Raw genomic sequence first — 115343 nt, 5'->3', positions numbered from 1 at the left:
TCATAACCCGGTAAACAGCTCGCGTCGGGCACCCTCGGTAATCGCTACGATGCCAGGGTGCTTGACCTTGCGTTCCACCGAAATGGCATAGAACGACTCGCTCACGGCGTCGGTCTGGCCGATCAACTCGACGCCGTACTGGCGCTTCACTTCCTCGGCAATCACGCTCGGGCCGATAAAGATCCCGCTGCCGGATTGGCCGAAGGCCTGCATCAAAGCACTGTCATCGAACTCGCCGACAATCTGCGGCTGGATCTGCTGTTCGGCGAACCAGCGCTGCAAACGGCTGCGCACCACGGTTTCCGCGCCGGGAATCAGCAGCGGTGCGCCGTGCAGGCTGCGCGGGAAATCCTGGCCATACTGCGCGGCGAGTTCGGCGGTGGCGAAAAAACTGATCCCGCATTCACCGAGCTTCTGGCTGTAGCCTTTGATGTCCAGATGCGAAGGCATCGGGCTGTCGGAAATAACCAGATCCAGACGCTGAATGGCCAGATCGGCGAGCAGGCGCTCGAGTTTGTCCTCGCGGCAGGTGATGCGCAGCGGCTCGCTCAATTCCATGGTCGGCGCGATCAGGCGATAAACAATGGATTTGGGCACCACGTCGGCCACGCCGACGCGAAAGAGGATCTGCTGCTCGTTGGGCTGCGCACGCAGCATCAGCTCCAGCTCGCCGCCCAACTGAAACATCTGCTCAGCGTAGGGCAGGGCCTGGCGCCCGGCTTCGGTGAGCTCCAACTGGCGGCCAACCCGGCGAAACAATTCCACGCCATAGGTTTGTTCAAGCAGTGAGATCTGTCCGCTGATGGTCTGTGGCGTCAGGTTCAGCTGCTCGCAGGCGCGGACGATGCTGCCGGTTTTGGCTACAACCCAGAAGTAATGCAGTTGTCGGTAATTGAGCATATCGGTCGCCACTTCGTGAAAACCGAAGTATAGCCGCTAAAAATACGAATTTTCCTGAAGTGTTCATCTCCCTAGAATGCCCAGCCATCGACGGCCGGTGTGTGCGCCTGTCTGTTCATTCGAAGGAAACCTTATGAAATACACATTTCCCGCAGTGATGTTTGCGTCTTTACTGGTTCTGGCCGGTTGTGATCAGGCGGAAAAAAGCGCCCAGCAACTGATGGGCGCGGCGGCTGAAACTGCCAAGCAAGCGATTGACGACACCCATAAAGCCGCTGAGCAAGCGCTCAGTGATGCCACCGGTGGTTTGATCGAGAAAAAAGAAACACCGGAAAAACAAGCGGAAGAATCCGAATCTTCCTCCAAGACCATCTAAACCGTCTTACACAGAGTCAGGACTGACCCATGGAATATCTGTTAGAACTCGCCGCCAGCCCCACCGCTTGGGTTGCTTTGGCCACACTGGTGGTAATGGAAATCGTGCTTGGCATCGATAACCTGATCTTTATTTCGATCCTGACCAACAAGCTGCCCGAACAGCATCGGCAGAAGGCGCGCCGTATCGGTATCGGCATGGCCCTGATTCTGCGTCTGGCGTTGTTGAGCACCATCGCATTCATCGTGCAGTTGACCGAGCCTGTGATCGAAATCCTGGGCCAGGCGTTCTCCTGGAAGGACATGATCCTGATCGCCGGTGGCCTGTTCCTGGTGTGGAAAGCCACGACCGAGATCCATCACAGCATGGACCCGTCGCCGGAAGACCCCAAGACCGCGACTTCCACCGTAACCCTGGGTTTTGCCGCGGCTATCGGTCAGATCCTGATGCTCGACATGGTGTTCTCGATCGACAGCATCATTACCGCTGTCGGCATGACCGAACACTTGCCGATCATGATCATCGCGGTGGTGGTGTCGGTGCTGGTGATGCTGCTCGCGGCTGACCCGCTGGCCAAGTTCATCAACGATAACCCGACGGTGGTCATGCTGGCGCTGGGCTTCCTGATCATGATCGGCATGACCCTAATCGCCGAAGGCTTCGGCGCCCACGTACCGAAAGGCTATGTGTACGCGGCCATGGCATTCTCGGCTGGTATCGAAGTATTGAACATGATGTCGCGCCGGGCGAAGCAGAAGAAGGTTGCTCAGCAGGCGTAATTACTGAGAACACAAAAAACCGCCTGGGCTGGTTGAGCGCAGGCGGTTTTTTTATTCACCTTTTGCTGAGTTATCGAGAGCGCGCTGCTGCTGAGCGCTCTCATGAGGGAAGGACCTTGTTGGTCTTCAATGCGCAGCAGCGTGTCGCACTGGATGCTTCTCTGTCTTCTCAACCGGCATCGTCTGCACCGGATGATGATGGCGCCGCGAAATCCGCAGCACGCCCCACAACATGGCAGTCGCCACGGCCAGCCAGCCGGCTATCAACATCACGATGGTCATGGTCAGGCTCATTGGTGCCTCCTCTTCGCCCTGCATCGGGCGCCCGCTTTTCGCAATTCGCTCTATTTCAGTGACAGTCTAGTCAATGGGGTGTTTCAAGCTATTGACCAAAGGTCGTTAGTGACCAATCAGTTTGCTCTATGCAATCGCCCGCTCTGCGGTTTAAGGCTATACCGCAGGCTGGTGCGGCTCTATGATCGCTGGCGTTGCCGGAACACGATGACCGGCGTCTGGAAGAGAGTGATTGATGGTGCAGGTATTTTCTCGAGTGCGCGGAGCGTTGCTTGCCGGCGTTTGCGCGGTGGTGCTGAGCGGATGCGCGGGCAACGTGGCCCCGGAAGTCAAGCGCTTGCCGGAGCGGGTTGAGCTCAGTGGCACCTTCTATCGTGGCGAAGCCAACCAGAGTGGGCCACAGGTGCTGGCCAGTCTGCTGTCGCAACAAGGCATCGTCATCACCCCGGGACTTCTGGAAAAACCGCTGCACTTGCCGGGCGCTGAGGACAAGCTGCAGCAGAACATGCAGAACCTCGCCCGCGAGTACGGTCTGGTGGTTTATCCGCTCGACAGCAAGCTGCCGGCCTTGCTGACCCAGGTCGCAGCGGGCTACCCGGTCATGGTGCGTTTCAGTGAAGGTTCGGCATTCTGGGCCGAGCCGCGTTACGCGATCCTGTCCGGCTACGATCGCAATAAACAGAAGGTCCTGCTGCGCGCCGGCATGAACCGTCGGCAGTTGATGGATTTCGCCAGCTTTCAAGCAGCGCTCGAAAAGGCCGGTGGCTGGGCGATCCTGATTCAGAAACCGTCGCAGATCCCGGCAGCCGTCGACCGCTCCCGTTGGCTGAAAGCCGCCGATGAACTGGCCCAGGCCGGTGAAGAAAACGCTGCGGCGCAGGCGCGAAAGGCTCTGGCAGCGCAATAGACCTCCGTTCGTCATCTGCCGGGCACGACTGCGCCCGGCGAGCCTCTGAAGATTAATGCCCGTGCTTCGCGGGTGAATCAAGGAGGCAACATGGCAGATTCCCCAACCCCGAAAGGTCCGCATTCGTCCGAACATTCCTCCGGCGATGATCTGGGATTCGACCCGGATTCGCCGGACCTTGACGATCCGCAAGTTGATCCAGTCGGTCCGGCGAAGGCGCCGCTGGATGTCGAGCCCGGTGAAGATCCGAAGAAACCGGCCAAGCCCTATGATCCGTTAGCCGATTTGAAACCTTGATGTGAGGTGCGTATGAGTACCGATTCAAGCTTCGATGACCACAAACCTGACAGCGTGCCGACCACGCCGGAGCCGGAGGTTGATCCGGTGCTGGATCCGGACAGCCCGATGCGTGACCCGATGGCCCGGCCCAATGTGCTGACGCCGGAGGTTTCGCCAGAGCCGAGCTCGGGCGATGGCATCCCCGATGACGACAAGATGCCGCTGCCCAACGACTGATGCGCAGACGAAAAAAAGCCCCGAAGATTCGGGGCTTTTTCATGAGCGCTGGACCTACTTGGCCGCTTCGACCACGCCGCTCTGACGGCTCTTGAGGTTCTTGTCGGCTTTATATTGCTGCGCCACCGCGGGAACAGTGGCGCTGCGTCCGGTTTCCACCCAGCTGCGGATACGGCTGGCATCGGCAAAATGCGTGTATTTGCCAAACGCATCGAGAATCACCAGGGCGACCGGACGGTTGCCCATCTTCGTCACCAGCACCAGGCAATGGCCGGCCGGGTTGGTGAAGCCGGTCTTGGTGATCTTGATGTCCCAATCGGCCTTATTGACCAAGTGGTCGGTATTGCGGAAGCCCAGGGTGTAGTTGGGCTTGCGGAACGCCACGGTTTTTTCCTTGGTGGTGGTCAGTTGCACCAGAAGCGGTTGCTTGTGCGCAGCCACCAGCAGTTTGCTCAGGTCGCGGGCGGTGGAAACGTTGCGCTCCGACAAGCCGGTCGGCTCGACAAAGTGCGTGCTGGTCATGCCCAGCGCCTTGGCCTTGGCGTTCATTGCCGCGATAAAAGCAGCGTAGCCGCCCGGATAGTGATGGGCGAGGCTGGCGGCAGCGCGGTTTTCCGAGGACATCAAGGCGATCAGCAGCATCTCGCGGCGCGGCAGCTCACTCTTGAGTTTGACCCGGGAGAACACGCCCTTCATTTCCGGAGTGTTCCTGATGTCGACATCGATCCATTCGTCCATGTTCTGTCGAGCTTCTACCACGACCAGGCCCGTCATCAGCTTGCTGACGGAAGCGATCGGCACGATCACGTCAGGGTTGCTGGAATAGATGACTTTATTGGTCTGCATATCCATAAGCAGGGCGCTGCCGGACGCGATCTTCAATGTCGAAGCGTCACGTGGAGCAGCGGTGGTTTCCGCAGCGTTGATCGTTGGCGTGATGAATGTGCCTGTAACAGCAAACAACAGGCTCAGAATCGAGAGACGAATTTTCACGCGGGCGAACTCTAAAAGGTTGGATATACCGTTAGTTTGTAACGGGTTATTTCTTAAAACCGGCGCATTTTAGGAGTATGGCTGAAGAACTGTCGATGGTTGTTTGTAAGACCTGAAAATCTCGTGAAAAGGCCTGTAAAAAGAGCGGTTTCCGGCGAACGGTTGAAGTTTTTTCTCAGGCATTAAAAACCCCGCACGAGGCGGGGTTCTGATGCGGCGGAAAAAACCGGTCAGACGTGCAGGGTTTCTGCCGCGTAGAGGGTGTTTTCCAGCAAGCAGGCGCGGGTCATCGGGCCAACGCCGCCCGGTACCGGAGTAATCCAGCCAGCGCGGGGCAGGGCGGTTTCGTAGACGACGTCACCGACCAGTTTGCCGTCTTCCTGACGGTTGATGCCGACGTCAATCACGATCGCGCCTTCCTTGATCCACTCGCCTTTGACCAGGCCCGGTTTGCCGGCGGCGACGACCACCAGATCAGCACGACCGACGTGACCGGCCAGGTCCTTGGTGAAGCGGTGAGTGACAGTGACGGTGCAGCCGGCCAGCAACAATTCCATGGCCATCGGGCGACCGACGATATTGGAGGCGCCCACAACTACCGCATCCATCCCGTAAAGATCAGCGCCAGTGCTTTCCAGCAAGGTCATGATGCCTTTCGGGGTGCAGGGGCGCAGCAGCGGGATGCGCTGCGCGAGGCGGCCGACGTTGTACGGATGGAAGCCGTCGACGTCTTTGTCCGGGCGAATGCGTTCCAGCAGCTTGGACGCGTCGAGATGTTCGGGCAGAGGCAACTGCAGGAGCACGCCGTCGATGGCCGGATCGTCATTAAGGCGATCGATCAGATCGGTCAGGGCGTCCTGAGTGGTGTCGGAGGGCAGGTCGTAGGCTTGAGAGAGGAAGCCAACCTCTTCACAGTCTTTACGCTTGTGCGAGACATAAACCTGAGAGGCAGGATCGCTGCCGACCAGGATCACCGCGAGGCCGGGGGTGCGCAGGCCTTGCTGGCGACGCTCGGCAACTCGTTGGGCGATCTGCTGGCGCAGGCTGGCGGCGATCGATTTGCCGTCGATTAGTTGTGCAGTCATTGCGCGTGATTAACCATCGAGAGGGGAAAAAATGAGAACGCATTCTCGCATGTCGAGCGGTGAGGGCAAAGGCGCTTGGTCAGCAAATTCCTCTAACTCCTTTAATTAAATGAATTTTTTTCAAAAAGGATTTGACGACCTTTGGAGCCCTCTATACTATTCGTCGCACTTGTCGGGCACAGCCTAGCACTGGTTAAGAAGGTGAAGCGGAATCAAGGTTCTGCGACGCTGGAAAGCACTTAGTTTGTAGTCCTTTAAGAGTACAGATTAACAAGGCGCCCGTAGCTCAGCTGGATAGAGCATCCGCCTTCTAAGCGGATGGTCGCAGGTTCGAGTCCTGCCGGGTGCGCCATTAGGCAGCTTTGGCACAAGTAACGCGATATGGTGGGCGTAGCTCAGTTGGTAGAGCACGGGATTGTGACTCCCGTTGTCGTGGGTTCGATCCCCATCGTCCACCCCATATTTCGAAAGGCGCCAGATTTAACGGTCTGGCGCCTTTGCTTTAAAAGCTTCATCCGCGGATGTGGTGGAATTGGTAGACACACTGGATTTAGGTTCCAGCGCCGCGAGGCGTAAGAGTTCGAGTCTCTTCATCCGCACCAAATAAAGCTTCATCTGTGCCTAGGGCCTGATGCAGTTTCGACAAAGAAGTTGTTTGGCTTTTTTGTTACGCAATATGGTGGGCGTAGCTCAGTTGGTAGAGCACGGGATTGTGACTCCCGTTGTCGTGGGTTCGATCCCCATCGTCCACCCCATATTCCGAAAGGCGCCAGATTTAACAGTCTGGCGCCTTTTTTGTTTTAGCGGTTTCGAAATCCGGCCATGGCCGATTTCGAAGCGCAGGGCAGGGCACTTCATCGCTTTTAAAGGATCGGATGACGCTGAACTGCTCGTCGTTCCGGTTTTGCCGGAACGCCTGTCGGGGCGGATTTGATAGTTGCTTCTATATATAGAAGCGTTGCTGCAGAGCCCTGACGTGATCGCTTGTATTCGCCAGTGGAGTGCACGGCATTCGTGCGGCGCTCCCTATAAATTGCCTGCTGTTTTTTTACCCGTTTCCAGTAGGGTGACTTCTTGAGTTTGACCCACTAGAATGCATGCCCTTGATTCTGGGGTCGGAAACGGCCGGCTAACGTCTGTGCAACGAGGAATATCCATGCAAGTTTCTGTTGAAAATACTACTGCTCTCGAGCGCCGCATGAGCGTCACCGTGCCGGCAGAGCGCATCGAGACTCAGGTCAACAAGCGTCTGCAGCAGACTGCCCAAAAGGCCAAAATTGCTGGCTTCCGTCCAGGCAAAGTGCCAATGAGCGAAATCAAGCGCCGTTTCGGTGCTGATGCGCGTCAGGAAGCGGTAGGCGACGTCATCCAGTCTTCCTTCTACGAAGCTGTGGTCGAGCAGAAGCTCAACCCTGCCGGTTCGCCTTCGATCGAGCCAAAGTCGCTCGAAGCGGGCAAGGATCTGGAATACGTTGCTGTATTCGAAGTCTTCCCTGAGTTCACCGTTGCTGGCTTCGAAGGCATCACCGTTGAGCGTCTGAGCGCTGAAGTGGCTGACGCTGACCTGGACAAGATGCTCGACATCCTGCGCAAGCAGAACACCCGTTTCGAAGTGGCCGACCGTGCCGCGCAGAACGAAGATCAGCTGAACATCGATTTCGTTGGCAAGGTTGACGGCGAAGTATTCGCTGGCGGCTCCGCCAAGGGCACTCAGCTGGTACTGGGTTCCGGCCGCATGATCCCGGGCTTCGAAGAAGGCCTGGTTGGCGCTAAGGCTGGCGAAGAGCGCGTTCTGAACCTGACCTTCCCTGAGGACTATCAGAACCTGGACCTGGCTGGCAAAACCGCCGAGTTCACCGTGACCGTCAACACTGTGTCCGAGCCTAAGCTGCCTGAGCTGAACGAAGAGTTCTTCGCTCAATTCGGCATCAAGGAAAGCGGCATCGACGGTTTCCGCACCGAAGTTCGCAAGAACATGGAGCGTGAACTGCGTCAGGCGATCAAATCCAAGGTCAAGAATCAGGTAATGGACGGTCTGCTGGCCACCAACCCGATCGAAGTGCCAAAGGCTCTGCTGTCCAACGAAGTTGACCGTCTGCGCGTGCAGGCTGTTCAGCAGTTCGGCGGTAACATCAAGCCAGACCAACTGCCGGCCGAGCTGTTCGAAGAGCAAGCCAAGCGCCGCGTCGTGCTGGGCCTGATCGTTGCTGAAGTGGTCAAGCAGTTCGACCTCAAGCCTGACGAAGCTCGCGTTCGCGAAATGATTCAGGAAATGGCTTCCGCTTACCAGGAGCCAGAGCAGGTCGTGTCGTGGTACTACAAAAACGAGCAGCAACTGAACGAAGTGCGTTCGGTTGTGCTGGAAGAACAAGTTGTGGATACTGTTCTGCAGAAAGCTAGTGTGACCGACAAATCGGTCTCCTACGAAGAAGCAGTCAAGCCGGTAGAAGCTCCAGCAGCCGACTGATTGATTTTGCGTTAGAAGTGCACACCATAAGCCAGCTCTCGAGCTGGCTTATGCGTATTCAAGACATAACTATTTGGGAGCGACTGCAGAGCATGTTCCGTAATTCTTATATTCAGCAGAACTCTGATATCCAGGCCGCCGGCGGCCTGGTCCCGATGGTTGTCGAGCAGTCCGCTCGTGGCGAACGCGCCTACGACATCTACTCGCGCCTGCTCAAGGAGCGAGTGATCTTTCTGGTGGGCCCGGTAGAGGACTACATGGCCAACCTGATCTGTGCGCAACTGCTGTTCCTTGAAGCGGAAAACCCGGACAAGGACATCCATCTGTACATCAACTCGCCGGGCGGTTCGGTGACTGCCGGCATGTCGATCTACGACACCATGCAGTTCATCAAGCCGAACGTGTCGACCACCTGCATCGGTCAGGCCTGCAGCATGGGCGCATTCCTGCTCACCGCAGGTGCACCGGGCAAGCGTTTCTGCCTGCCGAACTCGCGCGTGATGATTCACCAGCCACTGGGCGGTTTCCAGGGCCAGGCGTCGGACATCGAAATCCACGCCAAGGAAATCCTCTTCATCCGCGAGCGTTTGAACATGCTGATGGCCAAGCACAGCGGCCGTACTCTGGAAGAAATCGAGCGCGATACCAATCGCGACAACTTCATGAGTGCCGAAGCTGCGAAGGAATACGGCCTGATCGACGAAGTGATCAACCAGCGTCCAGCTTAATATAAGCAGCGCAAAAACAGGCCTGATCGGCATGTCCGATCAGCGGCGGGCTTGAAAAAGCCCGCAATAGCCTTCATCTTGTGTTGCAAGCCTATCGGATTTGGATCGAACGAATGACTGACACCCGCAACGGCGAGGACAACGGCAAGCTGCTCTATTGCTCCTTCTGTGGCAAAAGCCAGCATGAAGTGCGCAAATTGATTGCCGGCCCCTCGGTCTTTATCTGCGACGAGTGCGTCGACCTGTGCAATGACATCATCCGCGAGGAGGTGCAGGAAGCACAGGCCGAAAGCAGCGCGCATAAATTGCCTTCGCCTAAAGAAATCAGCGGCATCCTTGACCAGTACGTCATTGGTCAGGAGCGTGCGAAAAAGGTTTTGGCCGTAGCGGTGTACAACCACTACAAGCGCCTGAACCAGCGTGACAAAAAGGCTGACGACGTCGAACTCGGCAAGAGCAACATCCTGCTGATCGGCCCGACAGGCTCCGGTAAAACCCTGCTGGCCGAAACACTGGCCCGCTTGCTGAACGTTCCGTTCACCATCGCTGACGCAACCACCCTCACCGAGGCAGGTTACGTGGGCGAAGATGTCGAGAACATCATTCAGAAGCTGCTGCAGAAGTGCGATTACGACGTAGAGAAAGCCCAGATGGGCATTGTCTACATCGATGAAATCGACAAGATTTCCCGCAAGTCCGACAACCCGTCGATCACCCGTGATGTTTCCGGTGAAGGCGTGCAGCAGGCCTTGCTCAAGTTGATCGAAGGCACGGTCGCTTCGGTTCCGCCGCAAGGTGGCCGCAAGCATCCGCAGCAGGAATTCCTGCAGGTCGACACCCGTAACATCCTGTTCATCTGCGGTGGTGCGTTCTCCGGTCTGGAAAAGGTCATTCAGAACCGTTCCACCAAAGGCGGCATCGGCTTCAACGCCGAAGTGCGCAGCAAGGAAGAGGGCAAGAAGGTTGGTGAATCCCTGCGTGAAGTCGAGCCTGACGATCTGGTCAAGTTCGGTCTGATCCCGGAATTCGTCGGTCGTCTGCCGGTCCTGGCGACACTGGACGAGCTCGACGAGGCTGCGCTGATGCAAATCCTCACCGAGCCGAAAAATGCTCTGACCAAACAGTATGCCAAGCTGTTCGAGATGGAAGGCGTGGATCTGGAATTCCGTTCCGACGCGCTGAAATCGGTCGCCAAGCGTGCCCTGGAACGTAAAACCGGTGCCCGTGGCCTGCGTTCGATTCTCGAAGGTGTGCTGCTCGACACGATGTATGAGATCCCCTCGCAGTCCGAGGTGAGCAAAGTCGTGATCGATGAAAGCGTGATCGAAGGCAAGTCCAAGCCACTGTATATCTACGAAAACAGTGAGCCGACGGCCAAGGCAGCGCCGGACGCGTAAGTGTTCACAGCGCCGCAACAAAGAAGGGGCCTTCGGGCCTCTTTTTTTTTAAGTCGTTTTTTACCTCCGCTTTGCGCTTGTTTTTTTTCGAGGCAGCCCCCATCTTGGTTTCAAGCTTAATTCCATCTGATTACGGCCATACGGCCGCCGTAGAGGCGAAATCATGAAGACAACCATCGAATTGCCTCTCCTGCCATTGCGTGATGTCGTGGTTTATCCGCACATGGTTATCCCGCTGTTCGTGGGGCGCGAGAAATCCATCGAAGCCCTCGAGGCAGCGATGACGGGTGACAAGCAGATTCTGCTGCTGGCCCAGCGAAACCCGGCTGACGATGATCCCGGTGAAGACGCTCTCTATCGCGTAGGTACGATTGCCACGGTTCTGCAACTGCTGAAGCTGCCTGACGGCACCGTCAAGGTTCTGGTCGAAGGCGAGCAGCGTGGTACTGTCGAGCGTTTCAGCGAAGTCGATGGCCACTGCCGCGCCGAAGTGTCTCTGATCGAAGAAGTCGACGCCGCCGAGCGCGAGTCGGAAGTCTTCGTGCGCACACTGCTGTCGCAGTTCGAACAATACGTCCAGCTGGGCAAGAAGGTTCCGGCTGAAGTCCTGTCGTCGCTCAACAGCATCGATGAGCCGGGTCGTCTGGTCGACACCATGGCCGCGCACATGGCGCTGAAAATCGAGCAGAAGCAGGAAATCCTCGAGATCATCGATCTGTCGGCCCGTGTCGAACACGTGCTGGCGCTGCTGGATGCCGAAATCGACCTGCTGCAGGTTGAAAAACGCATTCGCGGTCGCGTCAAAAAGCAAATGGAGCGCAGCCAGCGCGAGTACTACCTGAATGAGCAAATGAAGGCCATTCAGAAAGAACTCGGTGACGGCGACGAAGGCCACAACGAAATCGAAGAGCTGAAAAAGCGCATCGATGCTGCCGGCCTGCCGAAAGACGCGCTGGCCAAGGCGACTGCCGAGCTGAACAAGCTCAAGCAGATGTCGCCAATGTCGGCTGAGGCCACCGTGGTGCGTTCCTACATCGACTGGCTGGTGCAGGTGCCGTGGAAGGCGCAGAGCAAAGTACGCCTCGACCTGGCCCGTGCAGAAGACATTCTCGACGCCGATCACTACGGCCTCGAAGAGGTCAAGGAGCGCATCCTTGAATACCTCGCCGTGCAGAAGCGCGTGAAGAAAATCCGTGGCCCGGTGTTGTGCCTGGTCGGTCCACCAGGCGTGGGTAAAACCTCGCTGGCGGAATCGATTGCCCATGCCACCAACCGTAAATTCGTACGTATGGCCTTGGGCGGCGTGCGTGACGAAGCGGAAATTCGTGGTCACCGCCGGACCTACATCGGTTCGATGCCGGGAAGATTGATTCAAAAGATGACAAAAGTGGGCGTACGCAACCCGCTGTTCCTGCTCGATGAAATCGACAAGATGGGTAGCGACATGCGTGGCGATCCGGCGTCGGCGTTGCTGGAGGTGCTCGACCCCGAGCAGAACCACAACTTCAACGATCACTATCTGGAAGTCGATTACGACCTCTCTGATGTGATGTTCCTGTGCACCTCGAACTCGATGAACATCCCGCCAGCGCTGCTGGACCGGATGGAAGTCATCCGTCTGCCGGGTTACACCGAAGACGAGAAGATCAACATCGCCGTGAAATACCTCTCGCCGAAACAGATCGCCGCCAATGGTCTGAAGAAGGGCGAGCTGGAGTTCGACGAGGAAGCCATCCGCGACATCATCCGTTATTACACCCGTGAAGCGGGCGTGCGGGGCCTCGAGCGGCAGATCGCCAAGGTCTGCCGCAAGGCAGTGAAAGAGCATGCGCTGGAAAAACGCTTCTCGGTAAAAGTGACAGCTGATCTGCTCGAGCATTTCCTCGGCGTGCGCAAGTTCCGCTACGGCCTGGCCGAGCAGCAGGATCAGGTGGGGCAGGTGACTGGCCTGGCGTGGACTCAGGTTGGCGGCGAATTGCTGACCATCGAAGCCGCAGTGATTCCGGGTAAAGGGCAACTGATCAAGACCGGTTCGCTCGGTGATGTGATGGTCGAATCGATCACTGCCGCACAGACCGTTGTGCGCAGCCGCGCCAAGAGCCTGGGCATCCCGCTGGACTTCCACGAGAAGCGCGACACCCATATTCACATGCCGGAAGGTGCTACGCCGAAAGACGGCCCTAGCGCTGGCGTGGGCATGTGCACCGCGTTGGTCTCGGCATTGACCGGCATTCCGGTGCGCGCCGATGTCGCCATGACCGGTGAGATCACTTTGCGTGGTCAGGTGTTGGCAATTGGCGGTTTGAAAGAAAAACTGCTGGCGGCACATCGCGGCGGAATCAAGATTGTGATTATTCCGGAAGAAAACGTCCGCGATCTGAAGGAGATTCCTGACAATATCAAGCAGGATCTGCAGATCAAACCGGTTAAATGGATTGACGAGGTCCTGCAAATTGCGCTGCAATACGCGCCGGAGCCCTTGCCGGATGTGGCTCCGGAGATAGTTGCCAAGGACGAAAAACGCGAGTCTGATGCCAAGGAAAGAATTAGCACGCATTAATACGTTTTAGCCTGGGGGGCTTTCCTTGACAGCATTTTAGAGCCCTTGTTATAAAGCGGCTCTTAAGTGTCTGTAGGCCATTCAGCACTCGTTTTTGCTTTCACCAAAAAACTTAGAAACATCTCAAAATAGATATAAGGGGACTTAGAGTGAACAAGTCGGAACTGATTGATGCTATCGCTGCATCCGCTGATATCCCGAAAGCTGCTGCTGGCCGTGCGCTGGACGCTGTAATCGAATCCGTCACTGGCGCTCTGAAGGCTGGCGACTCCGTTGTTCTGGTTGGTTTCGGTACTTTCTCCGTGACTGACCGTCCGGCTCGTACCGGTCGCAACCCGCAAACCGGCAAGTCTCTGGAAATCCCGGCTGCCAAGAAGCCAGGTTTCAAAGCCGGTAAAGCGCTGAAAGAAGCTGTTAACTGAGTTTCCAGGTTTTTACCCATCCGGGTCGGGGTCAAGCCTGACTTGGCAGCGGAGCGGTAGAGCAGGTGGCTGAAAGAGCCACCTGTAACGCCGGGATCGAGGGTTCGAGCCCTGTCCGCTCCGCCAGTTACGAGAAGGCGCATCCTCGGATGCGCCTTTCTTCTATCCGGATTCTACCCACGCTCCACGGTTGCCTAAATTGAAGTTCAACCGTTTCTGGGGGACGCATGCTGCAGAATATCAGGGACAATTCACAAGGCTGGATTGCCAAGACCATTATCGGGGTCATCGTTGCACTGATGGCCCTGACCGGTTTCGATGCCATTTTCCAGGCCACGACTCACAAGAACGAGGCGGCCAAGGTCAACGGTGACGAAATCAGCCAGAACGAGCTGAGCCAGGCCGTTGATATGCAACGCCGTCAGCTGATGCAACAGTTGGGCAAGGACTTCGATGCTTCCTTGCTCGACGAAAAAATGCTGCGCGAATCGGCGCTCAAAGGCCTGATCGACCGCAAGTTGCTGCTGCAAGGCGCCGAACAGGCGAAGTTCTCGTTCTCCGAAGCCGCGCTGGATCAAGTGATCCTGCAGACGCCTGAATTCCAGGTCGATGGCAAGTTCAGCTCCGAGCGTTTTGACCAGGTGATCCGTCAGCTGGGCTACAGCCGCATGCAGTTCCGCCAGATGCTGGCTCAGGAAATGCTCATCGGCCAATTGCGCGCTGGCGTTGCCGGCAGCGGTTTCGTCACCGACGCCGAAGTGCTGGCATTCGCCCGTCTGGAAAAACAGACCCGTGATTTCGCCACTTTGAACGTCAAGGCCGACCCGGCTGCGGTCAAGCTGACCGATGACGAGGTCAAGGCTTACTACGACGAGCACGCCAAGGAATTCATGACGCCGGATCAGGTGATCATCGATTACGTCGAGCTGAAGAAGTCGTCGTTCTTTGATCAGGTTGCGGTCAAGGAAGAAGACCTTGAGGCGGCGTATCAGAAAGAGATCGCCAACCTGGCGGAACAGCGTCGTGCCGCGCACATCCTTATCGAAGTGAACGACAAGACAACCGAAGCGCAGGCGAAGGCGAAGATCGACGAAGTCCAGGCGCGTCTGGCCAAGGGTGAGAAGTTCGAAGCGCTGGCCAAAGAGTTCTCGCAGGACCCGGGTTCTGCCAACAATGGTGGTGATCTCGGTTACGCCGGTCCTGGCGTTTACGATCCGGCCTTCGAAAAGGCTCTGTACTCGCTGTCGAAAGACCAGGTGTCCGAGCCGATTCGTACCGACTTCGGTTATCACCTGATCAAGCTGTTGGGCGTGGAAGCGCCTGAAGTGCCGACCCTGGCCAGCCTGAAAGACAAGCTGACCCGCGAGCTGAAAGCCGCTCAGGTCGAGCAGCGTTTCGTTGAGGCGACCAAGCAACTGGAAGACTCGGCGTTCGAAGCCTCTGACTTGGCGCAGCCAGCAGCGGATCTGAAACTGACCGTGCACACTTCCAAACCGTTCGGCCGTGAAGGTGGCGAAGGTGTTGCAGCCAACCGTGCCGTGGTCACTGCTGCGTTCAGCCCGGAAGTGATTGATGAAGGTGCCAACAGCACCGCCATCGAACTGGATCCGGAAACCGTGATCGTGCTGCGTTCCAAGGAGCACCTGAAGCCCGCGCAATTGCCACTGGAAAGCGTGAGCGCGGCGATCCGTACTCAACTGACCAAGGAGCACGCCAGTGCCGAGGCCAAGACCCGTGCCGAGAAGCTGATCGCTGATCTGCGCGACGGCAAGGCGCCGCTGGACAAGGCCATCGATGGCCAGAACTGGAAGATCACCGAAGCGGCCACCCGTGGTCAGGAAGGGGTTGATCCGGCTGTGCTGCAGGCACTGTTCCGTATGCCGAAGCCGGCTGCCAAGGACAAGCCGACGTTCTCCAGCGTTACCTTGCCGGATGGCAGCCTGATGGTTGTGCGACTCAACGGTGTTAACGAAGCTGCCGCGCCTACTGATGAAGAGAAGGCGCAATATCGTCGTTTCCTCGCTTCCCGTGAAGGGCAGCAGGACTTTGCGGCGTATCGCAAGCAACTGGAAGCTGAGGCGAAGATCGAGCGGTTCTGATCTTTTGACTGACGTTTAAAGGAGCCCCGGCCTGTTGGTCGGGGCTTTTTTATTTTTGGTGGCTTGGCGGCCTTTGGGCCGGCCATGCTCTGGGTGGTTTGGGTGAATACCCGTTTCTTCGGGTGCGGCGGCTGGCGGTTTCGCCCTTACGGCGAGGCACTTTTTCCAGACGCCCGGAATGCCGGCCCAGAAAAAAGTACCCAAAAAGGCTTGCTCCTACGTTCGGCCCTCGCAGGCTCGGGTTCCTTCGCTGCGGGAGCGGCTCCGGTTTGCTTCGCTGCACCTCCTTCCGCTGTGTCTGGCTGCGCCAGACGGTCGCTACGCTCCCACCCCCGGATCAATCCCTCCGTTCAGCCTTCCGACGTCGCCGGTGGATCAAGATCAAGAGCACTCGAGCTTGCGCTCATTGTTGAGTGGGGCGGCTGCGCCGCGGGCAGCTGCGCTGCTTTGCCTTTCTGTGGGAGCGAGCCTGCTCGCGAAGGCGGCTTGGCAGCCGACCTCTCTCTTGGAGGAGAGACAGATTCAGGCCGTTCATTCGATCAACAATCTCACCGTCCCGATGGGAACCCATGCCCGCTGGCCATCACCGCCGCATACAGCGTCAACACCAGCAACCCCGCAACAATACATGGAAATGCCCCGACCCCGACATTTCCCATCAACAACCCGCCCGCCAATCCTCCGCCGGCAATACCGACATTCCAGAGTGTTACCAGCATCGATTGCGCGGTGTCGGCTGCTTGAGAAGCAGTTTTCGCTGACGCGGTTTGCAGCAGCGAGGGCATTGCGCCGAATGCCAGTCCCCAGGCGCTAACGGCCGCGTAAACCACGCCGGGCGATGCGCGCCACAGAGCCAAGGCTATCGCCGCGAGCAGGAACAGTGCCGCACTCCCGAGTACCAGTTCACGCAACCAGCGATCGATCAGGCTGCCGACGATCCACAGACTCATCACTGACGCCAGGCCGAACGCCAGGAGTACGCGATCAATGTCCGAAGCCAGACCGGAGGGTTGCAGGAACGGCGCGATGTAGGTGTACAGAAGGTTATGCGCCACGACGTAGGACAAGGTTACAAACAGTACCGATCGTATGCCGGGCAGGGTGAATACCTGACGCAAGGGCAGGCGCTTTCCTTCAGGTTCGCCGGCGAAGTCCGGGACTCGAATGTGCACCCAGATCACCAGCACTATTGTCAGCGCCGTCATGATCGCAAAGCTCAGTTGCCAGCCCGCCATCGTTCCCAATAGCGTCCCGGCTGGTATGCCTAGTGATAACGCCAGTGGCGCGCCGAGCATGGCGACGGTGATGGCGCGGCCTTGCAGATGGGAAGCGACCATGCGGCTGGCGTAGCCGGCCAGGAGTGCCCAGAGCAGGCCGGCGAAGATGCCAGCGATGAAACGTGCGCCCAGGGTCAGCCAGTACAGCTCGGACACGGCAGTGATGCTGTTGGCCACGGCGAAGCCGGCGATTGCGGTCAACAGCAATGGTTTGCGGCGCCAACTGCGGGTGGCGATGGTCAGGGGGATCGCCGCAAGCATTGAGCCGACGGCGTACAGCGTGACCAATTGCCCGATCAGCGCTTGAGATACGTTCAGGCCGGCGCTCATTTGTGGCAGCAGTCCCGCTGGCATCGCTTCGGTCATGACAGTGATGAAACCTGCCGTGGCCAGCGCCAGCAGTGCGCCGTAGGGCAGGCGTTCGCGGTTTTCGGTCGGTTGCGCAAGCGCAGTGGAAGCGAGGTTGGCGTCGGTCATGTTGCTGCGTCCCTGTTGTGGTCAATGTTGAGAAACACAGGGTAGGGCGCTGCGCATTGCGGAAAAACAGGTTAGGGTTCCGAACATATCGGACATGGATGTCACTAATCGGAGATGTGAATGGATAGCCTGGGCAGCATTTCGGTATTTGTGCAGGTCGCCGATACTCGCAGTTTCACCGAGGCCGGCCGCTTGCAGGGCGTGTCATCGTCGGCGGTCGGCAAGAGCATTGCGCGGCTGGAAGCGCGACTTGGCGTGCGCTTGTTCAATCGCAGCACTCGCAGCATCACCCTGACCTCCGAAGGCGCGTTGTTTCTCGAGCGTTGCCGCAGGATTCTGGCGGAGGTGGAGGCGGCGGAGTTCGAGCTGTGCAATGCCACCTCGGCGCCCCACGGTCGGCTGCGGATCAGCCTGCCTCAGGTGCACGAACTGGTCATGCCGGTGATGACCGAATTCATGGCGCTGTACCCGCACATTGAGCTGGATCTGGACCTCACCGACCGTATGGTCGATGTCATCGATGAGGGTTTCGATGCAGTGATTCGTACCGGCAAGCCCAAGGACTCTCGGCTGATGGCGAGGCCGTTGGGCGAGTTTCATCTGGTGCTGGTGGCGAGCCCGGAGTATCTGCAACAGCGGGGCGAACCATGTACACCGGGCGATTTGGCCGATCACGTCTGTTTGCGCCACACCTTCCACGCTACCGGCAAACTGGAAGCCTGGCCGTTGCGCCGTGCAGAGGGCGCGCCGGAACCGATATTGCCGCTGCGCCTGCTCAGTACCTCGATCGAGGCGGTGCAGCATGCGGTGCTGGCGGGCATGGGCATTGCCTGTCTGCCGGATTTCATGGTGCGCGAAGCGGTGCGCCAGGGTCGCTTGCGCCAGATACTTGATGAGCATGTCGAGCACGCCGGACAGTTCTGGGTATTGTGGCCGTCGAGCCGACAGGCGACGGCGAAATTGCGCGCGTTGATCGATCATTTGTCCACGCGGCTTTTTCCTGGCGGTCATGATCGGTAAAGTTGTAACCGATTCTTGACACTATTCCATGCGCCATGGGGCGGCGATCTGTTGCACAATACGCCCCGGACTGTTTTCCCTCAGGATGTTCAATGTTGATTTCCACTCCCATGCGTGTTGTCGGGCTGGCGCTTTTGTTGACTGCGGTGGCCGGTTGTTCGAAGGACAAGCCGATCTATGAGCATGAGAACTTCGATGACTCCGGCACCTTTTCGCGCAATTATCCGGTAACCGACACCGCCAGTTGCGAAGCGGCCCGGCGCGCGTTGCTCAGTCAGGGCTACATCATTACCAGCAGTGATCCGAAACTCGTCAGCGGGCACAAGAGCTTCCAGCAGACCGGCGAGACCCATCTCGAGATCAGCTTCAACGTGGTCTGCGCCGAAGATGGCAGCGCCGGGCATCATGCGACGGTGTTCGCCAACGCCCTGCAGGATCGTTATGCGTTGAAGAAGACCAACAATTCCGCCAGCCTCGGGGTTGGTGTGTTGGGCTCGGTGTCGATGCCGATCGGCTCCTCGGATGATTCGATGGTCAAGGTCGCCAGCGAGACGGTCACGGCGCAGAAGTTCTACGAGCGCTTCTTCACTCTGGTGGAGCAGTTCCTGCCCGCCGATGCGAAGAAAGCGGCGCATATCGAAGAAAAACCGAAAACCGACCTCGGCGTGCCTGAGCCGAAGGTGACGCCCGCTCCGGCGCCTGCGCCATTGGTGCCGACACCGGCGGCAGAACCGGCCCCTGCGCCGGCTGCGGAACCTGCACCAGCCCCGGCTGAAGCCGCGCCGGTGAGTTCCGAGCCGGTGGCACCGCCAGCGGAGTCGACGCCGATTACGCCTGCGCCAGCGCCTGTGGAAGAGCCTGCGCCGGCCAGCGAAACTATCACGCCACCGACCAATCCGGATATTCCGCCACCGTCCGAGCCGATTCCGGCGATGCCTGCGTCGGGCCAATAAGAAACCAAGCGAGACCCAGTGGGAGCGAGCCTGCTCGCGAATGCGTAGTGTCAGTCGACAGATGGTCAGACTGACACACCGCATTCGCGAGCAGGCTCGCTCCCACAGTGGTTTTCGGGTTGGCTTAAGATCTGGTTACATACCTGCGACACCATCGCCGCGATAAATCCCCAGCCACCTGCTACGTTTTATTCATGAAGGCCGCGTTTCACTTTTCCTTCACACGGGCACTTTATGCTCGGGGCACAGGTCGATTGATCAGGCCATTTTCACAGCGAGCGGTTTGGGGGATTTATACGATGGACGAGTATCAGGAAGAATTGCTCGAATACCAGGCCTTTGAGCTGGATCAACCAGAGCCTGCAGACGACGCGACGGAGCTCTGAGCTTCAGGCTCCCGAGCGGTAATTTCGTCGGGATTCGCCGGGCGTCTGCCCGCTCCAGCGTTTGAATGCACGCTGGAAGGCTTCAGCTGAGGCGAAGCCCAGCAGGTAGGCGATCTCGCCGAACGCCAGTTCGGTGTCGCGGATGTAGGTCATTGCCAGGTCGCGGCGTGTGTCATTGAGGATCGCGCGAAATTGCGTGCCTTCCTCTGCTAGTTTGCGCCGCAGGGTCCAGGTTGGCAGTTTCAGGCGTGCCGCGACTTCCTCGAGATCCGGCTCGCGGCCGCCGTTGAGCAGCGGGCCGAGCAACTGAGTGATGCGCTCGCGCAGGCTGCGGGTGCGGGTCAGTTGTTCCAGCTCCCGCTCGCACAATTGCAGCAGATGTCGCCAGGTGCTCGGACAATGTTCGGGATTGCGCAGGGCAAGGCTGTTCAGGCTCAGGCGCAGCTGATTGCGTTCGGCGCTGAACTGGATCGGGCAGTCGCCAAACATTGTGTAGGCGTCGCGGTAATCCGGCGCTTCGAATTCGATTTCGATTCTCTCGGCGCGCAACGTTTCGCCGCACAGGCTCGACAACTGATGCAGCCAGCCGGCGAGGATCGAGTCGACCACGAAGCGGTTATAGGCGTTGTACGGGCTGATCGAGTAGAAGCGCAGCCACGCACCGTTGGCATCTTCGTGAAAACTGGACTGCCCGCGATAGTTGGAGCCGTAGAGCGGCTCGAAGCGCGTCAGGCAGCGGGCTGCTTCACGCACGGTGGGCGCTTGCGCCGCAGTGATGCCGGCCAGACCGGCCTGATTCAAGCGGATCATCCGGCCCATGCGCAGGCCCAGAGCCGGATCGCCGGTGAGTTGAATCGCTGCATGGCCCAGGCGCATGTATCGCGGGATCGACAAGCGCGCCCCGGCCTCGGCCAGTCGCGCGGCATCAAGGCCATATTGTTCAAGCAGAGGCAGCGGATCGACGTCGTGGCTGCGCACGGCGTCGGCCAGACTATGGACGAAACCCACCGACAGATCCCCGAGGCGCATCGGCTGCGGCTTCATGGTTTACAGCCAGACGTTCAGCAAGCGCGCACCACGAGCCTCGCCATCGGCGAAATGTTGGCCGTTGCTGCTGAGAAAGCTTGTGCCGGTGCTCGGCTTGTCCCAGAACTGCCCGCGCATGAACACACTGACGCCGGCAATCGCGTGGCTGCTTGGCGGTTGCGCGGTGAGGGTCAGTCGATGCCAGGCTTGACCTTCACTGAGGTCGCCGGGCTTGAGGCTGACCGAGCCCGGCGTGCTCGAGCCCTTGTAGCCACGCCATGGCTTGTCCCAGGCGCCTTGGCCGATAACCTGCGCCGGCACCGCCACCAGTTGCGCGCCTTGCTCATCGAGGGTGCGGTAGTTGGCGGGGTACCAGCTGTCACTGCCGATCAGGATGCCCAGGCGACCGGCCGGTGTGTCGACCACCTGGATGGCGTGTTTGTCTTCGGCCTGAATCACACCTTGCTGATCGAAGGTCGGATGCATCTGCCGTTGCGGCTGGCCCAACGGTACGCCGTCGCGACCAAACACCACGCTGCTGTTGAACAGGGCGCCGCTGCCGGGCTTGAGCCGGCCGTCGCGGATGCTGGGCTCCGGCAGCACGATGGAGCCGGCGACCAGAGTGACCTGGAACTCCTTGGCCAGACCGCCGAACAGCGCCTGGTAATCCTTGGCCATGGCCTTGGCTTTCATCCGCAGATAAGCGTCATCCAGGCGTTGCTCGCCCTTGGCCCGCAGCCACGCTCGGGCAAACAGCAGTGGATTGCTCGCCGCCAGCCAGTTCATTGCCTCCGCCAGCGTTGGCGCCTGATACAACTCGTCTTTCTCGCCGCTGATCATCAGCCAGGTGCCGACGTGCTCGGGCAACACCACCACGGTTTTTTCGTTGAGCAAGCCTTGATCGCGGGCCTGCTGCAAATACGCCGCGAGCTTGCGGTGCAGGCGTGCGGAGCTTTGGTAATCGGTGGGGAACAGTTCGGGCTGAATGCCGAGCAGATTGCCACGGTCGGCGGGCGTGCCCTGATTGACGGCGAGCTTGATGCGCAGGTCCGACAGGTAATGCCCCGCCGGCCGGTCTGCCGCCCACATGGCGTAGGTGGTCAGGGCGGCAACGAGGGCCATGGAGAAAAACAGATACAGAAGTTTGCGCATGAAAACCAACAACAGCCGGGTACAGGATGTGCCGACTAGGGTAGGGCCCATGGCCCGGGTTGCCAAGGGGCGCTGTGCATTTGGATCAATAACTTGTCAGTTACGGTCATTGAGTGACAGCGGTGCGACTCTTAGTCTGTCGAACATGACTGACGGGGGACGCAGAGCTCCCGCAACTTTTCCGTGATCGCTCGTTGTGGAGTTACCGATGACCGCCGCTCATTACCCGCATTTGCTGGCCCCGCTGGACCTGGGATTCACCACGCTGCGCAACCGCACCCTGATGGGCTCGATGCACACTGGCCTTGAAGAAAAGCCGGGTGGTTTCGAGCGCATGGCGGCGTACTTCGCCGAACGTGCCCGTGGCGGTGTCGGCCTGATGGTCACTGGCGGCATTGGCCCGAATGATGAGGGCGGCGTGTATTCCGGCGCGGCCAAGCTCACTACCGAGGAAGAGGCGCTCAAGCACCGCATTGTCACTCGCGCGGTGCACGAGGCGGGCGGCAAGATCTGCATGCAGATTCTCCACGCCGGCCGCTATGCCTACAGCCCGAAACAGGTAGCACCGAGCGCGATTCAAGCGCCGATCAACCCGTTCAAGCCCAAAGAGCTGGACGAAGAGGGCATCGAGAAGCAGATCAGCGATTTCGTCACCTGCTCGGTATTGGCGCAAACTGCCGAATACGACGGCGTCGAGATCATGGGCTCGGAAGGTTACTTCATTAACCAGTTCCTCGCCGCGCACACCAACCACCGCACCGACCGCTGGGGTGGCAGCTACGAAAACCGCATGCGCCTGCCGGTAGAAATTGTCCGTCGTGTGCGCGAAGCGGTCGGGCCGAATTTCATCATCATCTTCCGCCTGTCGATGCTCGATCTGGTCGAAGGTGGCAGCACCTGGGATGAAATCGTCATGCTGGCCAAAGCCATCGAACAGGCGGGCGCGACCATCATCAACACCGGTATCGGCTGGCACGAAGCGCGGATTCCGACCATCGCCACCAAGGTTCCGCGTGCAGCGTTCAGCAAGGTCACGGCCAAGTTGCGCGGCTCGGTGAGTATTCCGCTGATCACCACCAACCGCATCAATACCCCGGAAATTGCCGAGCAGATTCTTGCCGAGGGCGATGCCGACATGGTCTCGATGGCGCGGCCGTTCCTCGCCGACCCGGAGTTCGTCAACAAGGCCGCTGAAGGCCGTGCCGACGAAATCAACACCTGCATCGGCTGCAACCAGGCGTGCCTCGACCACACCTTTGGCGGCAAGCTCACCAGTTGCCTGGTCAACCCGCGTGCCTGCCACGAAACCGAACTCAATTACCTGCCGGTGCAGCAGATCAAGAAAATCGCCGTGGTCGGTGCCGGTCCTGCCGGTTTGTCCGCCGCTACCGTGGCCGCCGAGCGCGGTCATCAGGTGACGCTGTTCGATTCAGCCAGCGAGATTGGCGGGCAGTTCAACATTGCCAAGCGTGTGCCGGGCAAGGAAGAGTTTTTCGAAACCCTTCGCTACTTCAACCGCAAGCTGCAAACCACCAATGTCGAGGTGTGCCTGAACGCACGGGTCGACGTGGCCAAGCTGGTTGAAGGCGGTTACGACGAAATCATCCTCGCCACCGGTATCGCCCCGCGCGTGCCGGCGATTCCCGGCGTCGAGAATGCCAAGGTGCTGAGTTATCTGGACGTGATCCTCGAGCGCAAACCGGTCGGCAAGCGTGTCGCGGTAATCGGTGCTGGCGGGATCGGTTTCGATGTCTCCGAATTCCTCGTTCATCAAGGCGTAGCCACCAGTCTGGATCGCGCGGCGTTCTGGAAGGAGTGGGGCATCGACACGCAACTGGAGGCCCGTGGTGGTGTGGCGGGCATCAAAGCGGCACCGCATGCGCCGGCCCGTGAGGTGTTCCTGTTGCAGCGCAAGAAGACCAAGGTCGGCGACGGTCTGGGCAAAACCACCGGCTGGATTCATCGCACCGGTCTGAAGAACAAGCAGGTGCAGATGCTCAACAGCGTCGAATACCTGAGCATCGATGACCAAGGCTTGCACATTCGCATCGGCGAAAGCGGTGAGCCGCAACTGCTGGCGGTGGACAACATCGTGATCTGTGCGGGGCAGGATCCGTTGCGTGAGTTGCACGATGGTCTGGTTGAAGCCGGGCAGAACGTGCACTTGATCGGCGGCGCGGATGTCGCGGCGGAGCTGGACGCCAAGCGCGCGATCAATCAGGGTTCGCGGCTGGCGGCAGAGTTGTAAGCACATTTTGTAGGAGCTGCCGAAGGCTGCGATCTGTTGATCCTGATTTCAAAAGCAAGATCAAAAGATCGCAGCCTGCGGCAGCTCCTACTAGTATGTGGTCTTTTCCAGATTGTGCAGTGCCCATGCTTTTGCCTCCCCCCAACTGGCTACCCCCGGCCCCTCTCGAACCGCTCTATCTGGGCTGGCTGGCAGACGCCGGCATCGAGGTCGCGATCCTGCGCCTGGACCGCATCGACCCGCTGATCAGCGGCAATAAGTGGTTCAAACTCGTTGAGCATCTCAAAGCCGCCGAGCGTGCCGGCGCCGAGGGCATCATCAGCCTTGGCGGTGCGCATTCCAATCACCTGCACGCGCTGGCGGCGGCGGGCAAACGGCTGGGTTTCAAAACCGTGGGGCTGCTGCGCGGGCACCCGCAGGACACGCCGACAGTGCGGGATCTGCAAGCGTTCGGCATGCAGTTGCATTGGCTCGGTTACGCCGGCTACCGCGCACGGCACGAAGCGGGATTCTGGGTGCCATGGCAAGCGCAATTTCCGACGCTGCATGCGGTGCCCGAGGGCGGTGGTGGACTGGCCAGCGCCTTGGGTTGCGCAGCGATCAGGCAGCAGGCCGAAGAGCAATTGGCCAAGCTCGGCTGGAATGATTTCGACGCCTGGTGGCTGGCCTGTGGCACCGGCACGACACTGGCCGGACTGGCGCTCGCCGAGCAAGGCAAGCGCGTGGTGTACGGTGCTCTGGCAGTGCCGGATGATCACGGCGTAGCGCCGAACATCGAGTCGATCCTCGCGCACGCCACCGAGCCTGCGGCGGACTATCAACTGATCGATGCCAGCCGCGGTGGTTTCGCCAAAGTTGACCAGGCGTTGCTGACCTTCATCAATCAGACCGAGCAAACCAGCGGCATCCCTTTGGAACCGCTGTACACCGGCAAGGCCTTGCTGGCGCTCAAGCAGCATGTCGAGTCAGGCGAATTCGCGGTCGGCACGCGTCTGGTCTTTGCCCACACGGGTGGCCTGCAGGGACGGCGCGGATTTGCAGCGATGTAGCCGATGGTCGCGATCAATACATGCCAACCTGCGGCGTGATGATATTTGCAATCAATCGAAGTGCAAGTTTTACGGTTTATGACTTCGGTTTATTGAAAGTTATTGTTGTGCGTTGGTCTGCGCAGCGTAACTCTATGTTGTTTATATCTTGTGGTTTCTTTTGGTTTGAATAGTTGGTTGTGCGTGATTATTGTCGGGTCGGCTCTTTAGTTTGCTATTAAAGATCAAAACTATATTTATCAATTTGAGTGTGAATATGAAAAGTCCGATCTCGAAGCCTCGCCCTACTACCACTACGTCAAAGCCGGTAACACCAACAAAGCCAGTTGCGCCAACCAAGCCAGTAATTCCAACCAAACCAGTGGCGCCGACCAAGCCGGTAGCGCCGACCAAGCCAGTAGCGCCAACCAAGCCAGTAGCGCCAACCAAACCAGTGGTGCCGACCAAACCTGTGGCCCCGGTTGACACCAAGCGTCCGCCAATGCCATGGCCGACCCTTAACATCAACATCGATCCTGTGGCCTTGATAACGCTGATTCAAACAATTGGTGCGAAAGTCAATGTCGATGGCTCCACCACACTGCCTGACGGCAGCGTAGTCGCTGTAGATAAAACTTCGATCAAGCGTCCCGACGGTATCATTCAATATGAAGACGGCCGGGTAGAGTATCCGGACGGGCGAATCGTCTGGCCGGATAATACCGTTGAATATCCGGATGGCCGTATTGTCTGGGAAGATGGAACTGAACAATTGCCGGACGGAAGTGTTAAACATCCCGATGGTCTTGCGTACGATGCGCAAGGTAACCTTATTTCCGAATAAGTCATAATCAAGCGATGTCTTTACTCAAGACAGTGCAAAAAAAACACCGCTGATTGCAATCAGCGGTGTTTTAGTTTTCCAGCCTCAAGCGTTTTGCGGCATCTCCCCGTTGGCCAGACGCTTGTTGATGTCGGCGATGACTTCCGGCAAATCGCTGATAGTGTCGATCATGTAATGCGGCCGCGAATCTGCGAACAGCGCGTGGATGCGCTTGCGCTCACTGGCGAGTTCATCGCTGCCCAACGCGCGGAAACCTTCATAGTCCAGACCCAACGCGTTGCCCGAGCAAATCAGCGCAACCGTCCACATGCCGGCCCGGCGACCTTCGAGAATGCCCGGCACGGTGTCGTCGATCTTCACGCACGCTGCAACATCGTCGATGCCCAGAGCGATCACGTTGGCCAACGCCTGCGCCGGCCATGGACGACCGTTGGGCACTTCGTCGGTCGCGACCACGTGGTCGGCGACGTAGCCGTTGCTGGCGGCGAGTTCGACGACTTTGTCCATGACTGCTTTCGGGTAGCCGGAGCAGGAACCGATCTTGATGCCTTGCGCGCGCAGTTGGGCGATGGCGTCCAGCGCGCCGGGAATCAGGGCCGAGTGCTCGGCGATTTTCTCGATCTGCAGCGGCATGAAGCGGTTGTAGATAGCGGTAACATCATCGTCGGTCGGCGTGCGACCGAATACCTTGCGATAACGCTCGGCCACTTGCGGCTGATCACAGAGGGTGCGGATGTGGTCCCACTTGCCCATGCCCATCGGGCCACGGGCCTCTTCAATCGACACCTGCACATCGAACTCGGCGAAGGCTTCGACGAAGATCTGCGTCGGCGCGAACGAGCCGAAATCGACCACGGTACCGGCCCAGTCGAGGATCGCGGCTTGCAGCTTGCTTGGATTGGTGTAGTTCATGGCGTGAATTCCTGATTTGAATATGAGATCAAAATGTGGGAGCGAGCCTGCTCGCGAAAGCGGTCTGACATCAGCCTATGTGTCGCCTAAGACGACGCTTTCGCGAGCAGGCTCGCTCCCACAGGGGATTTATGGTGAGGCTCAGATGCCGAGCACTTCCATTTCGCGCAGCACTTCACCCACTGCTGCTACGGCCTGGCGCATTTCGTCCGGGGTGACGTGGCCGATGCAGCCGACGCGGAAAGTTTCGACCTGGGTCAGTTTGCCGGGGTAGAGGATGTAACCCTTGGCCTTGACCCGCTCATAGAAGTCCTTGAACTGGTAGCGCGGATCCTGCGGGGCATGGAACGTGGCGATGATCGGCGCCTGAATCGCCGCCGACAGGAAGCTGCGCAAGCCGAGCTTGTTCATCTCTTCCATCAGCGCCTGACAGTTCGCCGCATATCGCGCATGCCGCGCCGGCAGGCCGCCTTCTTCGCTGTATTGCAGCAGTGCTTCGTGCAGCGCCGCGACCACATGGGTGGGCGGGGTGAAGCGCCATTGCCCGGTTTTCATCATGTAGGCGTGCTGGTCGTACAGGTCCATCGCCAGCGAGTGCGAGTTGCCAGCCGCGGCGGCCAGCGATTCCTTGCGGGCGAAGACAAAACCCATGCCCGGTACGCCTTCCAGGCACTTGCCGGAGGCGGCGATCAGCGCGTCGAACGGTACGTTTTGCGCATCCACGGGCAATGCGCCGAATGAGCTCATGGCGTCGATGATCAGACGTTTGCCGTGTTGCGCAACGACCTCGGCGATTTCTGCCAGCGGATTGAGAATGCCGGTGCTGGTTTCGCAGTGGATCAGCGCCACGTGCGTAATGTCAGAGTCGGCGCGCAGCAAGCGGTCGACGTCGGCGGCGGTGGTCGGTTCGTCTTCGGCGGTTTCGAAGGTGCTGAACGACCGGCCGAGCACTTCGCAGATCTTCGCCAGACGCTTGCCATACGCGCCATTGATCAGCACGAGGATTTTGCCGTCGCGCGGCACCAACGTGCCGATCGCCGCTTCGACAGCGAAGGTGCCGCTGCCCTGTAACGGTACGCAATGGTGGCTGGCGGCGCCGTTGAGGATGGCCAGTAATTGCTCGCACAGGCTGGCGGTCAGCTGGTTGAAGCGGTCATCCCACGAACCCCAGTCGACCATCATGGCCTGACGGGTGCGGGCCGAAGTGGTCAACGGGCCGGGAGTGAGCAGAATCGGTGCGGCGGTACTCATTCGTGTGTCCTCGCGAAAACGCTGTGGGATGAAGCTACGGGGCCTACGTTGCAATTCGCCGTTGCATCAATCAAATTGTTTGTTGTTATGCCAGCCATCAGTGAGGGTTATCCATGAACCTGTTTCAGCTGCGCGCCTTCGATGCCGTGGCCCGCGAAGGCAGCTTCACCCGCGCGGCTGCGCGGTTGTTCATCAGCCAGCCGGCAGTCACCGGACACATCAAGGCACTGGAAGAGCATTACCAGATCACTTTGCTGCGGCGTACCGCGCGACGGGTGGAATTGACCGAGGAGGGCACCAAACTGGCAGCGATCACCCGCGCCATGTTCGGCCTGGCGGAAGAAGCGCAGACGCTGCTCGAGGCCAATCGGCAGTTACTGACCGGGCGTCTGGAGGTGGCGGCGGATGGGCCGCACATGGTCATGCCGATGCTGGCAAGCCTGCGCGCACGCTATCCGGGCATCACCGTCAACCTGCGTCTGGGCAACGCGCAGGAAACCCTGGCGGCGCTGTTGTCGGAACACGCCGATGTCGCGGTGCTGACCGAGGTCGAGCCGCGCAAGGGCCTGCATCTGCAAGCGCTGAGCGAATCGCGGATCTGCGCGCTGGTGCCGGCGGGGCATCGCTGGGCGAATCGCTCAGGCGAAGTGAAACTCAAGGAGCTGGACCAAGTGATCATGGTCCTGCGCGAGCCGACTTCGATTACCCGGCGCACGTTTGACCAGGCGTGTATGCAGGCGTCGATTCAGCCGCGGGTGTTGCTGGAGCTGGACAGTCGCGAGGCGGTGACCGAAGCGGTCGCGGCCGAGTTGGGGGTCGGTGTGGTGTCATCGGTGGAGGTCAGTCATGACCCGCGCGTGGTGGCGGTCCCGATTGGCGGGGAAGGGCTGGTGAACCGGCACATGATTGGCTGCATGGAGCGCCGGCGCGAGTTGCGCCTGATTCAGGCGTTTTTTGATCTGGCGCCAGCCGCACCGTGATCGTTCCCACGCTCTGCGTGGGAACGCAGCCCGGGACGCTCTGCGTCCCATCCAATAGCCGAACGCGGAGCGTCCGTTGAGGCATTCCCACGCAGAGCGTGGGAACGATCAGGACAGGGAGTGAGTCAGGTCAGGCTCTCGCGAACCATATCGAGAAACGTCGCCACCACCCGCCGCGAACTCTGTTCGCGCAAGCACACCAGGGTTTCGGTCAGGCGCCTCGTGCAGTCGGTGATCGGCAACGCGCAGACCCGTGAGTCGGCGCCGAACTCCGCCGCTGAAACCACACCAACTCCGATCCCCACCACCACGGCTTCGCGCGCCGCTTCCCGACCTTCAACCTGAATTGCCGGGCGAATGCGCAAGCCCGCTCGAGCCATTTCCTCTTCCAGGGTCTGCCGGGTTACTGAACCGATCTCACGCAGCACCAGTGGCGTGTCATCCAGATCGGCCAGACAGATCGATTCGCGCTCGGCCCACGGATGATTGCGCGAAACGAACGCCACCATCGGATCGTTGCGCAACGGCACGCACAGCAAGCGTTCATCGGTCACGTCGCGGCCGAGCAGCGCCAGATCGGCCTGATAGTTGAACAGGCGAAACAGCGATTCATCGGTATTGCCGGTTTCGATTTTCACGCTGATGCCCGGGTAGCGTTCGCAGAACCGTGCGATCTGCGGCAACACGTGGATCGGCGCGTCCACCGCGAGAATCAGGCTGCCGGTCTGCAGGGCCTGGGATTCCTGCAGCAATTCCTGCGCTTCGGCTTCGATCACGAACAGGCGCTGGGTGATCGCCAGCAGGCGCTCGCCCAGGTCGGTCAGGCGCACGGAACGTTTATTGCGGTGAAACAGCAGCACGCCGAAGCGTTCTTCGAGTTTGCGTACCTGGTCGGAAATCGCTGGTTGCGTCAGATAAAGCCGCTCGGCGGCGCGGGTGAAGCTGCCATGGACGGCCACCGCGTGGAACGCTTTGAGTTGGGCGTGAGAGACGGACATGGTGGCTCCAGTAACAAGCTCAGCTTATGTGTGAAATACGATAAATCGATTTTATTTATTAAACAGTAATTGCTTTGATCGGCTCACGCCATCGCTGACTGTTCGGTCGAACAGCAGCGCCGGCCCATGAGCCTGTGCGTGCAACAGCAGACTCATCTGACCGCTATCGCCGAAGGGAAGGGGCGGTAACGCAGTGCTCAACAATAAAAAACACAGGCGTTTTTCTTAATCGATTCTGCCGGCACACTCACACCCTGAGGTCAGAACCACCATGAACAAGCACATCGGCACCCTGGCGCGTTGGCGCGTGCAGATCTTCGCTATTACCTGGCTCGCGTACGCCGCGTTCTACTTCACCCGCAAAGCCTTTTCGGTAGCCAAACTGGGCATCGCCGAGGACCCTGATTTCACCCTCGACAAAATGGCCATGGCCAACCTCGACGCGATCTATCTGGCGGCGTATGCCCTCGGACAGTTCACTTGGGGCATGCTCGCCGATCGCTTCGGTCCAAGAGTCGTCGTGCTTGGCGGTTTGCTGATATCCGCCGCTGCGGCGCTGGTGATGGGCAGTTTCGCTACATTGCCGATCTTCGCCACGTGCATGTTGATTCAAGGTTTGGCGCAGTCCACTGGCTGGTCCGGGCTGTGTAAAAATCTTGGCAGCTTCTTCCCGTCTGAGCAGCGCGGGCGGGTGCTCGGCTTGTGGAGTTCCTGTTACGCGTTTGGTGGTCTGGTCGCCTCGCCGTTCGCCGGCTGGTGGGCCTACACGCTGGTCGGCACCTGGCACGCGGCATTCATTTCCAGCGCGGCGGTGGTCGCGGTGGTCGCCGTGCTGTTCTTTATCTTCCAGCGCAACAAACCGGAAGACGTCGGCTTGCCGGCGGTGGAGCCCGAGCCGGAACTGACCGCCGAAGAAGCCGCAGCCAACAGCAAACTCAGCGTCTGGGAGCCGTTGAAGGAAATCCTGCGCAACCGCACGGTGCTGGTGCTGGGCCTGGCGTATTTCCTGCTGAAACCGGCGCGCTACGCGATTCTGTTGTGGGGCCCTGTGATTGTTTTCGAACAGATGCCCAGTGTCGGCAAGGTCGGCGCGGCGATCATTCCCACCGCGTTTGAACTGGCCGGATTGCTCGGGCCGATCATGATCGGCCTGGCCTCGGACAAACTGTTCGGCGCCCGACGCATGCCGGCCTGCGTGCTGAGTCTGCTGGCGCTGACCGTGACGCTGGCGCTGTTCATGGCTGCGCTGAACACCGGCAGCGTGTTGCTCGTTGTCGCGTTGCTGTTCGTCATGGGCCTGACGTTGTACGGCCCGGACTCGATGATCAGCGGTGCGGCGGCCATCGATTTCGGCAAGGCCAAGGCCGGTGCCACCGCCGCCGGTTTCGTCAACGGCTGCGGCTCCGTTGGCGCGGTGCTCGGCGGTTTGCTGCCGGGCTACTTCGACTCGGTGACGGTGTTTATCGTCTTCGCCGGATGCGCGCTGTTCTCGGCGCTGGTGCTGATTCCGCACTGGAACAGTCGGCCGGTCGGCGTGATGGAGCCGCGCGCGGCGATCCCCAACTGCCCGCTGAGCGTCAAACCGCTGCGTTCCTGAAACCCTTCGCCCCGTGGCCTGCTGCGCGGTGCGCGGCAGGCTGCGTCGTGGCTTTCTGACTGGAGATTTCCCATGCGACCGTTCTGGCTCGAGCAAGCCTTGCAGGCCGACCCATCCGAGCAGTGTCCACCGCTGCAAGGCGAGGTGCGCACGGATGTGTGCATCGTTGGCGGTGGTTACACCGGATTGTGGACGGCGATCATGCTCAAGCAGCAAAACCCGGAGCTGGAGGTGCTGCTGATCGAAGCAGACATCTGCGGTGCCGGCGCCAGTGGCCGTAACGGTGGTTGCGCACTGTCATGGTCGGCCAAGTATTTCACCCTGGAGCGCTTGTTCGGCGTCGAAGAAGCGGTGCGTCTGGTCAGGGGATCGGAGCGCAGCATCCATGCGATCGGCGAGTTCTGCGAGCAGTACGGCGTCGATGCCGACTACCGCCTCGACGGCACGCTGTACACCGCGACCAATCGCGCCCAGGTCGGCGCAACTGATGCGGTGATCGCGGCGCTGGAGCGTAATGGCATCAACTCGTTCAGCCAGCGCCCGCTCGCCGATGTGCAGCGCATGGCTGGCTCAGCAAAACACCTAGAGGGCTGGTTTTCCCCGGCGGCTGCCAGCGTGCAACCGGGCAAACTGGTACGCGGTCTGCGCCGGGTGGCGCTGCAATTGGGCGTGAAGATACATGAAGGCACGGCGATGACCGGGCTGGAAGAGGGCCGCCCGGCACGCATCCACACACCCAGCGGCAAGGTCATCGCCGACCGCGTGGTGCTGGCGATGAATGCGTGGATGGCCCGCGCGTTTCCTCAGTTCGAGCGCAGTGTGGCGATCGTTTCCAGTGACATGCTGATCACCGAACCGCGCCCGGACCTGCTGCAGCAAATCGGTTTGACCAGCGGCGTCAGCGTCCTCGATTCGCGGATTTTCGTGCATTACTACCACAACACCCCGGACGGCCGGATCATGCTCGGCAAGGGCGGCAACACCTTCGCCTATGGCGGGCGGATGCTGCCGGTGTTCGATCAGCCGTCGCCTTATGCCGGCTTGCTCAAGCGCAGTCTCGCGGATTTTTTCCCGGCGTTCGCCGAGGTCAAAATCGACGCGACGTGGAACGGCCCGTCGGATCGCTCGGTGACCGGTTTACCGTTTTTCGGCCAGATGAGCTCGGCGGGCAACGTGTTTTACGGCTTCGGTTATTCCGGCAGCGGCGTCGGCCCGTGTCATATGGGCGGGCAGATTCTCGCCGCGCTGGTGCAGGGCCTGGATAACCCGTGGACCCGTTCGCCGCTGGTCAACGGGCCGCTGGGTTATTTCCCGCCGGAACCGATTCGCTACCTCGGCTCGCTGATGGTGCGCAACGCCATCCGCCGCAAGGAGCGCGCCGAAGATCACGGGCGCCGGCCTCGGCATCTGGACGTGCGCCTAGCGAAATTCGCGGCGGCGGCGGGCAAGGCGGACAAAGGCTGAGGCGCCGATCAATGATCGGCGCGGTGGCTCAGCCAGTCGAGCAACAGGCTGTCGCGCGCGGGCGCTGATTCGCGCTCCGGTGGCTGGCGTGCGTGGCTGAGGCACAGGATCGGTCGGTCCGGATCGCTGTCGAGGAAACTCACCCACACGTCACTGCCGGCACGCGGTAATTGATCGATGGCGACGGGGCCGCTGAGCCGGCTCATGGCGATCGGCAACCACAGGGCGTCGCTGGCGGATTTATCCGCAGACGGCCACAGGCTTACAGCGAGGCAGCCGTTTTCGTCCACTTGCGCAGGTTGCCCAGGCGCACCCGCGACTTTCGCCAAGTGATAACCGGCAATGTTCGGGCGAGCTTGTTTGAGTGGCGGACGGAAGTCGGTCGACCAGGGCTGCGCAGTGAAGTCGTTGTGATAACGCTGAACGCTTGGCGTCGGATCAAGGATCGAAGGGTGCTGCCCTTGGTGGCGCACGGCGCATATCAGCCATTGTTCGTTGAAATGATGAATCGGATGGTCGGCCACAAGCAGCAGTCGTCCACTGAGCAAATCGCTGCAATCACTGCGCCCGTGAATGGAACGCAACTGGCAGCGCTGGCGTTGCAGATGACGGCGGCTGCGCTGTTCGGCGTGCAGACGTTCCGGCGATCGCGTGGGCATCGGCAACTCGGTGGAGACCTCGTTGGCGGCTTCGGCGTTGCCGGTTGGCTGGCCACGATTGCGCACTGCATGCAGCATCGGCGTCGGCGCCGCGCGATGCTGTTGATAGAGTGCGCTGACGCAGGGCGATGGGGGTTGCTCATCGACATTGAAGGGGATTTCGACCGGTTGCTGGGGCAGGCTCAGGCTGTCGTCGGCGAACACCACGACGTGTCCGTCCGGCCCATGTTCGAAGTGATAGTGGATGCCTTCGTCTTCGCATAGCCGCTGCAGCAGTGCCAGATCGCTTTCTTCGTACTGAATGCAAAACGCCCTTGCCGGGTAGTGACCGACGCTCATTTCAATGCGGTAGCTGTGCGCTGGCAGGGCATGTTCTTCGAGCAGTTGCTGGATGATCTGCGGCGTACTCAGGTGAGTAAACACGCGGCGCTTGTGCGTTTGCGCCAGTTGTTGCAGATGCGGCACCAGAATCAGTCGATAGCCGACCCGATGGGTCCCGCGATGTTCGCAGCTGGCGCTGGAAATGACGCCGTGGAACCCGTGCTGCTCACTGAGCCGCAGAAAGGCCGGCCGGTGCAGAAAGGATCCCGGGACGATGGCCGGGGCCAGGCCGAGCAGTTCGATGTCGAAACGGTAAGGCTGGTTCAGCGCTTCCTCGCCGCGAAAACGCACCACCGGCAGGCGCAATCCGCTGTCGGTCAGCGTAAGGGTGAAGGGACTTTCCTTGTCATTGAGCATTCGAGCAGGCCCTGTCAGGCGATACGGGGTTTCAAGGGTACGAAACCGTCGGCCTGAATGGTCATGTCAAAGGCGCTTTTCAGAATCCCCCTACATGCTTTGGTGAAGATGTCGATTCCGTCGGCTGTTTTTTTGGTCGATTGCCGACTTTAGGCCGTATAAACTTGCCGCCACGCGTCGGCCAATAGATGTCTCGGCGCCACAGATCAAGAGAGTGAGTAATGGGCGCACAGTGGAAGGTTAAACACAAAGAAGCGGCAGCCAACGCCAAAGGGAAGATCTTCGGCAAACTGGTGAAGGAAATCACCATTGCTGCACGCAACGGTGCCGATACCGCCACCAACGCACACCTGCGTCTGGTGGTCGAGCAGGCGAAGAAAGCCTCGATGCCAAAAGAAACCCTCGATCGCGCAATCAAGAAAGGCGCCGGTTTGCTGGGTGAAACCGTGCAATACCATCGCGTGACCTACGAAGGCTTCGCGCCGCATCAGGTGCCGCTGATCGTCGAATGCGTCACCGACAACATCAACCGCACCGTCGCGGAAATCCGTGTGGCGTTCCGCAAGGGCCAGTTGGGCGCTTCCGGTTCGGTGGCGTGGATGTTCAACCACGTCGGCATGATCGAAGCCGCGCCGGACAGCCCGGATGCCGATCCGGAAATGGCTGCGATCGAAGCCGGTGCCCAGGATTTCGAGCCGGGTGAAGAGGGCGCGACGCTGTTCCTCACCGACCCGACCGACCTCGACGCCGTGCAGAAAGCCCTGCCGGAACAAGGCTTCACCGTGCTCTCGGCCAAGCTCGGCTACCAGCCGAAGAACCCGGTCAGCGGCTTGAGCGACGAGCAGATGGCTGAAGTCGAAGCATTCCTCGAAGGCCTCGACAACCATGATGACGTGCAGGACATGTTCGTTGGTCTGGCTGGCTGATCTGTCGCGCCAGTAATGACCTCTTCGCGAGCAGGCTCGCTCCCACATTTGAAATACATTCCATTGTGGGAGCGAGCCTGCTCGCGAATGACTGCGCAGCGGTCACAGATTCTCCAGCACCTCAATGACTTCACTGAACCCCGGCCGCCCCAGCACATCGGCCTGACAGCAACGTCGTTCCAGCGCCTCCAGTTGCGCGCGCCGCTCCGTACTCAATCCTGAGTCGACACGCTCCAGCAATTCCCCCAACAACACACCGAACGCACGGACTTCCAGGCGCTGCAATGCGCGCGTCTGCACATCATCGCCGGTGGCATGAAACGACGCCGCGCCGAAATCCCCCAGCAGACAATCGCCCTGATCGTTCAACAGAATGTTGTGGCCATACAGATCGCCGTGGGTGATGCCTTGGCGGTGCAGGTGCTCGGCCGCTGATGCGATGCCTTTGGCGACGCGCAGGGCTACGTCGGCGGAGAACCGGCGATCTTCGGCATAAACATCCCGCGAGCACGAGTCCAGGCTGGGCAAGCCGGCGAGATTGCCGAAGCTCGGATCAATCAGTTGCATCACCAGCCCCTGCTGTTGATCGGGATGGCCGCTGATTCGCCCTTCGACGCGGATCAGGTTCGGGTGCAGGCCTGCGGTGATGCAAGCGTTCATCTCATGCAACGGCGAACCGTCGCTGGTCATCTCGCCTTTGTACAGCTTCACCGCAACCGTCTGCGCCGTGCCGTCGTCGTGCTGCCAGAGCGCCCGGGAAATCACCCCGGAAGCGCCTTCGCCCAATTGCTGTTCCAGACGCAGCGTCGACCAGTCGATCAGCGGCGTGGCCTCAAGGGCAGCGGCATCGGCTTCGGTCTCCAGCGGATTGCCGGCGTAGGCCAGCCAGGTCAGGCTCGGCAAGGTCAGCAACCACTGCGGCAGTTCGCTGAGTTGGTTGGCAGCGATGCGCAGCAATTCCAGCCGATGGCAGTGGCGCAGGGAGTCTGGCAGCGATTGCAGGCGATTGCCGGCGAGCATGAGCTTCTGCAAAGCGGGGCGTTCACCGAGTTCGCTGGGCAGACTTTCGATGCGGTTATCGGTGAGGATCAGCCAGCGCAGCTGCGGCGGCAGGGCGGCACCGGGCACATTGACGATGCGGTTGGCCTTGAAGCCGACCATGGTCAGCGCGGTGCACTGGCCGAGGCAGGCCGGCAGTTCGGTGAAATGGTTGTCGGAGCAGAACAGCACGCGCAGGCGAGTCAGGCGATGCAGGTCAGCGGGCAGGCTGGATAACGCGTTGCCGCTGAGGTTGAGCACCTCCAGCGTCTCGGCGAGTTGGAAAATTTCGTTGGGGAATTCGGTCAGCCCGCAAGACAGGTCGAGGCGGGTAATGCCGGACAGCTCGCCGGCGCTTAGTTGAGCAAGGGTGTGCATGTCGGGTTTCGCTATTGATCGGTGGAGCGACGCGGGGGCGCTGGAATGGGCGACATGATAGCGGTAAAGCGGATGCTGAACGGATTTTGAGTTGTCCCGGGACCTGGTGGGAGCGAGCAGGCTCGCTCCCACAGGGCTCGCTCTCACAGGATGGGGAGTCAGTTGGGAGCCTGGATTTCCTGCAATTGCCCCAACCGGCTGCGCGTGCGCGCCAAGTCAATGGCGTGACCTTCCAGGCTCTGGCCCAGCGGCAAGTGGCCGAGCAAGGTCAGGTGTTTGTCCTGATCGTAGAGCACGTCGATCAGATTGATGAAGCGCTGTTGCACGGCGATCGGACACTCGCCGAGCTGCGGCAGGTCATCGATGATCCACTGGTCGAAACGCTGGCACAGTTGCAGATAATCCATCACTGCCGTTGGCTGTTCGCACAGGTCGTTGAAGGTGAACGCGACTCTTCGGCCCTCGCATAAACGCGCCTGCAACTGACGTTTGCCAACCTCAAGGGCCAGGGCAGGCGCGTCGGCTGGTGGCAGGTTCAGGGCCTGGCGTTGAGCTGCTGTCGCCGGCCAGACGTAATGTCCTTGGGTAAACACTTGATGCGTGTGTTGGCGGTTGAGTGCGCGGTAGTCGTGGGCGCCGCCGACTTCCATCACTTGCATGCGCGTGTTGATCAGCTCGATCACCGGTTTGAAGCGCGCGTGATACAGCGGATTGGGCAGCAGGCCCTCGGGTGCATAGTTGGAGGTCACCAGGAGCATGATCTGCCGTTTGAACAGGGCCTTGAACAGCCGCGTGATCAGCATCGCGTCGCCAATGTCATGCACGTGAAACTCGTCGAAACACAGCACTTGGCAATCTTCCAGCAACTCATCCAGGGTGATTTCCAGCGCGTCTTCCTCCTGGCGATGGCGGAACATGCCGTCGTGCAACCGGGCAAAAAACTGATGGAAATGCAGGTGGCGTTTGCGTGTGATCGGCAGCGCCTGGAAAAAACCGTCGAGCAACCAGCTCTTACCGCGCCCTACGGCGCCGTACAGGTACAGACTCGGCGGGGTGTGGCCGCTGTCGCCGAGCAGCACGCTGGCTTGCTGCGCCATGCAGTCGATGACTTGCTGCTGACTGCGGCTGAGGGTGTAGCCCTGGCTTTTGGCCTTGTCGCGGAAATAATCGCGGATGGTCGCAGCGTGGGCATCGTGGCCGGCGCTGGCGGGCAGGCCTTTGCCGAACAGGCGGCGCAGCAACGGCCAGCGTTGGCTCAGTCGTGATCGTTTCGGCGTTCGGGCGGGCACGCGGGACAGGCTCCTGGTTTCTCAGACCGGCTCCACAGCGAGCGCGGTGGCCCCAGTGTAACCAGAGCCCGGGCGTCGGCTCCATGAAATATCACCATCAGAACGGTGGCGATTGCTTGAGCAACTCTGCCGCCGGCGAGTCGGTCGGGCTGACCACCGCATAGTTGTAGCCCGGCCCTGACCAGTAATCGGCCTGCAGATCGCCATCGCTGCGCGAGCCACGCGGCAGCAGGGTGTTTTTCGGCCCCGGTGGACGCAGGTAGAAACTGACCTTGTGACCGCTGCCATCCTCATACATCACCATCGCCGCCGCGCCTTCATCGGTGCTGAGCAAGCGCCCGCTGACCGGCTCGAATCCGGCAGCTTTCAAGTCCGGCAAGCGCCCGGCACCGCTGAAGTAGCGGTCGAGCCAACGCTGCATGTCGCCGTCGCTGTCGACCTTGTAATCGGCGGGCAGTACGCCTTGCTGGGCGATCAGGCGATAGGCTTGCAACGCGTCAGTCATCGGCAATTGCGCAGGGCGCGCCAGGGTCATTTCCCGCGCCTGCCAGCCACTGAAACCGCCGATGCTGACGGCAATGAGCAACACCGCCGCGCTGGCCAGGTGGCGACGGGACTGCTGGCGGCGGCGCTGGCGAATCATCATCGGGTCGAGCGCCGGATTGGCCGGTTGCTGCAAGGCGCCACTCAGCGCTGCGCGCAATTGCTGGGCGTCGCGTTGCCAGGCGCGCACCTGCCCCGCTTCTTCAGGGTGGCTGGCCAGCCAGGTCTCGAGCACGCGCCGATCGGCGTCGCTGAGCTGGTGGTCGACGTAGGCGTGCAAATCACGTTCGCTGGGAGGCAGGCTGATCATTTGAGTATCCGCAAGGAAGGGCTGCTGATTTCGCCGTCGCTGAGTTGGCGCAAGGCCTGGCGGGCGCGGGACAGGCGCGACATCACGGTGCCGATCGGGGCGCCGAGGATCTCGGCGACCTCTTTATAGGACAGGCCTTCCACCGAGACCATCAGCAGCAAGGCGCGCTGTTCGGTGGGCAGGCGTTCGAAGGCTTGCAGGGTCGACTGGGCAATCACCGTGCGTTCCACCGACGGCTCGGCGTCGTCACGACCGGTGAAAAATTCCAGCATCCGCGCATAGCGCCGCGAGCGACGGTGCGCATCGAGAAATTGCCGATAGAGGATCGCAAACAGCCAGGCGCGCAAGTCGCCCTCAGCGCGTTTCTCGCCCCACGCCGACAGCGCCCGCTCTAGGCTGGCCTGGACCAGATCGTCGGCGCTGCTGCTGTTGCGCGTCAACGACAGGGCGAAGCGGCGCAATCTGGGAATGATTTCTCTCAACTGTTCGTCGAATTCGCTCATGAATTTCTGCTGGTCGCTACGCTGTGGACTAGGAAGACGCCCGTCAGCGCAGGTTATTCCCCGTGCGCAAAAATAAATACCGCGCCGTGGAATAAACCCGGACGGGGTGCGTCTTGCTGACTCTTTCCACTTGTGGCCGATGGCCTGGAGATATTCATGGTTGATCGCTCGTCCCCCAACGCTGCACCGCCCGGCAGGCCGCCGCGCCAGCCACTGAGCGCCGCGAGCCTGGTTTTACGTCTGGGCGGCATTGCCGTGATTGTCGCCGCCGTGGCCGGGGCGTTTGCCTACGTGCATGGCAACCTTGACCCACAACGATTGACGCCAAAAGCGTTGGTCGATGTGCTGGAAAAGAACAACGGCGTGCATCCCGGCTTTCGTCGCAATCACGCCAAGGGCGTGTGCGTGATCGGCCATTTCGAAAGCAGCGGCGAGGCGCGCGCGTTCTCCACGGCACAGGTGTTCAACCTGCCGCAGACACCGGTGGTGGGGCGTTTCGCCTTGCCGGCCGGCAATCCCTATGCGCCGGACAGCGCCGTACCGATCCGCAGTCTGGCGCTGCGCTTCACCCAGGCGAACGGTCAGCAATGGCGCACCGGCATGAACAGCATGCCGGTGTTTCCGGTGGGCACGCCTGAAGCGTTCTACCAATTGCAGCAGGCGCAGTCGCCGGATCCAGCCACTGGCAAGCCCGACCCGACGAAGGTGCCGGCGTTCTTTGCTGCACACCCGGAAGCCGTGCCGTTTCTGACGTGGGTGAAGACCGCCAAGCCTTCGGCCAGTTACGCGACCGAAACCTATAACAGCATCAATGCGTTCTATCTGGTCGATGGCAACGGCAAGAAACAGGCCGTACGCTGGAGCATGACCCCGTTGGCGCAGGACGCGGCAGGTGCCACAGCCCCTGAAGGCGCCGATTTTCTCGAGAAGGATCTAGTGCAACGCCTGGCCGCCGCACCCTTGCGCTTCCAGTTGAATATCACCCTGGCCAACGCCGACGACCCGGTCAACGATGCCAGCAAGACCTGGCCCGCAAATCGCAAAGTGCTGAATGCCGGGACTCTGGTGCTGGAGAAAACCCAGCCGCAGCTGAGTGGCGAATGCCGTGACATCAACTACGACCCGCTGGTGCTGCCGGCCGGGATTCAAGGCTCGGAAGATCCACTGCTGGCCGCGCGTTCGGCCGGCTACGCCGATTCCTACCTGCGTCGCACCAGCGAAGTCAGCCAGTTGCCCGCCGCCAAACAGGAGGCTCGTCCATGAACAAGCAACCGACGCATTTCGTTTTGCTGGCGCGCCTGCTGCACTGGCTGATGGCGCTGATGATCATCGCCATGCTGTTTATCGGCGCGGGCATGGTCACTTCGGTGTCGTCTCGCCATGAATGGCTGATTCATTTGCACAAGCCGCTGGGCATCGCGATTCTGGCGCTGGTGATCGTGCGCCTGCTGGTGCGCTTCACCACCCGCCAACCGCCGCTGCCGGATGATCTGCCGGGCTGGCAGGTACTGGCAGCCAAGGCTTCCCACGTCTTGTTGTATGCGTTGATGCTGGTGTTGCCGTTGCTCGGCTGGGCGATGATCAGTGCCTCGGGCGAGCCGGTGATGCTCACGGCGTCGCTGCATCTGCCGTCGATTGTGCCGGCCGACGCGCAACTGTTTGCGGTGCTGCGCAAGTCCCATGGCTATCTGGCGTATCTGCTGTTTCTGACGGTGCTGCTGCATCTGGCGGCGGCGCTGTTCCATGGCTGGGTACGCCGTGACGAAGTGCTCGACAGCATGTTGCGCGGGCGTGATCGCGGCTGACCCTGTAACGCAAAAGATCGCAGGTCGGCTGCGATCTTTTGTCGTTACAGAGGAGGGGATCAGCGCAGGGTGTCGACCATGTCGGCGAGGGTGGTCAGCACATCCTTGCCCAATTGCTTGGAACGTTTGCCCGACCAGCCGGTGATCTTGTCCGGGTGGTCGTCGTGGTCCTTGAAGGGCATCTCCAGGGTCAGCGACAGGCAATCGTATTTCTGCCCGACGCTGTTGCAGGCCAAGGTCATGTTGGCCTGTCCCGGTTCGTCGCGGGTGTAGCCGTAGGTGGTCTGGAAGTCTTTGGTGGTGTGCTTCAGATGGCTGCGGAAATGCTCTTCAAGCTTTTCGATGCGCGGTGTGAAGCCAGGATTGCCTTCACAGCCGGCGGTAAAGACGTGGGGGATTTCCTCGTCGCCGTGCACGTCGATAAACGCATCGACGCCATATTTTTCCATCTGCTGCTGGACGAAAAGCACTTCCGGACTGATGTCCTGGCTGGCGTTCTGCCAGGCTCGGTTCAAGTCCTGACCCATGGCATTGGTGCGCAGATGGCCATGGAAGGCGCCGTCCGGGTTCATGTTCGGCACCAGATACAGATCGGCGCTGGCCAGCAGTTTGTTCAATACCGGATCGTCCTGGCGCTCCAGACGCTCAATCACGCCTTCCATGAACCATTCCGCCATGTGCTCGCCCGGATGCTGCTGGGCAATGATCCAGATCTTGCGCTGGCCTTCGGCACCGGTGCCTTTGCGCAGCAGCTGAATGTCGCGGCCCTCGACACTTTTGCCGGTCGCCAGCAATTCGGTGCCAGCCTTGCTCAGCGCCTGCTCGATCAACCAGTCGTGGCGGCCGCGGCTGTAGGGCTCGAAGTAGGCGAACCAGGCGTGGGTCTGTTCGGCTTCGAGGCAGAAGCGCAGGCTGTCGCCTTCGAAGCTGGTGGGGATGCGGAACCAGTTGACGTGGTCGTAGGAGGCGACTGCCTGATAGCCGGTCCAGGCCTTGTTATAGGAGGACTGGCTGGCGTTGACCAGACGAAACCAGTGTTCCTGATGCACATGCAGGCCGCTGGCCTTGAAGTGGAACCACTGAAAATGAGCGCTGCGGGTGTCCGGGCGGATGGCCAGAACCGGATTGAGCGGGTTGCTGATGTCGATGACTTGGATATTGCCGCTGTCGAAATTGGCGCTGATGTCGAACGAAGATTTGGCCACGGTCATAATCGCTTCCAGAGCAGGATTTTTATGACCGGTACTTTACACGCAGGCAGGGCTGAAACCGAGGGGAATTGCGGGTGTAGCGGGGGGCGTCTTCCGTGACGCGCCAGCAGCTTAGAGGCTATGCGATTGATTCTCAAGTGCTGATTGCCATTAGTTTTGCCCAATGTGGCCGGGCTCGGCTTGCCAATCAATATTCTTTTGATATTATCCGCGCCATCGAATTTGCAGCACCTAAAGACTTCATTAGCCTGAAGACACAAGCCCGAAAAACGGGCAAAAAAAGACCCGGCAAAAAGCCGGGTCAAAAACCGTGATTAGCCTGATGAGGAGATAGTCCAGAAGACCGACCTAAGGTCTCTGGTCCATCGACTGATCTCGCGACCAGCTGCTTGCAATAATAATCATTATCATTTGCAAGTCAAATGTTTTTATCTGCGCGATGGGAAAATTCTTTCCTGCCCGCCCGTACCTTGTCCGCCGTGACTTCGTCGTTGTCGATCGAATGGTCGACCATCGCCCGCGCCATATCCACCATGTGCACCACCGAAAAGGCCAGATCGCGATTGGTGCCTTGAAGGTTTTCTGCGGCCTTGAACGCGGTGGCGGCTGCACATCGCAACAGATCCGAGGCATGCACTAGCGCTTCCTCGCCGCTGAGATGGCCTTTGACATTGAAAAAACGTTCGTCCGTCTCGGGTTCTGAAACAGCCGGTTTCAAGTAGTAGTCCAGCGCGCGCTGTGCGGCGGCATTGCCTTGAGGGGAGGTGAAGCTGGTGTCGATTTGCAGATCGGGCAGGTCTTTGCTGCTGATGTTCATCATGAAACGTCACTCCATGTTCGATTGAAAGTCCGTTTCCTTAGGATAGTACTGCCTGTATTTGTGACGAGAATTTAAATACTACAATATGTGTTTTGCCGGTCGAAGACGTCCGCGTAAGGTGCGGCACATGGATAAATGGATTGAGTTGGTCAAGGCCAAGATGAGTGAACTCAAAGTCACTCAAACAGAGCTCGGAGAGCGCGTCGGCATGTCCCAGGGCGGGATCGGTCATTGGCTGAACAAGCGTCGCGAACCCGGTGTTACCGAAATGAACCGCGTGCTCAAGGCGCTGGGAATGGACTTCCTGGAAGTCGTTCTGGTGATTCGCGAGCCGCAGCCGACGCCGGAAGACGAAATGCCGCTGGCGCAGAAGTACAACCCGTACTTCCGTTATCCGGTCTGCGATTGGCGTGCACCGTGCGAAGTGCGTGACACTGCGGCGAGCTATCCCGGAGCATCAGCGAAGCAGCGCTTCGAACTGACGGATTACCACGCTCGTGGCGGTGCCGCGTTCTGGCTGACGGTGGCGGGGGATTCGATGACCGCGCCGAGCGGCCAGAGCATTGCCGAGGGCATGCTGATTCTGGTTGACCCAGAGTTGGAGGCAGTGCCTGGCAAACTGGTGATCGCCCAGTGGCCGGACAGCGAAGAAGCGATTTTCCGCAAACTCGACGAACAGGCCGGCCAGCGCTACCTGGTGCCGCTCAACCCGACCTGGCCGAAAACCCTGCTCACCGATGAATGCCGGATCATCGGCGTGGTGGTTCAGGCAACGGCGCGTTACTGAGCGGATCGATCCTCGCTCAAGGCGAGGGTCGATCCTTTTATTTCATCCCTCTTCCAGTTCAACCAAAGCGCTGCCTTCGCTGACCATATCGCCTTCCTGGCAATACAGCGCTTTGATCACACCGGCGTGCGGCGCGCGGATGCTGTGTTCCATCTTCATGGCTTCCAGCACCACCAGTTGCGCCCCGGCCTCAACCGATTGTCCCGTTTCGACCAGCACGCGCACGATACTGCCGTTCATTGGCGCGGTCAGACCGCCCTGATGGCTGTGGCTGGCTTCAACGGCACTGATCGGATCGAACGCTTCGATGCGCCGCAACTCGCCGTCCCATTCCAGATACAACGCGCCACCCTGACGAATCGCCCGCAATGTGCGGCGCACGCCGTCATGCTCGATGGTCAGCGCCTCGCCCAGCAGTTTTGCATGGGCCGCAGTTCTCAAGGTCAACGCGCGATCCTGTCCCTCGCAGCTCAAGTGCAAGGTGATTTGCGCCGGCAAACCTGCGCGCAAACCACTGCTGCAAGACCAGGGGGAGGCGGGATCATCCGCCCGCGCATGCTTCGGCAGACTCTGCGCAAACGCCTGCGCCGAACGCACAGCCGCTTCGCCCATTGCCCGGCGCAACTCGGGCGTCAGACCCGGCGCCGGGGCCTCTTCGACGACTTTCTGGTGCCGACGCTGGATCGAGCAATCGCGCTCGTTGAGATACAGGCAGTTGCCGTGCTGATCGGCGAACACCTGAATCTCCACATGACGTGGCTTGAGCAAATACTTTTCCACCAACATCCGCGAGTCGCCAAACGACGATTGCGCTTCGCGCTGCGCCGAGGCGAGGGCTTCAGCGAGTTGGCTGACATCTTCGACGACTTTCATGCCTTTGCCGCCACCACCCGCAGTGGCCTTGAGCAGCACCGGATAATCGATGCGTTCGCAGGCTTCGCGGAAGGTGTCGAGGTCCTGCGCTTCGCCGTGATAGCCCGGAACCAGTGGCACGCCGGCCTTTTCCATCAGCGCCTTAGCGGCGGATTTGCTGCCCATCGCATCGATGGCCGAGGCGGGCGGGCCGAGGAAGATCAGCCCGGCGGCTTCGATGGCGCGGGCGAATCCGGCGTTTTCCGATAGAAAGCCGTAGCCGGGATGAATCGCCTGGGCACCGCTGGCCTTGGCGGCGGCGATCAATTTATCGATTTGCAGATAACTCTCGGCAGCCTTGCTGCCGCCCAGATCCACGCGGATATCGGCTTCACGGCTGTGCCGCGCATCGCGGTCGGTGGCGCTGTGCACGGCGACGGTGGTCAGGCCCAGAGCCTTGGCGGTGCGCATCACGCGGCAGGCGATTTCGCCGCGGTTGGCCACCAGCAGGGTGGTAATCACAGGTGCGCTCATCAACGCGACTCCTTGGTGGATGCGGCTTGCCAGTTCGGTGGGCGTTTTTGCAGGAAGGCACGCAAGCCTTCCTGGCCTTCAGGGCTGACGCGAATCCGCGCGATGGCATTTTCGGTGTAGCGGCGCAGGGCCGGGGTCAGCGCGCCGTTGCCGACTTCGCGCAGCAAGTCCTTGCTGGCGCGCATGGCGGCGGGGCTGTTGAGCAACAGGTTGTCGATCCACTGTTCGACCTGTTGCTCCAGTTCCGCCGCAGGATAGCTTTCTGCGAGCAAGCCGATCTCCCGCGCCCGCTGCCCGCTGAAGCGCTCGGCAGTCAGCGCATAACGCCGTGCCGCACGCTCACCGATCGCCTGCACTACGAACGGACTGATCACCGCCGGCGCCAGGCCGATGCGCACTTCCGACAGGCAGAACTGCGCGTCATCGGCGCCGATCGCCATGTCACAGCAACTGATCAAGCCCAGCGCGCCACCAAACGCCGCGCCCTGAACCACGGCCAGCGTGGGGATTTTCAGTTTGGCGAGGTTGTACATCAGCTCGGCCAGCTCGCGGGCGTCATCGAGGTTGGTGTGGTAATCGAGTTCCGCTGATTGCTGCATCCACGCCAGGTCGGCGCCGGCACTGAAATGCTTGCCATGCCCGCGTAGTAGCAGGAAACGCAGGCTCGAATCGCTGGCGACCTTGTCGAGAGCGAGGATCAGTTCGCGGATCATCTCGGCGTTGAACGCGTTGTTTTTCTCGGCGCGGTTGAGCCACAGCGTCGCAAAACCGCGTGGATCGGTTTGCAGTTCGAGGGTATTGAAGTCGTTCATCAGATTCTCCCCATCACATCCGGAACACGCCGAAGCGGCTCGGTTCGATTGGCGCGTTCAGCGACGCGGACAAGGCCAGGGCCAGTACGTCGCGGGTCTGCGCCGGGTCGATGACGCCGTCGTCCCACAGCCGCGCGCTGGAGTAGTAGGGGTGACCCTGTTCTTCGTACTGGTCGAGAATCGGCTGCTTGATCTCGGTCTCCTGCTCGGCGCTGAACGCCTGACCGCTGCGTTCGGCCTGTTCGCGCTTGACCTGCACCAGGACGCCTGCGGCCTGTTCGGCGCCCATCACGCCAATCCGCGCATTCGGCCACATCCACAAAAAACGCGGGTCGTAAGCGCGCCCGCACATGCCGTAGTTGCCGGCACCGAAACTGCCGCCAATGATCACGGTGAATTTCGGCACCTTGGCGCAGGCCACCGCGGTCACCAGTTTGGCGCCGTGCTTGGCGATGCCGCCGGCTTCGTACTTCTGGCCGACCATGAAACCGGTGATGTTCTGCAGAAACAGCAGCGGGATGCCGCGCTGGCAGGCCAGTTCGATGAAGTGCGCGCCTTTCTGCGCGGCTTCGGCGAAGAGGATGCCGTTGTTCGCCAGAATCGCGATCGGGTAGCCATGCAGATGAGCGAAACCGCAGACCAGCGTGGTGCCGAACAGCGCTTTGAATTCATCGAACACCGAACCGTCGACCAGCCGCGCGATCACTTCGCGCACATCGAATGGCTGCTTGGCGTCGGCCGGAACCACGCCGTACAGCTCGTCGCTGGGGTACAGCGGCGCAATCGGCGTGCGCTGCTGCACCTCGCCGAGCTTGCGCCAGTTGAGGTTGGCGACGCTGCGGCGGGCGAGGGCGAGGGCGTGTTCATCGTTCTCGGCGTAATGGTCGGCCACTCCGGAGGTCCTGCAGTGCACATCGGCGCCGCCCAGATCTTCGGCGCTGACCACTTCACCGGTCGCGGCTTTCACCAGCGGCGGGCCGGCGAGGAAAATCGTCGCCTGGTTGCGCACCATGATCGCTTCGTCCGCCATCGCCGGCACATACGCGCCGCCAGCGGTGCACGAACCCATGACCACGGCGATCTGCGGGATGCCCATGGCGCTCATGTTGGCCTGGTTGAAAAAGATCCGCCCGAAGTGCTCGCGATCCGGAAACACTTCGTCCTGACGCGGCAGGTTGGCGCCACCGGAATCCACCAGATAAATGCACGGCAGGCGATTCTGCTGGGCGATGGTCTGCGCGCGCAGGTGTTTTTTCACGGTGAGCGGGTAATACGAGCCACCTTTCACCGTCGCATCGTTGGCGACGATCATGCATTCAACGCCTTCAACGCGACCGATGCCGGCGATCACCCCGGCAGCCGGCACGTCTTCGCCGTAAACCGCATGGGCGGCAAGTTGGCTGATTTCGAGAAACGGCGAGCCGGGGTCGAGCAAGCGATTGATGCGCTCGCGCGGCAGCAATTTGCCCCGCGAGGTGTGGCGTTCCTGAGCTTTGACACCGCCGCCCTGCGCGACTTGAGCGAGCAGGGTGTGCAGCGCGTCAACCTGTTTGAGCATCGCCGCACTGTTGGTGGCGAACTCCGCTGAACGCGGGTTGAGCTGAGTGTGCAGAATCATGGGGCTTACTCCGTAAGCAGCTTCTAGCTACAAGCGGCAAGCTGCAAATTGGGGCGAGAGCGTGGTTCTCTTGCAGCGTGTAGCTTGCGGCTTGCAGCTGGCGAGATTCATTTCGTCTCGTTGAACAGTTCGCGGCCGATCAGCATGCGCCGGATCTCGCTGGTGCCGGCGCCGATTTCGTAGAGCTTGGCGTCGCGCAGCAGGCGACCGGCGGGGAATTCGTTGATGTAGCCGTTGCCGCCGAGAATCTGGATCGCGTCGAGGGCCATTTGCGTGGCGCGTTCGGCGGTATAGAGGATCACCCCGGCCGCGTCCTTGCGCGTGGTTTCGCCGCGCTCGCAAGCCTGGGCCACCGCGTAGAGGTAGGCACGACTGGCGTTGAGCTGGGTGTACATGTCGGCGACTTTGCCCTGGATCAGCTGGAATTCGCCGATGCTCTGGCCGAACTGCTTGCGGTCGTGGATGTACGGCACGATCAGGTCCATGCACGACTGCATGATCCCGGTCGGGCCGCCGGAGAGCACCACGCGTTCGTAATCGAGGCCGCTCATCAGCACTTTCACGCCACCGTTGAGCACGCCGAGGATGTTCTCTTCGGGTACTTCGACGTCATCGAAAAACAGCTCGCAGGTGTTGGAGCCGCGCATGCCGAGCTTGTCGAACTTGTTGCTGCGGCTGAAGCCTTTCCAGTCGCGCTCGACGATGAACGCAGTTATGCCGTGGGGGCCTTTTTCCAGGTCGGTCTTGGCGTAGATCACGTAGGTGTTGGCGTCCGGACCGTTAGTGATCCAGGTTTTGCTGCCGTTGAGGACGAAGCGGTCGCCGCGTTTATCGGCGCGCAGTTTCATCGAAACCACGTCGGAACCGGCGTTGGGCTCGCTCATCGCCAGGGCGCCGACGTGTTCGCCGCTGATCAGTTTTGGCAGGTATTTGGTTTTCTGTTCGTGATTGCCGTTGCGGTTGATCTGGTTGACGCAAAGGTTGGAGTGCGCGCCATAGGACAACGCCACTGACGCCGAGCCACGGCTGATTTCTTCCATCGCCACCACGTGCGCCAGGTAACCCAGACCCGCGCCGCCGTACTCTTCCGGCACGGTGATGCCGAGCAGGCCCATGTCACCGAATTTGCGCCACATGTCGGCGGGGAACAGGTTGTCGTGATCGATCTGCGCGGCACGCGGGGCGATCTGATCGGCGACGAAGGACTGCACCTGATCGCGCAGCATGTCGATGGTTTCACCGAGGGCGAAATTCAGGGATGGATAGCTCATGTGGCACCTTTTGGCTTTTTTATCGGGTGGAGCGCACGACGAATCGGCGCTCAGCTTTACGTTAACGTAAAGCTTCCAGAGATCGACTGTCAATCGGCTTTACGTAAGCGTCAACTTGGGCGAGAGTAAGGGCAGTTCAGGATCAGATATCGGTTTGTTTCTGGTGGGAGCGAGCCTGCTCGCGAAAGCGCTGTGCCAGTCGCCCTAAAGGGTGAATGACGCAGCGTATTCGCGAGCAGGCTCGCTCCTACAGGGATTCAAAACCGGGAAAACCCACTAATAAAGACAATAGGGGTCGTCATGGATCAACCCAGTGCAAACCCGCAGCGCAGCTACACCGTGGCTCTCAGGACAAAGCCCTGCTGGCGATGACCATTGGTCAGCGCTTCGATCAGACTGTCGCGCAACACCCGGACGGCGAGGCGTTGGTGGTGCGCCATCAACGGCTGCGGTATTCGTGGCGGCAACTGGCCGAGGCGGTGGATGAGCAGGCCAGAGCCTTGCTCGCGCTGGGCTTGCAGACCGGCGATCGCCTCGGCATCTGGGCGCCGAATTGCGCGCAGTGGTGCATTACCCAGTTCGCCACGGCGAAGATCGGCGTGATCCTGGTCAACATCAATCCGGCCTACCGCAGCTCCGAACTCGAGTACGTGCTCAAGCAATCCGGCTGCCAGTGGCTGGTCTGTGCCGGAGCGTTCAAGACCTCGAATTACCACGAAATGCTCCAGAGCCTGGCGCCAGAATTGGCTGAGCACGCCATCGGTCAGCTGCGCAGCGAACGCCTGCCGGAGCTGCGCGGCGTGATCAGCCTCGATGCCAATCCGCCGCCCGGTTTTCTGCCGTGGTCGCAGCTCAGCGATCTGGCGGTCAGCGTCTCGCCCGACCAATTGCGTGAACGCAGTGCCAGCCTGCATTTCGATCAACCGGTGAACATCCAGTACACCTCCGGCACCACCGGTTTCCCCAAGGGCGCGACCCTCAGTCACTACAACATTCTCAACAACGGCTACATGGTCGGCGAAAGCCTCGGCCTGACGGCTGCCGATCGTCTGGTGATTCCGGTGCCGCTGTATCACTGCTTCGGCATGGTCATGGGCAACCTCGGTTGCGTCACCCATGGCAGTACGATGATTTACCCCAATGACGCGTTCGATCCGGCCCTGACCCTGCAAGCAGTAGCGGAAGAGCAGGCCACGGCGCTGTACGGCGTGCCGACCATGTTCATCGCCATGCTCGATCAGCCGCAGCGGCAGACTTTCGACCTGTCGAGCCTGCGCACCGGGATCATGGCCGGCGCCACTTGTCCGATCGAGGTCATGCGCCGGGTGATCAACGAGATGCACATGAGCGAAGTGCAGATCGCCTACGGCATGACCGAAACCAGTCCGGTATCGTTGCAGACCGGGCCGGCGGATGAGCTGGAATTGCGTGTCACCACGGTCGGGCGCACCCAGCCGCAACTGGAAAGCAAGATCATCGACACCGCCGGCAACCTCGTGCCGCGCGGCACTATCGGCGAACTGTGCACGCGCGGCTACAGCGTGATGCTCGGCTATTGGAACAACCCGCAGGCCACCGCCGAAGCCATCGATGAGGCCGGCTGGATGCACACCGGCGACCTGGCGAGCATGAACGAGGAGGGTTACGTCAACATCGCCGGGCGTAACAAAGACATGATCATTCGTGGCGGCGAGAACGTTTATCCCCGTGAGCTGGAGGAATTCTTCTTCACCCATCCGGCGGTGGCCGACGTGCAGGTGATCGGCATTCCGTGCACGCGCTACGGTGAGGAAATCGTCGCCTGGATCAAATTCCACCCCGGCCACAGCGCCTCGGAGCTGGAGCTGCAAACGTGGTGCAAGGAACGCATCGCCCATTTCAAGACACCGCGTTACTTCAAATTCGTCGACGCGTTTCCGATGACGGTGACGGGCAAGATCCAGAAATTCAGGATGCGCGAGATCAGTATCGAGGAGTTGAAAACAATCGAGGGATAATCACAAAACTTCTGTGGGAGCGAGCCTGCTCGCGAATGCGGTGTGTCATTCAGCGCAAATGTGTCTGGCACACCGTTTTCGCGAGCAGGCTCGCTCCCACAGGGGTGCAGTGATAGAGAGACGAATCGCAGAAAGCACAAAGGGGAGCCGAAGCTCCCCTTTAATTTGTCGTTGCGTGCTCTTTTTATTATTGAGGGTCGGTCTGTTGTTGTTTTTGGCAACCGTGGCCCTGTACAGCTTTTTGGCGACCCCCATCCGGGGTCAAGAGCAAACGTATTTTTTTGAGCGCTGATCCGCTTTCTCGTTTAACGATCCAACCGATTCGGGAGCTACCTGAAGGTAGTTTTATTGTTCTCTGCCCGGTTGCGGGTCACTCCTGAGAGCCCCCTGAAAAGCACACCTTCTCCAAAAAAATCTGTTAGCTGCGTCTCTGCCGTGTTGTTCTTGTTATGTCAGAGTCGTTTCGTCTTGTTTTTATTGGTTTGCGGCTTTTTATTCTTGTTATGCGATAGAGATAGCAGGTGTCGTGCCAACTTTTAAAAGCCTTTATAAATCAGCTACTTAAAGTTTTCAGGCTTTTTCGGCTCCAGGCAAAGCCAGACAATTTGTTTCCGTGTTACTCGCTTTTGCCCACATCCCTGACGCAGCGGTAACACCTCACTGCGCGCTGCGCGCCTTGGCCACCCGCGAACCGCTCGGGCGGCCGAGCACTGCGCTGATCTGCTGGCCCGCGGCAATCAAGGCGTCCAGGTCGATACCGGTCTCGATGCCCAGGCCGTTGAGCAGGTACACCACATCTTCGGTGGCAACGTTACCGCTCGCGCCTTTGGCGTACGGGCAGCCGCCGAGGCCGGCGATAGAGCTGTCGAACACCGCAATGCCTTCGAGCAGGCTGGCGTAGATGTTGGCCATGGCCTGGCCATAGGTGTCGTGGAAATGCCCGGCGAGTCTGTCCCGTGGCACCTGCGCCGAGACCACCTCGAACAGGCGCCGGGTCGCGCCGGCCGTGCCGGTGCCGATGGTGTCGCCCAGCGACACTTCATAGCAGCCCATCGCGTACAGTTCACGCGCGACCATCGCCACTTGCTCCGGCGCAACGTTGCCTTCATACGGGCAGCCCAACACACAGGAAACGTAACCGCGCACGGTAACGCCGTGTTGTTTCGCCGCCTCCATGATCGGCGCAAACCGCGCCAGGCTTTCGCTGATCGAGCAATTGATATTGCGCTGCGAGAACGCCTCGGAGGCGGCGGCGAACACCGCGACTTCCTTGACCCCGGCGGCAAGCGCGTCTTCAAAGCCGCGCAGGTTCGGCGCCAGCGCGCCGTAGGTCACGCCGGGTTTGCGCTGGATCTGCGCGAACACTTCGGCGGATCCGGCCATCTGCGGCACCCATTTCGGCGAGACGAAACTGCCGACTTCGATGTAGCCAAGCCCGGCGGCGCTCAGCGCATCGACCAGTTGCACCTTGTCAGCGACGCTGATCGGCTGGGCTTCGTTCTGCAGGCCATCGCGCGGGCCGACTTCGATCAGGCGTACTTGGGAGGGGAGGGACATGGGTGGGACCTGCCTGTTTTTTGAGTTCACGAAGAACCCTGTGGGAGCGAGCCTGCTCGCGAAAGCGGTGGATCAGTCACCGTTAATGCTGGATGACAGAATGCATTCGCGAGCAGGCTCGCTCCCACAGGGGCGCCAGTGTTGGCTAGACCGCCTGCTGGCTCTTGAGCGTCTGCTCCAGCGCCTGCACGCAGCGCTCTTCAGCAGTATCCAGCTCGAGCTTCATCTGTTCGATATCCAGCAGCTGCTGTTCGAGCTGTTCGCGGCGTTCGCTGATTTTCGCCAGCATGCTGTTGAGCTGTTTGGTGTTACCGCCGGACGGGTCGTAGAGTTCGATCAGCTCGCGGCATTCGGCCAGGGAAAAACCGATGCGCTTGCCGCGCAGGATCAGCTTCAGAGTGACCTTGTCGCGCGGCGAATAGATACGTTCCTGGCCACGACGCTCGGGGCTGAGCAGGCCTTGCTCTTCATAAAAGCGGATCGCCCGGGTGGTGATGTCCAGCTCGCGGGCGAGGTCGGAAATGCTGTAGGTCTGACTGCTCATGAAAGCGCTCGGAAAAGGGGCATGGCGCTAAGCTAATCGGTGGTTTACGTTTACGTCAAGGCTCAAGATCCTCGCTGCGTTTGCCGGCCTCTTCGCGAGCAGGCTCGCTCCCAGATTCGACCGCGTTCCTTCAGATGAAATGCAATTCATTGTGGGAGCGAGCCTGCTCGCGAAGAACGATAACGCGGTATAAAAGCCCTACACCTTCTCCAGCTTCTTCTCCTGCGCCGTCACCTGCTGGCACAACTCGATCATCTGCTCGCGCATCCAGCGGTTGGCCGGGTCCTGGTCGGTGCTTTCGTGCCAGTACAAATGCGTTTCCACCGACGGCACATCATTCACCGGCAAATTGAACGACTGCAAATCATGGCGGCGGGCGAAGCGTTCCGGCACGGTCATGACCATGTCGGTCTGCTGCATCACTTGCGAAGCCATCAAATAGTGCTGCGAGCGCAGGGCGATCTTGCGCTGGATGCCCATTTTGCCCAGCGCCAGATCGACATAACCCAGACCGCTGCGGCGGCTGGAAATATGGATGTGAGTCAGCGACAGGTAGTCATCGAGGCTGAGTTTTTCCTTGCTCGCCATTGGATGGCCCTTGCGCATGGCGCAGACGTAACGGTCGTCCATCAGCTTGACGTGGCGCACCTGCGGGTCGGTGTTGAGCGGCGCATCCACGGCGAAATCCAGACGCCCAGCTGCGAGTTCCTTGGTGGTTTCCCGGCGCTTGGACAGAAAGCTTTCGATGATCACCGTTGGCGCGAGGCGGCGCAGGCGCTGGAACAGTGGCGGCAGAATGATTGCCTCCGTCAGGTCGGTCATGCTGATGCGGTAGGTCTTGGCCGCCTGCGCCGGGTTGAAAATGCGGCTTTCCTGCACCGACACGCGCAGCAGCGACAGGGCGTTGCGCACCGGGCCGATGATGTTCTGCGCCATCGGCGTAGGCACCATGCCCTGAGCGGTGCGCACGAAGAGCGGGTCGTTGAAGGTCTCGCGCAACCGCGCCAGGGCATTGGACACCGCCGGCTGGGTGATCCCGACAATCTGCCCGGCGCGGGTCAGGTTGGCTTCGGTGTAGATCGCGTCGAAGACGATGAAAAGGTTCAGGTCGACCTTGCTCAGATTCATAACGCGGCTTCTCTTGTTATTAAGTGCAAGTGTTTTGGGGCTGACGATCAGCGGATCATATATTGGTGATGAATGTTTATACACGCCGAGAATAGGCTAGGTAAATGATCAGCGCTGTTCTAGCATCGATTGCATGACTTGAACAACCTCTGCCCGAGAAGGTAACTACCCATGGATTTCGCTTATTCGCCCAAGGTTCAGGAACTGCGTGAGCGCGTGACTGCGTTCATGGACACTTACGTTTACCCGGCCGAAGCGGTGTTCGAGCGCCAGGTCGCCGAGGGCGATCGCTGGCAGCCGACCGCGATCATGGAAGAGCTCAAGGCCAAGGCCAAGGCTGAAGGGCTGTGGAATTTGTTTCTGCCTGAGTCCGAGCTGGGCGCCGGCCTGAGCAACCTCGAATATGCGCCATTGGCGGAAATCATGGGCCGTTCCCTGCTGGGGCCGGAGCCGTTCAACTGCTCGGCGCCGGACACCGGCAACATGGAAGTGTTGGTGCGCTACGCCAATGAAGAACAGAAACAGCGCTGGCTCGAGCCGCTGCTGCGCGGCGAAATCCGTTCGGCGTTCGCCATGACCGAGCCTGATGTGGCATCTTCCGACGCAACCAACATGGCCGCCCGAGCCGTGCGCGATGGCGATCAGTGGGTAATCAACGGCAAGAAATGGTGGACTTCCGGCGCTTGCGATCCGCGCTGCAAGATCCTGATCTTCATGGGCCTGAGCAACCCCGACGCGCCGCGTCACGCCCAGCACTCGATGATTCTCGTGCCCGTCGACACCCCCGGGGTGAAAATCGTCCGGCCGCTGCCGGTGTTCGGTTACGACGACGCACCGCACGGTCACGCCGAAGTGCTGTTCGATAACGTTCGGGTGCCGTACGAAAACGTCCTGCTCGGTGAAGGACGCGGCTTTGAAATCGCTCAGGGTCGCCTTGGCCCAGGCCGCATTCACCATTGCATGCGTTCGATCGGCATGGCTGAACGGGCATTGGAACTGATGTGCAAACGCTCGGTGAGTCGCACCGCATTCGGCAAACCGCTGGCGCGTCTGGGCGGCAACATCGACAAGATCGCCGACTCGCGGATGGAGATCGACATGGCGCGTCTGCTGACGTTGAAAGCGGCGTACATGATGGACACCGTCGGCAACAAAGTGGCGAAAAGCGAGATTGCGCAGATCAAAGTCGTCGCACCGAACGTGGCCCTGCGGGTGATCGACCGGGCGATCCAGATGCACGGTGGGGCAGGGGTGTCGAACGATTTCCCGCTGGCCTATATGTACGCCATGCAGCGCACCCTGCGACTGGCCGACGGCCCCGACGAAGTGCACCGCGCGGCGATTGGCAAGTTTGAGATCGGCAAGTATGTGCCGAAGGAGATGATGCGTAGCGGTCAGTAATACCGAGTTGCCTCATTCGCGAGCAGGCTCGCTCCCACAAGATTTGTGCACGCCACAGATCCAATGTGGGAGCGAGCCTGCTCGCGAAAGGGCCTGCACATTCAGCACATCGACGTCAGGATCAATACACCCAAACCTCAACCCGCCGATTCTTGATCCGCCCTTCATCCGCACTGTTGGTCGCCACCGGCATCAGCGCACCAAAGCCGCGGACTTCGCGCATGACCACACCGTTCCTGACCAGCTCGCGCCGCACCGCCATCGCCCGTAGCTTCGACAGCAGATCAGCCCGCGCCGGGTCATCCTTCAAATCACCAAACCCCACCAGCGTCACCGCCCGCTCGGTCTTGCCATGGCGCTTTATATAGTCGAGCACCCGCGCCAGATCCTGCCGCGCCTTGTTGTCCAGACTGGCGCTGCCCTCGGCAAAACGGAAATTCACTGTCAGACGCTGGGCATGCCGGCTGAGGGATTGGTAACCCTCGGGCATCAGCGCATTCGGCGCCACGCTCATGGCCTGCACGGTCTGGCTGATAAAACCGCTAGTCGCGACGATCGCCTGTCCCTGTGGACTTTGCGCGAACGTTGCCAACGCCTGCGCCCACGGATTGCGGCTGTCCGGCGGTAGATAAAAGAACAAGCGCCGCGACAGCGGATAATCTTCGGTGGCGATCAGACTGTTCAGCGGCAGCATCGCTTGCGAGGCGCCATCGGCAATCGCCACGGCTTTGGCCTGACGCACGTAAGGCAAGCCGATGAAGCCGATACCTTGCGGATCGGCGCTGACCGCGTCGGACAACTGCTCGCTGGATTCGAAACGCTTCGCCGCGCTGCTGAGACTTTTCCCACGCCGGCTCAGGACCAGTTCCTTGAACGTGTCGTACGTCCCGGACTGATCATCCCGCGCATACAAATGGATGGCGCCGCCACGGCTACCGAGCTCTTCCCAGGTTTTCACTTCGCCGGCAAAAATCCGCGCCAGTTGCTCGGTGTTCAACTGCTCAAGCGGGTTGGCCGGGTTGAGGATAATCGCCAGGCCGTCGATGGCAATCACTTGCTCGGCCGCCGGGCTTTTCAGATCGCCGAGGGCTTGCAGGGCAAGCAGTTCGCTGTCCTTGATCTCACGGGAAGAGGCGGCCAGATCGGCGCTGGCGTTTTTCAACGCGGCGAAACCGGTGCTGGAACCGTGGGCGGCGACTTCGATGATTACGCGTTGCCCTTGTGCGGTCTGGCCAACGATGCGTTGTTCGTTGGCGGTGTCCGGGGTTTCGCGGTGGATTTTCAGCAGGCCTTGTTCCTGCAACAGGCCTTCGACCAGCGCCGGGCCGAGTTCGGCGCCGATGGTGTTGGAGCCCTGAATGCGTAATGCCGGGCCGTTTTCGGGGATCGGCAGGGCGGCGGCGGACACCGACAGCCAGCCACTCAACAGGAAAACGCAGAGAACACGCAGGGTCATTCCAGCACCGAATCAAGCCAAGGGGATTGCCGGGGAGATTAAGTCAGGCGCGTGACCGAAATATGACAGGGATTGAAGGGTGTAAATATCAATTGTGGGAGTGAGCTTGCTCGCGAAGGCGGCGTATCAGCAACATATCTGATTACTGACACTCCGCCTTCGCGAGCAAGCTCGCTCCCACAGGGATCTCAGGCAACTCGCGAATCAGGCCAGCTCAAGCCAGATCGGCGCATGATCCGACGGTTTTTCCATGCCGCGCAGTTCGTAGTCCACGCCGGCATCCTTGACCCGTGGCAGCAGGCCATGGGACGCCAGAATCACATCAATCCGCAGACCACGCTTCGGCTCATCTTCGAAACCACGGCTGCGATAATCGAACCAGCTGAACATGTCGCTCACGTCGGGGTTGAGGTGCCGATAGCTGTCGGTCAGGCCCCAGTTTTTCAGGCGCGCCATCCACTCGCGTTCTTCCGGCAGGAAGCTGCATTTGCCGGTTTTCAGCCAGCGCTTCATGTTGTCCGGGCCGATGCCGATGTCGCAGTCTTCCGGGGATATGTTCACATCACCCATCACCACCAGTGGCTGTTCATTGTGGAACTGGCTTTCCAGCAGCGCTTGCAGGTCGCTGTAGAAACGCTCCTTGGCGGGGAATTTGGTTGGGTGGTCGCGGCTTTCACCTTGTGGGAAATAGCCGTTCATGATCGTCACCGGCACGCCGTTGGCATCGGCAAAAGTGCCCCAGATAAAGCGCCGTTGCGCGTCTTCTTCATCGGTGGCGAAGCCTTTATGAATCGCAATCGGTTCGTTGCGCGAGAGCAGGGCGACACCGTAATGGCCCTTCTGGCCATGGAAGTGCACGTGGTAGCCGAGGGCGCGGATGTCGTCGTGGGGGAACTGGTCGTCGTGGACCTTGGTTTCCTGCAGGCCGATCACGTCGGGCTGATGTTTTTCGATCAGCGCTGCCAGCTGATGCGGACGGGCACGCAGTCCGTTGATGTTGAAGGAAACAATCTTCATGGTTGGCAGTCCTGGCAAAAGGGCGATGCTAGCTGACATGGGGGAGATGGGCCAGTGTGGGACAAATCATTTTGGCCTGTGGGATTTGTAGCGCTTGTCCCGACCCCATCGCTGGCAAGCCAGCTCCCACAGGTTTCTGTGGTGTATGTAAATGTTGTGAACGACGCAGACACTGTGGGAGCTGGCTTGCCAGCGATGAGGCCCGCCCCAGTCGATGAAGATCCGAGGCTGGTCTAACCTGTCAGGGGAACCACCACATCCGCCCAAGGTTCGTACCAACAAGCGCGCCAGTCTCCGAGCGCGCCTCCGGGGAGAATCACTGCAATGCCTGAAACCCAGTCCGCCGTTGCCGACATCCACATGCTCGACCGCGGCTATTCACGCGAAGCCCGCTCGTTGCTGTATCAGGCCTATCGCCACGAGCCAACCTTCGGCTATCTGTTCGAAGCCGAGCGACCCGGCTACGAACAACGCGTGCGCGCCACGGTGCGCGAGCTGGTCAAACAGCATTTTCTCCAGGACCTGCCGGCGATTGGCCTGCTGGTCAACGACCGCTTGATCGGCATTGCCCTGATTGCACCGCCGCAACGGCGCCTGGGCGTTACCGAAAGCTGGGCGTGGCGCTTGCGCATGGTGCTCAGCACCGGTTTTCGCTGCACCCGGCGTTATCTGGAATACCACGATGCCGTCGCCGCGTGCGTGCCGGGTGACTCGGTGCACGTGCTGCCGTTGCTCGGTGTGCATCCGCAGTTTCAGGGCAAGCACTACGGCGAACAGTTGCTCACCGCCGTGCACAACTGGTGCGCGGTCGATGAAACCTCGCAAGGGGTGGTGCTCGACACCGGCAACCCGCGCTACCTGGAATTCTATAAAAGGCAGGGTTATCAGGAGATCGGCGAGGTTGCCGTCGGGCCGGTGCGCGAACACGTATTTTTCCACGCCAATCCGCAGGTGTTACAAACAGCAACGGGATAACGATCGAACTTCTTCACAAATTACCTGTTCTATCAGGCTCCCGAGCCCGTGATAGCATCCGCGCCTATGAAGTTTCCACGAAGATTTACCAGCGGCGTGCTGATGCTGTTATCCAGCTGCGCGGCGCTGGCGCAAAGTGAATTGGATGTACGGATCAAGCCGTCCAACGATGAACTCAAGGCCAATATAGAAGGCTATATCGGCAGCCTCGGCGATCGCGACGAAGAAGCCTTGCTGCGCTTCACTCGCGGTGCCGAAGAGCAGGCGCGCAAAGCGGCCCAGGCGCTGGGCTACTACCAGCCGCAGATCGACAGCGACGTCAAGGGCGGGGAAAAACCGCGTCTGGTGCTGAACATCGATCCCGGCGAGCCGATTCGCCTGCGCAACGTCACCGTGCGCGTCGACGGCCCGGCGGCCTCGCTGAAATCCTTTCGCGTACCGAAAAGCGACCTGCTCAAGTCCGGCGCCGTGCTCAACCATGGCCGTTACGAAGACGCCAAACGGGTGATCCAGAACCAGGCCTCGCGCTTCGGTTACTTCAGCGGTCATTTCACCAGCCAGAAACTCATGGTCGATCCGCGCGCGGGCGTGGCCGACATCGAATTGATCTACGACAGCGGCCCGCGTTATGCGCTGGGCAAAGTCAGTTTCGAGGGCGACACGCCGTTCGACGAAGACCTGCTGCAACGCATGGTGCCGTTCAAGGCAGGCGAGCCTTATGATTCGGAACTGATCGCCGAACTCAACCGCGACCTGCAATCGAGCGGCTATTTCGAAGGCGTGCGCGTCGATGCAGCACCGACGGCAGCGCAGAACGATGTGATTCCGGTCGCCGTCAAACTCGATACGCGCAAGCCGCGCACCATGGGTCTGGGCCTCGGTTATTCGACCGACGTCGGCCCGCGGATCAAGGCCAACTGGACGCGCCACTGGGTCAACCCGCAGGGCGACAGTTACGGCTGGGAAGCTGAACTCTCGGCGCCCCGACAGAACGTCGGGCTGTTCTATGACATCCCGCTCGACCCGCCACTGACCGACAAACTGCGCTGGGCCGGCGGCTATCAGTTCGAAGACATCGAAGGCTCCGACACCCTCAGCAAGCTGCTGACCTTCGGCCCGGAATGGCACAGCAAGTTGCCCAGCGGCTGGCAGCGGGTGATCTCGCTGAAATGGCAACGTGAAGAATACGAACTCGGCGACGACTCGGGCCTGAGCACGTTGCTGATGCCCGGCATCAGTTATTCCTACCTTAAAAGCGACAACCGCATCGACCCGCGTAATGGCTATCGCCTGAGCTTCGAAAGCAAAGTGGCCAAGGAAGGCCTCGGTTCGGACAACAACCTTTTATATGGCACCGCGCTGGTCAAGGGCCTGACCACGGTGTTCGACAGGCACCGCTTGCTCGGCCGCGTGCAGGTCGGCGGCAGCGCCACCAACGGCTACAACTCGATTCCGCCGTCGCTGCGCTTTTTTGCCGGTGGCGATCAGAGCGTGCGCGGTTACGACTACCAGAGCCTGTCGCCGAAAAATTCTGACGGCGACCGCATCGGTGGCCGCTACATGATTGCCGGCAGCGTCGAGTATCAGTATTCGATCGCCGAGAAATGGCGGGCCGCGACATTCGTCGACCAGGGCAACTCTTTCAACAAACTCGAACTGCCCGACCTCAAGACCGGGGTCGGTGTAGGTGTGCGCTGGGTCTCGCCGGTCGGGCCGATCCGCCTTGACCTGGCCCACGCGCTGGACGACGACGGCGGCATCCGGCTGCACTTTTCCATGGGGCCTGAGCTGTGAAGCGTGGTGTGAAAATAACAGCGCTGACTTTGTTGGCGCTGGTCTTGTTCATCGTCTTGAGCCTGGCCGCACTGCTTGGTACGCAGGCCGGCAGTCGTTGGGCGCTGGGCCTGGTGCCGGGCCTGAGCGTGGAGAATTTCCACGGTCGCCTCGCTGGGCAGTGGAGCGCCGATCACTTGGTGTGGCAGCAGGACACCAGCCGAGTCGAGCTGAACAAGGCGATCTTCGCCTGGTCGCCACTGTGCCTGACGCGCATGACCTTGTGCATCGATCAGCTCAAGGCCGATCAGGTAATCCTGCAATTCCCGCCGAGCGAAGAAACCACCGAGAGCGGCCCGATCACACTGCCGGACCTGAAATTGCCGTTGGCCATTGAACTGGGCGATGTCGAAGTCGGCAGCCTGTTGTTCAACGGCAGCGAACAGCTCAAGGGCTTGCAACTGGCGGCGCACTGGACCGCTCAGGGCCTGCAGATCGACAGCGTGAAATTGCAGCGCGACGAGCTCAGCCTGAACCTGTCCGGCCTGCTGCAACCGAGCGGCAACTGGCCGCTGACGATTCAGGGCGATTTGACTTTGCCTTCTCCCGGCAGCGAGCCGTGGACCCTGGCGCTGAAAGTCGACGGCGACCTGCTGAAAACCCTCAAGCTGCACGCCGACAGCCGTGGCTACTTCGACGGCCAGCTGAGCGGTGAACTGCAAGCGCTGGCGGAAAACCTGCCAGCCAAGCTGCGCATCACCAGCGACGCGTTCAAGCCGAGCGCCGATCTGCCGGACACGCTGCAATTCAATCAGCTTGTGCTCACCGGCGAAGGCGACCTGAAAAACGGTTATCAACTGCTCGGCAACGCCACGCTGCCCGCCGAGAAATCACCGGTGGCGCTGCTACTGAAAGGCAAGGTCGACGCCAGCGGCGCGCAGATCGCCGGTCTTGATCTGACGGCCAGCGACAAGCAAAGCCTCAAGCTCAGCGGCAACGTCGACTGGAGCAAGGGCCTCAGCGCTCAGGCCAATATCAACTGGCAAGACTTCCCGTGGCACCGGCTCTATCCGGAAATCGACGAGCCGCAAGTGACGTTGCGCACCTTTACCGGCGAAGTGTCCTACACAGACGGCCAGTACCTCGGTAATTTCGACGCCGCGCTGGATGGCCCGGCGGGGGCGTTCACCCTGAGCAGTCCGTTCAGCGGCAGCCTCGAACAGATTGCTTTGCCTCAACTGGTCATGCGGGCCGGGCAGGGCAAGGCCGAAGGGCACGTCAATGTGCGCTTCGCCGACGGCATCGCCTGGGATACCGCGCTGGATCTGTCGGCGCTCAACCCGGCGTACTGGGTCGCCGAACTGCCGGGCACGCTGGCCGGGCCGGTGCAGAGCAAAGGCGAGATGAAGAATGATCAGCGCAGCCTCAGCGCCGACCTCGACCTCAAAGGCAAATTGCGCGGTCAGCCGGCGGTCCTCCAGGCCAAGGCTGACGGCGCTGGCGAGCGGTGGAACCTCAACGCCCTGCAGATCCGCCTCGGCGATAACAGCATCAACGGCAAGGGCAGCCTGCAGGACAAACTCGGCGGGCAGATCGACATCAAGCTGCCGCGTCTGGCCCAGCTGTGGCCGCAATTGCGCGGGCAGGTCAACGGTCAGGTCAACGTCGCCGGCACGCTGAAGGCGCCGCAGGGCAAGCTCGATCTGCAAGGTTCGCAACTGGCCTTTCAGGACAATCGCCTGCAAAGCCTCAACCTCGACGCCACGCTCGACAGCGCGCAGCGGGCGAAGATCAATCTCAAAGGCAGCGGCATTCAGACCGGCGACACCTCGCTGGGCACCCTGACCGCCAGTGCTCAGGGCGATATCAAAAGCCAGAAACTCAACCTCGACCTGATCGGACCGAAGCTGAAACTGGCCCTCGGTCTGGACGGCAACCTCGACAAGGGCAACTGGCGCGGACGCCTGGCCAGTGGCGACATTCAGGCCGGTGGCCAGGACTGGAGGCTGCAAAGCCCGGCCAGACTGGAACGCCTGGCGGACGGCCAGATCAATTTCGGCGCGCATTGCTGGCTGTCCGGCAACGCCAGCCTGTGTGGCGAAGACCAACGCCTGATGCCCGAGCCGAAGCTGCGTTATCACCTCAAGCAATTCCCGATTGAAAGCCTTGCGCAATGGTTGCCCAAGGACTTCGCCTGGCAGGGTCGACTCAACGCCGATCTGCAACTGGACTTGCCGGCGAGCGGCCCGAACGGCGCGGTCAGTGTCGATGCCAGCGGCGGCACCCTGCGCGTGCGCGACAAGGATCGCTGGCTGGATTTCCCCTATCAGACCCTCAAACTCAGCAGCAAACTCACGCCCAAGCGCGTCGACACCGAGCTCAATTTTGTCGGCGGCAAACTCGGCGAATTACTGGTGCAGGCGCAGCTCAATCCGCTGCCGAAAAACAAACCGCTGAGCGGCTCGTTCCGCCTTTCCGGCCTCGATCTTTCGGTTGCGCGACCGTTCGTGCCGATGGTGGAAAAACTCACCGGCCGGCTCAACGGCAGCGGCACTATTTCCGGTGGCCTGCTCGCACCGCTGGTCAACGGCACCGTGCAGCTCAGCGATGGCGAAGTGTCCGGCGCCGAACTGCCGATGGAGCTGCAGAATCTGCAACTGACGGCGGCGATCGCCGGCGAATCGGTGCGCCTGGACGGTGGCTGGGACAGCGGCAAGACTGGCAAAGGCAGTCTCAACGGCAACGTCGCCTGGGGGCAGGCGCTGGTGGTTGATCTGGCGCTCAAGGGCACGCAATTGCCGGTCAGCGTCGAACCCTACGCCAAACTGGAAATGGCCCCGGATCTGAAGATTTCCATGGCCGGCGATGAGCTGAAAGTTGCCGGCAAGGTGCTGGTGCCGAAAGGCGAAATCACCGTGCGCGAACTGCCGCCATCAACCGTGAAAGTCTCCGACGACACGATCATCGTTGGCGCGCAGACCGAAGAGGGCAAACCACCGATCGCGATGAAAATGAACATCGACGTAATCGTCGGCCAGGACAAGCTGAGCTTTGCCGGTTTCGGCCTGACCGCGAATCTGCAAGGTCAGGTGCACATCGGCGACAACATGGACACCCGTGGCGAACTCTGGCTCAACGACGGCCGCTATCGCGCCTACGGCCAGCGCCTGACGGTGCGTCGCGCGCGTCTGTTGTTCGCCGGTCCCATCGACCAGCCGTATCTGGACATTGAAGCGATCCGCCAGACCGACGACGTCATCGCCGGTATTCGCCTGAGCGGCAGCGCCGAACAGCCAACCACGCAGATCTTCTCCGAACCGGCGATGAGTCAGGAACAGGCGCTGTCGTACCTGGTGCTGGGCCGTCCGCTGAGCACCAGCGGCGAAGACAACAACATGCTCGCGCAAGCGGCATTGGGTCTGGGTCTGATGGGCAGCGCCGGGATCACCAGCGGCCTGGCCAAGGATCTGGGTATTCAGGACTTCCAACTCGACACCCAAGGCAGCGGCAACGACACCAGCGTCGTCGCCAGCGGCAACATCTCGGAAAAACTCAGCCTGCGCTATGGAGTGGGTGTATTCGAACCGGCCAGCACCATCGCCCTGCGCTACAAGCTGAGCAAGAAGGTCTACGTCGAAGCGGCGAGCGGCGTGGCGAGTTCGCTGGATATTTTCTACAAGCGGGATTTCTAGCTCTCGCTCCCTTCAATGATCGTTCCCACGCTCTGCGTGGGAATGCCTCAAGGGACGCTCTGCGTCCCCGCTCTCAAAAATCGACGTAGAGCGTCCCCGGCTGGATTCCCACGCGGAGCGTGGGAACGATTCAGCGTGACCGGTCAGCGACTGATTACCAAGCCCCCTAACTATTGCGTTGACATTCGCTGCCTAAGCAGTAACATCTCGACATACATTCACTGCCTAGGCAGTTATCAGGTCGACCCATGAAGCATTTCACCCCGGAAGAATTCAAACATTGCCACCTCGGCCTGCTGCTCGGTCGGGCCGCGTTGCTCAAGGACCGGATCATCGATACCCACATGGAACCGCACGGCATCACCGCCGCGCAGTTCAAGGTGTTGATCATCATGGCCCAGTTCGGCGTCGACACCCCGGCCGAGCTGTGCCGGCATCTGTCGCTGGACAGCGGGTCGATGACGCGCATGCTCGATCGTCTCGAGCAAAAGGCTTTTCTGCTTCGTCAGCGCAGCGAAGGCGACCGCCGTCAGGTGCAGTTGAAACTGACCGAGCAGGGCCAGCAACTGGCTGATCGTCTGCCGCACATCGGTGCCGATGCGATGAATGAACTGGCCGGCGCGATCTCCCGCGAAGAGCTGAAAACCCTGGAATATATCCTGAAGAAAATCCTGCTGGCCGCCGGTGACCCGATCACCATCCAGCGTCTAGGTGATCACAATGAGCGCTAACACTTTGCGCAGCAGCCTGACGCTATTGCTATCGGCGATGATCCTCGCCGGTTGCGCCAATTACAGCGGCCTCGACACCGAAGGCCAGCGCCTCGACGCGAAGAGCCTGAAGACAGCGCAGTCTCTGGACGGCGTCACCCTGTCGCCGGCGGCGTGGCCGAAAAGCGATTGGTGGAGCAGCCTCGGCGATCCGCAGCTCGACGGCCTGATCCGCGAAGCCCTGCACGACAGCCCGGACATGCAGATCGCCGCAGCCCGCGCCCATCAGGCCAGTGCCGCCGCCTATGCCGCCGATGCCGAGCGCTATCCGACCCTCGACGCCAGCGCCGGCATCAGCCGTTCGCGGCTGGCTCGTGATCAGGATCCGCTGGGGCAGGGCGGCGCCTATGCGACGGTGCGCAATGTCAGCGCCGGCTTCAATTACAACTTCGACTTGTGGGGCGGTCAGCGCGATGCCTGGGAAGCCGCACTCGGCGAGGCCCGCGCTGCCGAAGTCGACCGTCAGGCCGCGCAGCTGACACTTGCCGCTGACGTCGCCCGTGCTTATAGCGATCTCGGTCAGGCGCACATCGTTTACGACCTCGCCAGCGAAGACCTCAAGCGCACCCGGCAAATGCTCGACCTCAGTCAGCGCCGCTTGAGTTCGGGGATCGACAGCCAGTACCAGTTCCAGCAAACCCAGAGTCTGGAAGCCAGTTCTCAGGCCAGCCTGATCGACGCGGAAAAACGCTTGAACAGCGCGAAAATCGCCTTGGCCGTATTGCTCGGCAAAGGCCCGGATCGTGGCAACGAAATCGCTCGACCGAAAGTCCTGCAAGCCAGCGCCGTGGCGGTGCCGTCGGTGTTGCCGGCGGAACTGCTCGGACGCCGCCCGGATCTGGTCGCGGCGCGCTGGCGTGTCGAGGCGGCGAGCAAAGACATCGATGCGGCGAAAACCCGTTTCTATCCCAACCTCAATCTGTCGGCCTCGGCCGGCGCCGAGTCGTTGCTGGGTGATGCGATGTTCGGCTCGGCCAGTCGCTTCTTCAACATCGCGCCGACCGTGTCGCTGCCGATTTTCGATGGCGGACGCTTGCGCGCCAACCTCGATGCGCGCGACGCCGATTACGATCTGGCGGTGGCGCAGTACAACAAAAGTCTGGTGAAAGCCCTCGGCGATGTCGGCGATACGATCAGTCAGCTGCGCGATATCGGCCGGCAGATTGGCGCGCAGCAACACGCCACCGACATTGCTCAGGACTCTTACAACACCGTCGTCCAGCGTTACGGTTCCGGCATCGGCAACTACCTGGACGTGCTCAGCATCGAGCAGCAATTGCTCCAGGCCCAGCGTCAGCTGGCGACCCTCAATGCCGAGCAGATCGACCTGTCGATTCAACTGATGCAAGCGCTGGGCGGCGGCTTTCAGGGTGAAAACCTGAACGCAGCCAACGCCAGCCCAGCCTCGTCGCACCATTAATTCAAGGTATTTGTCATGGCCACTGCCGAAAACACCCAAGCTCAAGACAACACACCGGACACCGGCAACCCGCGCAAACGCAAGGTGATGCTGCTGGCCCTCGCCGTGGTCGTCCTGCTCGCCATCGCCGGCGTCTGGGCCTATCACGAATTCATTGGGCGCTTTAACGAAAGCACCGACGATGCCTACGTCAACGGCAACGTCGTGGAAATCACACCGCTGGTCACCGGCACCGTGGTCAGCATCGGCGCCGACGACGGGGATCTGGTCCAGGAAGGCCAGGTGCTGGTCAACTTCGACCCCAACGACGCCGAAGTCGGCCTGCAAAGTGCCAAGGCCAAACTGGCGCGCACCGTGCGTCAGGTGCGCGGCCTGTATAGCAACGTCGATGGCATGAAAGCCCAGGTCAACGCGCAGCAGGCCGAAGTGCAGAAGGCCCAGGACAACTACAACCGGCGGAAAAATCTCGCCCAGGGCGGGGCGATTTCCCAAGAAGAGCTGTCCCACGCCCGCGACGACCTGACCTCGGCGCAGAACGCCTTGGCTAACGCCAAACAGCAACTGAAAACCACCAGCGCACTGGTCGACGACACCGTGGTCTCGTCCCATCCGGACGTAATGTCGGCGGCTGCCGATCTGCGTCAGGCCTACCTGACCAATGCCCGCAGCACCTTGATCGCGCCGGTCACCGGTTACGTCGCCAAGCGCACTGTGCAACTTGGTCAGCGCGTGCAGCCGGGCACCGCGTTGATGGCGGTGATTCCGCTGGATCAGCTGTGGATCGACGCCAACTTCAAGGAAACCCAACTGCGTGACATGCGCATCGGTCAGCCAGTGGATATCGAGGCCGATATTTACGGCAGCGACGTGAAATACAGCGGCACCGTCGACAGCCTCGGTGCCGGTACGGGTAGCGCTTTTGCGTTGCTGCCGGCACAGAACGCCACCGGTAACTGGATCAAGATCGTCCAGCGTGTGCCGGTGCGTATCCATATCAATGCCGAAGAGCTGGCCAAGCACCCGCTGCGTGTCGGTCTGTCGACCAATGTCGAGGTCAATCTGCACGACCAGAGCGGCCCGGTACTGGCCCAGCAACCGCCGCAAAAGGCCTCGTTCAGCACCAACGTCTATGACCGCCAACTGGCCGAAGCGGACGCGATGATTGCCCAGTTGATTCACGACAACAGCGCAGCAGCAGGCAAGACCGCACAGCGCTGACACCGGTTCTGAAGCTGACTCAAGACCCTGTGGGAGCGAGCCTGCTCGCGAAGCGGTGTGTCAGACGACATCTGCGTTGGATGTCAGTCAGCATTCGCGAGCAGGCTCGCTCCCACAAAGGGCGGCTGTGTCTGTAACGGACGCAGCGCCAACCTGGTTTCAAGGGATTTACCATGAGCAATAACGCTTCTTTCACGCCGCCCAGCCTGTTGCTCAGCACCATCGGCCTGTCGCTGGCGACGTTCATGCAAGTGCTCGACACGACCATCGCCAACGTGGCGTTGCCGACGATTTCCGGCAACCTCGGGGTGAGTTCGGAGCAGGGCACCTGGGTTATTACTTCGTTTGCCGTGAGCAACGCGATTGCGCTGCCACTGACCGGTTGGCTCAGCCGCCGCTTCGGCGAGGTGAAGCTGTTTCTGTGGGCGACGATGCTGTTCGTGCTGGCGTCGTTTCTCTGCGGTATCTCCACTTCGATGCCCGAGCTGATCGGCTTTCGTGTGCTGCAAGGTCTGGTCGCCGGGCCGTTGTATCCGATGACGCAAACCCTGTTGATCGCGGTGTACCCGCCGGCGAAACGCGGGATGGCCCTGGCGCTGCTGGCGATGGTCACGGTGGTCGCGCCCATCGCCGGGCCGATTCTCGGCGGCTGGATCACCGACAGTTACAGCTGGCCGTGGATCTTCTTTATCAACGTGCCGATCGGCATCTTTGCGGTGATGGTGGTGCGTTCGCAACTGGCTAAACGGCCAGTGGTTACCAGTCGCCAGCCAATGGATTACGTCGGCCTGATCACCCTGATCATCGGTGTCGGCGCGTTGCAGGTGATCCTCGACAAGGGCAATGACCTGGACTGGTTCGAGTCGAATTTCATCATCGTCGGCGCGGCGATTTCCGTGGTCGCCCTGGCGGTGTTCGTGATCTGGGAAATGACCGACCGCCATCCAGTGGTCAACCTGCGCCTGTTCGCCCATCGCAACTTCCGCATCGGCACGCTGGTGCTGGTGCTGGGTTATGCCGGGTTCTTCGGCATCAACCTGATCCTGCCGCAGTGGCTGCAAACGCAAATGGGCTACACCGCGACCTGGGCGGGGCTTGCCGTGGCGCCGATCGGGATTCTGCCGGTGTTGCTGTCGCCGTTTGTCGGCAAATACGCGCACAAGTTCGACCTGCGTCTGCTCGCCGGCATTGCGTTTCTGGCGATTGGCCTGAGCTGCTTCATGCGTGCCGAGTTCACCAACGAAGTCGACTTCCAGCACATTGCGCTGGTGCAGTTGTTCATGGGCATCGGCGTGGCGCTGTTCTTCATGCCGACCCTGAGCATTCTGATGTCGGACTTGCCGCCGAGCCAGATCGCTGACGGCGCAGGCCTGGCGACTTTCCTGCGGACACTGGGCGGCAGCTTCGCGGCCTCGCTGACCACCTGGATCTGGATTCGCCGGGCCGATCAGCATCATGCGTATATGAGCGAGAGCATCAGCACGTTCGAGCCTGCCACCCGCGAGACCCTGAATCAGTTGGGTGGGGCGAGCCAGTCGGCGTATGCGCAGATGGATCAGATCCTCACCAGCCAGGCGTACATGCTCTCCACCGTGGATTACTTCACGTTGCTGGGCTGGGGGTTCATGGGGTTGATTCTGATCGTGTGGCTGGCTAAGCCGCCGTTTGCCGCCAAGGCCGGGCCGGCAGCTTCGGGGCACTAAGATCAAGATCAAAAGCCCCTCACCCTAACCCTCTCCCGGAGGGAGAGGGGACTGACCGCGGTGGATGTTCGGTAGACATCGACCTGCCAGACTGCAGTCGAACTCAGGTTTGGATTGCATGAAGATCGGCTCCCTTTCCCCCTCGCCCCCCTGGGGGAGAGGGCTGGGTGAGGGGGTGCAGCTTTTAGCCGTGCGGCAATGCCAGCGGCGGGGCGAAATCGAACGGGGCCAAGGCATACCCACTCTCATCCACCTGCAACGCCCATCCCTGACGATCCCAATCCCCCAGCACAATCCGCTTCGCCGCTTGTTCACCAAGCTGCAACTTGTGAATTGCCGGGCGGTGGGTGTGGCCGTGGATCAGGGTTTTCACGCCGAATTCCTGCATCACTCGCGGAATCTCTTCCGGGGTGACATCAACGATGTCATTGGCCTTCATCCGCGTCTGTGCACGGCTTTCGCTGCGTAGCTTGCGCGCCAGTTGGTGGCGGCTGCTCAGCGGCAGATGACGGAGGATGAACAGGGTGATCGGGTTGCGCAGGTAGCGGCGCAGCTTCATGTAGCCAACGTCGCGGGTGCACAGGCTGTCGCCGTGCATCAGCAGCACTGGCTCGCCGTAGAACTGCACGACACTCGGATCCTTCAGCAAGGTGCAGCCGGCCTGTTTGCAGAAGGCCTTGCCGAGCATGAAATCGCGATTGCCGTGCATCAGAAAGATGGCCGTGCCGCTGTCGCTCAAATCGCGCAGGGCTTGGCAGATGGAACGCTGAAAGGGCGTCATGGCGTCGTCGCCAATCCACGCCTCGAAGAAGTCGCCGAGGATGTACAACGCACTCGCCGAGCGGGCGCGTCCGGCGAGCAAATCCAGAAACGCCCGGGTAATGTCCGGGCGCTCCTCTTCCAGATGCAAGTCTGAAATCAGCAATATCACGCTGCGATGATCTCGGCTTTCTCGATGATCACGTCGTCTGCTGGTACGTCCTGGTGGCCGGCTTTGGAAGTGGTCGACACGCCTTTGATCTTGTCGACAACGTCGGTGCCGGCGGTCACTTTACCGAATACCGCGTAGCCCCAGCCCTGGACGTTCTTGCCGCTGTGGTTGAGGAAGGTGTTGTCGGCGACGTTTATGAAGAACTGCGCCGATGCCGAATGCGGCTCCATGGTGCGGGCCATGGCGACGGTGTATTTGTCGTTGGAGAGACCGTTGTCCGCTTCGTTCTGGATGCTTGGACGCTTGTCTTTCTTCTCTTTCATGCCTGGCTCGAAACCGCCGCCCTGGATCATGAAGTTGCCGATGACGCGGTGGAATACGGTGTTGGTGTAGTGACCAGCGTTGACGTACTCGATGAAGTTGGCAACGGTGATTGGCGCCTTTTCAGCGTTCAGTTCGATGACGATGTCGCCATGGTTGGTGGTCAGTTTGACTTGAGTCATGGTCATTACTCTTCATAGGGAATTCGTGGTTCTGGGACATTGAGCCCCACAACCGGTTCAGCCTGCTTCGGCCAAGGTGCGCAGTTTAGCGTGACAGGCGCGAATTTCGAGGCGGTTTTTCATTTCCCGGCGATTAAATGCGTGCCTTTATAAGAGCTGCTCTGTCAGGCCCTTGACAGCATCGGCTATGATAGCGGCTTTGTTTTGTCTGGCCCCTCTTTGCGGCCGCGCACCTGTACGTCAAGGATCCTATGAGCAAGCCCACTGTCGACCCTACCTCGAATGCCAAGTCCGGCCCTGCCGTGCCGGTCAACTTCCTGCGGCCGATCATCCAGGCAGACCTGGACTCGGGCAAGCACACCCAGATCGTGACTCGCTTCCCGCCGGAGCCCAACGGCTACCTGCACATCGGCCACGCCAAGTCGATCTGCGTCAACTTCGGCCTGGCCCAGGAGTTCGGCGGCGTCACGCACCTGCGTTTCGACGACACCAACCCGGCCAAGGAAGATCAGGAATACATCGACGCCATCGAAAGCGACGTCAAATGGCTGGGCTTCGAATGGTCCGGCGAAGTGCGCTACGCCTCGCAGTATTTCGACCAATTGCACGACTGGGCCGTCGAGCTGATCAAGGCCGGCAAGGCCTACGTCGACGACCTGACCCCCGAGCAGGCCAAGGAATACCGTGGCAGCCTGACCGAGCCGGGCAAGAACAGCCCGTTCCGTGACCGCACCGTGGAAGAGAACCTCGACCTGTTCGCGCGCATGAAGGCCGGTGAATTCCCGGACGGCGCGCGCGTGCTGCGGGCGAAGATCGACATGGCCTCGCCGAACATGAATCTGCGCGACCCGATCATGTATCGCATCCGCCACGCGCATCACCACCAGACCGGCGACAAGTGGTGCATCTACCCGAACTACGACTTCACCCACGGGCAGTCGGATGCCATCGAAGGCATCACCCATTCGATCTGCACCCTCGAATTCGAAAGCCATCGTCCGCTGTACGAGTGGTTCCTGGAGAACCTGCCGGTGCCGGCGAACCCGCGCCAGTACGAATTCAGCCGCCTGAACCTGAACTACACGATCACCAGCAAGCGCAAGCTCAAGCAATTGGTTGACGAGAAGCACGTCAATGGCTGGGACGATCCGCGGATGTCCACGCTGTCGGGCTTCCGCCGCCGTGGCTACACGCCGAAATCGATCCGCAACTTCTGCGAAATGATCGGCACCAACCGTTCCGACGGCGTGGTCGATTTCGGCATGCTCGAATTCAGCATTCGTGACGACCTCGACCACAGCGCACCGCGTGCCATGTGCGTGCTGCGTCCGCTGAAAGTGGTCATCACCAACTACCCGGAAGGCCAGGTCGAAAACCTCGAACTGCCACGCCACCCGAAAGAAGACATGGGCGTGCGCGCGCTGCCATTCGCTCGGGAAATCTACATCGACCGTGAAGACTTCATGGAAGAGCCGCCAAAGGGCTACAAGCGCCTGGAACCGGCTGGTGAAGTGCGTCTGCGCGGCAGCTACGTGATCCGCGCCGATGAAGCGATCAAGGACGCCGACGGCAACATCGTCGAACTGCGTTGCTCGTACGATCCGGACACCCTCGGCAAGAACCCGGAAGGGCGCAAGGTCAAAGGCGTGATCCACTGGGTGCCGGCCGCCGCCAGCGTCGAGTGCGAAGTGCGCCTGTACGATCGCCTGTTCCGTTCGCCGAACCCGGAAAAAGCCGAAGACAGCGCCAGCTTCCTCGACAATATCAACCCTGACTCGCTGCAAGTGCTGACCGGTTGTCGCGCCGAGCCATCGCTCGGCAACGCACAGCCGGAAGACCGTTTCCAGTTCGAGCGCGAAGGCTACTTCGTCGCGGACCTGAAGGACTCGAAACCCGGTCAGCCGGTATTCAACCGTACCGTGACCCTGCGTGATTCGTGGGGCCAGTGAGTGAGTCAAGGAACTAACGTGCTAACGATCTACAACACGCTCAGCAAGAGCAAAGAAGTCTTCAAGCCGCTGGATGGCAACAAGGTGCGCATGTACGTCTGCGGGATGACCGTGTACGACTACTGCCACCTCGGCCACGGCCGCAGCATGGTCGCGTTCGACCTCGTGACGCGCTGGCTGCGCTTCAGCGGTTACGACCTAACCTACGTGCGCAACATCACCGACATCGACGACAAGATCATCAATCGCGCCCGCGAGAACGGTGAGTCGTTCGAAGCGCTGACCGAGCGCATGATCGCCGCGATGCACGAAGACGAAGCGCGCCTGAACATCCAGAAGCCGGACATGGAACCGCGCGCCACCGATCATATCGCTGGCATGCACGCGATGATCCAGACCCTGATCGACAAGGGCTACGCCTACGCGCCGGGCAATGGCGACGTGTACTACCGCGTCGCCAAGTTCATGGGCTACGGCAAGCTGTCGCGCAAGAAGATCGAAGATTTGCGCATTGGCGCGCGCATCGAAGTCGACGAGTCGAAACAAGACCCGCTCGACTTCGTCCTGTGGAAAGCCGCCAAGCCGGGCGAGCCGAGCTGGGAATCGCCATGGGGCGCCGGGCGTCCGGGCTGGCACATCGAGTGCTCGGTGATGTCGACGTGCTGCCTCGGCGAGACCTTCGATATTCATGGCGGCGGCAGCGACCTGGAGTTCCCGCACCATGAAAACGAAATCGCCCAGAGCGAAGCGGCCACCGGCAAGACCTACGCCAACGCGTGGATGCATTGCGGGATGATTCGCATCAATGGCGAGAAGATGTCCAAGTCCCTGAACAACTTCTTCACCATCCGCGACGTACTCGACAAGTACCACCCGGAAGTCGTGCGTTACCTGCTGGTATCGAGCCACTACCGCAGCGCGATCAACTATTCGGAAGACAACCTCAAGGACGCCAAGGGCGCACTGGAGCGTTTCTACCATGCGCTGAAAGGCCTGCCGAGCGTCGCGCCGGCAGGCGGCGAAGCGTTTGTAGAGCGTTTCACCACGGTGATGAACGACGACTTCGGCACCCCTGAAGCGTGCGCTGTGCTGTTCGAGATGGTGCGTGAGATCAACCGTCTGCGCGAGAGCGATCTCGATGCAGCGGCGGGGCTGGCGGCACGTCTGAAGGAACTGGCCAGCGTGCTGGGTGTGTTGCAGCTGGAAGCGGATGACTTCCTGCAGGCGGGCGCTGAAGGGCGGGTCGATGCGGCTGAGGTTGATGCGCTGATTGCGGCGCGTCTGGCAGCTCGGGCGGCGAAAGACTGGGCCGAGTCGGACCGGATTCGTGATCAGCTGACGGCGATGGGTGTGGTGCTGGAAGATGGCAAGGGTGGCACGACCTGGCGTCTGGCTGACTGATAGCCTTACCTGTTACAGACAAAACCCGCCTTGTGCGGGTTTTGTTTTTTCTTCCTCAGGACCAGCGTTGACCGGGCGGACGCTTTCGCGAGCAGGCTCGCTCCCACAGTGGATTTTCGCCATGTCCGTTTTCCGTGCACGACACGAATCCCCTGTGGGAGCGAGCCTGCTCGCGAAGAGGCCCGTCCAGACAACTTGTCATTCAGCCTGCCGCAACCGCTTGTAAAGCGTATTCCGACTGACTCCCAACCGCCGCGCCAGATGCGAAATATTCCCCCCTGCCGCCTTCAACTCGCGGTTCAACGCGTCAACATCATTCAAATCCAGCCCCAACGGCGCCGCTGTCTCCACTGGCTCCATCTCCAGATCGACAAAAAAATCATCAGGCAAATGCTCTGGCCGCACCGGTTGCTCCTCGGCCATGGCCAGCGCTACCTGCATCACGCTGCTGACCTGACGCAAATTCCCCGGCCACGGATGCTTTGCAAACAGCTCCAATACCTCCGGGCTCAGCCCCGCCCATTGCGTCGGCTCGCGATGTTGCTCCCACAGCCGTTTGAACAGCGCCTGCTTGTCACTGCGCTCGCGTAACGGCGGCAGCTCCAGGGTCAGGCCGCCGATGCGGTAGTACAAATCCTCGCGAAAGCGGCCCAACTGCACCTGCTCGCGCAACGAACGGTTGGTCGCGGAAATGATCCGCAGATCAACCGGGAACAACTCGCTGCTGCCCACCGGCTGCACGCAACGCTCCTGCAACACGCGCAACAAACGCGCCTGGGTCGGCAGCGGCATGTCACCGATCTCATCAAGAAACAGCGTGCCTTTGTCGGCCTTGCGGATCAGGCCGATGCTGCCTTTCTGGTTGGCCCCGGTGAACGCGCCTTTCTCGTAACCGAACAACTCGGACTCGACCAGTTCAGCGGGGATTGCTGCGCAGTTCACCGCGATGAATGCCTGTTTTTGCCGTGAGCTGGCCTGATGCAAAGCTTTGACGAAGACTTCCTTGCCGACGCCGGTCTCACCGTGGATCAACAACGGAATGTCTTTTTCCAGCAAGCGCTCGGCTTGACGCACGGCCTTTTCCACGCGGCTGTCGCCGAAATGCAGCGTATTGAGACTGATCGCACTGGCTGGCGCAGGCTTGTCCTCGGCGACAAACACGCGCGCTTGCACCGGTGCCTGTTTCGGCCGTTTCAGCAAGCACTGGAAACGGTTGCGTCCAGAGGTCTGCAAGGCAAACGGCAGACCTTCGGGCTGATTGATCAACTCCAGCAGCGACACCTTGAACAGGCTTTCAACGCTGACGCGGGACAAACGCACACCGAGCAGATTGTCGGCGCGGCGATTGGCCGACAGCACCTGTCCGCTCTCATCGAAAATCAACAGCCCGGCCCACTGGCTGTCGAGGTTGTTCAACCCGGTGTTGAAGGTCAGTTGAAAATGCTGGCCATGGAACAGGTTGAGGATCAGCCGGTTCTCCACGGTCTGGCTCATCATCTTGACCATGCCCAGGGTGTGCGAGGGCGGCAGGTAGCTGTCGCTGGAGACATCGAGCACGGCGATGACCTTGCGCTCGGCGTCGAAAATCGGCGCGGCGGAGCCGGTCATGAAGCGGTTGGCCTTGAGAAAGTGTTCGTCGTGTTCGATGTGCACCGCCTGCTCACAGGCCAGTGCGGTGCCGATCGCGTTGGTGCCGCTGCTGCGCTCCATCCAGCTCGCCCCGGCCTGAAAGCCCCGGGCCAGATTCGGTTCGATAAAGCGCTGTGTGCCCCATGAGGTCAGCACCTGGCCCTGATTGTCGGCGAGCATGATCAGGCAGTTGGAATTGCTGAGAATGTTTTCGTAGTAGGGCAGGACTTCCTGATGCGTGGTCTGCACCAGCGAATGATGGCTGTCGAGCAACCGCGCAATGCCGGCGGCGGGCAATTGATCGAAGGCCGGGGCGCTCTGATGGTCGAGGCCGAACGCGCGGCAACGTTGCCAGGAGGTCTGGACGATTGCGTCGTGGGACAGCGGCGAAGCAGGTGCGGCCATGGGGGCGAGCCTCTGAGTGCAGCGATTTTATTATTGTTATGAACCCGATCTTCAAAACTACACAAATCCCCCTGTGGGAGCGAGCCTGCTCGCGAAAGCGTCGGTTCAGTCAATGGATTCATTGAATGACACACCGCTTTCGCGAGCAGGCTCGCTCCCACAGAGCATCTCTATCGCATTCAAGGTCGGCAAAAGCGTGCATAGAGTGTTGTTCACTATTGTTCATTGTCAATCGCCCCGACTGTTCAAAAGTGTTCAGCTGTGAACGCCGCTTGCCCCCGTAAACACTGCTTCTCAAGACAAATCAAGCACTTGCCATTTCTGGCACGAATGTCGCTCTGTTGCTCCGGTCGCTTGACTCCAAAAATAACAAAGGCCGAGCCATGTCACTCACCCTGGAGCACGTCAGCCGTACCGTCGAGGGCCAGATCTGGATCGACGATGCGTGCCTGAAATTCGAACCCGGATCCTTCAACGTTCTGCTCGGGCGCACGCTGTCCGGCAAGACCAGCCTCATGCGTCTGATGGCCGGCCTCGACAAGCCCGACAGCGGCCGCGTGCTGATGAACGGCGTCGACGTCACCCAGCGCCCGGTGCGGCTGCGCAACGTGTCGATGGTCTATCAGCAGTTCATCAATTACCCGACCATGACCGTGTTCGAGAACATCGCCTCGCCACTGCGTCAGGCCGGCATCTCGAAAGAGATCATCCACAGCAAGGTGCAGGAAACCGCACGCATGCTGCGCATCGAGAAGTTCTTGCAGCGCTATCCGCTGGAGCTCTCCGGCGGACAGCAACAGCGCACGGCCATGGCCCGCGCGCTGGTCAAGGATGCTGAACTGATCCTCTTCGACGAGCCGCTGGTCAACCTCGACTACAAGCTGCGCGAAGAGCTGCGTCAGGAAATGCGCGAGCTGTTCAAGGCCCGCCACACCATCGCCATCTACGCCACCACCGAGCCCAACGAAGCGCTGGCCCTCGGCGGCACCACCACCATCCTGCACGAAGGCCGGGTGATCCAGAGCGGGCCGTCGACCGAGGTCTACCACCAACCGCAGTCGGTGCTCGCTGCTGAACTGTTCTCCGAGCCGCCGATAAACCTGATGCCGGGACGCATTGCCGGCAACGAAGTCAGTTTCGCCAACTTTGTACACTTTCCGTTGAACGTCGATCTGCGCCCGGTGGGCGAGGGCGAGTTCCGCTTCGGCGTGCGCCCCAGCCATATCTCGCTGGTGCCGAGCAACGATGACGATCTTGAATTGGCGGTGACCGTCGAGGTCGCCGAAATCAGCGGCTCGGAAACCTTCCTGCATGTACGCAACGAGCATTTCCTGCTGGTGCTGCACTTGCCCGGGGTTCACGAATACGACGTCGATGCGCCGATCCGCATCTATATCCCGACCCACAAACTGTTCGTTTTCGATGCGCAGGGCCGTCTGGTGCAAGCACCGGGCCGGCGTGTCGCGAGGGTTGCCTGATGGCCGAAATCCGTTTGCAGCACCTCGCCCACAGCTACAGCAAAACCCCGAGCGGCGCGGAGGATTATGCGATCCGCGAGATGGATCACGTCTGGGAGCAGGGCGGCGCCTACGCCTTGCTCGGCCCGTCCGGTTGTGGCAAGTCGACCTTGCTCAACATCATTTCCGGCCTGCTCAGCCCGTCCCAGGGCCATGTGTTGTTTGACGGCAAAGCGGTCAACGACCTGACCCCGGAGAAGCGCAACATCGCCCAGGTTTTCCAGTTTCCGGTGGTCTACGACACCATGACCGTGTTCGACAACCTCGCTTTCCCCCTGCGAAACCAGGGCATGGCCGAGGCGAAAGTGCACAGCAAGGTGCAGGAAATTGCCGAAGTTCTCGACCTGCAGAACCTGCTTAGCAAGAAGGCGCGCAATCTCACCGCCGACGAAAAACAGAAAGTTTCCATGGGCCGTGGGCTGGTGCGCGACGACGTCTCGGCGATCCTCTTCGATGAGCCGCTGACGGTGATCGACCCGCACCTGAAGTGGAAACTGCGGCGCAAACTCAAGCAGATCCACGAGCAGTTCAATATCACCATGGTCTACGTCACCCACGATCAACTGGAAGCTTCGACGTTCGCCGACAAGATCGCGGTGATGTACGGCGGCCAGATCGTCCAGTTCGGCACGCCTCGGGAATTGTTCGAGCGCCCCAGCCACACCTTTGTCGGCTATTTCATCGGCAGCCCCGGCATGAACCTGATCGAGGTACAGCCGCAGCCCGGCGGCGTCGGTTTCGCTTCGACGCACCTGCCGTTATCCGACGCCTTGCAGCGCCATATCGAGCACGGCCAGTGGAAAAATCTCAAGGTCGGCATCCGCCCCGAATTCATTCATGTGTGGGACGAGCCGTTTGACGATGCGATGCAGGCAAAAGTCGTACATGTCGAAGACCTCGGCACCTACAAGATCATGACTCTCAACCTCGACGGCGCGCCGTTGAAGGTGCGCCTGGCTGAAGACAAACCGGTGCCTCAGGGCACGGCTTACATCAGTTTTCCGGCGCAATGGCTGATGGTCTATGCCGATGAGTTTCTCCTGGAAGTCAGCGACGACGAGGTGCAGCCATGAACAAGGTGCAGAACAACAAGGCCTGGTGGCTGGTGTTGCCGGTGTTCCTGCTGGTGGCGTTCAGTGCGGTGATCCCGATGATGACCGTGGTCAACTATTCGGTGCAGGACATCTTCGACCAGTCCAGCCGCTACTTCGTTGGCGCTGACTGGTACAAGCAAGTGCTGCTTGACCCGCGTCTGCATGATTCGCTGCTGCGCCAGTTCATCTATTCGGCCTGCGTGTTGCTGATTGAAATCCCCCTGGGCATCGCCGTCGCGCTGACCATGCCGACCAAGGGCCGCTGGTCCTCGGTGGTGCTGATCATTCTGGCGATTCCGCTGCTGATTCCGTGGAACGTGGTCGGCACCATCTGGCAGATTTTTGGCCGGGCAGACATCGGCCTGCTCGGTTCCAGCCTCAACGCGATGGGCATCAGCTACAATTACGCGGCCAACACCATGGACGCCTGGGTGACGGTGCTGGTGATGGACGTCTGGCATTGGACTTCGCTGGTCGCGCTGTTGTGTTTCTCCGGTTTGCGAGCAATTCCCGACGTCTATTACCAGGCGGCGCGGATCGACCGCGCCTCAGCCTGGGCGGTGTTCCGCCACATTCAATTGCCCAAACTGAAAAGCGTACTGCTGATCGCGGTGATGCTGCGTTTCATGGACAGTTTCATGATCTATACCGAGCCGTTCGTGCTCACCGGCGGCGGGCCGGGCAATGCCACGACCTTCTTGAGTCAGACGTTGACGCAGATGGCCGTAGGGCAATTCGACCTCGGTCCGGCAGCGGCGTTTTCGCTGGTGTACTTCCTGATCATCCTGTTGGTGTCCTGGCTGTTCTATACCGCCATGACGCACTCCGACGCCAACCGCTGAGGCCCGGCCATGAGCAAGAGAAAGCTTATTCCGTTGCTGGTGTACATCCTGTTCCTGCTGGTGCCGATCTACTGGCTGCTGAACATGTCGTTCAAGAGCAACACCGAAATCCTCGGCGGCCTGACGCTTTTCCCACAGGACTTCACGCTGGCGAACTACAAGGTGATCTTCACTGATCCGAGCTGGTACACCGGCTACTTGAATTCGCTGTATTACGTCAGCCTCAACACGGTGATTTCCCTGAGCGTGGCGTTACCGGCGGCTTACGCGTTTTCACGCTATCGTTTCCTCGGCGACAAGCATCTGTTCTTCTGGCTGCTGACCAACCGCATGGCGCCGCCGGCGGTGTTCTTGCTGCCGTTCTTCCAGTTGTATTCGTCGATCGGCCTTTTCGACACGCATATCGACGTGGGTTTGGCGCACTGCCTGTTCAACGTGCCGCTGGCGGGGTGGGTTCTCGGAGGTTTTATGTCCGGCGTGCCCAAGGAGATCGACGAAACGGCCTACATCGACGGCTACAGTTTCCCCAAGTTCTTCGTGAAGATTTTCATCCCGTTGATCGGTTCCGGTATCGGCGTCACGGCGTTTTTCTGCTTCATGTTCTCCTGGGTCGGGCTGCTGCTGGCGCGCACGCTGCCCTCGGTCAACGCCAAACCGATTGCGGCGGTGATGACGCGCACGGTGTCGGCGTCGGGGATCGATTGGGGCGTGCTGGCAGCGGCGGGGGTGTTGACCATCCTGCCGGGCATGCTGGTGATCTGGTTTGTACGCAACCACGTGGCCAAGGGCTTTGCCCTCGGTCGGGTATGAGGAGCTGATGATGGAATGGATGAGCTGGACGACACCGACCGCCGCGTTCTTCATCGGCATCGGTCTGATTCTGGTGGGCATGACCACCTGGGAATTGCGCTCGCCGAGCATTCTGCGGCGCGGGTTTCTGCCGATTGCCACCACCCGTGGCGATCGCTTGTTTATCGGTCTTCTCGGCAGCGCCTACCTGCATTTGCTGGTAATCGGCGTCACCGACTGGAGCATCTGGGTGGCGTCCGCGTTGTCCCTGGTGTGGCTGTTGGCTGTGATGCGTTGGGGCTAGTCGAATCGTTCGGCAACGCGGCTCCACAACTTAAACAGGAGGTCTCTATGTTCGATAAAAACAATAAGCTGCGACATAGCATTTCATTGGCAGCCATGCTGGCACTCAGCGGTTTGAGCGCATCTGCCTGGGCCGACGCCTACGAAGATGCTGCAAAAAAATGGATCGGCAGCGAGTTCAAGCCCTCGACCCTGACGGCCGAACAGCAGCTCGAAGAACTGAAGTGGTTCATCAAGGCCGCCGAGCCGTTTCGCGGCATGGACATCAAGGTCGTTTCCGAAACCCTGACCACTCACGAATACGAGTCCAAGGTGCTGGCCAAGGCCTTCAGCGAAATTACCGGGATCAAACTCACCCACGACCTGCTGCAGGAAGGCGACGTGGTCGAAAAAATGCAGACGGTGATGCAGTCGGACAAGAACATCTACGACGGCTGGGTCAACGACTCCGACCTGATCGGCACGCACTTTCGCTACGGCAAGACCGAATCGATCACTGATCTGATGGCCAACGAGGGCAAGAATTTCACTTCGCCAACCCTCGACATCAAGGACTTCATCGGCATCTCCTTCACCACCGCGCCGGACGGCAAGATCTATCAACTGCCCGACCAGCAATTCGCCAACCTGTACTGGTTCCGTGCCGACTGGTTCGAGCGCGCCGATCTGAAAGCCAAGTTCAAGGAGAAGTACGGTTACGAGTTGGGCGTGCCAGTGAACTGGTCGGCCTATGAAGACATCGCCAAATTCTTCAGCGAAGACGTCAAGGAAATCGACGGCAAACGCGTCTACGGCCACATGGATTACGGCAAGAAAGACCCGTCGCTGGGCTGGCGTTTCACCGATGCCTGGTTCTCCATGGCCGGTGGCGGCGACAAGGGACTGCCCAACGGCTTGCCGGTGGACGAGTGGGGCATCCGCGTCGAGGACTGTCATCCGGTTGGTTCAAGCGTGACCCGTGGCGGCGACACCAACGGCCCGGCGGCGGTGTTTGCCACCACCAAATACGTCGACTGGCTGAAGAAATACGCGCCACCGGAAGCGGCCGGCATGACCTTCTCCGAGTCCGGCCCGGTGCCGTCGCAGGGCAACATCGCCCAGCAGATCTTTTGGGACACCGCGTTCACCGCCGCCATGACCAAACCCGGCCTGCCGGGGGTCAACGCCGACGGCACGCCGAAATGGCGCATGGCGCCGTCGCCTAAAGGCCCGTATTGGGAAGAGGGCATGAAGCTCGGCTATCAGGATGTGGGATCGTGGACGTTCATGAAATCCACGCCTGAGAAACAGAAACTCGCGGCGTGGCTGTACGCGCAGTTCGTCACGTCGAAAACTGTTTCGCTGAAGAAAACCATCGTCGGTCTGACACCTATTCGCGAGTCGGACATCAACTCGCAGGCCATGACCGATCTGGCGCCGAAACTCGGTGGTCTGGTCGAGTTCTATCGCAGCCCGGCCCGCGTGCAATGGTCGCCGACCGGTACCAACGTGCCGGACTATCCACGTCTCGCTCAGCTGTGGTGGAGCCATATCGCCGAAGCCGCCAGCGGCGAGAAAACACCGCAACAAGCGCTCGATGGCCTGGCCAAGGATCAGGACCGCATCATGGAACGCCTCGAACGCTCCAGGGCCCAGGCCACTTGCGCACCGAAGATGAACCCGGAACGCGATGCGCAATACTGGTTCGATCAACCGGGCGCACCGAAGCCGAAACTGGCCAACGAGAAGCCGAAGGGTGAAACCGTGAGCTATAGCGAACTGCTGAAATCCTGGGCGGATGCGCGCAAATGATGTTGGAAATGTGAGAAGCGAACGGCACCGGAAGGTGCCGTTTTTTTTGCTGCCGGATCTGCCGCTTTCGCGAGCAGGCTCGCTCTCACATTGGATCGGTGCTACTCAAAATTGGTGGCACCCGAGATCCCTGTGGGAGCGAGCCTGCTCGCGAAAGCGGTGGGTCGGTTAGCATATCCATCGACTTGTAGGACGCCATCGCGAGCAGGCTCACTCCTGCTGGGTGTGCGATGCACCCGGATGCTATGAGCGACACACACACCTGTGGGAGCGGGCTTGCCCGCGATGACGCTTGCACAAACGCCGGCGATATCGACTTCTGCTACAAACAAAAAACGGCACCCGAAGGTGCCGTTTCCATTCCAGCCAGATCAGCCGAGCAATCAGCCCGCCAGACCCGCCTGCTGTACCAGCACCAGCAACGGTTGCGGGTACACGCCCAGGAAGAATGCGACCAGGGCGATGGCCAGCAGCATCACGCCGCCTGCCTTCTGTTCCCAGTGCAGCTGGGCGTCGTGGCGACGCAGGTTAGGCTCGATCAGATACAGGGTGACCATCACGCGCAGGTAGTAGAAAACGCCGATGGCGCTGCCCAGTACCAGTGCGCCGACCAGCCACCACTGACGCGTTTCGACGCCGCTGGCGATGATGTAGAACTTGCCGATGAAGCCGGCGGTCAGCGGGATGCCGGCCAGGGACAGCATCATCACGGTCAGCACGGCGGTCAGGTACGGACGGCGCCAGAACAGGCCGCGGTACTCGTAAAGCGCGTCAGCGTCGCGGCCGTTGTACGGCGACGACATCAGGGTGATCACGCCGAACGCGCCGAGGCTGGTGATCACGTAGGTGACCAGATAGACGCCGATGGCTTCCACCGCCAGACCCTTGCTCGCCACCAGCGCGATCAGCAGATAGCCGAAGTGCGCAATCGACGAGTAACCGAGCAGACGCTTGAGGTTGCTCTGGGTCAGGGCCAGCAGGTTACCGAACAGGATCGAGGCGACCGCGATCACGCTCAGCACATCGCTCAGCACGCCACTGCTGGCGGCAGGGGAGAGCTGGAACAGACGCACCATCACCGCAAACACTGCGACCTTCGAAGCGGTAGCGAGGAACGCCGCCACCGGTGCCGGAGCACCTTCGTAGACGTCCGGCGTCCACAGGTGGAACGGTACCAGCGACAGCTTGAACGCCAGACCGATCAGCATCATGCCCAGGCCCAGTTGCGCCAGCGGGCTTGGCAGGCCGGTTGCAGCCAGGGCCTGACCGATGCCGACGAAGCTCAGCGAACCGGCGTCGGCGTAGAGCAGCGCCATACCGAACAGCAGGAACGCGGAACCGGCGGCCGACAGCACCATGTACTTGATGCCGGCTTCCAGCGAACGCTTGTTGAAGAAGGCGTAAGCCACCAGACCGTAGACAGGTACCGAGAGCAGTTCCAGACCGATGAACAACCCGGCCAGGTGCTGCGCGCTGACCAGCACCAGACCACCGGCGGCGGCCATCAGGATCAGCAGGTACAGTTCTTCGCGGTTGCCCGGGTAACCCGAACCGCCATCACCCAGATAAGCGTGGGCGAGGGTGACGCAGGCGAGGGTGGCGACCAGGATCATCGCCATGTACAGGCAGGCAAACGCGTCGATCTGCAGCAATGGGGTCACGGCCAGAGGCGCGACTTTCAACGCAGGCAGGATCGACAGCAGGGCCAGGTTCAGACCCGCCACCGAAATCAGGAAGGTCTGCGAGTGGTTGCGGCGCCAGGCGATTGCCAGCATCACCACGATAATGGTGAGGCTGGTGATCAACAGTGGCGCAAGCGCAATAAAGTGTTGAATCGTGAATTCCATAGCGCTCTTACCGGGCCGAAGCGAGTTGAGAGAAGGCGGTGCCGAGCCACTGCTGCACGCCATGCATGGTGGCGGCAGAGGTGTCGAGGAACGGTTGCGGGTAGACGCCGAGGTAAATCAGCAATACCGCCAGACCGAGCACCATGATCAGTTCGCGCGCATCCATGCCGTGCAACACCGCGTCGGATTTCGACGGGCCGAAGTAGGCACGGTGGATCATGATCAGCGAGTAGACCGAACCGAACACCAGACCGGAAGTGGCAATCGCCGTGACCCATGGAGCGCTGGCGAAAGAGCCGATCAGGATCAGGAATTCGCCGACAAAGTTACCGGTGCCCGGCAAGCCCAGCGACGCCGCCGCGAAAAACAGGCTGATCGCAGGCAGGTAAGCGATACGCGACCACAGACCGCCCATCTCACGCATGTCACGAGTGTGCAGACGCTCGTACAACTGACCGCTGAGGATAAACAGCGCCGCTGCCGACAGACCGTGCGCCAGCATCTGGATCACTGCGCCTTGCAGCGCCAGTTGGCTGCCGGAGTAGATACCGATCAACACGAAGCCCATGTGGGAAACGGAAGAGAAGGCAATCAGACGCTTGATGTCGGTTTGTGCGAACGCGAGGAACGCGCCGTAGAAGATCCCGATCAGACCGAGGGTCATGGCGATCGGCGCGAACTCGGCCGAAGCGTTCGGGAACAGCGGCAGGGCGAAACGCAGCAGACCGTAGGCCGCAGTTTTCAGCAGGATACCGGCGAGGTCGACGGAACCGGCAGTCGGTGCCTGGGCGTGAGCATCAGGCAGCCAGGAGTGGAACGGTACGACGGGCAGCTTGACCGCGAAGGCGATGAAGAAGCCGAGCATCAGAATGTACTCGGTGGTCATCGACATCTTGGTTTTCAACAGGTCGGCGTAGTTGAAGGTGATCACGCCGGTGTTGTTGAAGTTGACCAGCACCAGACCGAGGATCGCCACCAGCATGATCAGGCCGGACGCCTGAGTGAAGATGAAGAACTTGGTCGCTGCGTAGATCCGGGTTTTCTTGCCGTCCGAAGAACTGTGACCCCAGAGCGCGATGAGGAAGTACATCGGCACCAGCATCATTTCCCAGAAGAAGAAGAACATGAACAGGTCGAGGGCGAGGAACACGCCGACCACACCGCCCAGGATCCACATCAGGTTGAGGTGGAAGAAGCCAACGTGACGTTGAATCTCTTTCCACGAGCAGAGTACCGAGAGGATACCCAGCAGGCCGGTCAGCAGGATCATCAACAGCGACAGGCCGTCGAGGGCCAGGTGCACGTTGATGCCGAAACGCTGGATCCAGACATGCTTGAACTCAAGCGCCCAGGTCGGATCGGCGCCCGGCGCCGGTGCGAATGAATAGTCACCGTGGGCCCACAGCCAGAGGCCGAGCGCGAGTTCCAGGGTCATGGTCAACAGCGCAATCCAGCGCGGGAGGGTAGCGCCGAAGCGCTCACCCATCCAGCACAGCAGGCCGCCGATGAAGGGGATCAGGATTAGCCAAGGCAGAATCATGACGGGCTCGTTTCCTTTCGCAAATTCGCAAGGTTCATATCAGACCGCTACCAGCACGATGGCGCCGATCACCAGCACGGCACCAGCAGCCATCGAGGCGGCGTACCAACGCAGTTGACCGGTCTCGGTGCGGCTCAGGGCAGTGTGACCACCCTTGGCCATACGCGGGATCAGACCGATGGTCTGGTCGAGCGGGTCTTTGCGCAGTACATGGCTGATCGCAAGGTACGGCTTGACGAACAGTTTGTCGTAGATCCAGTCGAAGCCCCAGGCAGCGAACCACCAGGCCGAAAGGAAACGGCCGATGCCGCTGTTGGCGATCGCCGTGACGAAGCGACGCTTGCCAAGGAACAGCAGCGCTGCCAGCAGGATACCGGCCAGGGCGATGGCGCCCGAGGCGATTTCCAGACTGTGCTTGGCTTCGCCACCGGCATGGCCGACGCTTTGCGGCAGTACGCCGTGCAGCGGCGGCACGATCATCGCGCCGACGAAAGTCGACAGCACGATCAGCACCGACAGTGGCAGCCAGTGGGCGATGCCGTGGCCGGCGTGGGCTTCGGTCTTGGCTTCACCGTGGAACGCGATGAAGATCAGGCGGAAGGTGTACAGCGACGTCATGAACGCACCGACCAGACCTGCGTAAAGCAGACCCTGGTTGCCGCTGGCGAACGCTTCCCAGAGGATTTCGTCCTTGGAGTAGAAACCTGCGGTAACCAGTGGCAGAGCGGCCAGCGCGGCACCACCGACGATGAAGCTGGCGTAGGCCAGTGGCAGTTTCTTCCACAGACCGCCCATCTTGAAGATGTTCTGCTCGTGGTGGCAGGCAACGATCACCGCACCGGAAGCAAGGAACAGCAGGGCCTTGAAGAAGGCGTGGGTCATCAGGTGGAAGATCGCGCCTTCCCAGGCGCCAACGCCCAGCGCCAGGAACATGTAGCCGATCTGGCTCATGGTCGAGTAGGCGAGGATACGTTTGATGTCGGTCTGAACCAGCGCGGCGAAACCGGCCAGTACCAGGGTCACGCCACCGACGATGCCGACGAGGTGCAGGATGTCCGGCGCCAGCGCAAACAGACCGTGGGTACGGGCAATCAGGTAGACACCGGCGGTCACCATGGTCGCGGCGTGGATCAGTGCCGAAACCGGGGTAGGGCCGGCCATTGCGTCAGCGAGCCAGGTCTGCAGCGGCAATTGCGCCGATTTGCCGACAGCACCGCCGAGCAGCATCAGGGTTGCCAGAACGATCCAGAAGTCGCCGACCTTGAAGTGCTCAGGCGCACGCACCAGCAGTTCCTGGACGTTCAACGTGCCCAGTTGCTGGAACAGGATGAACAGGCCGATGGCCATGAACACGTCGCCGATGCGGGTGACGATGAAAGCCTTGAGTGCCGCGTTACCGTTGTTGCGGTTGCTGTAGTAGAAACCGATCAACAGGTACGAGCACAGGCCCACGCCTTCCCAACCGAAGTAGATGAACAGCAGGTTATCGCCGAGGATCAGGAACAGCATGCTGGCGATGAACAGGTTGGTGTACGAGAAGAAGCGCGAGTAACCGTCTTCGCCACGCATGTACCAGGACGCGAACAGGTGGATCAGGAAGCCGACGCCGACGACCACACCGAGCATGGTCACCGACAGGCCATCCAGGTACAGCGCGAAGTTCGGCTGGAAACCTTCCACCGACATCCAGCGCCACAGCACCTGGGTGTACACGCCACCCTCCGGCGGTGCGACGTTGAATTGCCAGATCACGTAAGCGGTGACGATGGCCGACAGGCCGATCGAACCGACACCGATCAGCGCCGAGAGGTTTTCCGAGAAGCGGCCGCGCGAGAACGACAGCAACAGGAACCCGATCAGAGGGAATACGAAAGTCAGAAAGAGTAGGTTCATCCGCGCATCTCACTGGCAGCGTCGATATCGAGCGTGTGGAAGCGGCGATACAGTTGCAGCAGGATCGCCAGGCCAATACTGGCCTCGGCTGCGGCAAGGCTGATCACCAGGATGAACATGATCTGTCCATCCGGCTGCGCCCAGCGGGCGCCCGCGACGATGAAGGCCAGGGCAGAGGCGTTCATCATCACTTCCAGACTCATCAACACGAACAAAATGTTGCGGCGGACCATCAGGCCGACCAGACCAAGGCAGAACAGGATGCCGGCGACGGCCAGTCCATGTTCGAGAGGGATAGCAGGCATGTCTTACTCCTTCGCCTCGTTACGGCCCAAATGGAACGCCGTGACGGCTGCGGCGAGCAGCAGCATCGAGGCGAGTTCGACCACCAGCAGGTACGGGCCGAACAGGCTGATGCCCACGGCTTTCGCGTCTACGGTGGCGTGGCCGATGGCCTGACCGCTCTGGTGAGCGAACAGCACATACAGCAGTTCGGCCAGCAGCAGCGCGGCAAGAATCACCGGTCCTGCCCAGATGCCGGGCTTGAGCCAGGTGCGTTCCTGCTGCACCGAGGCGGGACCCAGGTTGAGCATCATCACCACGAACACGAACAGCACCATGATGGCGCCGGCGTAGGCGATCACTTCCAGCACACCGGCGAACGGCGCGCCGAGGGCGAAAAAAGTCATGGCCACGGCGATCAACGAGATGATCAGGTAGAGCAGGGCGTGCACGGGGTTGGTGTTGGTGACCACACGCAGCGTGGACACCACAGCAATACCCGATGCGAAATAGAAAGCGAATTCCATCGTTCTTCCTTAAGGCAGCAAGCTCTTCACGTTGATCGGTTCGGCTTCGTTCTGCGCAGCGCCTTTCGGCTTGCCAGCGATTGCCATACCTGCAACACGATAGAAGTTGTAATCAGGGTTTTTGCCGGGGCCGGAGATCAGCAGATCTTCTTTCTCGTACACCAGGTCCTGACGTTTGAACTCGGCCATCTCGAAATCCGGGGTCAACTGGATCGCGGTGGTCGGGCAGGCTTCCTCGCAGAGACCGCAGAAAATGCAGCGCGAGAAGTTGATCCGGAAGAAGTCCGGGTACCAGCGACCGTCTTCGGTTTCAGCTTTCTGCAGCGAGATGCAACCCACCGGGCAGGCCACGGCGCACAGGTTGCAGGCTACGCAGCGTTCTTCGCCATCGGGGTCGCGGGTCAGGACGATGCGGCCACGATAGCGCGGCGGCAGGTAGACCTGCTCCTCGGGATATTGCAGGGTGTCGCGCTTGCGAAAGCCATGGCCGAAGACCATGACCAGGCTGCGCAACTGGGTACCGGTACCCTTAACGATGTCGCCAATATATTTGAACATGGGTCAAATCCTCACTGAACCGCAACCGCAGGCGTGTTCATCAACACAACCGCAGCGGTCACCAGCAAATTGATCAGGGTCAGTGGCAGGCAGAATTTCCAGCTGAAATCCATCACTTGGTCATAGCGCGGACGCGGGATCGAAGCGCGCAGCAGGATGAACAGCATGATGAAGAACGCGGTCTTCAGTGCGAACCAGACGAAGGACAGTTGCGGCAGGATGCCGAACGGACCGTGCCAGCCACCGAAGAACAGGGTGACCAGCAGCGCCGAGATCAGGATGATGCCGATGTATTCACCGACGAAGAACATGCCCCATTTCATACCGGCGTATTCAATGTGGTAACCGTCGGCCAGTTCCTGTTCCGCTTCCGGCTGGTCGAACGGGTGACGGTGAGTCACGGCGACACCAGCGATGAAGAAGGTACAGAAGCCGAAGAACTGCGGAATGATGAACCACAGGTTCTGCGCCTGGTACTCGACGATGTCGCGCATGTTGAACGAGCCGACCTGGACGACGATGCCCATCAGGGCCAGGCCCATGAACACTTCGTAGGACACGGTCTGCGCCGAGGCACGCAAGCTGCCGAGCAGGGCGAACTTGTTGTTGCTCGACCAGCCGGCGAACAGCACCGCGTAGACCGACAGACCGGCCATGGCGAAGAAGAACAGCAGGCCGATGTTCAGATCCGCCACGCCCCAGGTCGGGGTGATCGGGATGATCGCAAAGGCGATCAGCAGGGCGGACATGGCCACCACCGGCGCCAGGGTGAAGATCACCTTGTCGGCAAACGGCGGCGTCCAGTCTTCCTTGAAGAACATCTTCAGCATGTCGGCGGCGATCTGGAACATGCCGAACGGGCCAACGCGGTTCGGACCGTAACGGTCCTGCCACCAGCCCAGCAGGCGACGTTCGACAAAGCTGAGCAAGGCGCCTGCAACCACTACGGCCAGCAGGATCACGATGGCTTTGATGACCGTCAGGATCACATCGATCACTTCAGGGGGGAACCAGGTCATTGCGCTGCCTCCTGCAGACCGTCGACGGACACGCCGGCGAATGCCGGTGGAATGCCGGCGATGCCCGCAGGCAATGCCACCAGACCGGCGCCCAGTTCTTCATTGATGCGCAGCGGCAGACGCAATGTCTGACCGGCCACGTTCAGGCTCAGCAGGGCACCGTCGTTGACGCCGAGGCGATCCGCTTCGGATTTCGCCAGCGCGACGTAAGGTGCCGGAATGCGTTCCTGTACCGGGGCGGCTTTCGAAGAGTTTTCTTCACTGCCGAACAGGTGGAAGAACGGCACGGCTTGCCAGGTACCCGGCGCCGGGTTGAACGCACGCGGCGCAGCGGCGAACCAGTTCAGCGAATCACCGGTGCTTTCGATCAGGCGTGTGCCCGGGTCGCCAGCACGCAGATGACCACCGACTTCGTCCTGGAACTTGTTCCACGCTTGTGGCGAGTTCCAGCCCGGCGACCATGCGAATGGCACCTGCTGACGCGGTTCGGCGGAGCCCGAGTAACCTTCCATGGAGAAGGCGAACGCGGTGTCCTGGTCTTGCGGGGTGCGTGGTTCGTGAACGCTGATATCGGCGCGCATGGCGGTGCGGCCGGAATAACGCAGCGGCTCACGGGCCAGTTTCAGACCCTTGATGCGGAAAGCCGCCGACGGTGCAGCATCGACGATACGTGCCAGTTGCGCAGTGCTCGAGGCAACGGCGGCGGTGACATGGTCGAGTTGCGTCCAGTCGATCGGCTGGTTCAGCAGGGTCGCGCGCAGGGCGTGCAGCCAGCGCCAGCCTTCGTGCACCAGAATGCTCGCATCCATGTATTGCGGATCGAAAACCTGGAAGAAGCGCTGGGCGCGGCCTTCCTGGCTGACCAGCGTACCGTCGCCCTCGGCGAAGCTCGCCGCTGGCAGAACCAGGTGCGCGCGATCAGTGGTGGCGGTTTTCTGATGGTCAGCAACGATCACCACTTTTGCAGCGTTCAGCGCAGCATCGACCTTGGCGTTGGCAGTGCGGGTGTACAGATCGTTTTCCAGCACGACGATAGCGTCGGCCTTGCCGTCGATGACCGCTTGCAGCGCGGCGTCGACCGATTCGCCACCGAGCATGGCCAGACCGAGGCTGTTGGCCTCCGGCACGATCAGGCTGATCGAACCGTTCTTCTCGCGTAGCTTCAGGGCTTTGGCGATGTTCGCGGCAGCTTCGATCAGGGCTTTGGAGCCCAGCGAAGTACCGGCGATGATCAGCGGACGCTTGGCGGCGAGCAGGGCATCGGCGATGCGCTGCGCCAGTTCCAGGGCTTCGGCGTCCAGACCTTCAACGGCCGGGGCGCTGGCATCCAGTGCGTGAGCAACGGCAAAACCGATGCGCGCCAGATCATCCGGAGCGGCGTGCACGCACTCTTCGGCAACGTCGTCGAGCTTGGTTTCGGCGAGGCTGGCGATGAACAACGGGTTCAGCGCGTGCTGGCCGATGTTCTTCACCGCCGCGTCGAGCCAAGGCTGTACGCGCATGGCTTCGGCCATGTCTTCAGCCTTGCCCTTGACCGACTGACGCAGGGCCAGCGCCATACGCGCAGCGGTCTGGGTCAGGTCTTCGCCGAGGACGAAAATCGCGTCGTGGTCTTCGATGTCGCGCATGTTCGGCACTGGCAGCGGGCTGTCGTTCAGCACCTGCAGGACCAGACGGATGCGCTCCAGCTCGGAAGCCTCAATGCCCGAGTAGAAATGCTCGGCGCCGACCAGTTCGCGCAACGCGTAGTTGCTTTCGAGGCTGGCACGCGGCGAACCGATGCCGACGATGTTGCGCCCGCGCAGCAGGTCGGCGGCTTTGTCCAGCGCAGCGTCAAGGCTCAGCTTGGTGCCGTCGGCCAGCAGCGGCTGACGTGGACGGTCGGTGCGGTTGACGTAGCCATAACCGAAACGGCCACGGTCGCAGAGGAAGTACTGGTTCACCGAACCGTTGAAGCGGTTTTCGATGCGACGCAGTTCACCGTAACGCTCGCCCGGGGAAATGTTGCAACCGCTCGAGCAGCCATGGCAGATGCTTGGCGCGAACTGCATGTCCCACTTGCGGTTGTAGCGCTCGGAGTGAGTCTTGTCGGTGAATACACCGGTCGGGCAGACCTCGGTGAGGTTGCCGGAGAACTCGCTTTCGAGGGTGCCGTCTTCAACGCGACCGAAGTACACGTTGTCGTGGGCGCCAAACACACCGAGGTCGGTGCCGCCGGCGTAGTCCTTGTAGAAACGCACGCAGCGGTAGCAAGCGATGCAGCGGTTCATTTCGTGGGAAATGAACGGGCCGAGTTGCTGGTTCTGGTGGGTGCGTTTGCTGAAGCGATAACGGCGCTCGTTGTGGCCGGTCATCACTGTCATGTCTTGCAGGTGGCAGTGACCGCCTTCCTCGCACACCGGGCAGTCGTGCGGGTGGTTGGTCATCAGCCATTCGACAACACTGGCGCGGAACGCCTTGGATTCTTCATCGTCGATGGAGATCCAGGTGTTGTCGGTGGCCGGGGTCATGCAGGACATGACGATGCGACCACGGGTGTCGTTCTCGTCGGTGTACTGCTTGACCGCGCACTGGCGGCAGGCCCCGACGCTACCAAGCGCGGGGTGCCAGCAGAAATATGGAATGTCGAGGCCCAGCGACAGACATGCCTGTAACAGGTTGTCTGCCCCGTCGACTTCGAGCGCTTTGCCGTCTACGTGGATAGTGGCCATGGTTCAAAGGTCTTCGTTGGCCCGGTGTCAGCGGGCGTGGCTAATGGAATCTTGTTATGCGTCCGAATCCAAACAGCCCCGAAGGGCGTCATCGGACGAAAGGCGAAGGGCACGGACCCTTCGCCTTTTTAAGCGTTTACGCGCCGACTACGATCGGCCTTGCCAGAGGCGGGACGGCGGCGCTGACAGGCGCGATACCGGCTTCGAACTCTGGACGGAAGTATTTGATGGCGCTGCCCAGCGGCTCCACGGCACCCGGTGCGTGAGCACAGAAGGTCTTGCCCGGGCCGAGGAAACCGACCAGACCCAGCAGGGTCTCGATGTCGCCCGGCTGGCCCTTGCCCTGTTCGATGGCCATCAGCAGCTTGACGCTCCATGGCAGACCATCGCGGCACGGTGTGCAAAAACCGCAGGATTCGCGGGCGAAGAACTGCTCCATGTTGCGCAGCAGCGAGACCATGTTGACGCTGTCGTCCACCGCCATCGCCAGACCGGTACCCATCCGGGTGCCGACCTTGGCAATGCCGCCGGCGTACATTTGTGCGTCGAGGTGCTCGGGCAGGAGGAAACCGGTACCGGCACCGCCTGGCTGCCAGGCCTTGAGCTTGAAGCCGTCGCGCATGCCGCCGGCGTAGTCTTCGAACAGTTCACGACCGGTGACGCCGAATGGCAGTTCCCACAGGCCCGGGTTCTTGACCTTGCCGGAGAAGCCCATGAGCTTGGTGCCCATGTCTTCGGAACCTTCGCGGGCCAACGATTTGTACCAGTCAACGCCGTCGGCAATGATCGCCGGCACGTTGCACAGGGTTTCGACGTTGTTCACGCAGGTCGGCTTGCCCCACACGCCGACGGCGGCAGGGAAGGGCGGCTTGGAGCGCGGGTTGGCGCGGCGGCCTTCGAGGGAGTTGATCAGTGCGGTTTCTTCACCGCAGATGTAACGCCCGGCGCCGGTGTGGACGAACAGCTCGAAGTCGAAACCGCTGCCGAGAATGTTCTTGCCCAGCAGGCCGGCCGCCTTGGCTTCTTCCACCGCACGGTTGAGGTGCTTGGCGGCGGTGGTGTATTCGCCACGCAGGAAGATGTAGCCACGGTAGGTTTTCAGCGCGCGGGCACTGATCAGCATGCCTTCGATCAGCAGATGGGGCAGTTGCTCCATCAGCATGCGGTCTTTCCAGGTGTTCGGCTCCATTTCATCCGCGTTGCACAGCAGGTAGCGGATGTTGATGGATTCGTCCTTGGGCATCAGGCCCCACTTCACGCCAGTGGGGAAGCCGGCACCGCCGCGACCCTTGAGGCCAGCGTCTTTGACGGTCTGGACGATAGCGTCCTGATCCATCTCGGCGAAGGCTTTGCGTGCAGCGGCGTAACCGTTCTTGGCTTGGTACTCGTCGAGCCACACGGCTTCGCCGTCATCACGCAGACGCCAGGTCAGCGGGTGAGTCTCGGCCGAGCGCTGGATGCGGTTGGCTGGACCAAAAGATGTCAGGGTCATACGTAGCCCTCGAGCAGTTTGGCCACGCCAGCAGGCTGCACGTCGCCAAAGGTGTCGTCGTCGATCATCAGCGCCGGTGCCTTGTCGCAGTTGCCGAGGCAGCAGACAGGCAGCAGGGTGAAACGACCGTCGGCGGTGGTCTGACCCAGGCCAATGCCCAGATTGTTCTGGATTTCGCTGACCACCGACTCGTGGCCGCCGATGTAGCAGACCATGCTGTCGCAGACGCGAATGATGTGGCGGCCGACCGGCTGACGGAAGATCTGGCTATAGAACGTCGCCACGCCTTCAACGTCGCTGGCCGGGATGCCGAGGATCTCGCCAATCGCGTACAGGGCGCCGTCCGGCACCCAGCCGCGTTCTTTCTGAACGATCTTCAGGGCTTCGATCGACGCCGCGCGCGGGTCTTCGTAGTGATGCAACTCGTGCTCGATGGCCGAGCGCTCGGTTTCACTGAGGGTGAAACGGTCTGTCTGGATAAGCGTGCTGTTCATGCTTAGCGGTCCACGTCGGCCATAACGAAGTCGATACTACCCAGGTACGCAATCAAGTCCGCGACCATGCTGCCTTTGATCACCGAAGGGATCTGCTGCAGGTGCGGGAAGCTCGGGGTGCGAATCCGGGTACGGTAGCTCATGGTGCCGCCGTCGCTCGTCAGGTAATAACTGTTGATGCCCTTGGTCGCTTCGATCATCTGGAAGGATTCGTTGGCCGGCATGACCGGGCCCCACGAAACCTGCAGGAAGTGCGTGATCAGGGTTTCGATGTGCTGCAGCGTGCGCTCTTTCGGCGGCGGCGTGGTCAGCGGGTGATCCGCCTTGTACGGGCCTTCCGGCATGTTGCGCATGCACTGGTCGATGATCTTGATGCTCTGGCGCATCTCTTCAACGCGGACCATGCAGCGGTCGTAGGCATCGCCGTTGACGGCCAGCGGCACTTCGAATTCGAAGTTCTCGTAGCCCGAGTACGGACGCGCTTTACGCAGGTCGAAATCGCAACCGGTCGAGCGCAGGCCGGCACCGGTGACGCCCCATTCCAGGGCTTCTTTGGTGTTGTAGGCGGCAACGCCGATGGTACGACCCTTGAGGATGCTGTTCTGCAAGGCAGCCTTGGTGTATTCGTCCAGACGCTTGGGCATCCACTCGACGAAGTCCTTGACCAGTTTTTCCCAGCCGCGCGGCAGGTCGTGGGCGACGCCGCCGATGCGGTACCAGGCCGGGTGCAGACGGAAACCGGTAATCGCCTCGATCACCGTGTACGCCTTCTGGCGGTCGGTGAAGGTGAAGAACACCGGGGTCATGGCGCCGACGTCCTGGATGTAGGTACCGAGGAACAGCAGGTGACTGGTGATCCGGAAGAACTCGGCCATCATGATGCGGATGACGTCGACCTTCTGCGGCACTTTGATGCCGGCGAGCTTCTCGACCGAGAGCACGTACGGCAGGTTGTTCATCACGCCGCCGAGGTAGTCGATGCGGTCAGTGTACGGAATGTAGCTGTGCCAGGACTGGCGCTCGCCCATCTTCTCGGCGCCACGGTGGTGGTAACCGATGTCCGGGACGCAATCGACGATCTCTTCGCCGTCCAGCTGCAGGATGATGCGGAACGCACCGTGCGCCGAAGGGTGGTTCGGGCCGAGGTTGAGGAACATGTAGTCCTCGTTGGCACCGGAACGCTTCATGCCCCAGTCTTCCGGACGAAAGCGCGCGGCCTCCTCTTCCAGCTGCTGCTTGGCGAGGTTGAGGCTGTACGGATCGAATTCGGTGGCGCGCGCCGGGAAGTCCTTGCGCAGCGGGTGACCTTCCCAGGTCGGCGGCATCATGATGCGCGACAGGTGCGGGTGGCCTTTGAAGTCGATGCCGAACATGTCCCAGACTTCGCGCTCGTACCAGTTGGCGTTCGGCCAGATGCTGGTGACGGAAGGCATGCTGAGGTCGCCTTCGGACAAGGCCACCTTGATCATCACGTCACTATTACGCTCCAGCGACATGAGGTGATAGAACACGGTGAAATCGGCGCCGGTCGGCAGCCCTTGACGCTTGGTGCGCAGACGCTCGTCCACGCCGTGCAGGTCATAGAGCATGACGTACGGCTTGGGCAGGTTGCGCAGGAAAGTCAGGACTTCAACCAGTCTGGCACGGGCCACCCACAGCACCGGCATGCCGGTGCGGGTTGCCTGCGCGGTGAACGCTTCGGCGCCAAAACGGTTGTTCAGTTCGACGACCACATCCTGGTCGTCTGCCTTGTAAGGCGGGATGTACAGAGCACTGCCTGTAGTCATGGTTATTTTTTCGCTTTCGGTCAACGTAAAGAATGAAGCCAGCTTCTCGTTACTTGGAACAGAACTGGATCAGACTTCGTCAGGGCTGCGCAGATTGGTGACTGCGATTCGCTGTTCGCGGCGCTGTTCCTTCTGTGATGGCATGTCGGCGCGATACACGCCTTGATCACCAACGACCCAGGAAAGCGGACGACGCTCCTGTCCAATCGATTCCTGCAACAGCATCAAGCCTTGCAGAAATGCTTCCGGACGGGGCGGGCAGCCAGGTACGTAGACGTCCACGGGCAGGAACTTGTCCACCCCTTGAACCACGGAGTAGATGTCGTACATGCCGCCGGAGTTGGCGCACGAACCCATGGAGATAACCCATTTCGGCTCGAGCATTTGCTCGTAGAGACGCTGGATGATCGGCGCCATCTTGATGAAGCAGGTACCGGCGATAACCATGAAGTCGGCCTGACGCGGCGAGGCCCGGATCACTTCGGCGCCAAAGCGCGCGATGTCGTGGGGCGCCGTGAAGGCGGTGGTCATTTCCACGTAGCAGCACGACAGGCCGAAGTTGTACGGCCACAGGGAGTTCTTACGTCCCCAGTTGACCGCGCCACTCAGCACGTCTTCCAGCTTGCCCATGAAAATGTTTTTGTGGACTTGATCTTCTAACGGATCGGCAACGGTTTCCCGCTGGCCAATCGGATACTGCTCGTTAGGAGCATCGGGGTCGATCCTGGTGAGATTGTATTGCATTGCCAAAGCCTCATTGTTTCAGCTTCGCCTGCCGCTTGCGACGAGCTTCCGGAGCCCAGTCAAGGGCGCCCACTCGGAACAGGTAGACAAGACCTGCCAACAGAATTGCTATGAAAACGAGAGCTTCGACGAATCCGGTCCAGCCGCTTTCGCGGACGGACACAGACCATGCAAAGAGAAAGAGGGCTTCGATATCGAAGATCACGAAGAGCATCGCGACCAGATAGAATTTGGCTGAGAGCCGCAAGCGGGCGCCACCGGTAGGTAGCATGCCCGACTCGAACGGTTCGTTTTTGCTGCGACCCCAGGCTTTTGACCCGAGGAGGCTGGAGACGCCAAGCATGAAGGCACACAGGCCAACGACACCCAGAAGGAAAATGGCAAAGCCCCAGTTGTGGGCCATGAGTCCTGTCGCTTCGGGCATGCTGGTAATCCTTAACAGAGAGCAAAGGTCTCTGAGCTTGATAAAGAAATAAGGCAGTGACGATATGTCGCAGCAATCAATCGGGCTGATTTTATGGCTAAACACCCGGCAAGTAAAATTCCAAAGGCGAAATTATTTACCGGATTAAGGACATAGCGTCTCCTGAAGGCGCTGCGGCCCATGCGTTGCGGGCATTAGGCGGGTTTCCATCAATTATGTTTTGTAGAGTTTGTAACGAACATAGTTGCGGCTAAATGATAATTGATATCGTTTGGCGCGGTTTTGTAACTGTTTAACGAGTGAGTGGCTGGGAAGTTGTCTTACTTGCGCGTTACTGCAAGTAGCGAAGCCTACCGTTTTAACGGAAATTTCTGACGCTTGTAGCGCTTCAGATCAATGTTTCGTCTCGCGGCTGACGGTAGCCCTGTGGGAGCGAGCCTGCTCGCGAAAGCGGTGGATCAGCCTCCAAATGTGCAAGCTGACTTATCGCCTTCGCGAGCAGGCTCGCTCCCACAGGGGATTTGTAGTGTCTTTGAGATTCCAACAGGCAAAAAAACGCCCCGATCCAGTCGGGGCGTCAGTCTTGCGGCTCTGCGGTTAGCTTTTTATTCGATCCGCAAAGGCCGTTTGCTCACGTGAAGCCGAATCAGTGGAACTGTTCTTCTTCGGTCGAACCGGTCAGCGCGGTCACCGAGGACGAGCCGCCCTGGATCACGGTGGTCATGTCGTCGAAGTAGCCAGTGCCCACTTCCTGCTGGTGCGCAACGAAGGTGTAGCCCTTGGCGGCGTCAGCGAATTCCTGCTCTTGCAGCTTCACGTAGGCAGTCATGTCGTTGCGGGCGTAGTCGTGCGCCAGGTTGAACATGCTGTGCCACATGTTGTGAATGCCGGCCAGGGTGATGAACTGGTGCTTGTAGCCCATGGCGGACAGTTCGCGCTGGAACTTGGCGATGGTCGCGTCGTCCAGGTTCTTCTTCCAGTTGAAGGAAGGCGAGCAGTTGTACGACAGCAGCTGGTCCGGGTATTCCTTTTTGATCGCTTCAGCGAAGCGACGGGCTTCTTCCAGATCCGGTTTGGCGGTTTCGCACCAGATCAGATCGGCGTACGGCGCGTAAGCCAGGCCACGGGCGATCGCTTGATCCAGGCCGGCACGTACCTTGTAGAAACCTTCCTGAGTACGCTCGCCGGTCACGAATGGCTGATCGTACGGGTCGCAGTCGGAAGTCAGCAGGTCAGCCGCGTTGGCGTCGGTGCGGGCCAGGATGATGGTCGGCGTGCCGGCAACGTCAGCGGCCAGACGGGCAGCGGTCAGCTTCTGTACAGCTTCCTGGGTCGGCACCAGAACCTTGCCGCCCATGTGGCCGCATTTCTTCACCGAAGCCAGTTGGTCTTCGAAGTGAACGCCGGCGGCGCCTGCTTCGATCATGCTCTTCATCAGCTCGTAGGCATTGAGTACGCCGCCGAAACCGGCTTCAGCGTCGGCCACGATTGGCGCGAAGTAGTCGATGTAGCCTTCATCGCCCGGGTTCTTGCCGGCTTTCCACTGGATCTGGTCGGCACGACGGAACGAGTTGTTGATGCGCTTGACCACGGTTGGCACCGAGTCCACCGGGTACAGCGACTGGTCCGGGTACATGGATTCTGCGGAGTTGTTGTCCGCAGCCACCTGCCAGCCGGACAGGTAGATCGCCTGGATACCGGCCTTGACCTGCTGAACAGCCTGGCCGCCAGTCAGGGCGCCCATGCAGTTGACGAAATCTTTCTCTGGACGGAAGGACGGCTTGGCACTCTGGGTGACCAGATTCCACAGCTTCTCGGCGCCCATCTTCGCGAAGGTGTGCTCTGGCTGAACCGAGCCACGCAGGCGGACCACGTCGGCAGCGGAGTAAGTGCGAGTCACGCCTTTCCAGCGCGGGTTCTCGGCCCAGTCTTTTTCGAGGGCTGCAATTTGCTGTTCGCGTGTCAGTGCCATGGAGATAAACCTCGTCGCGTCTTTTATGAAAAGTTGTTCTGCGGTGGAAAATTCCTGCGCTCGCTGACCAGAAGCTTAGGTGGTCAAGTCGGATTCGGCGGGGTAGGCGACGGGATGAACGATGGGCTCGAGGGGAAGTGAGCAGGTAGTGGCGGACTGCGGGGCGCATGCGGGCGTCGTGGGCCTTTATACGGACAACAGCGTGAAGCCGGGTTACCTAAATACGCTTCCGTCCCTCGGGACAACTTCGTTCCAGTCGGCAACCTCGTCAAACACACCTTGTGGGCGGTACAGACACGAAACGGCTCGCGGGGTAGGTGCGAGCGGCGCTTCGAAGGCCCTTGCCAGGGCCTCTGATTAGCGGGAGCGAGGCCATCATGCCTTCGCTTTTTTTTCGCGTCAAACGTTTTGTAGTGCTTTTTTTCAAGCACTACATCTTTCGTCTAATACGACTAATCAGTCAGTTTTCGGTGCTTTAGTCCAGCGTGTCGACTTTCACCCGCAAGGTCATGTCATCCCGGCCTTGAGTCGAGTAGCTGCGGGTCAGGCCCTGTTTATCGGCCTGAGTCTGGCTGTTGACGCCCGCCAGAGTGATCCACTCACCGAGGCGCCCGGTGACGGTTGTGTCGGTGCTTTGCACGGTCACTACATCGGGACGTTCCTGGCTCATGCGGTCACGGTTGGTACTGATCGCCAGATGAACGGTCTCGCCGGTGACGCTGGCGGTGACGTAGAAACCCTGGGTGACGTTGCGGTATTGAGTCTCGCTGCTGTAACCGCCGTAGGAATCGCTCTGGGTGTTGGTGATCGGCACGCTCTGGCCGACCTGGATCAGCGCCGGAGTGCCTTCGCTGGTCTGCACTTGCTGAACGCCGCCGTTGCGGCTGGTAGTGCTGCGGCTGATGATCCGGGTCTGGCTCGGCTGGGCGCCATTGACCGCATAACCTTCGTCGCCACGGCCGTTGTTTTCGTTGGTGTCGACGGTGATCAGCAAGCGCTTCGGTGCGGTATCGAGTTGCGCCAGCAGATCCTTCAACTCCTGAATCTTGCCCGGCTCGGCTTTGACAATCAGTTGGTTGCCGTAAGCGCTGACCTGACCGTCCTGGCCGATGAAATCCTGCGCCACTGGCAACATGTCAGCGCTGGTGTGGTATTTGAGGGGGACGATTTCTGTGGCTGCCAGCACCGAAAAACTGCAGCCGAGCAGCAGGGTGGTGAGCAGGGTGCGTAGGGACATGTCCGTTATCTCCGCGTTCGAAAGGCTTGATATTGCCAGTTTGTCGGCCCGGAATGGGGCAAGTTGAATCGTAGACAGCAAAACGCCCCGGCATCGGTGGATGGCGGGGCGTTTAGTGGTGTTCTCAAGGCCACTGTGGCGAGGGGATTTATCCCCGCTCGGCTGCACAGCAGTCGCCGACCCAGCGCGCTCGATTTAACTGACTCACCGAATTTTCTGGATTTGGGGCTGCTTCGCAGCCCAGCGGGGATAAATCCCCTCACCACAGGTAACTACAGGTGTCTCGGAATCGCTTTCAATCAGGCCGAATGCCGAACCATGTCGACATGCGGAATCCCGGCCTCAAGAAACTCTTCGCTGACCAGGCTGAAACCCAGGCGCTCGTAGAACGCCGTGGCTTGCACCTGAGCGCTGAGCTTCTGCTGCTTCAAACCGCGTGCTTCAGCTTCGGTGATGACCGCTTGCATCAGCGCATCACCGACCTTCATTCCGCGCCAGTCTTTGAGTACTGAAACGCGGCCGATGTGGCCGTCGGGCAACAGCCGCGCAGTGCCGATCGGGAAGTCGCCTTCGAACGCCAGAAAATGCACGGCGGTCGCGTCATCGGCGTCCCACTCAAGCTCGGGTGGCACCGATTGTTCGGCGATGAACACCGTTTCACGAATGCGCCGGATCTCGGCGATATCCTTCTGCCAGTCTGCGACACGAACGCGAATTTTATTCATCGGCGAACCCCAGGCTTCCTTGCTTGACCAGTTCGCAGAGCAGGCTGCGGCCGTCTTCGTCGCTCAGCCACTCGCCGAGGTTATCGGCGTGCAGGGCGTCAGCGGCGCAGATCAGCTTCAGCAGCTCGCGCAGCTTGCCCGGCAGGTAGCGGCTCTGGCCACTGGCGAACAGCAGGAGATCGTCGTCGACTTCCGACCAGGCCAGGCGCGCGCTCGGGTTGCGGATCAGCACGGCGCCATCCTGCAGGGCGGCGAGGAAGTCTTCTTCTTCGACGTCTTCCGGGCCGACCACCAGTTCCGGGTAGCGCGGCTCGGTCATGTACTGGCCGAACCAGGTCAGCAGCAGACGCTCGTCGCTCATGTGCTCGGCGAGCAGGCTTTTCAGGCGATCCAGCGCATCGTGTTGAATCTGGTGCGGATCGACCGCCGGCTTGGCGTCGGCATCGGTGTAGCGCTCTTCGTCGGTCAGGAACTGGCTGAGGAAGTCGGTGAAGTGGGTCAGCACTTCAGCGGCGCTTGGCGCGCGGAAGCCGACCGAGTAGGTCATGCAGTTGTCGACCGCGACGCCGCAATGGGCCAGGCGCGGCGGCAGGTAGAGCATGTCGCCCGGTTCCAGCACCCATTCTTCGGTTTCGTGGAATTCAGCGAGGATGCGCAGGTCGGCGTGTTGCAGCAGCGGGCTCTCGGAATCGCACATCTGGCCGATTTTCCAGTTGCGCTTGCCATGGCCCTGCAGCAGGAACACATCGTAGTTGTCGAAATGCGGGCCGACGCTGCCACCCGGGGCGGCGAAGCTGATCATCACGTCGTCGACGCGCCAGCTCGGCAGGAAGCGGAAGTTTTCCAGCAGTTCGCTGACGTCCGGCACGAACTGGTCAACCGCCTGCACCAGCAGCGTCCACTCTTTCTCTGGCAATTTGCTGAACTCGTCTTCGGCGAACGGGCCGCGACGCAATTCCCATGGACGCTCGCCGTGCTCGATGACCAGGCGCGATTCGACTTCTTCTTCCAGGGCCAGGCCGGCCAGTTCGTCGGCGTCGATCGGGCTTTCGAAGTCAGGAATCGCCTGACGGATCAGCAGCGGTTTTTTCTGCCAGTAGTCACGCAGGAATTCGCGTGCTGTGAGGCCGCCCAGAAGTTGAAGAGGAATATCGGAATTCATATGTAACCTATTGAAAAAAAGCACTTTTCAGACGGGAATAAAAACGCCCGGCGCGGCCGGGCGTCTCAAGCGGGGCAAACGGTCGATCAGATGCGTTTGGCTTGTGCCACTGCGTTGCCGATGTAGTTGGCCGGAGTCAGTTGCTTGAGCTCGGCTTTGGCTTCGGCTGGCATGTCCAGGCCATCGATGAAAGTCTGCAGCGCTTCAGGGCTGATGCCCTTGCCACGGGTCAGTTCTTTCAGCTTTTCGTACGGGTTTTCGATGTTGTAGCGACGCATCACGGTCTGGATAGGCTCGGCCAGTACTTCCCAGCAAGCGTCGAGGTCGGCGGCAATCTTCTGCTCGTTGAGCTCGAGTTTGCTGATGCCTTTGAGGCTGGCTTCGTAAGCGATCACGCTGTGGGCGAAGCCGACACCGAGGTTGCGCAGGACGGTGGAGTCGGTCAGGTCGCGCTGCCAGCGGGAAATCGGCAGCTTGCTCGCCAGGTGCTGGAACAGTGCGTTGGCGATGCCCAGGTTGCCTTCGGAATTTTCGAAGTCGATCGGGTTGACCTTGTGCGGCATGGTCGACGAACCGATTTCGCCAGCGATGGTGCGCTGCTTGAAATAACCCAGGGAAATGTAGCCCCAGATGTCGCGGTCGAAGTCGATCAGGATGGTGTTGAAGCGCGCAATGGCGTCGAACAGCTCGGCGATGTAGTCGTGCGGTTCGATCTGCGTGGTGTACGGGTTGAAGCCCAGGCCCAGTTCGTCTTCGATGAAGGCGCGGGCATTGGCTTCCCAGTCGATCTGCGGGTAGGCCGACAGGTGCGCGTTGTAGTTGCCGACGGCGCCGTTGATCTTGCCCAGCAGCGGTACGGCAGCGACCTGAGCGATCTGACGCTCGAGACGGTAAACCACGTTCGCCAGCTCTTTACCCAGTGTGGTCGGCGAAGCCGGCTGGCCGTGGGTGCGCGACAGCATCGGCACGTCGGCGAAACGGATCGCCAGTTCGCGGATGGCATTGGCAGTCTGGCGCATCAGCGGCAGCATCACGTCGTCACGGCCTTCGCGCAGCATCAGGGCGTGGGACAGGTTGTTGATGTCTTCACTGGTGCAGGCAAAGTGAATGAATTCGCTGACCTTGGCCAGCTCCGGCAGCTTGGCCGCCTGCTCTTTGAGCAGGTATTCGATCGCTTTGACGTCGTGGTTGGTGGTGCGCTCGATCTCTTTGACGCGCTCGGCGTGCTCCAGCGAGAAGTTTTCAGCCAGTTCGTTGAGAACGGCGTTGGCCTCGGCGGAGAAGGCTGGCACTTCAGGGATGCCAGCGTGGGCGGCCAGGCGCTGGAGCCAGCGCACTTCAACCAGAACGCGGGCACGGATCAGGCCGTACTCGCTGAAAATCGGGCGCAGGGCCTGGGTTTTGCCGGCGTAGCGGCCGTCAACAGGGGAAACCGCAGTGAGCGAAGAGAGCTGCATGGGGTGTTCTCGGACAGTCGGGCAACGAAATGGGGCGCGTATCATACATGAAAAAATCCGCCGGTCCGTCGCCAACTGACCGGCGTATTACGCGTTACAGACTACAAAGCCTTCATGACGCGGCGTTTACTCGCTGCGCATCAACGGATAAAGCTCTTTAAGCAACTTGCGGCGGCTGATCACCAACTGCCAGCGATGACCACCGAGCTGACGCCACAGGCGCGCCGAACGGATACCCGCGAGGAGCAGGGCGCGGATTTTCGAGGCGTTGCTCGGCTGCTGCAGGTTGCGCATGTCGCCGTGCACCTGAATACGCTGGCGCAGGGTGCTCAACGTGTCCTGGTACAACGCACCGCAAGCGGCGACGACGTTTTCGTGGGCGGGGCCAAAATGCTCCACCTGTGACTGAATCTGCGGCAGGCGTTTGGCAATCGTCTCAAGCATGTCGTCACGCTTGGCCAGTTGCCGCTCCAGACCTAGCATCGACAGGGCATAGCGCAATGGTTCGCGCTGCAAGGTGCTCGGATCGCGCTCAAGGGCGCCAATCAGCGCGCGATAACCCTCGCGCAGATTGATGTCGTCGCCGCCGTACACGTCCAGTGTATCTTTTGGGTCGCGGACCAGCAGGCTGCCGAGCATGCAGCTCAGGCCCGCTTCGTTGGTCTGGCCGGTCTTGGCGATGCGATCGACCAGCACGGCGGCGAGAAACACACCGCCCAGCGCTGTCAGTTGCTCCTGAGTCGGGCTCATGCCTGGCCGCTCCACGGCTCGGCCACTTCGATCACGCCGCCGCCGAGGCAGATTTCACCGTCATAGAAAACCACCGACTGGCCCGGCGTCACCGCACGTTGCGGTTCGTCGAACACGGCGCGATAGCCGCTGGCGGTTTTTTCCAGGGTGCAGGCCTGATCGCTCTGGCGATAGCGCACTTTCGCCGTCAGGCGCAGCGGCTGGCTCAGATCGATCGGATTGACCCAGTAGATTTCCGAAGCGAGCAGGGCGCTGGAGAACAGCCATGGATGGTTGTTGCCCTGACCGACGATCAGCTCGTTGGTCTGCAGATCCTTGCGCAGCACGTACCACGGCTCATCGCCGGCATCCTTCAAGCCGCCGATGCCGAGGCCCTGGCGCTGGCCGATGGTATGGTACATCAAGCCGTGGTGACGGCCGATGACTTCGCCTTCGGTGGTCTTGATCTCACCCGGTTGTGCCGGCAGGTACTGCTTGAGGAAATCGCTGAAACGGCGCTCGCCGATGAAGCAGATCCCGGTGGAATCCTTCTTCTTGGCGGTGGCCAGTTCGTATTTCTCGGCAATCGCGCGGACTTCAGGCTTTTCCAGTTCGCCGACCGGGAACAGGGTCTTGGCGATCTGTTCGCCACCAACGGCGTGCAGGAAATAGCTCTGATCCTTGTTCGGATCGAGGCCCTTGAGCAGTTCGGTGCGGCCATCGATGTCGCGGCGGCGCACGTAGTGACCAGTGGCGATCAGGTCGGCGCCGAGCATCATCGCGTAGTCGAGAAACGCTTTGAACTTGATCTCGCGGTTGCACAGGATGTCCGGGTTCGGCGTGCGCCCCGCCTTGTATTCGGCGAGGAAGTGTTCGAACACGTTGTCCCAGTACTCGGCGGCAAAGTTGGCGGTGTGCAGCTTGATGCCGATCTTGTCGCAGACAGCCTGAGCATCCGCCAGGTCGTCCATGGCGGTGCAGTATTCCGTTCCGTCGTCTTCTTCCCAGTTCTTCATGAACAGGCCTTCCACTTCATAACCCTGCTCGATCAGCAGAAGGGCAGAAACGGAAGAGTCCACGCCGCCGGACATGCCGACAATGACGCGCTTCTTGGATGTGTCAGAAGGGGCTGGATCACGCATAGGGATTCAATGAGTGTCTTGGAAAAGGGCGCGATTCTATCAGGCTCACGGCCGCAAGGCTAAAGAGAAGGGCGGATCAGTTCGAGGCTGAAGTGATGACCGGCCAGATAATCGTCGATGCAACGGATGATCAGTTCACTGCGCCAGTTGTCGCGCTGGGCGATTAATTCGTCGCGGGTCAGCCACTTGGCGCCGACAATGCCGTCGTCGAGTTGGTAATCCGGGTGATGCTGCACGGCTTTGGCGCTGAAGCATATGCGCTGGTAAGTCACGCCGTTGCTCGGTGCGGTATACAGATAAATGCCGATCACGCCGGTGGGTTCGACGTCCCAGCCGGTTTCTTCGAGGGTTTCGCGAATCGCCGCGTCGATCAGGGTTTCATCCGGGTCGAGATGACCGGCGGGCTGGTTGAGCACATTGCGCCCGCCCTTGTGCTCTTCGACCATCAGGAAGCGGCCGTTGTCCTCGACGATGGTGGCGACGGTGATGTGGGGGAGCCATTCCATAAAACCTTCCTCAATCTATTGGTTAAACCCCAATCCCTGTGGGAGCTGGCTTGTCGGAACGCCGCATCGCAGCGATAGCGGTGGTCCAGTCACCATCCATGCTGGATGATAAACCGCCATCGCTGGCAAGCCAGCTCCCACAAAGTTTTGTGGTGATCATAAAACCCGGAAACACAAACCCCGGCACAAGGCCGGGGTTTGTGATGTTCCCATTACAACCTTAAACCAGCGCAGCAATCGCCGCGTTGAAGGTTGCGCTTGGGCGCATGGCCTTGCTGATCAACTCGGCGTCGGCGTGGTAGTAACCGCCGATGTCGACTGGCTTGCCCTGCACGGCGTTGAGCTCGGCAACGATGGTCGCTTCGTTCTCGGTCAGGGTTTTGGCCAGAGTCGCGAACTGCGCTTGCAGTGCAGCGTCTTCAGTCTGGGCGGCCAGGGCCTGAGCCCAGTACATCGCCAGGTAGAAGTGGCTGCCGCGGTTGTCGATGTTGCCGACTTTGCGCGATGGCGACTTGTTGTTGTCGAGGAACTGACCGGTGGCCTGGTCCAGGGTTTTCGACAGCACCAGTGCTTTCGGGTTGTTGTAGTTCACACCCAGGTGCTCAAGGGAAGCGGCGAGGGCAAGGAACTCACCCAGCGAATCCCAGCGCAGGAAGTTTTCTTCAACCAGTTGCTGCACGTGCTTCGGCGCCGAACCGCCGGCGCCGGTTTCGAACAGACCACCGCCATTCATCAGCGGTACGATCGACAGCATCTTGGCGCTGGTGCCCAGTTCCATGATCGGGAACAGGTCGGTCAGGTAGTCGCGCAGTACGTTGCCGGTCACCGAAATGGTGTCCTTGCCTTCGCGGGTGCGCTGCAGGGTGTACTTCATCGCGTCGACCGGCGCCATGATCTGGATGTCCAGACCGCTGGTGTCGTGATCCTTCAGGTAGGCCTGAACCTTCTCGATCACCACGCCATCGTGAGCGCGCATCGGGTCGAGCCAGAAGATCGCCGGCGTGCTGCTCGCGCGAGCACGGTTGACGGCCAGTTTGACCCAGTCCTGGATCGGCGCGTCTTTGGTCTGGCACATGCGGAAGATGTCGCCGGCTTCGACAGCCTGTTCCATCAGCAGCTTGCCTTTGCTGTCGGTGACGCGAACAACGCCGTCAGCCTTGATCTGGAAGGTCTTGTCGTGGGAGCCGTACTCTTCGGCTTTTTTCGCCATCAGGCCGACGTTCGGCACGCTGCCCATGGTGGTCGGATCGAAAGCGCCGTTGGCTTTGCAATCTTCGATCACAGCCTGGTAGATGGTCGCGTAGCAACGATCCGGGATTACAGCCTTGGTGTCGTGCAGTTGGCCGTCGGTGCCCCACATCTTGCCGGAGTCACGGATCATCGCTGGCATCGAGGCGTCAACGATGACGTCGCTCGGCACGTGCAGGTTGGTAATGCCTTTGTCGGAGTTGACCATCGCCAGCGACGGACGAACGGCGTAGACCGCTGCGATATCGGCTTCGATCTGGGCTTGCTGCTCGGCCGGCAGGGCCTTGATGCGTGCGTACAGATCGCCGATGCCGTTGTTCAGGTTGAAGCCGATCTGGTTCAGCACTTCGGCGTGCTTGGTCAGTGCGTCTTTATAGAACTCGGCAACGATCTGGCCGAACATGATCGGGTCGGAGACCTTCATCATGGTCGCTTTCAGGTGAACCGAGAGCAGCACGCCCTGGGCCTTGGCGCTTTCGATCTCGGCAGCGATGAACGCACGCAAGGCGTTTTTGCTCATCACGGCGCAGTCGAGGATCTCGCCAGCCTGAACGGTGGTTTTTTCTTTCAGAACGGTGGCAGCACCGTCCTTGGCGATCAGTTCGATCTTCACAGCGTCAGCGGCGTCGATCAGGACAGCTTTTTCGCTGCCGTAGAAATCGCCGGTGCTCATGTGCGCGACGTGAGACTTGGAGTCCTTGGCCCAGGCGCCCATTTTGTGCGGGTGCTTGCGCGCGTAGTTCTTCACCGACAGCGGAGCGCGACGGTCGGAGTTGCCTTCACGCAGAACCGGGTTCACGGCGCTGCCCTTGACCTTGTCGTAACGCGCCTTGGCGTCTTTGTCGGCGTCGCTGGTCACGGTTTCCGGGTAGTCCGGCAGGTTGTAGCCCTGCGCCTGCAGCTCTTTGATCGCGGCTTGCAGCTGTGGCACCGAAGCACTGATGTTCGGCAGCTTGATGATGTTGGCTTCAGGCGTAACGGCCAGGTCGCCCAGTTCGGCGAGGTGGTCGGCTACGGCTTTGTCGCCCAGTTGCTCGGGGAAGCTTGCCAGGATGCGCGCTGCAAGAGAGATATCGCGGGTTTCCACGGCGATATCGGCCGAGGCGGTGTAAGCCTCGATGATCGGCAGCAGGGAATAGGTGGCGAGGGCAGGAGCTTCGTCGGTGAAGGTATAGATGATCTTCGAGCGGGTGGGCATATTCGGATTAACTCTCTCTTCTTTGCTAAAGCGTGCGCAGAAACTCGAGGGGCGCCGGGTAAGCGCGTTCGTTCAAAGTCATCCATGAACCGAATGTCGAGATTCTTCGCGGTGATGTTGGGTGCATCAGTAGAGCGTCAAGCAGTCAGGCTGCGGTAACAACCCGACCAATCAGGCGGAAAGTCTCGTGCTAGAGAGGCCAGCCGTCGTGACCCTGTGGTCAGCGGGCGGCATTATACATAGGTAGCTGGCAATCTGCCGATGGTTCATATGCAACGATTCTCGTCCATTGGTCTAAAGGTCGCAGGGCGCGACCGGGCAAAGACTCGTTACGAATGCTGGAGTTTGGCGCTTTTCCCTTTGCTTTCAGGCTTGTAGGAAACGAGATGTGCGCGGCGCAGGAACATAGGGCTTGCGTGTTGATTCAACTGGGTTACGCTCGAAGCAAGCCAGGTGTTCAATCCAAACAATGGAGTTCAGCATGGGTTACAAGAAGATTCAGGTTCCAGCCGTCGGTGACAAAATCACTGTCAATGCAGACCATTCTCTCAATGTTCCTGATAACCCGATCATCCCCTTCATCGAAGGTGACGGTATTGGTGTCGACATCAGTCCGGTGATGATCAAGGTTGTCGATGCTGCTGTTGAAAAGGCCTACGGCGGCAAGCGCAAGATTTCCTGGATGGAAGTCTACGCCGGCGAAAAGGCCACTCAGGTTTATGATCAGGACACCTGGCTGCCGCAGGAAACCCTCGACGCGGTCAAGGATTACGTGGTCTCCATCAAAGGCCCGCTGACCACTCCGGTCGGTGGCGGTATCCGCTCGCTGAACGTGGCCCTGCGTCAGCAACTCGACCTGTACGTCTGCCTGCGCCCGGTGCGCTGGTTCGAAGGCGTGCCAAGCCCGGTGAAAAAGCCTGGCGATGTCGACATGACCATCTTCCGCGAGAACTCCGAAGACATCTACGCCGGTATCGAATGGAAGGCCGGTTCGCCGGAAGCCACCAAGGTCATCAAATTCCTTAAAGAAGAAATGGGCGTCACCAAGATCCGTTTCGACGAAAACTGCGGCATCGGCGTCAAGCCGGTCTCCCGCGAAGGCACCAAGCGTCTGGCGCGCAAGGCTCTGCAATATGTGGTCGACAATGACCGCGACTCGCTGACCATCGTGCACAAAGGCAACATCATGAAGTTCACCGAAGGTGCCTTCAAGGAATGGGCCTACGAAGTAGCGGCTGAAGAGTTCGGCGCGACCCTGCTCGACGGCGGTCCGTGGATGCAGTTCAAGAATCCGAAAACCGGCAAGAATGTTGTGGTCAAGGACGCCATCGCCGACGCCATGCTCCAGCAGATCCTGCTGCGCCCGGCCGAATACGATGTGATCGCTACGCTTAACCTCAACGGTGATTACCTGTCCGACGCGCTGGCGGCGGAAGTGGGTGGTATCGGTATTGCGCCGGGTGCCAACCTGTCCGACACCGTGGCGATGTTCGAAGCGACCCACGGTACCGCGCCGAAGTATGCCGGCAAGGACCAGGTCAACCCGGGGTCGCTGATTCTCTCGGCCGAGATGATGTTGCGTCATATGGGCTGGACCGAAGCGGCGGACCTGATCATCAAGGGCACCAACGGTGCGATCGGCGCCAAGACTGTTACTTATGATTTCGAGCGCTTGATGGATGGCGCGAAGCTGGTGTCGTCTTCCGGGTTCGGGGATGCGTTGATTTCGCATATGTAAAACTCGGACAACCAAAAAACCGCCTGGATTTTCAGGCGGTTTTTTTGTGGCTGATGTTCAGGTGGAAATTAGTCAGCTCATCGCTTTGGCCGTGGCAGCGGCGGCCGCAGCGGCGGCGCCGACTGCACCGCCGAAAGCCGGGTCGGGCGCTGCAATGACGACGTTGTGAATTTCGATTGCATGCAGGCCCTTTGGCCCTTGGATGATGTCGAATTTCACGGCTTGCCCGGCCTTAAGGGTCTTATATCCATCCATCTTGATCGCCGTGTAATGCGCAAACAGGTCTTCCGACTTGCCATCCTCAATGATGAAGCCGTACCCCTTGGCATTGTTGAACCATTTCACCTTGCCGACAGCCATGCTCAAATCCCTCTGCAACAGACTCCATCGCTGGAGTATCATCCACGACATCCGCAATCGAATTCGATAAAAGAATTGACTCCGCGGATCTTTTTTACCCACTGTGGGCTCTATTGGTTGTAACACCGTTTTCCCGATAGTCAAGGTGACCGGGCAGTCGTAGTTGAAAACGTGTGCAACCGCCCCCACCACTGTATTCGCACAACTGACGAACCTTTTTTTCCATGCATGCAATCAGCCAGATTCGACTAACATTCAATCAGGATCGCCCGCTTCTCCAAAAGGATCTTCCACAGGAGCACGACGACGATTCGGCAGGCGTTGCTGTTCAGGAAGCAAAGCCCGCGTTACAGGCGCCGCCGATGTACAAGGTGGTTTTGTTCAACGATGACTACACACCGATGGATTTCGTCGTCGAAGTGCTCGAGGTGTTTTTTAACCTGAATCGCGAGCTGGCGACCAAGGTCATGCTGGCCGTCCATACAGAAGGACGGGCAGTATGTGGAGTGTTTACCCGCGACATCGCCGAGACAAAGGCCATGCAGGTCAACCAGTACGCCAGGGAAAGCCAGCATCCGCTACTCTGTGAAATCGAGAAGGACGGTTAATCGCCGACCACTTGGGTATGAGGTGAAGCTATGTTAAACCGCGAGCTCGAAGTCACTCTCAATCTTGCCTTCAAGGAGGCTCGTTCGAAGCGTCATGAATTCATGACCGTCGAACATCTCCTGCTGGCCCTATTGGATAATGAGGCTGCCGCCACCGTTTTGCGTGCCTGCGGCGCAAACCTCGACAAACTCAAGCATGATCTGCAGGAGTTCATCGACTCCACCACGCCATTGATCCCCGTGCATGATGAGGATCGCGAAACCCAGCCAACCCTGGGCTTCCAGCGTGTCCTGCAGCGTGCTGTTTTTCACGTACAGAGCTCGGGCAAACGCGAAGTGACCGGCGCCAACGTGCTGGTCGCCATCTTCAGTGAGCAAGAGAGTCAGGCCGTGTTCCTGCTGAAACAGCAGAGCGTTGCGCGCATCGATGTCGTCAACTACATCGCCCACGGCATTTCGAAAGTACCGGGGCACGGCGATCACTCTGAAGGTGAACAAGATATGCAGGACGACGAGGGCGGTGAGTCTTCTTCTTCAGGCAATCCTCTGGATGCTTATGCCAGCAACCTCAACGAACTCGCGCGCCAGGGTCGCATCGATCCGCTGGTCGGCCGTGAATCGGAAGTCGAGCGTGTCGCGCAGATTCTCGCGCGCCGGCGTAAGAACAATCCGCTGCTGGTCGGTGAAGCAGGCGTGGGTAAAACCGCGATTGCCGAAGGCCTGGCCAAGCGCATCGTCGACAATCAGGTGCCGGATCTGCTGGCCAATGCGGTTGTTTATTCGCTCGATCTTGGCGCTCTGCTCGCGGGCACCAAGTATCGCGGTGATTTCGAGAAGCGCTTCAAGGCGCTGCTCAATGAGCTGAAAAAGCGTCCGCAGGCGATTCTGTTTATCGACGAGATCCACACCATCATTGGTGCTGGCGCTGCGTCCGGTGGCGTGATGGATGCGTCCAACCTGCTCAAGCCGCTGTTGTCGTCTGGTGATATTCGCTGCATCGGTTCGACCACATTCCAGGAATTTCGCGGCATCTTCGAGAAGGATCGTGCCTTGGCGCGTCGCTTCCAGAAGGTCGATGTCGTCGAGCCATCGGTGGAAGACACCATCGGTATCCTGCGTGGTCTGAAAGGGCGTTTCGAGCAGCATCACAATATCGAATACAGTGATGAGTCGTTGCGTGCCGCTGCCGAGCTGGCGTCGCGCTACATCAATGACCGGCACATGCCGGACAAGGCCATTGACGTGATCGATGAGGCGGGCGCCTACCAGCGTCTGCAACCAGTGGAGATGCGCGTCAAGCGTATCGAAGTGCCGCAGGTCGAGGACATCGTCGCGAAAATCGCGCGGATTCCGCCGAAGCACGTCACCAGTTCCGACAAGGAGCTGCTGCGTAACCTGGAGCGTGACCTGAAGCTGACGGTGTTTGGTCAGGACGCGGCGATCGATTCGCTGTCAACTGCGATCAAACTGTCCCGCGCCGGCCTCAAATCGCCGGACAAGCCAGTCGGTTCGTTCCTGTTTGCCGGGCCTACCGGTGTCGGTAAAACCGAGGCCGCGCGACAACTCGCCAAGGCCCTGGGCATTGAGCTGGTGCGTTTCGACATGTCCGAGTACATGGAGCGTCACACCGTATCGCGTCTGATCGGTGCGCCTCCTGGCTATGTCGGTTTCGATCAGGGCGGTCTGTTGACCGAAGCCATTACCAAGCAGCCACATTGCGTATTGCTGCTCGACGAAATCGAGAAGGCGCATCCGGAAGTCTTCAACCTGCTGTTGCAGGTCATGGATCACGGTACGCTGACCGATAACAACGGGCGCAAGGCGGACTTCCGCAACGTGATCGTGATCATGACCACCAACGCTGGTGCCGAAACGGCCGCGCGGGCTTCGATCGGTTTCACCCATCAGGACCACTCGTCCGATGCGATGGAAGTGATCAAGAAGAGCTTCACACCGGAATTCCGTAACCGTCTGGACACCATTATCCAGTTTGGTCGCCTCAGTCATGAGGTCATCAAGAGCGTGGTGGACAAGTTCCTCACCGAGCTTCAGGCGCAGCTGGAAGACAAGCGTGTGTTGCTTGAGGTTACCGATGCGGCGCGCAGCTGGCTGGCAGCGGGTGGTTACGACTCGGCGATGGGCGCACGTCCGATGGCGCGTCTGATCCAGGACAAGATCAAGCGTCCGTTGGCGGAGGAGATTCTGTTTGGCGAACTGGCCGAGCATGGCGGTGTGGTGCACATCGACATCAAGGATGGTGAGTTGACGTTCGACTTCGAAACTACGGCAGAGATGGCCTGACGGCTCGATGTGGATTGGAAAGGCGCCTTCGGGCGCCTTTTTGTTGTCCGGTGTTTTTGGGCTTTGGGTGTATATCCGTTGCTGCGGTGATGGCTGCTTAGGGTTTCGCCCTTACGGCGACTCACTTTTTTTACAAGCGCCCGGAATGCCGGCCCAGTAAAAAAATAAGCAAAAAAACGCTTGCTCCTGCGTTCGGCCCTCGCAGGCTCGGGTTCCTTCGCTGCGGGATCAATCCCTTCACTCAGCCTCCCGACGTCGCCGGTGGGTCAAGATCAAGAGCACTCGAGCTAACGCTCATTGTTGAGTGGTTAGAAGCGGGTGGTTGGCTTTGGAATTGCGGTGGTTTCGCCCCTCACCCCAGCCCTCTCCCCCTGGAGAGGGAGCCGATCTTTGTGCTTTTCAAAATGTCCGTTCGACTCGGTATTTCACTTCGGCGTAACTATCGCATCCACCGCGATCAGTCCCCTCTCCCTCCGGGAGTGTATGTACCGGAGACATGGTGGACAGGTGTTCGGAGACATGGTGGACACATTTTAATAGACACATTGCTCATCGCGAAGGAGATGGCCTGTGTCTTGGCAAGAGGTGTCCACCGTGCAGCTTCGTT

97 protein-coding genes and 4 tRNA genes (1 of these 101 running past the window's edge) are annotated in these 115343 nt (G+C 60.3%); 49 read left to right on the top strand and 52 right to left on the bottom strand.

Going from position 1 to position 115343, the window contains the following annotated elements; translation table 11 throughout:
* A protein-coding gene (locus OC605_RS00510) for an MFS transporter (RefSeq protein WP_122612098.1) crosses the window boundary here: on the top strand, positions 1–6 show its 3' portion. It extends 1152 nt beyond the left edge of the window; the window shows 6 of its 1158 coding nt (coding positions 1153–1158); its start codon lies beyond the left edge, outside the window; the stop codon is at positions 4–6.
* Here OC605_RS00510 and nhaR read toward each other — a convergent pair.
* Entirely contained in the window at positions 1–900 is a 900-nt protein-coding gene (nhaR, locus tag OC605_RS00505; protein WP_016775345.1) for a transcriptional activator NhaR, read from the bottom strand. The genes OC605_RS00510 and nhaR overlap by 6 nt on opposite strands.
* A gap of 133 nt (positions 901–1033) precedes the next feature.
* Between nhaR and OC605_RS00500 the strand changes: the two genes are divergently transcribed.
* Both OC605_RS00500 and OC605_RS00495 read left to right on the top strand, forming a co-directional pair.
* Positions 1034–1276: a hypothetical protein gene (locus OC605_RS00500; RefSeq protein WP_024013465.1), complete on the top strand. Its 243-nt coding sequence runs from the start codon at positions 1034–1036 to the stop codon at positions 1274–1276.
* Positions 1277–1305: 29 nt separating this feature from the next.
* On the top strand, positions 1306–2055 hold the full coding sequence (locus tag OC605_RS00495) for a TerC family protein (RefSeq protein WP_071172950.1): 750 nt from the start codon (positions 1306–1308) through the stop codon (positions 2053–2055).
* Between the two features lie 126 nt (positions 2056–2181).
* Here OC605_RS00495 and OC605_RS00490 read toward each other — a convergent pair whose 3' ends face one another.
* Complete coding sequence (locus OC605_RS00490; RefSeq protein ID WP_016775342.1) at positions 2182–2349, bottom strand: hypothetical protein; 168 nt, start codon at positions 2347–2349, stop codon at positions 2182–2184.
* A gap of 235 nt (positions 2350–2584) precedes the next feature.
* Between OC605_RS00490 and OC605_RS00485 the strand changes: the two genes are divergently transcribed.
* From OC605_RS00485 to OC605_RS00475, 3 genes are all read left to right on the top strand, one after another.
* On the top strand, positions 2585–3256 hold the full coding sequence (locus tag OC605_RS00485; RefSeq protein WP_024013463.1) for a peptidase C39 family protein: 672 nt from the start codon (positions 2585–2587) through the stop codon (positions 3254–3256).
* 90 nt (positions 3257–3346) lie between these two features.
* Complete coding sequence (locus OC605_RS00480; protein ID WP_262136018.1) at positions 3347–3553, top strand: DUF6021 family protein; 207 nt, start codon at positions 3347–3349, stop codon at positions 3551–3553.
* Between the two features lie 12 nt (positions 3554–3565).
* The gene (locus OC605_RS00475; protein WP_071172948.1) at positions 3566–3772 is read left to right on the top strand and encodes a hypothetical protein; all 207 of its coding nucleotides are present in this window, start codon (positions 3566–3568) and stop codon (positions 3770–3772) included.
* 54 nt (positions 3773–3826) lie between these two features.
* Here OC605_RS00475 and pbpG read toward each other — a convergent pair whose 3' ends face one another.
* The gene (gene pbpG, locus OC605_RS00470) at positions 3827–4765 is read right to left on the bottom strand and encodes a D-alanyl-D-alanine endopeptidase (protein WP_262136017.1); all 939 of its coding nucleotides are present in this window, start codon (positions 4763–4765) and stop codon (positions 3827–3829) included.
* Between the two features lie 230 nt (positions 4766–4995).
* Entirely contained in the window at positions 4996–5850 is an 855-nt protein-coding gene (gene folD, locus OC605_RS00465; RefSeq protein ID WP_122698458.1) for a bifunctional methylenetetrahydrofolate dehydrogenase/methenyltetrahydrofolate cyclohydrolase FolD, read from the bottom strand.
* A 275-nt stretch (positions 5851–6125) separates the two neighbouring features.
* Here folD and OC605_RS00460 point away from each other — a divergent pair.
* The 10 genes from OC605_RS00460 to OC605_RS00415 all read left to right on the top strand — a co-directional run bounded on the left by OC605_RS00460 (position 6126) and on the right by OC605_RS00415 (position 15523).
* A tRNA-Arg gene (locus tag OC605_RS00460) sits at positions 6126–6202 on the top strand.
* A 32-nt stretch (positions 6203–6234) separates the two neighbouring features.
* Positions 6235–6310, top strand: a tRNA-His gene (locus OC605_RS00455).
* A 57-nt stretch (positions 6311–6367) separates the two neighbouring features.
* Positions 6368–6452: transfer RNA gene (locus OC605_RS00450), tRNA-Leu, on the top strand.
* 77 nt (positions 6453–6529) lie between these two features.
* Positions 6530–6605, top strand: a tRNA-His gene (locus OC605_RS00445).
* A gap of 401 nt (positions 6606–7006) precedes the next feature.
* Positions 7007–8317, top strand: coding sequence for a trigger factor (tig, locus tag OC605_RS00440; RefSeq protein WP_016775337.1), 1311 nt, complete (start codon positions 7007–7009; stop codon positions 8315–8317).
* 92 nt (positions 8318–8409) lie between these two features.
* The gene (gene clpP / locus OC605_RS00435; RefSeq protein WP_016775336.1) at positions 8410–9045 is read left to right on the top strand and encodes an ATP-dependent Clp endopeptidase proteolytic subunit ClpP; all 636 of its coding nucleotides are present in this window, start codon (positions 8410–8412) and stop codon (positions 9043–9045) included.
* Between the two features lie 113 nt (positions 9046–9158).
* A complete protein-coding gene (clpX, locus tag OC605_RS00430) occupies positions 9159–10442 on the top strand; it encodes an ATP-dependent Clp protease ATP-binding subunit ClpX (protein ID WP_016775335.1) in 1284 nt (427 codons plus the stop codon).
* A 163-nt stretch (positions 10443–10605) separates the two neighbouring features.
* The gene (gene lon, locus OC605_RS00425; protein ID WP_016775334.1) at positions 10606–13002 is read left to right on the top strand and encodes an endopeptidase La; all 2397 of its coding nucleotides are present in this window, start codon (positions 10606–10608) and stop codon (positions 13000–13002) included.
* Between the two features lie 149 nt (positions 13003–13151).
* Positions 13152–13424: an HU family DNA-binding protein gene (locus OC605_RS00420; RefSeq protein WP_016775333.1), complete on the top strand. Its 273-nt coding sequence runs from the start codon at positions 13152–13154 to the stop codon at positions 13422–13424.
* A 227-nt stretch (positions 13425–13651) separates the two neighbouring features.
* Positions 13652–15523 (top strand): SurA N-terminal domain-containing protein, encoded by a 1872-nt coding sequence (locus OC605_RS00415; protein ID WP_262136016.1) that lies wholly within the window; start codon positions 13652–13654, stop codon positions 15521–15523.
* A gap of 548 nt (positions 15524–16071) precedes the next feature.
* Here the strand turns inward: OC605_RS00415 and OC605_RS00410 are convergent.
* Positions 16072–17277, bottom strand: coding sequence for an MFS transporter (locus OC605_RS00410; protein ID WP_262136015.1), 1206 nt, complete (start codon positions 17275–17277; stop codon positions 16072–16074).
* Between the two features lie 120 nt (positions 17278–17397).
* On the opposite strand from OC605_RS00410, the gene OC605_RS00405 reads away from it, so the two are divergent.
* On the top strand, positions 17398–18297 hold the full coding sequence (locus OC605_RS00405) for a LysR family transcriptional regulator (RefSeq protein ID WP_262136014.1): 900 nt from the start codon (positions 17398–17400) through the stop codon (positions 18295–18297).
* 92 nt (positions 18298–18389) lie between these two features.
* A complete protein-coding gene (locus tag OC605_RS00400) occupies positions 18390–19250 on the top strand; it encodes a DUF2242 domain-containing protein (protein ID WP_186566323.1) in 861 nt (286 codons plus the stop codon).
* Between the two features lie 389 nt (positions 19251–19639).
* Here OC605_RS00400 and OC605_RS00395 read toward each other — a convergent pair whose 3' ends face one another.
* Entirely contained in the window at positions 19640–20680 is a 1041-nt protein-coding gene (locus OC605_RS00395) for an AraC family transcriptional regulator (RefSeq protein WP_133336882.1), read from the bottom strand.
* Between the two features lie 3 nt (positions 20681–20683).
* Positions 20684–21814 carry a nitrilase-related carbon-nitrogen hydrolase gene (locus tag OC605_RS00390; protein WP_262136013.1) on the bottom strand — a complete coding sequence of 377 codons (1131 nt, stop codon included), beginning with the start codon at positions 21812–21814 and terminating at the stop codon, positions 20684–20686.
* A gap of 208 nt (positions 21815–22022) precedes the next feature.
* On the opposite strand from OC605_RS00390, the gene OC605_RS00385 reads away from it, so the two are divergent.
* From OC605_RS00385 to OC605_RS00375, 3 genes are all read left to right on the top strand, one after another.
* Positions 22023–24062, top strand: coding sequence for an NADPH-dependent 2,4-dienoyl-CoA reductase (locus OC605_RS00385; protein WP_262136012.1), 2040 nt, complete (start codon positions 22023–22025; stop codon positions 24060–24062).
* A 125-nt stretch (positions 24063–24187) separates the two neighbouring features.
* Positions 24188–25111: a 1-aminocyclopropane-1-carboxylate deaminase/D-cysteine desulfhydrase gene (locus OC605_RS00380; protein ID WP_262136011.1), complete on the top strand. Its 924-nt coding sequence runs from the start codon at positions 24188–24190 to the stop codon at positions 25109–25111.
* A 256-nt stretch (positions 25112–25367) separates the two neighbouring features.
* Positions 25368–25934 carry a hypothetical protein gene (locus tag OC605_RS00375; RefSeq protein WP_262136010.1) on the top strand — a complete coding sequence of 189 codons (567 nt, stop codon included), beginning with the start codon at positions 25368–25370 and terminating at the stop codon, positions 25932–25934.
* Positions 25935–26018: 84 nt separating this feature from the next.
* Here the strand turns inward: OC605_RS00375 and phnX are convergent, their stop codons facing one another.
* Positions 26019–26846, bottom strand: coding sequence for a phosphonoacetaldehyde hydrolase (gene phnX, locus OC605_RS00370; protein ID WP_016770551.1), 828 nt, complete (start codon positions 26844–26846; stop codon positions 26019–26021).
* Positions 26847–26987: 141 nt separating this feature from the next.
* Entirely contained in the window at positions 26988–28097 is a 1110-nt protein-coding gene (locus tag OC605_RS00365) for a 2-aminoethylphosphonate--pyruvate transaminase (RefSeq protein WP_262136009.1), read from the bottom strand.
* A gap of 113 nt (positions 28098–28210) precedes the next feature.
* Between OC605_RS00365 and OC605_RS00360 the strand changes: the two genes are divergently transcribed.
* Entirely contained in the window at positions 28211–29077 is an 867-nt protein-coding gene (locus OC605_RS00360) for a LysR substrate-binding domain-containing protein (RefSeq protein ID WP_125927383.1), read from the top strand.
* Between the two features lie 125 nt (positions 29078–29202).
* On the opposite strand, the gene OC605_RS00355 is transcribed toward OC605_RS00360, so the two are convergent.
* Entirely contained in the window at positions 29203–30075 is an 873-nt protein-coding gene (locus OC605_RS00355) for a LysR family transcriptional regulator (protein WP_024013451.1), read from the bottom strand.
* Positions 30076–30346: 271 nt separating this feature from the next.
* Here OC605_RS00355 and OC605_RS00350 point away from each other — a divergent pair, with 271 nt between their 5' ends.
* The gene (locus OC605_RS00350) at positions 30347–31672 is read left to right on the top strand and encodes an MFS transporter (protein ID WP_024013450.1); all 1326 of its coding nucleotides are present in this window, start codon (positions 30347–30349) and stop codon (positions 31670–31672) included.
* A gap of 72 nt (positions 31673–31744) precedes the next feature.
* Positions 31745–33136, top strand: coding sequence for an FAD-dependent oxidoreductase (locus tag OC605_RS00345; protein WP_262136006.1), 1392 nt, complete (start codon positions 31745–31747; stop codon positions 33134–33136).
* A gap of 8 nt (positions 33137–33144) precedes the next feature.
* On the opposite strand, the gene OC605_RS00340 is transcribed toward OC605_RS00345, so the two are convergent.
* Positions 33145–34533 (bottom strand): type VI secretion system Vgr family protein, encoded by a 1389-nt coding sequence (locus OC605_RS00340; protein WP_262136005.1) that lies wholly within the window; start codon positions 34531–34533, stop codon positions 33145–33147.
* A gap of 221 nt (positions 34534–34754) precedes the next feature.
* Between OC605_RS00340 and OC605_RS00335 the strand changes: the two genes are divergently transcribed.
* Positions 34755–35459: a YebC/PmpR family DNA-binding transcriptional regulator gene (locus OC605_RS00335; protein ID WP_016775324.1), complete on the top strand. Its 705-nt coding sequence runs from the start codon at positions 34755–34757 to the stop codon at positions 35457–35459.
* 102 nt (positions 35460–35561) lie between these two features.
* Here OC605_RS00335 and OC605_RS00330 read toward each other — a convergent pair whose 3' ends face one another.
* The 4 genes from OC605_RS00330 to OC605_RS00315 form a co-directional block, all read right to left on the bottom strand.
* The gene (locus OC605_RS00330) at positions 35562–36875 is read right to left on the bottom strand and encodes a leucine-rich repeat-containing protein kinase family protein (RefSeq protein WP_262136004.1); all 1314 of its coding nucleotides are present in this window, start codon (positions 36873–36875) and stop codon (positions 35562–35564) included.
* Positions 36876–37033: 158 nt separating this feature from the next.
* Positions 37034–38164 carry a cell division protein ZapE gene (gene zapE, locus OC605_RS00325; protein WP_262136003.1) on the bottom strand — a complete coding sequence of 377 codons (1131 nt, stop codon included), beginning with the start codon at positions 38162–38164 and terminating at the stop codon, positions 37034–37036.
* A 97-nt stretch (positions 38165–38261) separates the two neighbouring features.
* Positions 38262–39017 carry an anti-sigma factor family protein gene (locus OC605_RS00320; protein ID WP_262136002.1) on the bottom strand — a complete coding sequence of 252 codons (756 nt, stop codon included), beginning with the start codon at positions 39015–39017 and terminating at the stop codon, positions 38262–38264.
* Positions 39014–39520 (bottom strand): RNA polymerase sigma factor, encoded by a 507-nt coding sequence (locus tag OC605_RS00315; protein WP_122603079.1) that lies wholly within the window; start codon positions 39518–39520, stop codon positions 39014–39016. Before OC605_RS00315 ends, OC605_RS00320 begins: the two co-directional genes overlap by 4 nt.
* 156 nt (positions 39521–39676) lie before the next feature.
* On the opposite strand from OC605_RS00315, the gene OC605_RS00310 reads away from it, so the two are divergent.
* Both OC605_RS00310 and OC605_RS00305 read left to right on the top strand, forming a co-directional pair.
* Entirely contained in the window at positions 39677–40783 is a 1107-nt protein-coding gene (locus OC605_RS00310; RefSeq protein WP_151552815.1) for a catalase family peroxidase, read from the top strand.
* The gene (locus OC605_RS00305; RefSeq protein WP_122880191.1) at positions 40780–41325 is read left to right on the top strand and encodes a cytochrome b; all 546 of its coding nucleotides are present in this window, start codon (positions 40780–40782) and stop codon (positions 41323–41325) included. The genes OC605_RS00310 and OC605_RS00305 overlap by 4 nt, the downstream gene beginning before the upstream one ends.
* Positions 41326–41384: 59 nt before the next feature.
* On the opposite strand, the gene OC605_RS00300 is transcribed toward OC605_RS00305, so the two are convergent.
* The gene (locus OC605_RS00300) at positions 41385–42536 is read right to left on the bottom strand and encodes a M14-type cytosolic carboxypeptidase (RefSeq protein ID WP_073471325.1); all 1152 of its coding nucleotides are present in this window, start codon (positions 42534–42536) and stop codon (positions 41385–41387) included.
* A gap of 95 nt (positions 42537–42631) precedes the next feature.
* Between OC605_RS00300 and OC605_RS00295 the strand changes: the two genes are divergently transcribed.
* On the top strand, positions 42632–42850 hold the full coding sequence (locus OC605_RS00295; RefSeq protein WP_125927390.1) for a hypothetical protein: 219 nt from the start codon (positions 42632–42634) through the stop codon (positions 42848–42850).
* Between the two features lie 104 nt (positions 42851–42954).
* Here the strand turns inward: OC605_RS00295 and OC605_RS00290 are convergent, their stop codons facing one another.
* The gene (locus OC605_RS00290) at positions 42955–43353 is read right to left on the bottom strand and encodes a DUF6124 family protein (RefSeq protein ID WP_125927407.1); all 399 of its coding nucleotides are present in this window, start codon (positions 43351–43353) and stop codon (positions 42955–42957) included.
* Positions 43354–43483: 130 nt separating this feature from the next.
* On the opposite strand from OC605_RS00290, the gene OC605_RS00285 reads away from it, so the two are divergent.
* Positions 43484–44143 (top strand): LexA family protein, encoded by a 660-nt coding sequence (locus OC605_RS00285; protein ID WP_262136001.1) that lies wholly within the window; start codon positions 43484–43486, stop codon positions 44141–44143.
* A 42-nt stretch (positions 44144–44185) separates the two neighbouring features.
* Here OC605_RS00285 and OC605_RS28050 read toward each other — a convergent pair whose 3' ends face one another.
* From OC605_RS28050 to OC605_RS00260, 4 genes are all read right to left on the bottom strand, one after another.
* Positions 44186–45529 (bottom strand): biotin carboxylase N-terminal domain-containing protein, encoded by a 1344-nt coding sequence (locus OC605_RS28050; protein ID WP_410055968.1) that lies wholly within the window; start codon positions 45527–45529, stop codon positions 44186–44188.
* A complete protein-coding gene (locus tag OC605_RS00270; protein WP_186566350.1) occupies positions 45529–46341 on the bottom strand; it encodes a gamma-carboxygeranoyl-CoA hydratase in 813 nt (270 codons plus the stop codon). Before OC605_RS00270 ends, OC605_RS28050 begins: the two co-directional genes overlap by 1 nt.
* Before the next feature lie 13 nt (positions 46342–46354).
* On the bottom strand, positions 46355–47959 hold the full coding sequence (locus OC605_RS00265) for a carboxyl transferase domain-containing protein (protein WP_262135999.1): 1605 nt from the start codon (positions 47957–47959) through the stop codon (positions 46355–46357).
* A gap of 107 nt (positions 47960–48066) precedes the next feature.
* The gene (locus OC605_RS00260; protein WP_024013438.1) at positions 48067–49230 is read right to left on the bottom strand and encodes an isovaleryl-CoA dehydrogenase; all 1164 of its coding nucleotides are present in this window, start codon (positions 49228–49230) and stop codon (positions 48067–48069) included.
* Positions 49231–49598: 368 nt separating this feature from the next.
* Here OC605_RS00260 and OC605_RS00255 point away from each other — a divergent pair, with 368 nt between their 5' ends.
* Positions 49599–51227, top strand: a complete 1629-nt coding sequence (locus OC605_RS00255) for an AMP-binding protein (protein ID WP_262135998.1) — start codon at positions 49599–49601, stop codon at positions 51225–51227.
* Positions 51228–51884: 657 nt separating this feature from the next.
* Here OC605_RS00255 and OC605_RS00250 read toward each other — a convergent pair.
* From OC605_RS00250 to OC605_RS00240, 3 genes are all read right to left on the bottom strand, one after another.
* The gene (locus tag OC605_RS00250; protein ID WP_262135997.1) at positions 51885–52784 is read right to left on the bottom strand and encodes a hydroxymethylglutaryl-CoA lyase; all 900 of its coding nucleotides are present in this window, start codon (positions 52782–52784) and stop codon (positions 51885–51887) included.
* Between the two features lie 145 nt (positions 52785–52929).
* Positions 52930–53328, bottom strand: coding sequence for a MerR family transcriptional regulator (locus tag OC605_RS00245; RefSeq protein ID WP_039763349.1), 399 nt, complete (start codon positions 53326–53328; stop codon positions 52930–52932).
* 198 nt (positions 53329–53526) lie between these two features.
* Positions 53527–54456: a LysR family transcriptional regulator gene (locus OC605_RS00240; protein ID WP_262135995.1), complete on the bottom strand. Its 930-nt coding sequence runs from the start codon at positions 54454–54456 to the stop codon at positions 53527–53529.
* 171 nt (positions 54457–54627) lie between these two features.
* Here OC605_RS00240 and OC605_RS00235 point away from each other — a divergent pair, with 171 nt between their 5' ends.
* The gene (locus OC605_RS00235; RefSeq protein ID WP_024013435.1) at positions 54628–55857 is read left to right on the top strand and encodes an acyl-CoA dehydrogenase; all 1230 of its coding nucleotides are present in this window, start codon (positions 54628–54630) and stop codon (positions 55855–55857) included.
* Positions 55858–55978: 121 nt separating this feature from the next.
* On the opposite strand, the gene OC605_RS00230 is transcribed toward OC605_RS00235, so the two are convergent.
* Together OC605_RS00230 and xthA are read right to left on the bottom strand one after the other, a co-directional pair.
* Positions 55979–57313, bottom strand: coding sequence for a phosphate ABC transporter substrate-binding/OmpA family protein (locus tag OC605_RS00230; protein ID WP_262135994.1), 1335 nt, complete (start codon positions 57311–57313; stop codon positions 55979–55981).
* Between the two features lie 204 nt (positions 57314–57517).
* Positions 57518–58330, bottom strand: coding sequence for an exodeoxyribonuclease III (xthA, locus tag OC605_RS00225; protein WP_095182083.1), 813 nt, complete (start codon positions 58328–58330; stop codon positions 57518–57520).
* A gap of 324 nt (positions 58331–58654) precedes the next feature.
* Between xthA and OC605_RS00220 the strand changes: the two genes are divergently transcribed.
* The 7 genes from OC605_RS00220 to OC605_RS00190 all read left to right on the top strand — a co-directional run bounded on the left by OC605_RS00220 (position 58655) and on the right by OC605_RS00190 (position 69881).
* Entirely contained in the window at positions 58655–59305 is a 651-nt protein-coding gene (locus OC605_RS00220) for a GNAT family N-acetyltransferase (RefSeq protein ID WP_262135993.1), read from the top strand.
* A gap of 66 nt (positions 59306–59371) precedes the next feature.
* Positions 59372–61099 carry an autotransporter assembly complex protein TamA gene (locus OC605_RS00215; RefSeq protein WP_262135992.1) on the top strand — a complete coding sequence of 576 codons (1728 nt, stop codon included), beginning with the start codon at positions 59372–59374 and terminating at the stop codon, positions 61097–61099.
* The gene (locus tag OC605_RS00210) at positions 61096–64770 is read left to right on the top strand and encodes a translocation/assembly module TamB domain-containing protein (protein WP_262135991.1); all 3675 of its coding nucleotides are present in this window, start codon (positions 61096–61098) and stop codon (positions 64768–64770) included. The genes OC605_RS00215 and OC605_RS00210 overlap by 4 nt, the downstream gene beginning before the upstream one ends.
* A gap of 248 nt (positions 64771–65018) precedes the next feature.
* Positions 65019–65501, top strand: coding sequence for a MarR family winged helix-turn-helix transcriptional regulator (locus OC605_RS00205; RefSeq protein WP_016775300.1), 483 nt, complete (start codon positions 65019–65021; stop codon positions 65499–65501).
* Positions 65491–66960 (top strand): efflux transporter outer membrane subunit, encoded by a 1470-nt coding sequence (locus OC605_RS00200; protein WP_262135990.1) that lies wholly within the window; start codon positions 65491–65493, stop codon positions 66958–66960. Before OC605_RS00205 ends, OC605_RS00200 begins: the two co-directional genes overlap by 11 nt.
* 15 nt (positions 66961–66975) lie before the next feature.
* Positions 66976–68178 (top strand): HlyD family efflux transporter periplasmic adaptor subunit, encoded by a 1203-nt coding sequence (locus tag OC605_RS00195; RefSeq protein WP_024013427.1) that lies wholly within the window; start codon positions 66976–66978, stop codon positions 68176–68178.
* A 173-nt stretch (positions 68179–68351) separates the two neighbouring features.
* Positions 68352–69881 carry a DHA2 family efflux MFS transporter permease subunit gene (locus tag OC605_RS00190; RefSeq protein ID WP_024013426.1) on the top strand — a complete coding sequence of 510 codons (1530 nt, stop codon included), beginning with the start codon at positions 68352–68354 and terminating at the stop codon, positions 69879–69881.
* 184 nt (positions 69882–70065) lie between these two features.
* Here OC605_RS00190 and lpxH read toward each other — a convergent pair whose 3' ends face one another.
* Together lpxH and OC605_RS00180 are read right to left on the bottom strand one after the other, a co-directional pair.
* A complete protein-coding gene (gene lpxH / locus OC605_RS00185) occupies positions 70066–70812 on the bottom strand; it encodes a UDP-2,3-diacylglucosamine diphosphatase (protein ID WP_133336826.1) in 747 nt (248 codons plus the stop codon).
* Entirely contained in the window at positions 70809–71315 is a 507-nt protein-coding gene (locus OC605_RS00180; protein WP_076567676.1) for a peptidylprolyl isomerase, read from the bottom strand. The genes lpxH and OC605_RS00180 overlap by 4 nt, the downstream gene beginning before the upstream one ends.
* A 251-nt stretch (positions 71316–71566) precedes the next feature.
* Between OC605_RS00180 and OC605_RS00175 the strand changes: the two genes are divergently transcribed.
* A complete protein-coding gene (locus OC605_RS00175) occupies positions 71567–73264 on the top strand; it encodes a glutamine--tRNA ligase/YqeY domain fusion protein (RefSeq protein ID WP_186566387.1) in 1698 nt (565 codons plus the stop codon).
* A gap of 18 nt (positions 73265–73282) precedes the next feature.
* The gene (gene cysS, locus OC605_RS00170; protein WP_122612129.1) at positions 73283–74665 is read left to right on the top strand and encodes a cysteine--tRNA ligase; all 1383 of its coding nucleotides are present in this window, start codon (positions 73283–73285) and stop codon (positions 74663–74665) included.
* Positions 74666–74863: 198 nt separating this feature from the next.
* On the opposite strand, the gene OC605_RS00165 is transcribed toward cysS, so the two are convergent.
* Positions 74864–76699, bottom strand: coding sequence for a sigma-54-dependent Fis family transcriptional regulator (locus tag OC605_RS00165; protein ID WP_262135989.1), 1836 nt, complete (start codon positions 76697–76699; stop codon positions 74864–74866).
* A 383-nt stretch (positions 76700–77082) separates the two neighbouring features.
* Between OC605_RS00165 and OC605_RS00160 the strand changes: the two genes are divergently transcribed.
* The 6 genes from OC605_RS00160 to OC605_RS00135 are packed head-to-tail and all read left to right on the top strand — an operon-like array spanning position 77083 to position 83035.
* On the top strand, positions 77083–78177 hold the full coding sequence (locus tag OC605_RS00160; protein WP_016775291.1) for an ABC transporter ATP-binding protein: 1095 nt from the start codon (positions 77083–77085) through the stop codon (positions 78175–78177).
* The gene (locus OC605_RS00155; RefSeq protein ID WP_262135988.1) at positions 78177–79289 is read left to right on the top strand and encodes an ABC transporter ATP-binding protein; all 1113 of its coding nucleotides are present in this window, start codon (positions 78177–78179) and stop codon (positions 79287–79289) included. The genes OC605_RS00160 and OC605_RS00155 overlap by 1 nt, the downstream gene beginning before the upstream one ends.
* A complete protein-coding gene (locus OC605_RS00150) occupies positions 79286–80152 on the top strand; it encodes a carbohydrate ABC transporter permease (protein ID WP_007912484.1) in 867 nt (288 codons plus the stop codon). The genes OC605_RS00155 and OC605_RS00150 overlap by 4 nt, the downstream gene beginning before the upstream one ends.
* A 9-nt stretch (positions 80153–80161) precedes the next feature.
* Positions 80162–80962, top strand: a complete 801-nt coding sequence (locus OC605_RS00145; protein WP_262135987.1) for a carbohydrate ABC transporter permease — start codon at positions 80162–80164, stop codon at positions 80960–80962.
* Between the two features lie 10 nt (positions 80963–80972).
* Positions 80973–81245: a DUF2160 domain-containing protein gene (locus tag OC605_RS00140; RefSeq protein ID WP_038861868.1), complete on the top strand. Its 273-nt coding sequence runs from the start codon at positions 80973–80975 to the stop codon at positions 81243–81245.
* A gap of 47 nt (positions 81246–81292) precedes the next feature.
* Positions 81293–83035 carry an ABC transporter substrate-binding protein gene (locus OC605_RS00135; RefSeq protein WP_262135986.1) on the top strand — a complete coding sequence of 581 codons (1743 nt, stop codon included), beginning with the start codon at positions 81293–81295 and terminating at the stop codon, positions 83033–83035.
* Positions 83036–83418: 383 nt separating this feature from the next.
* Here the strand turns inward: OC605_RS00135 and nuoN are convergent, their stop codons facing one another.
* From nuoN to OC605_RS00025, 22 genes are all read right to left on the bottom strand, one after another.
* Complete coding sequence (gene nuoN, locus OC605_RS00130) at positions 83419–84882, bottom strand: NADH-quinone oxidoreductase subunit NuoN (RefSeq protein WP_024013420.1); 1464 nt, start codon at positions 84880–84882, stop codon at positions 83419–83421.
* Positions 84883–84889: 7 nt separating this feature from the next.
* A complete protein-coding gene (nuoM, locus tag OC605_RS00125) occupies positions 84890–86422 on the bottom strand; it encodes an NADH-quinone oxidoreductase subunit M (RefSeq protein ID WP_016775285.1) in 1533 nt (510 codons plus the stop codon).
* A gap of 39 nt (positions 86423–86461) precedes the next feature.
* Entirely contained in the window at positions 86462–88315 is a 1854-nt protein-coding gene (nuoL, locus tag OC605_RS00120) for an NADH-quinone oxidoreductase subunit L (protein WP_024013419.1), read from the bottom strand.
* Positions 88312–88620 (bottom strand): NADH-quinone oxidoreductase subunit NuoK, encoded by a 309-nt coding sequence (nuoK, locus tag OC605_RS00115; protein WP_003180046.1) that lies wholly within the window; start codon positions 88618–88620, stop codon positions 88312–88314. The genes nuoL and nuoK overlap by 4 nt, the downstream gene beginning before the upstream one ends.
* A 3-nt stretch (positions 88621–88623) precedes the next feature.
* Positions 88624–89124 carry an NADH-quinone oxidoreductase subunit J gene (gene nuoJ, locus OC605_RS00110; RefSeq protein WP_262135985.1) on the bottom strand — a complete coding sequence of 167 codons (501 nt, stop codon included), beginning with the start codon at positions 89122–89124 and terminating at the stop codon, positions 88624–88626.
* Positions 89125–89133: 9 nt separating this feature from the next.
* Positions 89134–89682, bottom strand: a complete 549-nt coding sequence (gene nuoI / locus OC605_RS00105) for an NADH-quinone oxidoreductase subunit NuoI (RefSeq protein WP_016775283.1) — start codon at positions 89680–89682, stop codon at positions 89134–89136.
* Positions 89683–89693: 11 nt separating this feature from the next.
* Positions 89694–90701 (bottom strand): NADH-quinone oxidoreductase subunit NuoH, encoded by a 1008-nt coding sequence (nuoH, locus tag OC605_RS00100; RefSeq protein WP_262135984.1) that lies wholly within the window; start codon positions 90699–90701, stop codon positions 89694–89696.
* Positions 90698–93412, bottom strand: a complete 2715-nt coding sequence (gene nuoG / locus OC605_RS00095) for an NADH-quinone oxidoreductase subunit NuoG (protein WP_186566394.1) — start codon at positions 93410–93412, stop codon at positions 90698–90700. Before nuoG ends, nuoH begins: the two co-directional genes overlap by 4 nt.
* 136 nt (positions 93413–93548) lie before the next feature.
* A complete protein-coding gene (gene nuoF / locus OC605_RS00090) occupies positions 93549–94904 on the bottom strand; it encodes an NADH-quinone oxidoreductase subunit NuoF (protein ID WP_024013417.1) in 1356 nt (451 codons plus the stop codon).
* Positions 94901–95398: an NADH-quinone oxidoreductase subunit NuoE gene (nuoE, locus tag OC605_RS00085; protein WP_003223804.1), complete on the bottom strand. Its 498-nt coding sequence runs from the start codon at positions 95396–95398 to the stop codon at positions 94901–94903. Before nuoE ends, nuoF begins: the two co-directional genes overlap by 4 nt.
* Positions 95399–95400: 2 nt before the next feature.
* The gene (nuoC, locus tag OC605_RS00080) at positions 95401–97185 is read right to left on the bottom strand and encodes an NADH-quinone oxidoreductase subunit C/D (RefSeq protein WP_016775279.1); all 1785 of its coding nucleotides are present in this window, start codon (positions 97183–97185) and stop codon (positions 95401–95403) included.
* A 69-nt stretch (positions 97186–97254) separates the two neighbouring features.
* On the bottom strand, positions 97255–97929 hold the full coding sequence (locus OC605_RS00075) for a NuoB/complex I 20 kDa subunit family protein (protein ID WP_016775278.1): 675 nt from the start codon (positions 97927–97929) through the stop codon (positions 97255–97257).
* A 10-nt stretch (positions 97930–97939) separates the two neighbouring features.
* Positions 97940–98353, bottom strand: a complete 414-nt coding sequence (locus OC605_RS00070) for an NADH-quinone oxidoreductase subunit A (protein WP_003223812.1) — start codon at positions 98351–98353, stop codon at positions 97940–97942.
* Between the two features lie 646 nt (positions 98354–98999).
* Entirely contained in the window at positions 99000–100325 is a 1326-nt protein-coding gene (gene aceA, locus OC605_RS00065) for an isocitrate lyase (protein WP_262135983.1), read from the bottom strand.
* Between the two features lie 475 nt (positions 100326–100800).
* Positions 100801–101562: a secretin N-terminal domain-containing protein gene (locus tag OC605_RS00060; protein WP_206421887.1), complete on the bottom strand. Its 762-nt coding sequence runs from the start codon at positions 101560–101562 to the stop codon at positions 100801–100803.
* 299 nt (positions 101563–101861) lie between these two features.
* Complete coding sequence (locus OC605_RS00055; RefSeq protein WP_125927406.1) at positions 101862–102287, bottom strand: GNAT family N-acetyltransferase; 426 nt, start codon at positions 102285–102287, stop codon at positions 101862–101864.
* A complete protein-coding gene (locus OC605_RS00050) occupies positions 102280–103449 on the bottom strand; it encodes a cupin domain-containing protein (RefSeq protein ID WP_262135981.1) in 1170 nt (389 codons plus the stop codon). The genes OC605_RS00055 and OC605_RS00050 overlap by 8 nt, the downstream gene beginning before the upstream one ends.
* An 86-nt stretch (positions 103450–103535) precedes the next feature.
* Positions 103536–104906, bottom strand: coding sequence for an adenylosuccinate lyase (gene purB, locus OC605_RS00045; RefSeq protein WP_003223822.1), 1371 nt, complete (start codon positions 104904–104906; stop codon positions 103536–103538).
* 126 nt (positions 104907–105032) lie between these two features.
* Positions 105033–105656 carry a high frequency lysogenization protein HflD gene (hflD, locus tag OC605_RS00040; protein ID WP_039763308.1) on the bottom strand — a complete coding sequence of 208 codons (624 nt, stop codon included), beginning with the start codon at positions 105654–105656 and terminating at the stop codon, positions 105033–105035.
* Positions 105653–106777, bottom strand: a complete 1125-nt coding sequence (gene mnmA / locus OC605_RS00035; protein WP_071172900.1) for a tRNA 2-thiouridine(34) synthase MnmA — start codon at positions 106775–106777, stop codon at positions 105653–105655. Before mnmA ends, hflD begins: the two co-directional genes overlap by 4 nt.
* A 59-nt stretch (positions 106778–106836) precedes the next feature.
* Positions 106837–107283, bottom strand: coding sequence for an NUDIX hydrolase (locus tag OC605_RS00030; RefSeq protein WP_016775271.1), 447 nt, complete (start codon positions 107281–107283; stop codon positions 106837–106839).
* Between the two features lie 220 nt (positions 107284–107503).
* Positions 107504–109729 carry an NADP-dependent isocitrate dehydrogenase gene (locus OC605_RS00025; protein WP_130900628.1) on the bottom strand — a complete coding sequence of 742 codons (2226 nt, stop codon included), beginning with the start codon at positions 109727–109729 and terminating at the stop codon, positions 107504–107506.
* Between the two features lie 481 nt (positions 109730–110210).
* Here OC605_RS00025 and icd point away from each other — a divergent pair, with 481 nt between their 5' ends.
* A complete protein-coding gene (icd, locus tag OC605_RS00020) occupies positions 110211–111467 on the top strand; it encodes an NADP-dependent isocitrate dehydrogenase (protein WP_024013414.1) in 1257 nt (418 codons plus the stop codon).
* A gap of 72 nt (positions 111468–111539) precedes the next feature.
* On the opposite strand, the gene cspD is transcribed toward icd, so the two are convergent.
* Complete coding sequence (gene cspD, locus OC605_RS00015; protein ID WP_262135980.1) at positions 111540–111827, bottom strand: cold shock domain-containing protein CspD; 288 nt, start codon at positions 111825–111827, stop codon at positions 111540–111542.
* A 224-nt stretch (positions 111828–112051) separates the two neighbouring features.
* Between cspD and clpS the strand changes: the two genes are divergently transcribed.
* Positions 112052–112435, top strand: coding sequence for an ATP-dependent Clp protease adapter ClpS (gene clpS, locus OC605_RS00010; RefSeq protein ID WP_011334948.1), 384 nt, complete (start codon positions 112052–112054; stop codon positions 112433–112435).
* Positions 112436–112465: 30 nt separating this feature from the next.
* A complete protein-coding gene (gene clpA / locus OC605_RS00005) occupies positions 112466–114736 on the top strand; it encodes an ATP-dependent Clp protease ATP-binding subunit ClpA (RefSeq protein ID WP_016775266.1) in 2271 nt (756 codons plus the stop codon).
* The last annotated feature ends 607 nt before the right edge of the window (positions 114737–115343 follow it).

This window comes from Pseudomonas sp. Marseille-Q5117 (assembly GCF_946901175.1).
GTDB classification, from domain to species: Bacteria; Pseudomonadota; Gammaproteobacteria; order Pseudomonadales; family Pseudomonadaceae; genus Aquipseudomonas; species Aquipseudomonas iranensis.
This window is presented reverse-complemented; position numbering and strand designations above follow the sequence as displayed.

Coding starts and splice junctions, on each gene's coding strand:
- nhaR (WP_016775345.1), bottom strand. CDS start 900: ATGCTCAATTACCGACAACTGCATTACTTCTGGGTTGTAGCCAAAACC.
- OC605_RS00500 (WP_024013465.1), top strand. CDS start 1,034: ATGAAATACACATTTCCCGCAGTGATGTTTGCGTCTTTACTGGTTCTG.
- OC605_RS00495 (WP_071172950.1), top strand. CDS start 1,306: ATGGAATATCTGTTAGAACTCGCCGCCAGCCCCACCGCTTGGGTTGCT.
- OC605_RS00490 (WP_016775342.1), bottom strand. CDS start 2,349: ATGAGCCTGACCATGACCATCGTGATGTTGATAGCCGGCTGGCTGGCC.
- OC605_RS00485 (WP_024013463.1), top strand. CDS start 2,585: ATGGTGCAGGTATTTTCTCGAGTGCGCGGAGCGTTGCTTGCCGGCGTT.
- OC605_RS00480 (WP_262136018.1), top strand. CDS start 3,347: ATGGCAGATTCCCCAACCCCGAAAGGTCCGCATTCGTCCGAACATTCC.
- OC605_RS00475 (WP_071172948.1), top strand. CDS start 3,566: ATGAGTACCGATTCAAGCTTCGATGACCACAAACCTGACAGCGTGCCG.
- folD (WP_122698458.1), bottom strand. CDS start 5,850: ATGACTGCACAACTAATCGACGGCAAATCGATCGCCGCCAGCCTGCGC.
- tig (WP_016775337.1), top strand. CDS start 7,007: ATGCAAGTTTCTGTTGAAAATACTACTGCTCTCGAGCGCCGCATGAGC.
- clpP (WP_016775336.1), top strand. CDS start 8,410: ATGTTCCGTAATTCTTATATTCAGCAGAACTCTGATATCCAGGCCGCC.
- clpX (WP_016775335.1), top strand. CDS start 9,159: ATGACTGACACCCGCAACGGCGAGGACAACGGCAAGCTGCTCTATTGC.
- lon (WP_016775334.1), top strand. CDS start 10,606: ATGAAGACAACCATCGAATTGCCTCTCCTGCCATTGCGTGATGTCGTG.
- OC605_RS00415 (WP_262136016.1), top strand. CDS start 13,652: ATGCTGCAGAATATCAGGGACAATTCACAAGGCTGGATTGCCAAGACC.
- OC605_RS00410 (WP_262136015.1), bottom strand. CDS start 17,277: ATGACCGACGCCAACCTCGCTTCCACTGCGCTTGCGCAACCGACCGAA.
- OC605_RS00405 (WP_262136014.1), top strand. CDS start 17,398: ATGGATAGCCTGGGCAGCATTTCGGTATTTGTGCAGGTCGCCGATACT.
- OC605_RS00400 (WP_186566323.1), top strand. CDS start 18,390: ATGTTGATTTCCACTCCCATGCGTGTTGTCGGGCTGGCGCTTTTGTTG.
- OC605_RS00395 (WP_133336882.1), bottom strand. CDS start 20,680: ATGAAGCCGCAGCCGATGCGCCTCGGGGATCTGTCGGTGGGTTTCGTC.
- OC605_RS00390 (WP_262136013.1), bottom strand. CDS start 21,814: ATGCGCAAACTTCTGTATCTGTTTTTCTCCATGGCCCTCGTTGCCGCC.
- OC605_RS00385 (WP_262136012.1), top strand. CDS start 22,023: ATGACCGCCGCTCATTACCCGCATTTGCTGGCCCCGCTGGACCTGGGA.
- OC605_RS00380 (WP_262136011.1), top strand. CDS start 24,188: ATGCTTTTGCCTCCCCCCAACTGGCTACCCCCGGCCCCTCTCGAACCG.
- OC605_RS00375 (WP_262136010.1), top strand. CDS start 25,368: ATGAAAAGTCCGATCTCGAAGCCTCGCCCTACTACCACTACGTCAAAG.
- phnX (WP_016770551.1), bottom strand. CDS start 26,846: ATGAACTACACCAATCCAAGCAAGCTGCAAGCCGCGATCCTCGACTGG.
- OC605_RS00365 (WP_262136009.1), bottom strand. CDS start 28,097: ATGAGTACCGCCGCACCGATTCTGCTCACTCCCGGCCCGTTGACCACT.
- OC605_RS00360 (WP_125927383.1), top strand. CDS start 28,211: ATGAACCTGTTTCAGCTGCGCGCCTTCGATGCCGTGGCCCGCGAAGGC.
- OC605_RS00355 (WP_024013451.1), bottom strand. CDS start 30,075: ATGTCCGTCTCTCACGCCCAACTCAAAGCGTTCCACGCGGTGGCCGTC.
- OC605_RS00350 (WP_024013450.1), top strand. CDS start 30,347: ATGAACAAGCACATCGGCACCCTGGCGCGTTGGCGCGTGCAGATCTTC.
- OC605_RS00345 (WP_262136006.1), top strand. CDS start 31,745: ATGCGACCGTTCTGGCTCGAGCAAGCCTTGCAGGCCGACCCATCCGAG.
- OC605_RS00340 (WP_262136005.1), bottom strand. CDS start 34,533: ATGCTCAATGACAAGGAAAGTCCCTTCACCCTTACGCTGACCGACAGC.
- OC605_RS00335 (WP_016775324.1), top strand. CDS start 34,755: ATGGGCGCACAGTGGAAGGTTAAACACAAAGAAGCGGCAGCCAACGCC.
- OC605_RS00330 (WP_262136004.1), bottom strand. CDS start 36,875: ATGCACACCCTTGCTCAACTAAGCGCCGGCGAGCTGTCCGGCATTACC.
- OC605_RS00320 (WP_262136002.1), bottom strand. CDS start 39,017: ATGATCAGCCTGCCTCCCAGCGAACGTGATTTGCACGCCTACGTCGAC.
- OC605_RS00315 (WP_122603079.1), bottom strand. CDS start 39,520: ATGAGCGAATTCGACGAACAGTTGAGAGAAATCATTCCCAGATTGCGC.
- OC605_RS00310 (WP_151552815.1), top strand. CDS start 39,677: ATGGTTGATCGCTCGTCCCCCAACGCTGCACCGCCCGGCAGGCCGCCG.
- OC605_RS00305 (WP_122880191.1), top strand. CDS start 40,780: ATGAACAAGCAACCGACGCATTTCGTTTTGCTGGCGCGCCTGCTGCAC.
- OC605_RS00300 (WP_073471325.1), bottom strand. CDS start 42,536: ATGACCGTGGCCAAATCTTCGTTCGACATCAGCGCCAATTTCGACAGC.
- OC605_RS00290 (WP_125927407.1), bottom strand. CDS start 43,353: ATGAACATCAGCAGCAAAGACCTGCCCGATCTGCAAATCGACACCAGC.
- OC605_RS00285 (WP_262136001.1), top strand. CDS start 43,484: ATGGATAAATGGATTGAGTTGGTCAAGGCCAAGATGAGTGAACTCAAA.
- OC605_RS28050 (WP_410055968.1), bottom strand. CDS start 45,529: ATGAGCGCACCTGTGATTACCACCCTGCTGGTGGCCAACCGCGGCGAA.
- OC605_RS00270 (WP_186566350.1), bottom strand. CDS start 46,341: ATGAACGACTTCAATACCCTCGAACTGCAAACCGATCCACGCGGTTTT.
- OC605_RS00265 (WP_262135999.1), bottom strand. CDS start 47,959: ATGATTCTGCACACTCAGCTCAACCCGCGTTCAGCGGAGTTCGCCACC.
- OC605_RS00260 (WP_024013438.1), bottom strand. CDS start 49,230: ATGAGCTATCCATCCCTGAATTTCGCCCTCGGTGAAACCATCGACATG.
- OC605_RS00255 (WP_262135998.1), top strand. CDS start 49,599: ATGACCATTGGTCAGCGCTTCGATCAGACTGTCGCGCAACACCCGGAC.
- OC605_RS00250 (WP_262135997.1), bottom strand. CDS start 52,784: ATGTCCCTCCCCTCCCAAGTACGCCTGATCGAAGTCGGCCCGCGCGAT.
- OC605_RS00245 (WP_039763349.1), bottom strand. CDS start 53,328: ATGAGCAGTCAGACCTACAGCATTTCCGACCTCGCCCGCGAGCTGGAC.
- OC605_RS00240 (WP_262135995.1), bottom strand. CDS start 54,456: ATGAATCTGAGCAAGGTCGACCTGAACCTTTTCATCGTCTTCGACGCG.
- OC605_RS00235 (WP_024013435.1), top strand. CDS start 54,628: ATGGATTTCGCTTATTCGCCCAAGGTTCAGGAACTGCGTGAGCGCGTG.
- OC605_RS00230 (WP_262135994.1), bottom strand. CDS start 57,313: ATGACCCTGCGTGTTCTCTGCGTTTTCCTGTTGAGTGGCTGGCTGTCG.
- xthA (WP_095182083.1), bottom strand. CDS start 58,330: ATGAAGATTGTTTCCTTCAACATCAACGGACTGCGTGCCCGTCCGCAT.
- OC605_RS00220 (WP_262135993.1), top strand. CDS start 58,655: ATGCCTGAAACCCAGTCCGCCGTTGCCGACATCCACATGCTCGACCGC.
- OC605_RS00215 (WP_262135992.1), top strand. CDS start 59,372: ATGAAGTTTCCACGAAGATTTACCAGCGGCGTGCTGATGCTGTTATCC.
- OC605_RS00205 (WP_016775300.1), top strand. CDS start 65,019: ATGAAGCATTTCACCCCGGAAGAATTCAAACATTGCCACCTCGGCCTG.
- OC605_RS00200 (WP_262135990.1), top strand. CDS start 65,491: ATGAGCGCTAACACTTTGCGCAGCAGCCTGACGCTATTGCTATCGGCG.
- OC605_RS00195 (WP_024013427.1), top strand. CDS start 66,976: ATGGCCACTGCCGAAAACACCCAAGCTCAAGACAACACACCGGACACC.
- OC605_RS00190 (WP_024013426.1), top strand. CDS start 68,352: ATGAGCAATAACGCTTCTTTCACGCCGCCCAGCCTGTTGCTCAGCACC.
- OC605_RS00180 (WP_076567676.1), bottom strand. CDS start 71,315: ATGACTCAAGTCAAACTGACCACCAACCATGGCGACATCGTCATCGAA.
- OC605_RS00175 (WP_186566387.1), top strand. CDS start 71,567: ATGAGCAAGCCCACTGTCGACCCTACCTCGAATGCCAAGTCCGGCCCT.
- OC605_RS00165 (WP_262135989.1), bottom strand. CDS start 76,699: ATGGCCGCACCTGCTTCGCCGCTGTCCCACGACGCAATCGTCCAGACC.
- OC605_RS00160 (WP_016775291.1), top strand. CDS start 77,083: ATGTCACTCACCCTGGAGCACGTCAGCCGTACCGTCGAGGGCCAGATC.
- OC605_RS00155 (WP_262135988.1), top strand. CDS start 78,177: ATGGCCGAAATCCGTTTGCAGCACCTCGCCCACAGCTACAGCAAAACC.
- OC605_RS00150 (WP_007912484.1), top strand. CDS start 79,286: ATGAACAAGGTGCAGAACAACAAGGCCTGGTGGCTGGTGTTGCCGGTG.
- OC605_RS00145 (WP_262135987.1), top strand. CDS start 80,162: ATGAGCAAGAGAAAGCTTATTCCGTTGCTGGTGTACATCCTGTTCCTG.
- OC605_RS00140 (WP_038861868.1), top strand. CDS start 80,973: ATGGAATGGATGAGCTGGACGACACCGACCGCCGCGTTCTTCATCGGC.
- OC605_RS00135 (WP_262135986.1), top strand. CDS start 81,293: ATGTTCGATAAAAACAATAAGCTGCGACATAGCATTTCATTGGCAGCC.
- nuoN (WP_024013420.1), bottom strand. CDS start 84,882: ATGGAATTCACGATTCAACACTTTATTGCGCTTGCGCCACTGTTGATC.
- nuoM (WP_016775285.1), bottom strand. CDS start 86,422: ATGATTCTGCCTTGGCTAATCCTGATCCCCTTCATCGGCGGCCTGCTG.
- nuoL (WP_024013419.1), bottom strand. CDS start 88,315: ATGAACCTACTCTTTCTGACTTTCGTATTCCCTCTGATCGGGTTCCTG.
- nuoK (WP_003180046.1), bottom strand. CDS start 88,620: ATGCCTGCTATCCCTCTCGAACATGGACTGGCCGTCGCCGGCATCCTG.
- nuoJ (WP_262135985.1), bottom strand. CDS start 89,124: ATGGAATTCGCTTTCTATTTCGCATCGGGTATTGCTGTGGTGTCCACG.
- nuoI (WP_016775283.1), bottom strand. CDS start 89,682: ATGTTCAAATATATTGGCGACATCGTTAAGGGTACCGGTACCCAGTTG.
- nuoH (WP_262135984.1), bottom strand. CDS start 90,701: ATGACCTGGTTCCCCCCTGAAGTGATCGATGTGATCCTGACGGTCATC.
- nuoG (WP_186566394.1), bottom strand. CDS start 93,412: ATGGCCACTATCCACGTAGACGGCAAAGCGCTCGAAGTCGACGGGGCA.
- nuoF (WP_024013417.1), bottom strand. CDS start 94,904: ATGACCCTGACATCTTTTGGTCCAGCCAACCGCATCCAGCGCTCGGCC.
- nuoE (WP_003223804.1), bottom strand. CDS start 95,398: ATGAACAGCACGCTTATCCAGACAGACCGTTTCACCCTCAGTGAAACC.
- nuoC (WP_016775279.1), bottom strand. CDS start 97,185: ATGACTACAGGCAGTGCTCTGTACATCCCGCCTTACAAGGCAGACGAC.
- OC605_RS00075 (WP_016775278.1), bottom strand. CDS start 97,929: ATGCAATACAATCTCACCAGGATCGACCCCGATGCTCCTAACGAGCAG.
- OC605_RS00070 (WP_003223812.1), bottom strand. CDS start 98,353: ATGCCCGAAGCGACAGGACTCATGGCCCACAACTGGGGCTTTGCCATT.
- aceA (WP_262135983.1), bottom strand. CDS start 100,325: ATGGCACTGACACGCGAACAGCAAATTGCAGCCCTCGAAAAAGACTGG.
- OC605_RS00060 (WP_206421887.1), bottom strand. CDS start 101,562: ATGTCCCTACGCACCCTGCTCACCACCCTGCTGCTCGGCTGCAGTTTT.
- OC605_RS00055 (WP_125927406.1), bottom strand. CDS start 102,287: ATGAATAAAATTCGCGTTCGTGTCGCAGACTGGCAGAAGGATATCGCC.
- OC605_RS00050 (WP_262135981.1), bottom strand. CDS start 103,449: ATGAATTCCGATATTCCTCTTCAACTTCTGGGCGGCCTCACAGCACGC.
- purB (WP_003223822.1), bottom strand. CDS start 104,906: ATGCAGCTCTCTTCGCTCACTGCGGTTTCCCCTGTTGACGGCCGCTAC.
- hflD (WP_039763308.1), bottom strand. CDS start 105,656: ATGAGCCCGACTCAGGAGCAACTGACAGCGCTGGGCGGTGTGTTTCTC.
- mnmA (WP_071172900.1), bottom strand. CDS start 106,777: ATGCGTGATCCAGCCCCTTCTGACACATCCAAGAAGCGCGTCATTGTC.
- OC605_RS00030 (WP_016775271.1), bottom strand. CDS start 107,283: ATGGAATGGCTCCCCCACATCACCGTCGCCACCATCGTCGAGGACAAC.
- OC605_RS00025 (WP_130900628.1), bottom strand. CDS start 109,729: ATGCCCACCCGCTCGAAGATCATCTATACCTTCACCGACGAAGCTCCT.
- icd (WP_024013414.1), top strand. CDS start 110,211: ATGGGTTACAAGAAGATTCAGGTTCCAGCCGTCGGTGACAAAATCACT.
- cspD (WP_262135980.1), bottom strand. CDS start 111,827: ATGGCTGTCGGCAAGGTGAAATGGTTCAACAATGCCAAGGGGTACGGC.
- clpS (WP_011334948.1), top strand. CDS start 112,052: ATGCATGCAATCAGCCAGATTCGACTAACATTCAATCAGGATCGCCCG.
- clpA (WP_016775266.1), top strand. CDS start 112,466: ATGTTAAACCGCGAGCTCGAAGTCACTCTCAATCTTGCCTTCAAGGAG.